Below are 115,343 nucleotides of genomic sequence, written 5' to 3'. Positions count from 1 at the left end.
CTCGTCCGCCGATCACTCCGACCGTGAGCGCCGGCCTGCCCATGCCTTCCGCCGCATTGGCGATCTGATCGACGAGCCAGCCCTCCGAATCGGGCAGCCTCAGCACATACTCGGCCCCGATCTCCACAGCGCGCCGCCAGACATCCGGGGCGTCCCGCACCCGGCCGACGAGCATCACGCCGCGCCTGCGTACCGCTCCCCGGCAACGCTGAGCAGCATCGTCCCCCACGAGAACCACCGGGGCCCGCTCCCAGTCGCCTCTGCGCTCGGGCAACGAGTGATGAACTTCTGGTTCCGCTCCTGCGGCCGCGCACAGTCGCAACAGATCGTCGAGGAGTTCCACATCCTCGGTCACGATCAGCGGGCCGCCCCGCTGCACTTCAGCCGTTGACGGACGATCCCGTGCGATGGATTCAGCCACGTTCACCGCCCCCCTTCCCACTACACCTTCATCGCGGTTCGCGGTGATCCCGGAGCGTTCCGGGATCAGCGATTCCACAACCCGCGGACTTCGCGGCTGGAATCACCGTGCAGGGCTTCGGAAAATCGTGTGGATCTTGCTCAAAAACTGTGGACAACTCCGCCGTTGTGAATAACTCTGTCGCTCAAACCGGCGACTTCCGGAGAGCAGCACTTCCGCTACGCACCGTGACGGGACAAGATGGCGAGAGAGATCCCGAGAAGCAGGCCGTCACGGCCGAGAGGGAGGAAGAATGCTTGATTCCGCACGACAGAAGCGTGTCCGGACATGCGACGACCCCCGCCGGGGGGGAGAGCGGGGGTCGTCCCCACGGCCGACTCGGGGGGGGAGGAGCCGGACCGGGTTAGCACGGTCGCGAACGATCCGTGACTTCCATGGTGTACCCGACAGCCTTCTCAGGCAAACCCACGCGCTGGAGTTTACGCCGAATGGTGGGCCCCTATGCTCTGCCTTGTGGAAAACCGCTTCTTGCCGCGCACAGCAGCCTTCTTTGACCTGGACAAGACGGTCATTGCGAAGTCTTCGACGCTGACCTTCAGCAAGTCCTTCTACCAAGGCGGGCTGATCAACCGCCGCGCTGTACTGCGCACTGCGTACGCACAGTTCGTGTTCCTTGCCGGGGGCGCAGATCACGACCAGATGGAGCGGATGCGGGAATATCTCTCCTCGCTCTGCAAGGGCTGGAACGTCCGACACGTGAAGGAAATCGTCGCCGAGACCCTGCACGACCTGATCGACCCGATCATCTACGACGAGGCAGCGACACTCATCGAAGAGCACCACACCGCCGGGCGTGACGTGGTGATCGTCTCGACATCGGGCGCCGAGGTCGTCGAGCCGATCGGCGAGCTGCTCGGCGCCGACCGGGTCGTCGCCACCCGCATGGTCGTCGGTGACGACGGCTGCTTCACCGGCGAAGTGGAGTACTACGCGTACGGGCCGACAAAGGCCGAGGCGATCAAATCACTCGCGGTATCGGAGGGGTACGACCTCTCACGCTGCTACGCCTACAGCGATTCCGCGACCGATGTACCGATGCTGGAGTCGGTCGGCCACCCGCACGCGGTGAATCCGGACCGCACCCTCCGACGAGAGGCAGTCCTCCGCGAGTGGCCGATTCTCGTCTTCAACCGACCAGTCCGACTCAAGCAGCGACTGCCCGCGTTCTCACTGCCGCCGCGCCCGGCGTTGGTCGCCGCGGCGGCGCTGGGAGCAGCCGCCGCGACGGCGGGATTGGTCTGGTACGCCTCCCGCCGCCGTGCCACCGCAGCCTCTGCCTGATGTACGGCCGGGGGCAAGAGCCAAGGAGAGGTGAACAGGGAGAACCTGGCACACATCCCGCACCCCACATCCCGCCGACAGGCACACCGACGGGGGACAGTCTCCGGCCCCGGCGTGCGGAACCGGTCGGCGGATCCGGTGCGCGGACCCGGCCGACGAACCCAGTCGACGACCCGGTCGGCGAGCCCGGTCGGCGGAATCAGGCAGGCGACCGACCAACCCATTTCCCCCGCGACACCAGATTGCCTGACTTGCCCTTAATTGAACCTAAAAGTAAAGAAGTGTGGCCAGCACTACCGCTCACTCCGGCCCTGGAGTACAAAGGACTCAACGGCCCGCGAGACCAAGGACATCCGAGAGGATTACCTTTAACGCAGAGATGGCCCCACGGACCGAGCATGAAAACCGAGCACCCACGCGACGTCGACCCGTCGATTACGGGCCAGCCGCACCAGGGAACGGGCAAAGCCCCCGACCTGATGGGCACATATCGAGGACGCATGGTAACTGGGTAGACATGCCAGCGGCGGTACCGAGAGCGGTACCGCCGCAACCCTTTTGCGCGGCACCGGAGTTACGGTAATGGCCGCCTCCTCGGAACACTGCACGGAAGTCTGCGCCGAAGCTGCTCACCCGTGCCACCGCGGTGCTGCTCACCCGTACGCCGCGGTGAAGTCATTCATTCGCCGCTTCCAGCTTGCCGCGCCCGGACCGGCGGCCCCGCAGCCCGTTACGCAGCACCCCGCTGCAACGCCTCGCACACCGCCGTCGACTCTCTGACGCCAAGCTCCACGGCGCGGCCGCAATGGGCGATCCAGGCCGCCATCCCTTCCGGCGACCCCGACAGATACCCCTCGAACGCAGCGACGTACGCCGCTCGTCCCTGCTCCGCATGTCCCACCTCGGCAGGACAGATCGCCTTGGGGTCGAGCCCGCTGTCGATCAGCACGATCCGCTCGGCAGTACGCGCGACGAGACCGTTGCACGAACCGAATGGGCGCAGGGCCAGCAGTTCACCGTGCACGACCGCGGCCGACACCAGCGCGGGCGCCGAACCGCCCGAAAGGATCAATCCGGAGAGGCCCTCCAGCCGCCCGGCCATCTCCACCGCATCCGGCAGCACCGCTTCGATCAGCGGCTCATCCACGGATTCACCCGCCAGCCGCGGTCGGCCGACAGAGTCGTCGGGGGCCGCTCCTCCGGCCGCGACCAGATGCAGTCGCGCCAGTACACGCAGCGGCGACTGCCGCCAGATGGAAAGCAGTTGGCCGGCTTCGGCAGTGAGCCTCAGGGCTGCGCCGACCACCTGCGCCTCGGCGTCGCCGCTGAAGTCGGTGCGCCGGCGCACCTCCTCCAGATTCCAGTCCGCACCCGACAGCGCCGCCGATCCACGTGCGCCACGCAGCGCCGCTTCGGAGGTGACCTCGTTGCTGCGGCGCCGCATGACGCGGTGCCCGTAGACGCGATCGGCGGCCTTGCGTACGGAGTCCACCGCGTCGGCGACCCCCGGCAGGGCGCCCAGGGCGGCGAGCGGATCAGAGGCAGGCGTACTCATAAGTAGCGAGGCTACGCGCCCCCTGCGTCGCTGCCGCCCAGGAGTGGCCTTCTTCACGAAGCGCGGCAGCAGAACGCAATCAAGCCGCTACCCTAGGTGAACATGAAGATCGCTTTCGTAGGGAAGGGCGGCAGCGGCAAGACCACGCTGTCCTCGCTCTTCATCCGCCACCTTGCTGCCAATGAAGCCCATGTCGTCGCGGTGGACGCCGACATCAACCAGCACCTCGGAGCCGCGCTCGGCCTCGACGACCACGCGGCCGCGACGATGCCTGCCATGGGCGCCCAGCTGCCACTGATCAAGGAGTATCTGCGCGGCAGCAACCCCCGAATCGCCTCCGCCGAGACGATGATCAAGACGACTCCGCCAGGCGAGGGCTCACGGATCCTGCGGGTACGCGAGAACAACCCGATCTACGACGCGTGCGCCCGGACGATCCGGCTCGACGACGGGGAGATCCGACTAATGGCCACCGGGCCGTTCACCGAGTCGGATCTGGGCGTGGCCTGCTACCACTCCAAGGTCGGTGCGGTCGAACTGTGCCTCAATCATCTCGTCGACGGCCCCGACGACTATGTCGTTGTGGACATGACGGCAGGTTCTGACTCCTTCGCTTCCGGGATGTTCACCCGCTTCGACATGACGTTCCTGGTTGCCGAGCCGACCCGTAAAGGCGTGTCGGTCTACCGCCAGTACAAGGAGTACGCCCGGGACTTCGGGGTCACGCTGAAGGTCGTCGGCAACAAGGTGCAGTGCGAGGACGATCTGGAGTTCCTGCGCGCCGAGGTGGGCGACGACCTGCTGGTGGGCGTCGGACACTCCGACTGGGTGCGGGCGATGGAGAAGGGACGGCCCGCCCGATTCGAGTTGCTTGAGGCGGACAACCGGATGGCCCTCCAGTCGCTCCAGAACGCCGCGGAGGATTCGTACGAACTGCGGGACTGGGAGCGCTACACCCGGCAGATGGTGCACTTCCATCTGAAGAACGCGGAGAACTGGGGCAATGCGAAGACGGGTGCGGACCTGGCCGCCCAGGTCGACCCCGCTTTCGTGCTCGACGAGCGGTACGTGCAGGACAACGCCGCTCAACCGGCCTGACGTGCCGGCGCCCCGACCGGATGGAAGCACGTTTTCCGGTCGGGGCGCCATGACTCCCCAGCGGCAGTCCCAGCGTGAGGACACGCGATTCGCCGGGCGTGTGCGGTCATCGGACGCTCATCGCACACGCACATCGAGGGATGTCGCGGCTCCCGCACGGACTCCGTCAACGGGCTCCGTCACCGGGCTCCGTCAACGGGCCGGTCATCGGGCCGGCGGGACTGGCCCGATCCGTACCGAACCGTGGGTGCGCCCCGCCGCCCCCCGGCACCCGGCCCACGTCCGTACCGGGCACCCGCCCCACGTCCGTGCCCGTTGCCCGGTCCGTGGCCAGCGGACCTCATTTCTGAGCGCGGTTCGAGGGGCGCTTGCCCTCGAAACGCTGTCCCGCTTCACGGCAGGGGGTCTGGCGGCCCCGGATCTCGGATACGTCCCGGAGGGACAACGGCCGACTCCCGCGATCAGCGCAACGGTCATGGCTCCCAGGGCGACCCGCTCGGCGGCGGTCCTCTGCGCGGCACCCATCCGCCCACCCTCATTTCCTACGAGAAATGCGCGCTGAAGTGCCGAAAGCCCTGATCAAGGTCGCACGCGATCACACCGGAATCACAATGACAGACCATATGTAAACCTTTCTATTCACTTGAATGGGCGATTGATCGGCCCATTCAGCCTCAAACATGGACAGCTCTCTTTACTCTCCATTACGATCTATTTACTGAGAGTTGAGAAATCCCGCCGCTGCACGCCGTGACCCACGGCCGCGTCCCCCACGTTCCGCGACCGCGCTGCCCCGGAGGAGACGGGAACATGTCCGCTTTTGCACCCACTCGCCATAACCACACAGCCCGCAGCACGAGCCCACCCCGCGCCTCGGGAATCAAGCGCCCACACAGCCCGCCGCCACACGGCGGACGATTCCGCATCACCGCGTCCGACCTGTCCGCGTCGATCACGGTCTTCCTGCTCGCCGTCCCCATGTCCCTCGGTCTCGCGGTCGCCATGGGCGCCCCGCTGATGGCCGGCCTCATCGCAGCCGCGATCGGCGGCGTCGTCGCCGGCCTGCTCGGCGGCACCCCCCTCCAGGTCAGCGGTCCCTCCGCCGGACTGACCGTCGTCACAGCCGAGTTGATCCAGCTCTACGGCTGGCGCACCACCTGCGCGATCACCGTCGGCGCCGGTCTTCTGCAGATCCTGCTGGGCTCGCTACGGGCGGCGCGCAGCGCACTCGCCGTCAGTCCAGCCATCGTGCATGGCACCCTCGCCGGTATCGGTGTGGCCATCGCGCTCGCGCAACTACACATCGTGCTCGGCGGATCGCCTCGAAGTTCGGCCGTCGACAATGCCCTTGCCCTGCCCCGTCAGCTGGGACAAGTGAGTCCGGCAGCTCTGCTGATCGGTCTCCTGACCATCACCGTGTTGGTCCTGTGGCCGCGGATTCCAGGGCGATTCGGCCGGGCGGTACGGCGGATTCCGGCTGCTCTCGCCGCGGTGGTGACCGCGACTGCAGCGGCCGCGATCACCGCGCCCGAGATCGCCCGGGTCGATCTGCCGTCCTGGCGCTCGCACGTCCTTCCGGAGATTCCGCACGGCCCTGTACTCGCCCTGACCACAGCTGTGTTCACAGTGATGCTGGTAGCCAGTCTGGAGTCGCTGCTCTCCGCAGTCGCTGTGGACAAGCTGACAGCCGACCGCGCCGGCGAACACAATGCGGCCCGGTCCCAGGCCGACTCGCCGTCCGCGCACGCGTCTGCCTCTTCGCCGGGTTCGCCGGGTTCGCCGGGTTCGCCGGGTTCGCCGGGTTCGCCGGGTTCGCCGGGTTCGCCGTCGACCGTAGGGGTGCTGTCGACCGAGGGTTCGGCGTCCGCTTCACCCCAAGCCCAAGCCGAGGCCCAAGCTCTCGCCCCTGCCCCTGCCCCTGCCGCAGGTCCGGGTCCGGGTCCGGGTTCGGGTTCGGGCGCGGCGCCCTCATCGGACCCGCCCATCAGACGCTCCGATCTCGATCGGGAACTACGCGCCCAGGGCATTGCCAACACGCTGTCCGGATTGGTGGGCGGGCTGGCGGTGTCCGGGGGTGCGGTGCGCAGTTCGGCAAATGTGCGGGCCGGTGCGACGAGTCGCGCTTCCACTGTGCTGCACGGCGTCTGGGTCATGCTCGCCACCGGACTGCTGGTGGCCGTTCTGGAGTGGATCCCGCTGGCCGCACTCGGCGCGCTCGTCATGATGGTCGGCATCCAGATGGTGAACTTCGCCCACATTCGCAATGTCCATAAACACCGGGAATTCCTGGTGTACGGGTCGACGATCACCGGCGTGATCCTCTTCGGTGTGCTCAAGGGGGTGGTGCTCGGCATCGCCGTCGCGGTGGCCGTAGCCCTGCACCGGCTGGCTCGGACCAGGATCACTGTGACTGATCAGGGTGGCCAGCACTTGGTGGTGGTACGCGGCCAGTTGACGTTCCTCGCTGTGCCCCGGCTCAGCCGGACGCTCGGCCAACTGCCTCAGGACGGGGATGCAGTCGTCGAGCTGGACGGCTTCTTCATGGACCATGCGGCATACGAGGCGATCCAGGGCTGGAGCATTGCCCAGCGGGCCCACGGCGGCCGGGTCGTCTTCACCGGAAGGTCCGGCGGCCGGATCGCCGAACCCGCATCCGCGGCGCATTCCTGTTGCCGACCCTGGACGCCATGGCGCAACCATCACTGCCACGACCAGCCTGAACAGACGACCGAAACCCACCCCACCCGACTCGCTACGGACCTCGGCGTGATCCCCGGGACGAATCCCGGCACGCACCCCACCACCACCGGCGCCACCACCGACACCACCGACACCAACACCGGCAAGTGCCCAGCCCCCGGCCACAGACACAGCGAAAGCTCCGCCTCTGCCGAGGATCGCTCCCCCGAGACAGCCGCCCCGGAAGCGCGCAGCACCCTGCCCCCAAGCAACTTGCCCGATGCCACCCGGCGCGGGTCAGGAGGCAGTCGCCTCTTCAGCGGCCTGAGTTCCTTCCAACGCAACACCGCTCCGCTGGTACGCGAGGAGTTGGCCCGGCTGGCCCGCGAGGGTCAACGCCCTTCTCAGCTCTTCATCACCTGCGCCGACTCCCGTCTGGTCACCAGCATGATCACGGCGAGCGGCCCGGGTGACCTGTTCACCGTGCGGAACGTCGGCAATCTGGTCCCCCCGTCCGGCACCGAGTGGAGTGACGACTCGGTAGGAGCCGCGATCGAATACGCGGTGGATGTACTGAAGGTGGAGTCCATCACCGTCTGTGGGCACTCCGGCTGCGGCGCGATGCAGGCTCTGCTCGGCACCGAGCCGGACCCGGACGCTCCGCCGACATCACTGTGGCGCTGGCTGAGACACGGGCTGCCGAGCCTTGAGCGTATGGCGTCCCGGCATGCTGCCTCGGCCCGGATCTCCGGCCGGCCGTCAGCCGATGCGTTGGAGCAGCTCTGCCTCACCAATGTGATCCAGCAACTGGACCATCTTCGGACTCATGCATCGGTGGCGCGGCGGCTCGCCGACGGCACGCTCGAACTGCACGGAATGTACTTCCACGTGGGCGAGGCGCAGGCCTATCTGCTGTCCGAGGGAGCGAGCGCCGGGCTCACACACGACGAGGTGTTCGACCGTGTCGGCCCTGGCGACATCAACACCGGACCCGGTGCCCAGGCCCTGAACACCCCCCACACCCTGGCCGATCGCCGCGCCTTTGACGACCTCCACTCCTCGACCAGCCTCCACTCCCCGAACGACTTCCACTCCTCGACCGGTCTCCACTCCTCGCCCGATCCCCACACCCTGGACGCCCTCCACTCCCCGATGGCCCCCTCCACTCCCCGACCGCCCCCCACTGCGCCCCGACCGACCCCCACGCCCTGAACAACTCCCGTACCCCGGGGCGCACCCGCGCTCCGGACGCCTCCACACCTGAACGACGCTCACCTCCCGAACTCACCTCCCGACTGCTCCACACCCCGGGGCGCACCCGCTTCCCGACCGCCCGCACCCCCTGGGCGGCCCCCGCCCCCGGTCGATACCGGCTGCTCTTCCAGGCCGCCGCAGCCCCGGGGATCCATCCGGTTCCGGCGCGTGGGAACGTACTCGCGTCTGAACCGGATTCACCCCCGGTCCGTGAGACCTTGTGGTCCCGCCTCCGTACCGCGCCGTACCACTCGGCTCGCTCTGCCCCGCACCGCACCGCACCGCACCGCACCGCACCGCAGTGCAGAGCACCGCACCGTGCCGGACCGGACGTGGGGGCGGGATCGTGCCTCCATACGAGATACAGGTCTAAACCAATTCCGGGCAGACACTTGTCACCCGGCCTTTGGCCTGATGAGCTATGCCCCGGGACACAACGGACACCCTGGGAATGGGAGATGTCGTGAGCAACGAAAGCCTGGCCAATCTGCTCAAGGAGGAGCGGCGGTTTGCACCGCCTGCCGATCTGGCCGCGAATGCCAACGTCAAAGCGGAGGCGTACGAGCAGGCCGAGGCGGACCGGCTGGGCTTCTGGGCCGAGCAGGCCCGTCGCCTGACCTGGGCCACGGAGCCGACCGAAACGCTCGACTGGAGCAACCCGCCCTTCGCGAAATGGTTCGCGGACGGCAAGCTCAACGTCGCGTACAACTGCGTGGACCGCCATGTCGAGGCCGGCCATGGCGACCGGGTCGCCATCCACTTCGAGGGCGAGCCCGGCGACAGTCGTACCATCACCTACGCCGATCTGAAGGACGAGGTCTCCCGCGCGGCGAACGCCCTCACCGAGCTCGGTGTCGGCAAGGGCGACCGGGTCGCCGTCTATCTGCCGATGATCCCCGAGGCGGCCATCGCGATGCTGGCCTGCGCGCGCATCGGTGCCGCACACTCGGTGGTCTTCGGCGGCTTCTCCGCCGATGCCATCGCCGCCCGCATCCAGGACGCGGACGCCAAGGTCGTCATCACCGCCGACGGCGGCTACCGCCGCGGCAAGCCGTCCGCGCTGAAGCCCGCCGTGGACGACGCCGTCTCCCGTATCGACAGCGTCGAGCATGTCCTCGTGGTGCGGCGCACCGGCCAGGACACCGCGTGGACCGAGGGTCGCGACGTCTGGTGGCACGAGATCACCGGCCGGCAGTCCGCCGAGCACACCCCCGAGGCCTTCGACGCGGAGCAGCCGCTCTTCATCCTCTACACCTCGGGCACCACGGGGAAGCCGAAGGGCATCCTGCACACCTCCGGTGGCTACCTCACGCAGGCGGCGTACACCCACAACGCGGTCTTCGACCTCAAGCCGGAGACCGATGTCTTCTGGTGCACCGCCGACATCGGCTGGGTGACCGGCCACTCGTACATCGTCTACGGCCCGCTGGCCAACGGCGCAACGCAGGTCATGTACGAGGGCACTCCCGACTCCCCGCACCAGGGGCGCTTCTGGGAGATCGTGCAGAAGTACGGCGTCACGATCCTCTACACCGCGCCGACCGCGATCCGTACGTTCATGAAGTGGGGTGACGACATCCCCGCCAAGTTCGACCTGAGCAGTCTCCGGGTCCTCGGTTCGGTCGGTGAGCCGATCAACCCCGAGGCGTGGATGTGGTACCGCAAGCACATCGGCGCTGACAAGTGCCCGATCGTGGACACCTGGTGGCAGACCGAGACCGGCGCGATGATGATCGCGCCGCTGCCGGGTGTCACGGAGACCAAGCCGGGAAGCGCCCAGCGCGCCCTGCCCGGTATCTCCGCCACGGTCGTCGACGACGAGGCCAACGAGGTTCCGAACGGCGGGGGCGGCTATCTCGTCCTCACCGAGCCGTGGCCGTCGATGCTCCGCACCATCTGGGGCGACGACCAGCGCTACATCGACACCTACTGGTCCCGCTTCGAAGGCAAGTACTTCGCGGGCGACGGCGCCAAGAAGGATGAGGACGGCGACATCTGGCTGCTCGGCCGGGTCGACGACGTGATGCTCGTGTCGGGGCACAACATCTCGACCACCGAGGTCGAGTCGGCGCTCGTGTCGCACCCTTCGGTTGCCGAGGCCGCCGTGGTCGGCGCCGCGGACGAGACGACCGGCCAGGCCATCGTCGCCTTCGTGATACTGCGCGGCAACGCCGTCTCCTCCGACGAGCTCGTCGCGGAGCTGCGCAACCACGTGGGCACCACGCTCGGTCCGATCGCCAAGCCGAAGCGGATCCTGCCGGTCGCCGAGCTGCCGAAGACCCGCTCCGGCAAGATCATGCGGCGTCTGCTGCGCGACGTCGCCGAGAACCGCGAGCTGGGCGACGTCACGACGCTCACCGACTCCTCGGTGATGGACCTCATCCAGACCCAGCTGCCGTCCTCCTCCTCCGAAGACTGACCTCAGCGGGACCGACCGCGATAAGTCCGACGGACCGGAATCGCCTGGGCGCAACCGACCTGGGCGGAACCGACCGCAGTAGAACCGACGGACCGGAACCGACCGAATCGGAACCGACCGGAGCGGAACCGACCGGAGCGGGACCGGTCGGAGCAGGTACGTCCCCGAGGGGCATCCGGCAACGCGCCGAGTGCCCCTCGGGCATTTAAGGTGAAGATCACCGGATGGATACAGGCCCACGCACCACGGGTACAGTGGCTGTCGCGTCAACAACACAATAAGAAGTTCCACAGGGTGTGCCGGGAAGTCTGGTCGGCGAGTTCATCAGCCATGCCATCGCTGCCGTACCGACCCGGAGGTCCTCACTCGTGGCCGCGCCCGCCCCCACCCCCGATTCCTCCCGCCGCACCTTTCTCGGGCGCCTGCCTCTCCCCGAGCGGAACTATCTCGCGGACGCCCTGCGCACCGAAACCGTCGGCGGAGTCATCCTTCTGGTCGCAGCGCTCGCCGCCCTGCTGTGGGCGAACGCCTTCGGATCCGCGTACTCGGCCGTCAGCGACTTCCACTTCGGTCCGGGGTCGCTCGGACTCAACCTCTCCGTGGAGCACTGGACGGCGGACGGCCTGCTCGCGGTGTTCTTCTTCGTCGCGGGCGTCGAACTCAAGCGGGAACTGGTCGCGGGTGAACTGCGCAACCCCAGGGCGGCCGCCCTCCCTGTCGCAGCCGCACTGTGCGGCATGATCGTCCCGGCCGTCGTCTACACACTCGTGACCGTGACCGGCGGGGGTTCCGCGGACGGCTGGGCGGTACCGACCGCCACCGACATCGCCTTCGCACTCGCCGTCCTCGCGGTCATCGGCACTTCGCTGCCGAACGCTCTGCGCGCCTTCCTGCTGACCCTCGCCGTCGTCGACGACCTCTGCGCGATCCTGATCATCGCGGTCTTCTTCACCGAGAAGATCCACTTCATGGCGCTGATCGGCGCCTTCATCGGCCTCGTCGTCTTCCATCTGCTGCTGCGCCGGAATGTGCGCGGCTGGTACGTCTACGTACCGCTCGCCCTGGTCATCTGGGGTCTGATGTACAACAGCGGCGTCCACGCCACCATCGCCGGTGTCGCCATGGGCCTGATGCTCCGCTGCACCCGGCGGGACGGCGAGACCCGCTCCCCCGGCGAGCACATCGAGCACCTGATACGCCCGCTGTCGGCCGGTGTCGCCGTACCGCTGTTCGCCCTCTTCTCAGCCGGTGTCACGCTCTCCGGCAGCGCACTGGCCGGCGTCTTCACCCGGCCCGAGACGCTCGGTGTCGTCCTCGGGCTCGTCGTCGGCAAGACCATCGGCGTCTTCGGCGGTACGTGGCTGGTCGCCCGCTTCACGAAGGCGGAGCTGAACAAGGACCTGGCCTGGGCCGATGTCTTCGCAGTCGCCTCGCTCGCGGGGATCGGCTTCACCGTCTCGCTGCTCATCGGTGAACTGGCCTTCGCCGGCGACGAGGGGCTGATCAACGAGATCAAGGCCGCCGTACTGGTCGGTTCTCTGACAGCCGCCCTGCTCTCCGGTGTGTTGCTCAAGCTCCGGGTCCGCAGATACCGGACGCTGTACGAGGCGGAGGAGCGCGACGAGGACGAGGACGGCGTGCCCGACGTCTACGAGCAGGACGATCCGGAGTACCACCTGCGGATGGCCGCGATCTACGAGAAGAAGGCGGCCGAGCACCGTCGTCTTGCCCAACTGGCGGGGGCAGCGAGCACCGAGCCGGACAGTCCGGCATGATCTGACACCAGATGTGTTGAGCAGGAGCGCAGGAAAGGGAGTCAGGGATGAGCGACCCCGGCAACAACGCGGGCAGCGCCGACCGCAGTCTCGGGCAACTGGTCGCCACCGCGACGGCCGAGATGTCCGCACTGGTGCACGACGAGATCGCCCTGGCCAAGGCCGAAGTGCGACAGGACGTCAAGCGCGGCGTCACCGGAAGCGTGGTGTCCGTCATCGCGGGCGTGCTGTTTCTGTTCGCGATCCCGGTGCTGAGCTTCGCGGCGGCGTACGGCATCCACAATCTGGGGCTTGGGCTGGCCTGGTCGTTCCTGATCGTGGGCGGCGCGTTCATCGTGCTGGGAGCATTGCTCGGGCTGTTCGCCTTCGCGAAGTTCAAGAAGGTGAAGCCGCCGGTGAAGTCCATCTCTTCGGCCAAGCAGACGGCGTCCGTCCTGCAGGGCGTCAAACCGCACCCGCGACCCGCCGTCACAGCCGGGGAAAGCCGTCCGGCCGTCGAGGGCAGCACGCAGCCGGGCAAGGCTCTGGAGAAGGCTCCGGTTCAGGACAAGTCGCCCGCTGTGGCACGCTCGTCCACATGACGGTCCCCGATTTCAGCACATCCGGCCCGGTAGGCCCGGAAGGTCATGCAGATCCGGAAGGTCATCCAGACCCGGAAGATCATGGAGATCCGGAAGGCCAAGCAGACCCAGAAGGCCAAGCAGGCTCGGACGAGCAAGCAGGCAAGGAGGGTCAGGCAGACAAGAAGGGCCTGGCCGACCTGACCGGCGGTCTGACCGGCCGGGCGGCCCCTGTCGGCTTCTCGGGCCCGACCGGCCACTCAGACCCCTCGGCCCCCCGGGGCCCTTCAGCCCCCTCAGGCCCTTCAGATCCCTCGGACCCGCCGAGCGCTCCCGGCGCGGTCGGTTCCCCCGGCCCGGCTGGTTCCGGCGGGCCTGTGCGGATCGACGGGCCGTGGACCCACCGGGACGTGGCGGCGAACGGCGCCCGCTTCCACATCGCCGAACTCGGCGAAGGGCCCCTGGTGCTGCTGCTGCACGGCTTCCCGCAGTTCTGGTGGACCTGGCGCCATCAGCTCACCTCACTGGCCGACGCCGGTTTCCGCGCCGTGGCGATGGATCTGCGCGGTGTCGGCGGCAGTGACCGCACACCCCGGGGATACGACCCCGCCAACCTGGCGCTCGACATCACCGGCGTGATCCGCTCGCTCGGTGAACCGGACGCCGCCCTGGTCGGCCACGACATGGGCGGCTACCTCGCCTGGACAGCCGCGGTGATGCGGCCGAAACTGGTGCGCCGCCTCGTCGTCTCGTCCATGCCGCACCCGCGCCGCTGGCGCTCCTCGATGCTCTCCGACTTCGCGCAGTCCCGTGCGGGCTCGTACATCTGGGGTTTCCAGCGCCCATGGGTACCGGAGCGTCAGCTCGTCGCGGATGACGCCGCGTTGGTGGGCCGGCTGATCCACGACTGGGCGGGCCCCCGGACGCCGGAGTTCCCCGACGAGGCGGCGGTCGACATCTACCGGCGGGCGATGTGCATCCCGTCGACGGCACACTGCTCGATCGAGCCGTACCGCTGGATGGTGCGCTCCCTGGCCCGTCCGGACGGCATCCAGTTCAACCGGCGCATGAAACGACCGGTACGGGTTCCCACGCTGCATCTGCACGGTTCACTCGATCCGGCGGTGCGTACGCGCAGCGCGGCGGGGTCCGGCGCGTACGTCGAAGCGCCGTACCGTTGGCGACTTTTCGACGGTCTGGGACACTTCCCCCACGAGGAGGATCCGGACGGGTTCTCGGCCGAACTCATCAACTGGCTCAAGGATCCCGAGCCCGACCGGTAGCTGTGCGGGCGTCGTTCTCCGACGAACAGCCAATTGCCTGACGCATAGGCCAATTGGCTGGCGGATGGGTGGTTACCGACCATGAGGCACGGGCAGACGTCGAGGTATGGGCTGGACGCACGACTTCGGTGACGCAGCACGCAATCGTCGCTCGACCGCCACGGCGGATCCGAGCATTCATGAGGGGGACGGCCCACAGGGCCGGGTGCACGCTATGCAAGTTCTGCATGATCCCCAGCTCGGTATTCCGCGCATTCTGCGCCGTCGGGCCCGCTGGGTCTCGGCGCGGCTGCGCCATCCACGCGGATGATGTCCGCCCCGCGCGGATGATGTCAGTCCCGCACGGCCGATGAACATTCAACGGCCGGGCGGGACTTCCACAACTCTCCGGGCTGCCGCGGGGCGGTCTGCCCAGGACATGTCCGGCGGATCGACGCCGCAGCGTTTCCAGTGCTGTGACCGGGAAGGTTCACCGGGTTGTTGGGCGTTGGCGCGGGGACTGGAGGAAGGCGATGAGAGCGGCTGTGAGCTCGGCGGGCGCGTCTTCTTGGACGAGATGGCCCGCACCGGCGATTGGTTCAAGTCGCGCGCCCGGGATGCGGGCGGCGAGCTCCCGTCCTTTCGCCACGGGAATCCAGGTGTCGTCCTGACCCCAGCACACCAGCGTTGGGATGCCGATCTCGCCGTACCGGTCCTGCACCTCGTCGGTGTAGAGCTGGTCGGCCTGGGCGATCTGCCGGTAGAAGGCCGCCTGGCCGGGGTCGCCGAGCCAGGGCCGGACGAGCCGGTCGAGGACTGCCGGGTGCAGGCCGGGACTGCTGGCCGAAGTTACGTACTCACGCACCAGGGCGTGGTGCAGCGCGGGCGGCAGTCGCTCGAAGACCTCGGAGTGCTCACCGACAAGCCGGAAGAACGGCGACCCCCACGGTGCCAGCGCGACCGGGTCGACCAGAGCGAGCGCGCGATAGCGGGCGCCGTGCAGCAGATGCGCCCGCAAGGAGACGGCACCGCCGAAATCGTGGGCGACCACCAGGGGTTCCTCCAGGCCCCAGTGCGCCAGAAGCTCGGTGAAGACCCTGCCCTGGGCAGCCAGGGAGACATCCTGGCCGACGGACATTTCCGATGCCCCGTAACCGGGCATGTCCCACACGAACACCTGGTGACGGCGGGCGAGTGAGCGGGCGACAGCGCGCCAGACATACGAGGAGAAGGGTGTGCCGTGCAGGAGCACGACCGGATCCTGGCCAGGTTGTCCGAGGCTGCCCCAGCGGACGCCGCCCGACGTGCTGCGGAATGTCTCGGCCAGCTGCCATTCACTCACGGGTGCTGTTCCTCTCTGCTGTGCTTCCGGTCCAAGCGGGGTGATCGAACGGAGTTCGGTCCGGGCTGCGTGGTCACAGGCCGGTAGCGCCGTGCCCGGACAGTGAATTCACCTTGTGCTTGGTCACGCGGCGGCGGACGTGAGCGGTCTGCCGCCTTTGGCTCCACAGGGTGTCGTCGCCGAGGGAGTAGCAACCGTGGAAGTAGGTGACTCCGTGGGTGCGGTGGTAGGTCGCCGGGACGCGGTCGGGCCGGCCCTGTTCGGCCCAGCGGCTGCCGCCGGTGGGGCGGATGCCCAGCGGGCCGAATTCGTCGAACGCGAAGACGCGGTCCGGGAAGTGCTCAATGACGTGTTCGATCCGGTCGAGCCTGGCGTCACGGTCACGGTCGGGGTCGGTGGACTCCTTCCACATCTTGGTGCGTTGGAAGGTCACGCCGCGGCGGGCGAGCAGGGTCCTCAGGGCCTCGCGGCCGATGCGAATCACCCGGCCGTGGACTTTGCGCAGGTAGGCGGCGAGTTCGCGGAGGGACCAGCGGGTGAAGGGCTGGCCGAGCTTGCGTGGGCGGGTGGTGGCCGTCTGGATCACGAAGTCCTCGTCGTCAGGGCTGAGCAGGCGGGGACGGCCTCCCGCCCACCGAGGGTCCAGCCAGGCCAGGCCGATCTCATTGAAGCGGTGAATCACATCCCGCACCGTGTCCTGGTCGGCCTGGACCAGCTGGGCGATCACCGGCACGGTGTTCCCGCCGGCTGAAGCGAGCAGCATCATCGCCCTCCGGTAGCGCACCGTGCTGGTGCTACCCCGCCGCACGATCTGCTGCAGCCGTTGCCCCTCCTGATCCGTCAGCCTCCGGACCTTGACCGGCTCTGCCACCGCACCTCCATGCACCCGATCGGATGAGTCCTCACATCCAACCGGCCGCGAGGTGACTCGCGCCAGCAGCGACCCGGTGAACCTTCCCGGCCACAGCACTAGAGGGCGCATCCCTGGCTGTCGACCTGCTGGTCGGCGGAGCGACCTTGTGAGATGTCCTTGCGGATCTCGTCGGCGGTCAGCGCGTAGCCGGTCTCGGGGTCGTCGAGCGACTTCGCGAAGACGACTCCGTACACCTTGCCGTCCGGGGTCAGCAACGGTCCGCCGGAGTTTCCCTGACGGACGGTCGCGAAGAGCGAGTACACATCGCGGCGGACGGTGCCCCGGTGGTAGATGTCCGGCCCGCTGGCGTCGATACGGCCGCGGACGCGCGCGGCCCGTACGTCGTACGAGCCGTTCTCCGGGAAGCCCGCGACGATGGCGCTGTTCCCGGTGACGGCGTCGTGATCGGTGTCGGTGAACTTCAGCGGCTTCGCGTCGAGGTCCGGTACGTCGAGCACGGCGATGTCGCGCTGCCAGTCGTAGAGGACGACCTTCGCGTCGTACAGGCGTCCCTGGCCGCCGATCTGGACGGTCGGCTCGTCGACGCCGCCGACGACATGGGCATTGGTCATCACCCGGCGGTCGGAGAAGACGAAGCCGGTACCTTCGAGGACCTTGCCACAGCTCGGGGCCGTACCGACGACCTTGACGATGGACTCCTTGGCACGCGCTGCCACGGGGCTGCCGACCAGCGCCGGGTCCGGGGCCTGCACTTCGGTGATCGGCTCGTTGGCGAAGGGGCTGAAGACCTGCGGGAAGCCGTTCTGCGCGAGGACCGAGGAGAAGTCCGTGAACCAGGTGGACGCCTGAGCGGGCATCACCCGGGAGATGCCGAGCAGAACCGAGGAACTGCGGACCTCCTTCCCCAGGGTGGGCAGTGAGGTACCGGCCAGCGCGGAACCGATCAGCCAGGCCACCAGCAGCATCGCGACCACGTTGACCAGGGCGCCTCCGGTGGCGTCGAGAGCACGCGCGGGTGACCACGTGATGTACCGGCGGAGCTTGTTCCCGAGGTGGGTGGTGAATGCCTGGCCCACCGAGGCACAGACGATCACGATGACGACGGCGACAATGGCTGCCGTCGAGGAGACCTCGGAGCCGTTCGTCATCTGGTCCCACAGGACCGGCAGCAGGTAGACGGCGACGAGGCCACCGCCCAGGAACCCGATCACCGACAGGATGCCGACGACGAACCCCTGGCGATAGCCGATGACCGCGAACCACACAGCGCCGGCCAGCAGCAGGATGTCCAGCACGTTCACCGTCTATAGCCTCGCAGATTCGTCACCGGGCCTGTTCCTTCGACTGGGTCCGGGCGGGACCGGACAGCGCAGCACGGGAGTCAGCCTGTCATGCGCGCCAGTCGAGCGGCACCTGCTTGGCGGTGTCCCACGGGCGTTCCCAGCCCGCGTAGTGCAGAATCCGGTCGATCACGCCGGCCGTGAAACCCCAGACCAGGGCGGATTCGACCAGAAATGCCGGGCCTCGGTGACCGCTCGGATGGACCGCGGTCGCGCGGTTGGCCGGGTCCGTGAGATCCGCCACGGAGACGGTGAAGACCCGGGCCGTCTCACCCGGATCGACGACGCCGACCGGGCTCGGCGACCGCCACCAGCCGAGAACCGGTGTCACGACGAAGCCGCTCACGGGGATGTAGAGCCGGGGCAGCACGCCGAAGAGCTGCACTCCGCGCGGGTCGAGGCCGGTCTCCTCCTGAGCCTCGCGCAGAGCGGCCCTGAGCGGCCCCGTAGTGGCCTGGTCGCCGTCCTCCGGGTCCAGGGCGCCGCCGGGAAAGGAGGGCTGCCCAGCGTGCGAACGCAGGCTTCCGGCTCGCTCCATGAGGAGCAGCTCGGGGCCGCCCTTGCCCTCCCCGAAGAGAACGAGTACGGCGGACTGCCGCCCGGCGCCGCTCTCCGGCGGCAGGAAGCGGCTGAGCTGGTCCGGCTCGATCGTCCGCGCGGCACGAGCGACGGGGGCGAGCCAGTCGGGCAGTCCCTGGGCCGTGACAGTGACGGCATCGTCGCTCCCCGCACCGGGATCGGCGGGATCGGCGGGATCGGCGGGAGCCACGGCGGCCGATCCCGCGGTGCTGACGGCCGCCGCGGCGGCCCCTGTGCGGTCGGCGGCGGGATCGGCGTGCGTTTCCGAGCCCGGTCCGTGTGTGGCCTGTCCGTGTGTGGCCTGCTCGTGTGCGGCCTGTGTGCGCGTGCTCTGTTCGTGCGTCTTCATAGGCACCCCTCGTTTCACAACGCCTGTCGTCACGCATTTCGTTCCGGAGCGAGCGCCGTACGTCAGCCGGCGCCCAGGGCCGGTGCGGGCTTGCCCGGGTAGTCCGCGGGCGGGTTCAGCCGCTGACCGGGCTGGCCACCCAGCTCGTACTTCAGCAGCTTTCTGGCCTTGTCCGGATCCGTCTCGCCCTCCCCGTATGCCGGGCAGAGCGGCGCGATCGGGCAGACGCCGCAGGCCGGTCTGCGGGCATGGCAGACGCGGCGGCCGTGGAATACGACGCGGTGCGAAAGCATCGTCCACTCGCTCCTGGGGAAGATCGCGGCGATCTCGGCCTCGACCTTCTCCGGGTCCTCCTGCTCCGTCCACTTCCATCGGCGGACCAGACGCCCGAAGTGGGTGTCGACGGTGATGCCCGGCACGCCGAACGCGTTCCCGAGGACGACATTGGCGGTCTTGCGGCCGACTCCCGGGAGCGTGACGAGGTCGGCGAGCCGACCCGGCACCTCGCCGCCGAACCTGTCCCTGAGCGCCACGGAAAGACCTATCAGCGACTTGGTCTTGGCACGGAAGAAGCCGGTCGGCCGAATGAGCTCTTCCATTTCCTCCGGAACGGCCGCGGCCATGTCCTCGGGGGTGGGATAGGCGGCGAAGAGCGCGGGCGTGGTCTGGTTGACCCTCAGGTCGGTGGTCTGGGCGGAGAGAACCGTGGCGACGAGAAGTTCGAAGGGGTTCCTGAAGTCCAGCTCGGGGTGGGCGTACGGGTAGAGCTCGGCCAGCTCACGGTTGATTCTGCGGGCACGGCGGACCATCGCCAGGTGGGATTCCGGTTTCGCACCGGGCCTCGCGCCGGGTTGCTCACCGGACTTCGTGCCCGGTTTCGCACCGGGCTTCGTGCCGGACTTCGCACCGGGCTTCGTGGCGGGCTTCGTGCCGGGCTTCGTGCCGGACTTCGCACCGGACTTCGCACCGGCCTTCGTGGCGGACTTCGCCGCCGACCTCACCGAGCTCTTCGCTCCACCCTCCGGAACCGATTCACCCATAGGCCCTTTTGTCGCTCCTTTCGGGCGACTCGCACCCTGTTCGCCCACAGCGGAATCACGGGCTTCCGACACCCCATCAGCCCCCTTGGCCTGCGCTCTCACCGGCGATTTGGACACCCGGCCAGCCTAGAGCCACGCACTGACATCCGCCCCGGTCACCGCGGATCCACCCCCGATCGGCCCCCTGCCTCACGGTTCGGGGCGACCGTGCGTCAAACTGGTTTGTGATTGATCGCACTGTTTTACCGTCCGGCATGATGGGGACCACGGTTCCCTGAACAGGCCGACAAGGAGAGAACTCGTGGACGACGTTCTGCGGCGCGCCCCGCTTTTCGCGGCGCTCGATGACGAGCAGGCCGCGGAGCTCCGCGCCTCGATGAGTGAGGTGACCCTCGCGCGCGGCGACGCGCTCTTCCACGAGGGCGACCCGGGCGACCGCCTCTATGTGGTGACCGAGGGCAAGGTGAAGCTCCACCGCACCTCGCCGGACGGACGCGAGAACATGCTGGCGGTCCTCGGCCCCGGCGAGCTGATCGGTGAGCTGTCGCTCTTCGACCCGGGCCCGCGCACCGCCACCGCGACCGCGTTGACCGAGGTCAAGCTCCTCGGCCTCGGCCACGGCGACCTCCAGCCCTGGCTGAACGCCCGCCCCGAGGTGGCCACGGCCCTGCTGCGCGCCGTCGCCCGCCGCCTTCGCAAGACCAACGACCAGATGTCCGACCTGGTCTTCTCCGACGTACCGGGCCGTGTCGCCCGCGCCCTTCTCGACCTGTCGCGCCGATTCGGCGTCCAGTCCGAGGAAGGCATCCACGTCGTCCACGACCTGACTCAGGAAGAGCTGGCCCAGCTGGTCGGCGCCTCCCGCGAGACGGTCAACAAGGCACTCGCCGACTTCGCCGGACGCGGCTGGCTGCGCCTGGAGGCACGCGCCGTGATCCTGCTGGACGTGGAGCGCCTGGCGAAGCGGTCCCGCTGAGGCCCGTCCGCCCGGAGCGGACGCCATGTCCGTACGTACGTAAGGCCCTGCCGCACGGCAGGGCCTTACGCGTGTCCGCGTGAACCAGCGGCCCGGCACCACTCCGCCCCGTCCACACGCGCCCCGGGCCGGCCGCCCCGCAACCGCTCCCCCTGGATCAACCCGTCCCTCTAGATCAGCCCGTCCCGGATCAGCCCGTGCTCGCGCAGGTACTCCAGCTGCGCCAGCACCGAGAGCTCCGCCGCGGGCCACAGGGACCGGTCCACGCCCGCGTACACCTGCGCCACCACCTCCGACGCCGTCCGGTGCCCGGCCTCGACAGCCGTCTCCACCTGGGCCAGCCGGTGCGCGCGGTGCGCGAGATAGAACTCGACCGCGCCCTGCGCGTCCTCCAGCACCGGACCGTGCCCCGGCAGCACCGTGTGCACGCCGTCGTCGACGGTCAGCGAACGCAGCCTCCGCAGCGAGTCGAGGTAGTCGCCGAGCCGTCCGTCCGGATGCGCGACGACCGTCGTGCCCCGTCCGAGGATCGTGTCCCCCGTCAGCACCGCCCGGTCGGCGGGCAGATGGAAGGAGAGCGAGTCCGCGGTGTGCCCGGGAGTCGGCACGACGCGCAACTCCAGCCCCCCGGTGGTGATCACGTCGCCCGTGGTCAGGCCCTCGTCGCCGAGGCGCAGCGCCGGATCCAGGGCACGCACCTTCGTACGGGTCAGCTCGGCGAAGCGCGCCGCGCCCTCCGCGTGGTCCGGGTGCCCGTGGGTGAGCAGGGTCAGCGCGATCCGGCGGCCCGTCCGCTCGGCGGCGTCGATGACGGCCCGCAGATGTGTGTCGTCCAGCGGACCGGGGTCGATGACGACCGCGACATCGGAGTCGGGCTCGGCGACGATCCACGTGTTGGTGCCGTCCAGCGTCATCGGCGAGGCGTTGGGGGCGAGGACGTTGACGGTACGGGCCGTGGCAGGGCCGGACAGCACCCCGCCGCGCGGCTGTCCCGGCAGCGCGGCCGCGTCGCTCATACGGCTTCACCTCCCGCACCACCGGCACCCCCGGCACCACCGGCACCACCGGCACGGGTCGATCCGCTCGGGATGTGCTTGGTGAACTCACTGTGTCCCGGCCAGCTCAGCACCAACTCGTCACCCTCCAGTCTCGCCTGTGCCAGTACGGGGGTGAGGTCCTGGGAATCCGCCGCCTTCAGGGCCTCGGCGGCTGTCCGGTACGGCCTGAGCGCTCGCAGCGTCGACACGGTCGGCGGCATCATCAGCAACTCGCCCCGGTCGTATCCGTCGGCTGCCGCTCCGGGCCCGATCCACACCGTGCGGTCGGCCTCCGTGGAGGCGTTGCGGGTGCGCTGCCCCTCGGGAAGCGCGGCGACGAAGAACCAGGTGTCGTAGCGGCGCGGCTCGAACTCCGGAGTGATCCAGCGGGCCCAGGCGCCCAGCAGATCGGAGCGCAGCACCAGGCCGCGCCGCTCCAGGAACTCCGCGAAGGACAGCTCCCTGGCGACCAGCGCCCCGCGCTCGGCCTCCCAGTCGGCGCCGGTGGTGTCGCTGACGACGGTGTCGGCGGTCGGACCGGCGAGAAGGACACCCGCCTCCTCGTACGTCTCACGGACCGCCGCGCAGACGATGGCCTGTGCCTCGGCCGGAGTATCGACTCCGAGCCGCTCGGCCCAGCTCTCCAGCGCGGGCCCTGCCCAGCCCACGAGCCGGTCGTCGTCGCGCGGGTCGACCCCGCCACCCGGATAGGCGTACGCCCCGCCGGCAAAAGCCATGGAAGCGCGACGACGGAGCATGTGGACGGCGGGACCGCCCCCGCTGTCAGCGGCGGGATCCCGGAGCAGCATCACGGTGGCGGCCCGCTTCGGGGACACGGCCGTCAGCTCGCCCGCGGCGAGTGCCCGGATCCGGTCGGGCCATTCCGGTGGATACCACTGACCATGGGACATGGCCGGAGGCTATCCGGAACCGCGCCGATGTTCGAGAGGCACGTTGATTCGTACATGCCCCGTACACACGTGATCCCGCCCCGCCGTGACGGCCGGACGGGACGGGATCAGCTGTGCGGCGGTGGAAGGCGGCGACGGCCGATGAGACACGGCAGACCTGCGGCTCAGGCCCCGACCAGCTCCACCTGGACCTCGACCTCCACCGGCGCGTCCAGCGGAAGCACCGCGACGCCCACCGCGCTGCGCGCGTGCACACCCTTGTCTCCCAGGACCGCGCCCAGCAGCTCACTGGCGCCGTTGACCACGGCGGGCTGCCCGGTGAAGTCGGTCGCCGAGGCGACGAAGCCCACGACCTTCACGACGCGCGCGATCCGGTCCAGGTCGCCCGCGACGGACTTCACGGCGGCCAGTGCGTTGAGCGCGCAGGTCTTCGCCAGCTCCTTGGCCTCGTCGGGCGTGACCTCCGCACCGACCTTGCCGGTGACCGCGAGCTTGCCGTCCACCATCGGGAGCTGGCCGGAGGTGTACACGTACACGCCCGACTGCACGGCCGGCTGGTACGAGGCCAGGGGCGGCACGACGTCCGGCAACGTCAGTCCGAGCTCGGCGAGCTTCGCCTCGACGGCGCCCGCCACTACGCCTTCTCCCGCTTCAGGTAGGCCACGAGCTGCTCGGGGTTGTTCGGGCCGGGAACGACCTGGACCAGCTCCCAGCCGTCCTCGCCCCAGGTGTCCAGAATCTGCTTGGTCGCGTGCACGAGAAGGGGCACGGTCGCGTATTCCCACTTGGTCATGGCCCGACTGTAATGCCTGGCACGCGCAGCCTCGTGCGTAGCCCGCGGCCCGACTGGTTAGGCTCGAATACGTGAGCAGGTTCCAGGTCGTCAGCGGCAAGGGTGGTACCGGTAAGACCACGGTCGCCGCCGCCCTCGCGCTCGCCCTCGCGACCGAGGGCAGGCGCACCCTCCTCGTGGAGGTCGAGGGCAGGCAGGGTATCGCCCAGCTCTTCGAGACGGAGCCTCTTCCGTACGAGGAGCGCAAGATCGCCGTCGCTCCGGGCGGCGGCGAGGTGTACGCCCTCGCGATCGACGCCGAGCGGGCCCTTCTCGACTATCTCCAGATGTTCTACAAGCTCGGCAGCGCGGGCCGGGCGCTCAAGAAGCTCGGCGCGATCGACTTCGCCACCACGATCGCGCCCGGTGTACGGGACGTGCTGCTGACCGGCAAGGCCTGCGAAGCCGTTCGCCGCAAGGACAAGCAGAACCGGTTCGTCTACGACTACGTGATCATGGACGCACCGCCCACCGGCCGCATCACCCGCTTCCTCAACGTGAACGACGAGGTGGCGGGGCTGGCCCGGATCGGCCCGATACACCATCAGGCGCAGGCCGTGATGCGGGTGCTGAAGTCCCCCGAGACCGCGGTCCATCTGGTGACACTGCTGGAGGAGATGCCGGTCCAGGAGACCGCGGACGGCATCGCGGAGCTGCGGGCCGCCGAACTGCCGGTCGGCCGCGTCATCGTGAACATGGTGCGGCCGCATCTGCTGGACGAGGACGCGCTGCGCACCGCGGCCCGCGGCCGCCGCAAGGAGATCGCCAAGGCGCTGACCCGGGCGGGCGTGACCGGCTCCGCGGGGCTCGTACGCCCGCTGGTCGAGCAGGCCGCCGAGCACGCCCAGCGGGTCGAGCTGGAGCGCGAGCAGCGCCAGGTGCTCGCGGGCCTGGGACTGCCGGGGTACGAACTCCCACTGATCGGCGAGGGCATGGACCCGGCCGGGCTCTACGACCTGGCCACCGAGCTCCGCAAGCAGGACGTGGGTGACGGGGTGGGCGACGAGGTGGGCGAAGGGACGCGACGAGGGGTGGGTACATGACACAGGAAACGGATGCGGTGGACGCGTCCACCGCACTCGCCTCCGCCCCCGCCCTGGACACCGACGCACTGCTCGACGACCCCGGCATCCGGATCGTCGTGTGCTGCGGTTCGGGCGGGGTCGGCAAGACCACGACCGCCGCGGCGCTGGGCGTACGGGCGGCCGAGCGCGGCCGTAAGGTCGTCGTCCTCACCATCGACCCGGCCCGCAGGCTCGCCCAGTCCATGGGCATCGACTCGCTGGACAACATCCCCCGCCGGGTGCCGGGCATCGAGGGCGAGGGCACCGGCGAACTGCACGCCATGATGCTCGACATGAAGCGGACCTTCGACGAGATCGTCGAGGCGCACGCGGACGCCGAGCGGGCCCGCGCGATCCTGGAGAACCCCTTCTACCAGTCCCTGTCGGCCGGTTTCGCGGGTACGCAGGAATACATGGCGATGGAGAAGCTCGGACAGCTGCGGGCACGCGACGAGTGGGATCTGATCATCGTCGACACCCCGCCGTCGCGCTCCGCGCTGGACTTCCTGGACGCACCGAAGCGGCTCGGTTCGTTCCTGGACGGAAAGTTCATCAAGCTGCTGATGGCCCCGGCGAAGATGGGTGGCCGGGCCGGGATGAAGTTCCTCAACGTGGGCATGTCGATGATGACCGGCACCCTGGGAAAGCTGCTCGGCGGCCAGTTCCTGCGCGACGTACAGACCTTCGTGGCGGCGATGGACACCATGTTCGGCGGCTTCCGCACCCGGGCCGACGCCACGTACAAGCTGCTGCAGGCACCCGGTACGGCGTTCCTCGTCGTCGCGACACCGGAGCGGGACGCGTTGCGCGAGGCGGCGTACTTCGTGGAACGGCTCGCCGCGGAGAAGATGCCACTGGCCGGCCTGGTGCTCAACCGTGTCCACGGCAGTGACGCCGCCCGGCTCTCCGCCGAGCATGCGCTCGCAGCCGCAGAAAATCTTGACGGGGTCGGCATTGTGGATCAGAGGACAGGGAAGGCTCACCTTCGTGACACGGCCTACCGGCCGGTCACCTCGCCCGAGCCCCATGCCGAAGCTGCCGCCGAACCCGCTGCCGGCACAGTTGCCGGAGCCGTTGCCGATCCCGACCCTTCTGACGACAAGGACATCGAAGACTGCGAGCAGAATCCTGAACCGGCTCCTGGAGCCGCGACCGCAACCAGGACCGAAGCCGCTTCCGCTTCGGCGCCCGCATCCACGTCCGTGCCCGTCGAGCCCGCTTCAGTCGAGCTGCTGACCGCAGGTCTGCTGCGTCTGCACGCGGAACGGATGCAGGTGGTCGCGCGCGAACAGCGCACACGCGACCGCTTCACCGCGCTGCACCCCGAGGTCGCTGTGACCCAAGTGGCCGCACTGCCCGGTGACGTACATGATCTCGCAGGGCTCCGAGCCATCGGGGACCGGCTCGCGACCGATTCCGCCCCGGTCTGAGCTGCGTAGCCGCCCGCCCGCTCTATCCCACCGCGGCGTACCTCTCGTGCAGTTCGTCGTCGTCCAGCCCGATCGCCACAGGCAGGATGCCCGCGGACTGCTCGTACTCACTGCGCGCGGTCTCCAGCAGTCGACGCCAGGACGTGACGGTCGGCCGCCTGCGCAGCAGTGCGCGGCGCTCCCGCTCCGTCATGCCGCCCCACACGCCGAATTCGACGCGATTGTCCAGCGCATCGGCCAGGCACTCGGTCCGCACCGGGCATCCGGTGCACACCGCCTTGGCTCTGTTCTGCGCTGCCCCTTGTACGAACAGTTCATCCGGATCGGTAGTGCGGCAGGCTGCCTGCGCACTCCAGTCGGTTACCCAGCCCATCACGGCGCCGTCCTCTCCCGAATCGAGGCTCCCCCACGGCGGTAGCGGCATATTCACCGCTGCCAGTTGAGGACGTTACGGAAGGTGGCGACAGCACAACACCCCCTTCGGGCCCAATCTTGGATGGCCCGAACGGACTATGCGTATGCGGCAGATCACCCAGGGGAGTGAGGTGAGGACATGCGTGAGAATCCCGTTAGAATCGGGACAACTCTCCTGTATCGCAACGGACATTCAGGGACACATAAGGTGAATTCGGGAGTGCCTGAATGCGTGGCCGGATTGTGCACGGGGGTTGATACGGGACGGGACTGCTGTGACAGTTGAGAGCAGCTTAGGCCAAGGCATGGACGCCTGTCCGGCGAATGAGAACGTAGGCACCTCACGTTGCTGTGCCATCACGCTCTCGGGACGACTCCTCCGAACACGGCGCGGTCGTGGAGCCGCTGGTACCACTCGTCGGCGTCGAGTCCGGGCTCGGCGCTCAGCAGGACGGGGTTGGGGCCGGGCTCGGCGGTCAGCGGGACGAGCACCACGACCGCGCACCGATCCACGTCGAAACCTCGACGGCCCGGCCGCACCTGGATGTCACGGTCTGGTACTCGAAGGCTCCGAGAAGCCCCCGCTCCTGCGGAACGCCCTCACCAACGGATTAGGCTGCCCCCATGCCAAAAAAGCGCACGGGCGGGGGTCTCACGACGACCCAGCAGGCCGCCAAGTTCCTCGGTGTCGCCGCACTTTCCGGAGTTGTGCTCGCGGGCATCGCGCTACCGGCCGCCGGAGCACTGGGTCTCGCCACCAAGGGGACGGTCGAGGGATTCGACGAGATCCCGGCCAATCTCCAGACTCCGCCGCTGAGCCAGCGCACCACGATCCTGGACAGCAAGGGCGGAATGATCGCCTCGGTGTACTCGCGCGACCGCACGGTGGTCAAGCTGAAGGACATCTCGCCGTACATGCAGAAGGCGATCGTGGCGATCGAGGACGCCCGCTTCTACGAACACGGAGCGGTCGACCTCAAGGGCATCCTGCGTGCGCTGAACCGCAACGTGCAGTCGGGCGGGACCGCGCAGGGAGCTTCGACCCTCACCCAGCAGTACGTGAAGAACGTCTTCATCGAGGAGGCCGGCGACGACCCGGACAAGGTCGCGCAGGCCACTCAGCAGACCATGGGCCGCAAGATCCAGGAGCTGAAGTACGCGATCCAGGTCGAGGAGAAGCTCGGCAAGAAGCGGATCCTGACGAACTACCTGAACATCACCTTCTTCGGGCAGCAGGCGTACGGTGTCGAGGCCGCCTCCCAGCGCTACTTCTCCAAGTCGGCGAAGAACCTGACGCTGGACGAAGCCGCACTGCTGGCCGGCCTCGTGCAGTCGCCGAGCCGCTACGACCCGGTCAACGACCCCGCGGAGGCGACCAAGCGTCGCAACACCGTGCTCCAGCGCATGGCCGACGTCGGAGACGTCTCGCAGGCCGAGGCCGACAAGGCGAAGGCGAACCCGATCAAGCTGAAGGTCAAGAAGCCGAAGAACGGCTGCATCACCGCCGTCAGCGGCGCCGGCTTCTTCTGTGACTACGTACGTCACGTCTTCCTCTCCGACCCGGTCTTCGGCAAGACCAAGGAGGACCGGGCCAAGATCTGGAACCAGGGCGGTCTGACGATCCGGACGACGCTCGACCCGCAGTCCCAGCAGTCGGTCCAGAGCTCGATCAAGACCCACGTCTACAAGACGGACAAGGTCGCGACCGCCGTGACGCTGGTCCAGCCGGGCACCGGCAAGATCATGGGGATGGGCCAGTCCAAGCCGTACGGCTTCGGGCCCGACGAGACCCAGTACAACTACTCGGTCAACAAGAGCATGGGCGGCTCGAACTACGGTTTCCCGACCGGTTCGACGTTCAAGCCGTTCCTCGCCGCAGCGGCCATAGAGGGCGGTAAGCCGGCCACGCAGGTGTACCCGTCCCCGTACGAGATGGACTACCCGGACACGGTGCGGTCCTGCGGGAATCCGTGGGTCAACGACGGTGTGCCGAAGTATCACCTGGAGAACGAGAGCGAGACGGAGAAGGGGCCGTACGCGCTGAAGCAGGCGATGGAGAAGTCCGTCAACACCTACTTCGTGCAGATGCTCCAGGACATCGGCATGTGCCCGGTCTCGAAGATGACCGACAAGCTGGGCGTGGTGCAGGGCGACGGCACCAAGCTGCCGCAGAACCCGTCCACACTGACCCTCGGTTCCAACGGCCTGTCGCCGCTGACGATGGCCAGCGCCTACGCCGCCTTCGCCAACCGCGGCACGTACTGCACGCCGATCGCCATCGAGTCGGTCAGCACGGCGGACGGCACCTCGCTCCCCGTACCGAAGACCAGCTGCTCGCAGGCCATGTCGCAGACGACGGCGGACACCATCAACACCCTGCTGCGCGGCGTGGTCGACTCCGGTACGGGCCAGCAGGCCGGTCTCCAGAGCCGTGACAACGCGGGCAAGACCGGTACGACCGACGCGCGCAAGAACGCCTGGTTCGTCGGCTACACACCGAACATGTCCGGCGCGGTCTGGGTCGGCAGCCCGTCCCAGAAGGTCGAGATGGAGCACATCACCATCGGTGGCGTGTACAAGGACAAGGTGTACGGCGGGGAGGTCCCCGGACCGATCTGGCGCGACGCGATGACGGGCGCCCTGAACGGAGTGGACGCCCCCGCCTTCAACACCGTCAACATCCCGGACCGGCAGGAACACGACGACGAGGACGAGGGCCAACCGGGCCCCGGGGGCAAGAAGCCCGGCAAGAAGCCCAGCAAGACTCCGTTCCCCGGCATCAGCATCCCGCCGGACCTGATCGGCGGGAACAACGGCGGCCGCGGCGGCCAGTCCAACGGCGGCACGCAGGGGCCCTGACCTGACCCGCACGGTTCACGCACATGAAGGCGGGGTTCCGCGGATCGATCCCGATCCGCGGAACCCCGCCTTCGTACGTTCCTGTCCGCGTCCGTACGCCGCGCGGCCTCAGCCCGCGAGAAGCTTCTTCACCACGCCGGCCACCCGGCCGCCGTCCGCGCGCCCGGCAACCTTCGGGTTCACGATCTTCATGACGGCGCCCATCGCCCGCGGCCCCTCGGCCCCGGCCGCCTTCGCCTCGTCGACGGCGGACGCCACGATCACGCCCAGCTCGTCGTCGCTCAACTGCTGCGGCAGGTACGCGTCGAGCAGCTCGCCTTCCGCCTTCTCACGCTCGGCCTGCTCGGTCCGGCCGCCCTGGGCGAAGGCCTCAGCCGCCTCGCGGCGCTTCTTCGCCTCCTTGGCGATCACCTTCTGCACCTCGTCGTCGGAGAGCTCGCGCGCCGTCTTGCCGCTGACCTCCTCCTTCGTGATGGCGGTGAGGGTCAGCCGGAGCGTGGACGAGGTGAGCTCGTCACGCGCCTTGATGGCCGTGGTGAGGTCTTCCTTGAGCTTGGACTTGAGCGTGGTCATGTGCTGATTGTGGCAGGTACGGGGCGCCCGCCGCCCGCCGGTTTTCTTGAGCCCGCACCGTTTCTGCGACGATGGGCCCATGCGCGCACGCTACGGAGTACCCCTGAAAGTCACGGCAGTCGGCGCAGCGGTCGGCGCTGCCGGCCTCGCCTACGCCGCCGGATTCGAGGCCCGCTCGTTCCGCCTGCGACGGGTCACCATCCCGGTACTCCCCCACGGAGCCCGCCCCCTGCGCGTGCTCCAGGTCTCCGACATCCACATGGTGAGCGGCCAGCGCAAGAAGCGCGCCTGGCTGCAGTCCCTGGCCGGCCTGCGCCCGGACTTCGTCGTGAACACCGGCGACAACCTCTCCGACCCCGGGGCCGTACCCGAGCTGCTCGACGCACTCGGCCCTCTGATGCAGTTCCCGGGCGTGTACGTCTTCGGCTCCAACGACTACTACGGCCCCAAGCTCCGCAACCCTGCCCGCTACCTCTTCGAGAAGGCCCAGGGCAAGCACGGCCTCAACGGGAACACCCCCGCGGTCGGCGTCGTCCACAACCCGTGGGAGCCGATGCGCGACGCCTTCGACGAGGCGGGCTGGCTGGGCCTGTCCAACACCCGCGGCCGGCTCAAGGTCGACGGCCTGGAGATCGCCTTCACCGGCCTGGACGACCCCCACATCAAGCGCGACCGCTACGCGGAGGTGGCCGGCGGCCCCGAAACGGGCGCCGACCTCTCCATCGGCGTGGTCCACGCCCCCTACCTGCGCTCCCTGGACGCCTTCACGGCTGAGGGCTACCCCCTGATCCTGGCCGGTCACACCCACGGCGGCCAGCTCTGCATCCCCTTCTACGGGGCCCTGGTCACCAACTGCGACCTGGACACGGACCGGGTCAAGGGCCTCTCCACCCACTCCGTCGACGACCACCGCGCCTACCTCCACGTCTCCGCAGGCTGCGGCACCAACCGCTACACCCCGGTCCGCTTCGCCTGCCCGCCCGAAGCGACCCTGCTGACCCTGGCCCCTCGGGACTGAGCACCCGCGACCTCTCGGGACTGAGTACCCGCGCACCTGCCGCAGCCCTGCCGCCCCTCTCCTCGGCCCTCCCTCGCTCTCAGCGGCACATAAACCGGATTTCGTCTGCGGGCGCGGGTGGGCTAAAGTAATCGATGTCGCCGGGATACCGGCGGCGATCGGGGTGTAGCGCAGCTTGGCAGCGCGCTTCGTTCGGGACGAAGAGGTCGTGGGTTCAAATCCCGCCACCCCGACAGCTGAAACACCAGGTGAGGCACCTAGGAATGTTCCTAGGTGCCTCACTTTTTTGCTTCCCTGTCTATCTGCGTGACTACTGCTTTCCGCGTGTCCACGGCCGCCGCTCCTGCGCCCATGAGATCCCGTCCCTGACCACAGCGCCGGTCTGAATCACGGGCCGAATCTGCTTCAGGTAGACCCCGGCCGACCGCGCTTACCCCCGCGAACTTCAGATCCTAAAATCCTGCGCCTGCTCAAGGATCCCGAGACGCGCTTCCGCCCGAGGCACCCCTCCCCCACGGAGGCGTGATCAGGGCGGCAGCGCGCCGAGGGAACACAGATCCAGCCCTCTACGTTTCACTGTTCACACAGCGAAACAAGGAGTCACGTTTTGTCCGCCAGACCGACGGACCCCCCAGGGCACAGTCCCCGACCATCCCGCCAGGTTCTTCCTGAGCACGGCACGCAGCGGGGTGGTGTTCGATGAGTGCCGTACTGGGTGTGCTGGCCGTCTTCGTCCTGACTGCCGGCACCGGCTATTTCGTTGCCCAGGAATTTGCGTACGTCTCGGCCGACCGGCTCGCTCTCGCGCGTGAGGCCGAGGCGGGCGACCGTCGGGCGGCCCGTGCGCTGAAGGTGCTGGAGCGGCTGTCGTTCATGCTGTCGGGCGCCCAGCTCGGCATCACCGTGACCGGCCTGGTCGTCGGCTTCATCGCGGAACCTTCCGTCTCCGCGCTGCTCAGCCCTGCTCTTTCCGGCCTCGGCATCCCCGACGGCGCAGTCAGCGGCATTTCTGTCGTGCTCGCCTTCGTGCTGGCCACGGTGGTGCAGATGGTGCTGGGCGAGCTTGCCCCGAAGAACCTCGCCATCGCGGCGCCGGAGCGCCTCGCCAAGTCGCTGGCCGCCTCCACCCTCGCGTATCTGAAGGTCGTCGGTCCTGTGGTGCGGATCTTCGACGGCGCTGCGAACAAGTTGCTGCGCAAGGCCGGCATCGAACCCGTCGAGGAACTGCACCACGGCGCGACCCTGGAGGAGCTCAGCCAGCTGATCGGCGAGTCCCACGAGCAGGGAGAACTGCCCAAGGACACCGCGGAGTTGCTCGACCACGCCCTGGAGTTCTCCGACCGCACCCTGGATGAGGTGATGGTCCCCCGCGTGGACGCCGTCTTCGTCCGCAAGGACGCGGATGTCGTCGAGGCAATCGGTCTGATCGCCGCGTACGGCCACTCCAATTACCCCGTCCTGGGCGACCACCCGGACGACATCAGCGGCGTACTGGGGGTACGCGAACTCATGCGGCTGCCCGCCCGGAGCTTTGAGGGCACGACAGCCGGTGCGGTCGCCCGACGTCCGCTCCTGCTCCCGGACACCCTTCCGCTGCCGGACGCGGTGACGCAGATGCGGGAGCAGGACGACGAGTTCGCGGTCGTCCTCGACGAGCACGGTGGCGTCGCGGGCATCGTCACCTACGAGGACATCGCCGAGGAACTCGTCGGCGACATCGCGGACGAGACCGACACCGTCACCGAACTCGCGGTGGCCGACGGCGAGGGCTGGCTCGTGGATGCCGGGCGCCGCCTCGACGAGGTCGCCGAGGCCACCGGGATCGAACTGCCCGAGGAGGACGACTACGACACCGTGGCCGGCTTGATCGTCGACCGGCTCGGCCGCTTCCCCGCCATCGGCGACCGGCTCACCATCGCGCTGCCCGAGGGGGGCCGCGCCGTCGTCGACGTACGCACCCTGGACCGGCACGTACCCGAGCGGGTACGGCTTCAGCGGCTCCCGGATGTTCCTGACGTTCCTGGTGTTCGCAATGTTCGCAATGTTCGTGATGTTCGTGAGGAGGAGCAGGCATGAGTTTCCCGTTGGCGCTCTTCGTCACTGTGCTGCTGCTGATCGGCAGCGGCTTCTTCGTCGCCGCCGAGTTTGCGCTGGTCGCCGCCAAGCGGCACCGCATGGAGAAGGCCGTGGCCCAGGGCCGGCGCGGCGCCAAGGCCGCGCTGGCCGGCATGCGCGAGCTGTCGCTGATGCTCGCCGGCGCCCAGCTCGGCATCACCATCTGCACCCTGGGGCTGGGCTCCGTGTCCAAGCCCGCGATCTCGCACGCAATCGACCCGCTGCTGCACAGGGCGGGCCTGCCGAGCGGAGTGAGTTACGGCGTCTCGTTCGCCCTCGCGATGGTGGTCGTGGTGTTCCTGCACATGGTCGTCGGTGAGATGGCCCCCAAGTCCTGGGCCATCGCCCACCCCGAACGGTCCGCGATGCTGCTCTCTCCGCCTTTCCGTGCCCTCGTGAAGGCCGTACGCCCGCTCATCTCCCTCCTGAACAAGATGGCGAACGCGCTGGTGAGGCTGTGCCGTGTCACCCCGCGCGATGAGCTGGCCTCGGTCCACAACCGCGAGCAGCTCACCCATCTCGTCACGGAGTCCGAGCGTCTCGGCCTCATCAGCGCGAGCGACTCCGAACTGATCACGCGCTCGCTCACCGAGCCCGAGACTCCGGTCGGCGACCTCCAGGTCCCGGCCGCGGCGATCATCTCCGTCGACGCGGACGCCGGCACCGAGGCCATCCTGCGCATCGCCGCGGAGCATGACCGCACCCGGCTTCTGGTCCGCGCGAACGACAGGGTTCTCGGTTCGGTCCACGCCCGCGACGCGCTGGTGGCCCACGCCCAGGGCCGGGCCGTAACGGCCCGTGGCCTGGCTCGGCCCGCACCGGAGCTGGGCAGGGACGCGACAGTCGCCGACGCGATCGATCTGCTCCGCCGACGCCGGGCATCGCTCGCCGTCGTCCGCGACGCCTCCGGCCGTCTCACCGGCATGGTGAGCCTGGACGACCTGCTCGCCCGCTTCCTGCAGCCACAGACAGCTGAGACAGGAACTGCCTGACGGCTGGAACAGCAGGAACTGGCTGACGGCTGGTGCGGCAGGAACGGCTCGACGCCAGGAGCACCCTGCCGCCAGGGACGGCCTGACAGCGGCGGCGGCCGAAACGGCATACCGGCAACACACCGCGCTCTACAGTGCTGTAGAAGTCTCTCCCGGGGCGTGATCGCTCAACAAGCCCGCCTTCCGACCCCGGCTGGCCGGCCGGCCGCCCGGGAACAGCGTGTTGCACGGAGGACAGAGCAGGATGACGGAAGTGACCGCCGGGACGCCGACCGCCCGCGAGACGTTGGCGCGGCAGTGTCGCACCCTCACGGAGGCACGCTGGTTCGCCGCCACCGTGTTCGCCCTGATCCTCACCAACGCCGCGCTGCTCGGCGTCGAGACGTACAGCGGACTGGTGGACGACTGGCACCGCTGGTTACGTCTCGCCGAACACGCCTGCGTCGCCGCCTTCACGGTGGAAATTGCGCTCCGCCTGGCCGCTCACGCCGACCGTCCCCGGGACTTCTTCCGCGATCCGTGGAACCTCTTCGACCTCGCCGTCGTACTGAGCGCGTTCCTGCCCGTCGTCCGCGAGAACACCACCGTGCTGAGGCTGTTGCGTCTGGCCCGCGTGCTGCGTACGGCCCGCTTCCTGCCGCAGCTGCGTGTCTTCCTGGTCGCGGTCGGCCGTAGCCTCCCCGGCACCCTGAGCTTCCTGGTCGTGGGCGCTCTGCTGTTGTACGTCTACGCGATGGTGGGCTGGGTCTTCTTCGCCCGCCACGATCCCGAGCACTACGGCTCCATCGGCCGCGCCGTCCTCACTCTCTTCCTCCTGATGACGCTGGACGGCATCGGCGACGCGGTCCGCGCGGGCCTGGAGGTCTCCCACTGGAGCATCATCTACTACGCCTCCTACGTCCTGCTCGCCTCGTTCGTCCTCGTCAACGTCCTCATCGGCGTCGTCATCACCTCCCTCGACGAGGCGCGCGACCTGGAGGAGAACGACACTCGGGACCTGGAGGAGAACGGCGCTCGGGACCGGCCTCTCGCGATCGCCCCGGAGGATCCCCACCTGTTGCTCGAACGCATCGCCACCGCCCGCCGCGCCCTCGACGACCTGGAACGCGGCCTGGCCAGGATCCCACCGCCGCACCCCCGCGAAGTGGAACGAACCGCGTCCACCTCCCCCTGAGAGCACGCGTGGCCGCGCCGGCCCGACGTCCCGGGCCGGCCGCCGCCGGCCCGTTCCGCGGAGCGCGACCTGCCTGCTCTCCCGCGTCCCTCGAACGCCCGCCCGCCCGCACGTTCCTCGAACCCGCCGGGCGAATGCGCAGGCGGGTCAGTGGTTGCGGAGGCCGCCGAGAGTCACCGCGGTAGCCGGTATTCAGCCCACGTCTTGGGCGTCTCAGAGACCTTGACCGCGGTCAGCTCGGGATAGCGCCCGCTCCAGAGATCGAAGATCCACGCGGCCAGATTCTCGGCCGACGGTGAGATACCCCCCCCCATCGCCTCGTTCAGGTGACGGTGGTCGAGGGTGTCATCCATCCACTTCTTGAAGGCATCGAGCTCACGGTAGTCGCGGACGAAACCTGCCTCAGTGAGGTTCTCGCGGCGGGCGGACAACTCCAGCACGACGATGTAGTTGTGGCCGTGCATGCGGGCACAGGGGTGCCAGCTCGGCAGCCGGTCGAGGACGTGACTGGCCGAGAAGTGGAACTCCTTGGTGATTGTCAGCATGACGGCTCCAGTCTGCCACCCGCTGCCAGGACCCCTCGTCGGCCGTCCGTCCTGGTCACTGGTCGACCCCCGCACCCTGGAGGACGGCGGTGTTGAGCGGGATCCGCGTGAGGAAACGGTCGCGCAGCACGTCGTCGGTGATCTGCTCGGCCTTGCGGGTGACCTCGCGCCGGGCCCGTTCGAGGAGTGCGTGTGCTTCCTCCCGTGCGGCCCCGGCCGCCAGCACGACGGCGGAGTGGTACAGGACCTCCTCCGTACGGAGCGCGGGCATGTCCCCGACCTCGTCCAGGATGCGCACGGCCTGTCGGGCCTGCTCCTGGGCTCCCGCCGTGTCGCCTCGCCGGAGCAGGACGCGGCTGCGCAGGGAGTACGCGGCGATCTCGCTGCGGATCATGCCGCTGCGCCGGGTCTCGACACAGGTGGCCACCGCCAGCCGGTCGGCGTCGTCGAGGAGTTCCCCGGAGCCGTCAGCGGCGGTCAACAGGATCTCGGCGTACAGATTGCGGACGATGGGGACGAGGTTGGCCAGCCATGTCCGCTCTGTCTCCGCCCACGCGTCGGCGATCAGTTCCAGGGCCTGTTCGCGCCTTTCCGGCTGCTGGACGACGATATGGGCGAGCAGTGCCTGGTTGTAGGCGTGCCAGCCGCTGTCGCCTCCGCGGTCGGCCTCGAAGGCGAGCGCTTCACCCAGGACCTCTTCGGCATCCTCGTAGGCACCGACGCCCATGTGCACCTGCGCCAGGTAGTTGAGCGCTATGGGCAGCTCGGCCTTCAGCGGTTCGTCGCGCAGCCGCTGGACGCAGCGGATCAGCCTGGTCAGCGCCTCGCCGAGGTGCCCGCTGTCGAACAGGGTGATGCCGAGTTGCATCTCCCCCAGGTTGCGGGCGTGCTGGAGCACCGGATCGCTGGTGCCGCCGAGGCGCGGGTCGGAGGCGTACATCCGCTCGGCCTCCCGCAGCTGGGCCAGACCGTCGGCCAGCCGACGCTTGGACACCTGTCGGCCGTACTCGACCCGGGCCACGAAAAGGGAGACAGGTTCCCCGTTCTGTTCGGCCAGCTCCACGGCCGCGCGGAGCTTGTCCAAGGACGGCACCAGGCCCTGGGTCGCGAGCAGGGTCTTGCCGCGCAGGAGCGTCGTACGGATCGCCGGTTCAGGCGTTCCGCAGCGCCTCGCCGCGGCTTCGGCCTCGGCGGCCAAGGCGTCGATGTCCGGCCCGCCGGCCGGCTGGTGCCGGCCGCGCCACCGCACCTCCGTCAGCGAGAGCAGCAGTTCCACGGCCTGGATGAGCCATTGGTCCCGGTTCTCCTCATGCTGCGGCAGGTCCCGGACCGCCCTGATCACTTCTTCGCAGTGCAGCTCGGCCTCGGCGAAGGACAGCCCCTCCATCGCGGCGTCCCGGGCCAGCCCGTAGTGCACCTCGGCCGAGGCGAGCAGGCACTCGGTTCCTCCGTCGCGGAGATGCCGGGCAATCTCCAGTCGGCGCTCCAGAGGCATGCCGTCGAGCGGGCCCGACGTGAGCGCCGCCGCGATGCGGGCGTGCCGGGACCGCATCTGCTGAGAGGTCTGCTGGTCGTACACCACGCCCCACAGGGCGCTGTGCTCGAACCGATAGCAGTCGGATGCCTCCAGACGCGCCCATTCGGGAGGCTGGGTCGGCACGACCAGCCGGTGCTGGAGGGCGATGAGCCGCAGCCGCTCCATCACTTCGTCGTGCGGTGCTCCCTTGACCTCGGCCACTGTGCGTGACAGGAACGTCTCGCCCTGGGTCGACCCGATCATGAGCAGTTCGCGATCCGGCTCGGTGAGCAGGCGGAGGCGGTCTTCCACCACGCGCGACAGACTGCTGGGCAGTTCGACGACGGGCCCGTTGTCCGGACGCCACTCCTCCAGGCAGAGGGTGACGAAGACGGCGTGGCCTGCGGTCAGCCGACTCAGCTGTTCCGACAGAGCCGGCGGGGCCTCCGGGTGCCGGGAGCGCACCAACTCGGCGACCGCGTCCCGTGGCAGGCCGTTCAGCACCCGCCGTCGCAGGAGTCCGCCCTTCGCCCAGTCGTGCAGCAGGTCCTCGACCGTGGATCCCGGACCGTCGACGTAGGCCCCGTCCGTCGTGTGGCTGAGCACCAGGCCGATCGGCTCGCCGGGCAGCCGCCGCAGCAACCGGTCGAGGACCAGCAGGCTGCTGGGATCGCCGTACTGGAGGTCGTCGATGAGCATGACCGTGGGCGGACCCTGCCGAACGAGTTCCAGCAGGGCGTCCACGATCTGCGCGGCGGCTCCCTGCTGGAACGGCAGCAGGCTGTCGAACGGCATCGACCCGGAAGCGAGGGACGCTTCCGCGACTTCCTTGCCCAGGGTGAACAGTGCGCCCAGGCCGGGCACGATCGCGGACAGCACCTCCGGCGCGGAGCGGACGACGCCCCGACCGGTGAAGGTCAGCAGCCTGCGGAAGGCGCCGGGCTGCTTGACCTCCTGGCTCCGGGCCAGTTGCAGGAGCAGTTCGACGATCGCCCCGTAGTGCAGCCCTGCCCCGATCGACGGCTGACACCGTACGGACACGACACGGCAGACGCCCGGCCCGTGAGAGGCGCCGGTCTCCGCCTCGAAGGCCTGCAGCAGCGCCGACTTCCCCATGCCCGAGACGCTGTCGACCACGATCGCCCGGCCACCGCGCCCCGCGGTCACGTCCGCCAGCAGTGAGCGCAGCTCGTCCATGTGCTCCACGCGGTCGACAAACCCGGTCCGCATCACAGCCCCCGTCTCGGTCATCCATCACGGAACTTCCGTGCACACAGCACTACTTGCCGCCCACGGTAGATCATGTGAATCGCGTCTCCCACTGGGCCGCGTCACGTCGACAGCCGAGGGGAGGAACGCAGAAGGGTGTTTTCGGCCAGCGGTCCGATCCGTCCGCCGAGAGGACGAAACCCAGGGGAAAATCGCCATGAGGGAACCTTCCGCCCGATGCCGCGGCACGACGTGGCACTGCACGGCACCGCACGGCACGGCACGGCACCGCACGGCACGGCACCGCACGGCACGGCACGGCACGGCACCTCACGGCGCGGCACGGAACGGACGGCACGGAACGGACGGCACGGCATCAGCGTGCGAGATCGGCGAGTCCTCGCAGCCCTTCGAGGACCTCGTCGGCGGTGGGGGCGGCCGCCGGGTCGCTGAGGTGCTGGATCAACAGGCCTGACATCAGGGCGACCTGGACGCTGCCGATGGTCCTGACGGACTCCTCGGGGACTTGGTCCTCGGGTACGCCCCTGAGAATGGCCGCCATGCCCCGGCGCCCCTGTGCGGTGCCGTCGGCCAGCGCGACCCGCAGTTCCGGCTGCCGCTGAGCCTGCATGAACAGCTCCACCGAGGCCAGCCACAGGTCCGGGTGTTCCCCGAAATCCGCGATCAGGCTTTCCCACATCTGCGCGAAGTGACGCTTCGTGGAGCCGTCGGCGTCGGGCACCAGAGCCCGGCCCATCGCGTCCCCCCATGCGTCGAGGATCTCGAACAGGGCCTGATTGAGCAGGGCTTCCCTGGAGCCGTAGTGGTAGCCGATGGCCGCCATGCTCACGCCGGCCGCGGTGGCGATGTCACGAACACTGCTGCGGTCGTACCCCTTCTCCCGCAGACACGCCTTGGCGCCGGCGAGCAGGGCTTCACGGTTTCCCATGCCCGGGACCGTAGCACCGCTCTCGCACGAACGCCTTAGGCGATCGCCCTAGACAAGTGTATTGCACGATCGCCCAAACTCTTCTACGGTCCTCGCCATGACCCACATAGAGAACGTCTCCAAGTGGTCTGTCGCCGCACTGGCGTTGGGACTGGCATGGGGGCTGGGGATCGCCCCGGCCTCCCCCGCCACAGCGCAGTCGGGGCAGTCCGGCAGCACAACCGGCAGGACAACCATCAGCACGACGACCGGCGCGGTGCGCGGCAGCACCGTCGTCAGCACGACGAACGGCGCGGTGCACGGCAGCACGGACGGGCGGGTGCGCAGCTTCCAGGGCATCCCGTACGCCGCCCCGCCCGTCGGTGAACGGCGCTGGAAGGCGCCCGAGCCCGCCGCGAGCTGGACCGGCGTGCGCGAGGCGACCGCCCCGGGCACCGCCTGCGCACAGCCGCAGGGGCTCCCGGTCGGGGTTCCCAGCGAGAACGAGGACTGCCTCTACCTGAACGTCACGACCCCGGCCGGAACGGACGGCAAGCGACCGGTGATCGTGTGGATCCACGGCGGCAGCCTGATGTATGGCACCGGAGACATGTACGGACCCGATCGGCTGGCCTCCAGCGGTGCGGTCGTGGTCTCGATGAACTACCGGCTCGGCATCATGGGGTTCCTCAGCGACCCTTCTCTGCCGGGGGCGGACGGCCTCGGAATCCAGGACCAGCAGGCCGCCCTGCGCTGGGTCCGCGCGAACGCCGCGTCCTTCGGGGGCGACCCGCGGAACGTCACGATCATGGGCCAGTCCGGCGGCGGCTACAGCGTCTGCGACCACCTCGCCTCCCCGCTGTCGGCGGGGCTCTTCGACCGGGCCGTCGTGCAGAGCGCGCCGTGCGCCGCCGGCGGCAGCCGGACCAGGGCCGAAGCACAGGCCGAGGCCGAGCGGGTCGTCGCGGCGGTGGGCTGCGAGAAGGAAACGGCGGCCTGCATGCGGAAGACGCCGGTGGCGGAGCTGCTGAAGGCGTACGGCGCGTTCAACGAGCCCCGCCCCGTGACCGGAACGAAACTGCTGCCCGTGTCGCCCGCCGAGGCCCTGCGCGCCGGAAGGTTCAACCGGGTGCCGGTGCTCGTCGGGGTCAACCACGACGAGGAACGCGGCAGGGTGCTCGGCCAGGAACTGGTGCCCGGCGCCACGCCCATGAAGCCGGAGGAGTACGAGCCCGCCCTCCGGGAGCGGTTCGGCGACCAGGCCGACGCCGTGCTGAAGCGCTACCCCCTGAACGCGTTCCCCTCGGCGGGCGAAGCCCTGGCCACCGCCCTCACCGATGCGGCGTGGTCAGTCCCGACACTCGACACCGCGCGCCTGCTGTCGAAGTGGACGCCGACGCGGATGTACGAATTCAGCGAGCGCGACACCCCGTGGTTCACGGGGTACCCGGCCCCCAGCTTCGACCAGCGCGCCCAGCACATGGCCGAACTGCCGTACCTGTTCGACCTGGCCCTCTTCGCGGACATCAAGGCCGAACAGGCACCGTTCCGCGAGCGGATGCTCCACACATGGGTGGGCTTCGCCGCCTCGGGCACGACGGACTGGCCGGTCTTTCGCGAGGAACAGGGAGAACAGGGATACGTACAGACGCTGTCCTCTCAGACCTGGGCGCGAGCGGACTTCACGACCGACCACGCCTACGACTTCTGGAAGAGCCTCAAGAACCCTTCATAAGACTCTTGAAGCTCTGCCGGGCACGACAGGATCTGCCCGGCACGAGAGGATCTGCCCGGCCCGCCCCGGGCGATGAGCGGCCGAACCACCTGGTCGCGCCCTTGGCCACACAGCCGGGCTTTTGGTCACGCAGCCTTCAACGCGGAGTGTGACGGATCGCCTCCGTCACACTCCGTACGGTTGCGACCGCCCGCGCCCGACGTGACTCACGCCGCGGCGACCTTGGCCACGAAGCTCTCCAGGTTGCCCGACATGCGCGCAAGGCGCTCCTCAAGCGTCAGGGACTCCTCGTACCGTCCGGAACGCAGCTTCGGCTGCCGCTTGCCGCGCACATACAGGGGGCAGGCGAGGTCCGCGCAGAGGTAGATGCCGACCGTGTCGCCCTCGCGGCCCCGGGTGCCTGCCAAGGGGGCAGCGAGCAGGGCGACCCCGGAGGAGGCGTGGCCGGTCAGGCAGATCTGGCACATGCTGGACTTCATGGCGCTGGTGCGCTTCACGGAGGGCACGCGCAGAGATATCCCCAGCGGCCCCTGCGCCCCGGGCATCACCAGATGTGCGCGCAACGGCGCGCCCGGATCCACCCAGCCCAGGAAGTCGAGGTCCTCCCAGGGAAGTTCGGCGAAGTCGAGGGGCAGCCTGAGCCGCGCCGCCTCCCCCTTGGTGCAGTTCACGAAGGAGGAGCGGATCTGTTTCTCACTGAGAGGTTCCACGGCCGACGACCCTACGTCCGGGCCGTTCCCCCCGCACCTCAATATGTGCGCGACCTCGCCTACGCCGACGCCGATGCCCTTTCCCGCATGCCCGCCGCCGGATGCGCGCGACCCCGTGGGCCGGTCGCGGCCGGTCACCCGCCCTACCCCGTCGATGCGCCCGTCAGCTGACATTCCGCGCCGGCACAAGCGCACGCGACAACCGAGCCCCGAGATGCACCTTTCGTACTCATATGCGAATCTAGCACTGGCCCCTCGTCCCCTATCCGCTACAGGAGGCACGATCGTGGGCAAGAAGCAGAGTCGGCAGAACCGAGGTGCCCGCACCGGCGGCCACGAACGCAGCGCTGCTCCGGAGACGAAGGAACAGACGCAGCCGACACCCGCCCAGGACACGGTGCGCTCGATTTCCGAACAGGTCTCCCACCGGAAGCAGCGGAGGTTCGGTCACAACTGACCCTCGCAGCTCTACGACGACCGCCCTCCGTGGTGGCGATCCCCAAACCGGGGCGCTGCCGCCGAGGGCGGCTTTTTTTGTGCCCTTCACCGGTTCGGGGGGCGCGGCACCCAGACTTACGAACACATGAGGGTGAAACTCCTGCGGCCCCGGTGAGCCCGGACGGCCCACCACTCAACCAGTCGGCCGACCCCCGCGCCCCCTGCCGACTCCGCTGACCTACCCCCGCAACCCGACCGACCCCACCGACCCCACCGACCCCGCTGACCCCGCTGACCCCGCTGACCGGCGACACGGTCAGCAGGGTCGATGGAGTCGGTGGGGTCGCGGGCTTCATGGGGCCGTTGAGGCCAGGCGGAGTTGATGCGGCCGCGGGAACACGGGCCCACCCCTGCCCGTCTCGACTCACGCACTGCGAACAGCCGCACCCCGGAGGCACGCTGCCGCGCGGCCCCGGGGGATTTCTCGCGTGGATCCATGCACCCCAAGAGGTTTATCTACGCGCGGAGCTATACCCATCACACGATCATTCCGGCATATCAGACGAGTTCTTGTGCAGCTATTACCGGCGAGTACCAACAGCTGCTAGAAACGTGGCGCTCCATCAACCCCCCAACCACCCCCCACACTTCGGAGAGCTGGCAGCCATGTCCGTACGGAGATTCTGGGCGTCCGCATCCACTCTGGTCCTCGCCGCCGTGGCCGCGCTGGGTGTCGCCCAGCCTGCCTCGGCTTCCTCGGCCGCCGCCGGCGGTTACGTCGCGCTCGGCGACTCGTACTCATCCGGCGTCGGCGCGGGGAGTTACATCTCCGACAGCGGAGACTGCCGCCGGAGCACCAAGGCCTACCCCTACCTGTGGGCGGCCGCCAACTCACCGTCCTCGTTCGCCTTCGTCGCCTGCTCCGGCGCCACGACGACTTCGGTGGCCAGCAGCCAGCTGGGCGCGCTGAGCTCGTCGACCAGCCTCGTCAGCGTCACCGCGGGCGGCAATGACGTGGGCTTCGCCGACGTCATGCAGGACTGTGTCCTGTCGGGCGAGGCCACCTGTCTGAGCAGCGTGAGCACGGCTGTGTCCCAGATGCAGAACTCCCTTCCGTCCCGCTTGGGTTCGCTCTACGGCTCCATCCGGTCACGGGCCCCGCAGGCACACGTCGTGGTGCTGGGCTACCCGCGCTTCTACCAGCTGAGCGGCAGCTGCATCGCCGGGCTCACGGAGAAGGAGCGGGCGGCCATCAACAATGCCTCCGATGTGCTGAACGGCGTCGTCGCCAAGCAGGCGGCCAACTCCGGGTTCACGTTCTCCAGTGTGGTGGACGAGTTCACCGGACATGAGCTCTGCTCCGGCGACGCGTGGCTCAACAGCGTGACGATCCCGATCTACAACTCGTACCACCCCAAGGCCGCCGGACAGTCGGGCGGCTACCTTCCGGCCTTCCGCTCGGCCGCGTAGGACGCGGACGACGGAGGTACAGAGGCGCGGCGGGCCGCCGGGTGCATTCCCGGCCGCCCGCCGCGCTTCGTTCGCGGCGACGGCCGATGTCCACCCCCGGGGACGGTCCAGTACGTCTCCGCCGCGGCACGCGGATCAGCGGTCGTGGTCGTGGTCGTGGTCACAGTCACAGTCTGAACCCCGCCACTGACACGTGGTCTTGAGCACCACGCTCGGTCAGGGGCCTGCGGGGCGCGACGCCTTGATCGAGTACATCAGCGGAATGCGCGGGCGGTCGGCGGGAAAGCGGTAGAGGCCGTCGTCCTGCCGCTCCAGCGACGAGAAGCGGGCGAAGAGCGAGACGTCGTGCTCGTGCAGGAAGTCGATCCGCAGCCCGGCGGCGGCCAGCGCCGACACCACTTCGCCGATCGGGTGCTGCCATTCGACACTGCGGTTGTGGACGGTCGGTGCGTCGAAGTCCGCGTACGTACCCGGTGTCTCGTCCACCCACGCGTCACGGCTGAAGTAGTCGTGCACGACCGTCGCACCGGTCGAGTCGTCGAGGCAGTCCGTGAGCGGATGGAACTCCGCGAGGTAGAGGAAGCCGCCGGGGGCCACGAGCGATGCCGCGGTCTCGGCCCAACGCCGGGTGTCGGGCAGCCAGTTCAGCGCGCCGACGCCGGTGTAGACGATGTCGTACGACGAGTCCGGGACGGCCTGCGCGGCGTCATGGACATCGGCGGCGACGAACGCCGCCCGGTCCTGGCCGAAGCCCAGCTCGCGGGCCAGGCCGCGCGCGGTCTCCACAGCCGGTTCGGAGAAGTCCAGACCGACGACGTGAGCGGCGCCGTGTCTGGCCCAGGAGAGGGTGTCGAGTCCGATGTGGCACTGCAGATGCAGCAGCGACCTGCCCGTGACGTCCCCGACCTCGGCAAGCTCGAAGTCGCGCAGGGCGTCCTTGCCCGCGCGGAAGGAATCCAGGTCGTAGAAGTCGCTTCCGGCGTGGAGGGGAACCCGCTCGTCCCAGCGCGCGCGGTTGGCCTCGTGCCAGTCGTGAGGGGTCGGTGCGTACATGCCCGGGAGGTTATCCACAGGCTGCGGGTGATGCGAACGGATTGTCGGCGTTGCGGCGCAGAATGGGGGACATGACTGAGATCACTGGCTCGACGGGCCCCACCGCACCGGCGACCGCTTCCGCTCCGGCGACCCCTTCCGTGCCCGCGAGCGCTTCCGTGCCGGCGAGCGTTTCCGTGCCCGCGAGCGCTTCCGTGCCGGCGAGCGTTTCCGTGCCCGCGACCGCTTCCGTACCGGCGAGCGCTTCGGTACCGGAGTGGGAGCAGCGGTTCCGTGCGCCGCGTGTGTCGTTGCCCGACTGGGCGGAGGATGCGCCCGACCGCGCGTTGTTCGTCTCCAATGCCACGGGGACGTACGAGCTGTACGCGTGGGACCGCGCGACGGGCGAGCAGCGCCAGGTGACCGACCGGCCGAACGGGACGACGGACGGTGCGCTCACGCCGGACGGCGAGTCGATCTGGTGGTTCAGCGACACCGACGGGGACGAGTTCGGGGTGTGGATGAGCCGGCCGTTCCACGGCGGCGACGGCGAGGCGACGGTCGACGTGCCCGCGGCGCCCGGTCTCGGCGCCGCGTACCCGGCCGGCCTCGCGATCGGGCGGGACGGTATGGCGGTGGTCGGCCGTTCGACCGACGAGGACGGGACGACGATCCATGTCGTACGCCCCGGGATCGCCCCCGTCGAGATCTACCGTCACCGCGAGTCGGCGGGCGTCGGCGACCTGTCGTACGACGGGACGCTGATCGCCCTGGAGCACACCGAGCACGGCGATGCGATGCACTCCGCACTGCGCGTGGTGCGGCCCGACGGGTCGACGGTCGCCGAACTGGACGACACCGAGGGCGGCACGAAGGAGCTGGGTCTGTCCGTGCTGGGCTTCGCCCCCGTCGCCGGGGACACCCGGCTGCTGGTCGGGCATCAGCGGCGGGGCCGCTGGGAGCCGATGATCTGGGATCCGATGACGGGCGTGGAGACGGACCTCGCGATCGATCTGCCCGGTGATGTGGTCGCCGAGTGGTATCCGGACGCCTCCGCGCTGCTGATCGTGCATGGCTTCGAGGCCCGCACCGACCTGTGGCGGTACGAGCCGGAGAAGGGCGGCGCCCCCACCCGGGTGGAGACTCCGGCAGGTTCGGTGTCGGGTGCCACGGCCCGGCCGGACGGCACGGTGGAGTATCTGTGGTCGTCGGCCGCGCAGCCTCCCGTCATCCGGTCCACCTCGGGTGCGGTGGTGCTCGATCCGCCCGGCTCGAAGGCCCCGGCGTCCGTGCCGGTGGAGGACGTATGGGTGGACGGGCCGGAAGGCCGTGTCCACGCCCTCGTCCAGCGACCCGCCGCCCCGGCCGAGGGGCCGTTCCCCACCGTCTTCGAGATCCACGGCGGACCGACCTGGCACGACAGCGATGTTTTCGCCTCCGGCCCCGCCGCCTGGCTGGACCACGGCTACGCGGTCGTCCGGGTCAACTACCGCGGCTCCACCGGATACGGCCGCGCCTGGACGGACGCGCTCAAGCACCGGATCGGGCTGATCGAGCTGGAGGACATCGCCGCTGTGCGGGAGTGGGCGGTGCAGTCCGGGCTCGCGGACCCGGAAAAGCTGGTCCTGGCCGGTGGCTCCTGGGGCGGCTATCTGACCCTGCTCGGCCTCGGCACGCAGCCGGACGACTGGGCGGTGGGCCTGGCCGCCGTCCCCGTCGCCGACTACGTCACGGCCTATCACGACGAGATGGAGGACCTGAAGGCGCTGGACCGCACCCTGCTGGGCGGCACGCCGGAGGAGGTTCCCGAGCGCTTCGAGGCCTCGTCCCCGCTGACGTATGTCGACGCCGTCCGGGCACCGGTCTACATCTCGGCGGGCGTCAACGACCCGCGCTGCCCGATCCGCCAGATCGAGAACTACGTGGGCCGGCTGAAGAGCCGTGACGCGGTGCACGAGGTCTACCGGTACGACGCGGGACACGGTTCGCTCGTCGTGGAGGAGCGGATCAAGCAGTTCCGGCTGGAGCTGGACTTCGCTCAGCGCCACCTGGCCACAGGCACCGCCTCCGCCGCACCTGCCGCACCTGCCGCACCTGCCGCGCCTGCCAGCTCGTCGAGCCCGACAAGCCCGACCGACGGTTGAGCCGGTTGAGCCGGTTGAGCCGGTTGAGCCGGTTGAGCCGGTTGAGCCGGTTGAGCACGGAACGCTGACTGACGCTGACTGGCGGGCAGCACCACACGGTCAGGGCTACCCGCCGGCCGGCCCCGCACAGTGCCTGATCCCCCACCGCGCCCGATCCCGCACCGCGCCCGGCCCCGCACAGTGCCTGATCCCCCACCGCGCCCGATCCCGCACCGCGCCCGGCCCCGCACAGTGCCTGATCCCGCACAGTGCCTGATCCCGCACCGTTCGCGAGCCGACAGCGCGTCCGGCGCCGCCCGAGGTGGCACCCCGCTCCGGGGGACGGGAGCGGGGGACCGTACCGTGGAGGGGTGTACCGGTTCCTGCTGACCCCACGATGGTGGGGGATCAACCTCTTCGTCGTGCTGGCCATCCCGTTCTGCGTCTTCATGGGTACCTGGCAGCTCGGTCGCTTCGAGGACCGCGTGCAGACGCACGACGCCGCCGAGAAGCAGCCGGCCCCGGGCACGAGGGCCGCCAAGCCGATCGACGACCTCCTGCCCGTCGACACGGAGACATCAGGCCGCCCCGCCACCGCCACCGGCCGATACACCGATCAGTTCCTGGTGCCCGGCCGGAAGTTGGACGACAGGACCGGGTACTACGTCCTGAACATGCTCCGTACGGACAGCGGCAAGGCGCTGCCGGTGGTGCGCGGCTGGCTGCCCGGCAAGCCCGGCCACGCCGCCGTACCTGCCGCACCGACCGGCGAGGTCACGGTGACCGGCGATCTCCAGGCGTCCGAGAACGCCGGCACCTCGGGCGTCGACACGGCGGGTGGGCTCCCGGACGGCCAGCTCGGCATGATCAGTGCGGCGTCCTTGGTCAACCTCGTCCCGTACGACGTCTACGACGCGTGGGTGACGCTCCAGGACACCGGTTCTGCCGGTGCCCTGCGCCCCGTACCCGCTGCCGCACCGCAGGGCACCGGACTCGACCTGAAGGCGTTCCAGAATCTCGGCTACACCGGCGAGTGGTTCGTCTTCGCCGGGTTCGTGCTCTTCATGTGGTTCCGGCTGGTCCGCCGCGAGGCCGAAGCAGCGCGCGACCTGCAGCTGGGCCTCATCGCGGACGAGGCCACGGATGCGGACACGGATGCCGACGGGGACGCGGGCACAGGCGCGGACACGGACACGGACGGGACCAGGGGTGCGGACGGAACCAGGGGTGCGGACAACGATCGTTCCGGCTCCGACGTGGGCGCCGGCACCGTGTGAATCGGGCCGTCGCCCGTAGGACGTCGCCCGAACCCCGTAGGCCGTAGCTCGTAGGGCCTGGCCCGGAGCCCGTAGCCCCTGTCTCACGTCGTGGGGGTCAGCACCCCGGTCCGGTAGATCGTGCCCGAGCAGGCATTGACGATCTTCGTCTCCGCGACCGGCGACCCCGCCTCCGGCGTGTGCGTCACGGCGACGCTGCCGCTCAGTGTCCCGCCGCCGTCCTCGCTGCCGAGCTGCGCATCGGTGTCCGAGTTCCCGTCGGAGTTCCCCGTACCGCCGGCAGCGGTGCCGCTTGCCCCTTCCGGGCCGCCCGTCGGCGTCGGGCTCGGCGAACCTCCGGCGGTCGGACATGTGTCCTTCGGTACCCAGGCGAACTTGACCTCGTACGACATGGACGGCTTCAGCAGCACCGTGCCCTGATCCTGCGAAGGATCGGGCAGTCCGGCCGCCGGGTCGCCCGCGGTGTGCTGCACGACCGCGATCCTGGCCGGGTCGGCCGCGCCCATCGCCTGGAAGCCCACACTGCCGCTGCTGCTCACCGCGCAGACCGTGCCGGAGACATTGGCGATCCGGAAGGTGCCGTACACCGTGCCGTCGGCACCCGCCGCGCCCGTCCGGGCCGAGGCGACACCGAGCTGCTCAGAACCGCAGGCCGGCAGGGAGGCCACTGCCGAGGCCGCCGGGTCGGCGGCCCCGCCGGCCAGGCTGCCGTCAGCGCCCTCGCCAGGGCTGTCGTCAGGACTGCTCGTGCTCGTCGGCTGGTTCTGGCCGGCACTGGCCTGCCCGTCCGTGCCGACGTTGCCCGCCCCACCGCTCTCCGCGCCGCTCTCGGTACCGCTGCCGCCCTGCGCCTGCTCTCCGTGGCCGGCTATCTCGGCGTGGGCGGTGTTCGAGCCGTCGGAGTTCGCGACATGGACGAACGCGGGCACCGCGGTGCCGATGAGCAGCGCCGCCGCCGCCATACCGACGACGGCCTGGCGCCGCATGACACGCCTGGCGGGCACCGCGCGGTGGAGATGGTCGAGCGTGCCCTCGCTGGGCCCGATGTGCTGGACGGCCCCGTGCAGCATGCGGCGCAGCATGGCCTCGTCCATGTCCGCCAGGTCTTCCGGGCCGCCACCGCCGCCCGGACCAGGGCCCCGGCGCGAACCCGGGCCGGGGCCCTGGTCCGGGCCCGAGAAAGCGTCCCTGTCCGAATCCGAGAAAGCGTCCCTATCCGTATCCGAGAGGGCGTCCCTGCCCGAACCCGAGAGGGCGTCCCTGCCCGAACCCGAGAGGGCGTCCCTGCCCGAATCCGAGAGGGCGTCCCTGCCCGAACCCGAGAGGGCGTCCCTGCCCGAATCCGAGATCGCCTCTGGGCGCGCATCCGCGGTCGCGTGCGAGGCGCTCTCCGGCCCGTCGTTCACAGTTCCGTTTCCAGTCCGGTCAATCCGATGCTCACGCTCGTGGCCGTTCTCGTTCCTGCCGAAGCGCCGGCTCATCCCTGCGCCTCCATCACGACGCGCAGCGCCGCGATCCCGCGGGAACCGTAGGCCTTGACCGAGCCCAGCGATATGCCCAGCGTCTCGGCCACCTGAGCCTCCGTCATGTCCGCGAAGTAGCGCAGCACCAGAACCTCCCGCTGGCGCCGTTGCAGCCCCCGCATCGCCTTGATCAGCGCGTCCCGCTCCAACTGGTCGTACGCACCCTCCTCCGCGCTCGCCATGTCCGGCATGGGCTTGGAGAGCAGCTTCAGTCCGAGGATGCGGCGGCGCAGCGCGGAGCGCGACAGGTTGACGACGGTCTGCCGCAGGTACGCGAGTGTCTTCTCGGGATCCCGTACCCGGTTGCGCGCCGAGTGCACCCGGATGAACGCCTCTTGCACCACGTCCTCACATGATGCGAGGTCGTCCAGGAGCAGAGCCGCGAGGCCGAGCAGCGAACGGTAATGGGCCCGATAGGTCTCGGTGAGATGATCGACCGTGGTTCCGGCAGCCACGCTCTCCTCAGCGCCCTCGCGCTGCGAGGGCAGCCGTGCGGGACGCGCGGCGGGCATGGGCGCAATCACCGGCATACCGCCGGGTGCGCGGGGCCGTCTGAGCGGCCGCACCGACGCGCCGCGCAGGGGGCCCACCACTGTGATATCGAGAACCTCTGCCACGCCAGTTGGACACGCTTCCCCCCGTCAGGGTTGTACGCGCGCGGCACCGCGTTCCACGCGGTGCGACATGCCCTCATACGTACCCGCTCTTCCCCAAATGCCCCGAATATGCGCCCCGTTGCCCTGCGCGCCGCCGCGCAAGAAGTGACCGCGTAGACGCGTGTTCACCGGTCGACGGTTGCAACAGGCCGAAAGGTCATCGTCGGATACGCCGACACCCCAGCTCAAGAGGTTCAGACCTTCAACTTACTCACAGAGGCTTCACAGAGAGTACGAAATTGGTTCGATCAGGACCGGGGAAATTCGGCGGCCACCGACTCGGCGATCTGCGCCACGTTCAGCGCCGCTCCCTTACGGAGGTTGTCGCCGCAGACGAACAGTTCCAGACCTCGGGGGTCGTCCAGCGATCTGCGCACCCGACCGACCCAGGTCGGGTCCGTTCCGACGACATCGGACGGTGTCGGGAAGTCCCCCGCCGCCGGACTGTCGTACAGCACCACGCCCGGTGCCGTCGCCAGGATCTCATTGGCCCGGTCGACCTCGATCTCGTTCTCGAACCGGGCGTGCACGGACATCGAGTGCGTCGCGACGACGGGTACGTACACACAGGTCGCCGCCACCCGCAGGCTCGGCAGGTCCAGGACCTTGCGGCACTCCGCGCGGATCGCCAGCTCCTCCGACGACCAGCCGTCCCCGGCGTCGGTCCCGGCCCAGGGCACCACATTGAGGGCGACCGGCGCGGCGAAGGGGCTGCCTTCCGTGTCACCCACGACTCGGCGTACGTCTCCGGGCGTCGTCCCCAGTTCCGTGCCGGCCACTATCGACAGTTGTTCGCGCAGCGCCGCGACACCGTCCCGGCCCGCGCCGCTCACCGCCTGGTACGAGGAGACGACCAGTTCCCGCACCCCGAACTCGGCGTGCAGCGCACCGACCGCGACGATCAGCGAGAGCGTCGTGCAACTCGGGCTCGCGACGATGCCGCGCGGCCTGATGCGCGCGGCGTGCGGATTGATCTCCGGCACGACCAGCGGTACGTCCGGGTCCAGCCGGAACGCGGCGGAGTCGTCGATGACGACCGCGCCCTTGGCAGCGGCGATCGGCGCCCACTGCGCGGATACGGCGCCGGGCACCAGGAACAGTGCCACGTCGACGTCGTCGAAGACGCCCTCGGAGAGTTCGAGGACTTCGCTCTCCTCGCCGCGTACGACCAGCTTGCGGCCGGCCGAACGCGGCGAGGCGATCAGTTTCACCTCGCCCCAGACATCCGCGTGCTGCGAAAGGATCTGGAGCATGACACCGCCGATCGCCCCGGTCGCGCCGACGACCGCGAGCGAAGGGCGGCGGGCGGTCATCGGCCGGTGCCCCCGTAGACGACGGCCTCGTCGGAATCGCTGTCGAGACCGAAGGCGGTGTGCACGGCACGCACGGCCTCGTTGACGTCATCGGCACGGGTGACCACCGAGATGCGGATCTCGGACGTCGAGATGAGCTCGATGTTCACACCGGCGTCCGACAGCGCCTCGAAGAAGCCCGCCGTGACACCCGGGTTGGTCTTCATGCCGGCGCCGACCAGGGAGATCTTCGCGATCTGGTCGTCGTAGCGCAGCGATTCGAACCCGATGGTGCCGCGGTTGCGTTCCAGGGCGTCGATGGCCTTGCGGCCCTCGGACTTCGGCAGCGTGAACGAGATGTCGGTCAGACCGGTCGCCGCGGCGGAGACGTTCTGCACCACCATGTCGATGTTGACTTCCGCGTTCGCGATGGTGCGGAAGATCGCGGCGGCCTCGCCCGGCTTGTCGGGCACGCCGACAACGGTGATCTTGGCCTCGGAGACGTCATGGGCGACTCCGGAGATGATCGCGTGCTCCACCTTCTGGTCCCCTTGCGGCTCGTTGCTGACCCAGGTTCCGCGCAGTCCGGAGAAGGACGAGCGGACGTGGATCGGGATGTTGTAACGGCGTGCGTACTCCACGCACCGGTGCAGCAGCACCTTGGAACCGGACGCGGCCAGCTCCAGCATGTCCTCGAAGGAGATCCAGTCGATCTTCCGGGCCTTCTTCACGACCCGCGGGTCGGCGGTGAAGACACCGTCCACATCGGTGTAGATCTCACAGACCTCGGCGTCCAGCGCCGCCGCGAGCGCGACAGCGGTGGTGTCGGACCCGCCGCGGCCGAGGGTGGTGATGTCCTTCTTGTCCTGGGACACACCCTGGAACCCCGCGACGATCGCGATGTTCCCCTCGTCCAGCGCCGTACGGATACGGCCCGGCGTGACATCGATGATGCGCGCTTTGTTGTGGACCGAGTCGGTGATGACGCCCGCCTGGCTACCGGTGAACGACTGGGCCTCGTGGCCCAGGTTTTTGATCGCCATCGCCAGCAGGGCCATGGAGATCCGCTCTCCGGCGGTCAGCAGCATGTCGAACTCACGCCCGGCAGGGATCGGGGATACCTGCTCGGCGAGATCGATCAACTCGTCCGTCGTGTCGCCCATCGCTGACACCACGACAACCACCTGGTTGCCGTTCTTCTTGGCATCGACGATTCGCTTGGCGACGCGCTTGATGCCCTCGGCATCGGCTACGGAGGAGCCTCCGTACTTCTGCACGACAAGGCCCACGTGCGCTCCTCGCTCAGTCCATTACTGCGGTCGGCTCAGTTTAACGAGCAGTCCGGAAACGCCCCGTCGATACCACATGGTGAGATGTCCCGCTCAACACGTGATCACCGGCGTGTCGTCCCGAACTGCTCGTACAGAACTGCTGCCCGTCGATCGAACCCCTACTCCCCGATGTGGTCCGGGCCACATCCACGGCGAGCCGGTTCCACGGTTCACGAGCCGTCCATGTCCAGCGTGGACCGGAACCACACAGTCCGCCTTTCGGAGGCCCCCACCATGCGCAAGCCGCTGCGCGCCCTCCCCGCACTGTCGGCCCTCCCCGCACTGTCGGCCCTCCCCGCACTGTCGGCCCTCCCCGCACTGTCGGCCCTCGCCGCCGTCCTCGGCCTGGCCGCCGCTCCCGCCCAGGCGGGCGGTACCTGCTTCGCCACCCACGCCGATGCGCCGGTCTACGCGGGCGCGAACCCGTGGACCGACATCGTCGGCTACCTGGACCCGGGCACGCCGGTGAACGGCAGCCGCCAGGACGCGGACGAGCTGTGGCGCGTGTCGCGTACGGACAACGGTGCGCAGCTGGGCTTCATGCGGCCGGGTGACCTGCGGTGCGACGGGGGGTGAGGGGGGCCTGAGAGGCGGGGCGGCAGGTGCCCGGCGGCACTACTGCACCGGACGCAGGCCCAGCGGTCCGGCGATCTCCTCGGCCATCACCCGGCCCGCTTCCTCGGCCAACTCCTCGTCGACGGTCTCCGAGTCCGTGTCCAGGCCGTCCAGCTCCTGGAGGGGCTGGTTGAGGCGGATGTGGGCGATCAGGGACTGGAGGGCGCGCAGAGTGGCTGACGCGGTGGAGCCCCAGTTGGAGAAGTAGGAGAACTGCCACCACCAGAGGGCCTCGGTCGTACGGTCCTCTTCGTAGTGGGCCAGGCCGTGGCGCAGGTCGGTGACCAGGTCCGCCAGGTCGTCCGAGATGCGGGCCGGGACCGGGGCCTTGCGGGGCTCGTACGGGTCGAAGACCTCGGAGTAGACGTCGATCGGCTCCAGCAGGGCGGCGAACCGCTCCCGCAGACCGTCGGCGTCCGGCTCGGCTCCCAGATCCGGCTCGTAGCGCTCGTCGGGAACGATGTCCTCGTACGCGCCGAGCCGGCCCCCCGCCAGCAGCAGCTGGGAGATCTGGAGCAGCAGTACGGGGACGGCTTCCTCGGGCTCCTCGACCCTGGACACCTCGGTGACCGCGACGATGAACGTCTTGATCTGGTCGGCGATCTGGACGGCGAAGTCGTCAGGATCCTGCGTGACGGAGTTCAGCGTGGCGTCAGACATCGAGGGGACCTCCCGTGGGCACGGTCGCGAACGGTGAGTAGAACATAGCGTCGCTGAACGTAAAACCGTCGTGAGCCGGTGCACGGACCTCAGACCTCGCCTGCGTCGAGGCACCGGCCGTCGTAGCCGCAAAGACGGCTGAGACACCGGCCGCCCCGGCCGCGGGGACGGCTGAGACACGGGACGGCGCGTGCGGGAAAGCACCAGACACCGCGTGCGGGAAAGCGCCGGACACCGCGTGCGGGAAGGCATCAGACATCGAGCAGGCGCCTCCCCTCGAAGGCGCGGCCCAGGGTGACCTCGTCCGCGTACTCCAGGTCGCCGCCCACCGGCAGGCCGCTGGCCAGCCTGGTGACCCGCAGGCCCATCGGTTTGACCATCCGCGCGAGGTACGTCGCCGTGGCCTCGCCCTCCAGGTTGGGGTCGGTCGCCAGAATCAGCTCCGTGATCGAACCGTCGGCGAGACGGGCGAGCAGCTCACGGATGCGCAGATCGTCGGGGCCGACGCCCTCGATCGGACTGATCGCACCGCCGAGCACGTGGTACCGGCCCCGGAACTCACGGGTCCGCTCGATCGCGACGACGTCCTTCGGCTCCTCGACCACGCAGATGACCGTCTGGTCGCGGCGCGCGTCCCGGCAGATGGCGCACTGCTCCTGCTGGGCGACATTGCCGCAGACCGTACAGAACCTGACCTTGTCCTTGACCTCCAGGAGGGCGTGGGCAAGGCGGCGCACATCGGTCGGCTCGGCCTGCAGGATGTGGAAGGCGATCCGCTGCGCGCTCTTGGGACCGACGCCTGGCAACCTGCCCAGCTCGTCGATGAGGTCCTGAACCACGCCTTCGTACAACGGAACGCCTTCCTGGAAGAGCTATGCCTACAACTTACGAGTTCGGATCGCAGGTCAGAAGAGATCCGGAGGACTCGGAGAGAATTCCGAGGAATCAGAAGGTCCGAGGAATCAGAAGGGGAGACCGGGCATGCCGCCCAGACCCTGGGCCAGCGGGCCCAGCTTCTGCTGCTGAAGCTGCTGCGCGTTCTCGTTCGCCGCCTGGACTGCGGCGACGACGAGGTCCGCGAGCGTCTCGGTGTCCTCCGGGTCGACGGCCTTGGGATCGATCACCAGAGCACGCAGCTCTCCGGAGCCGGTCACGGTCGCCTTCACCAGACCGCCACCCGCCTGCCCCTCGACCTCGGTCCTGGCCAACTCCTCCTGGGCCGTGGCGAGATCCTGCTGCATCTTCTGGGCCTGCTGCAGCAACTGCTGCATATTGGGCTGACCACCACCGGGAATCACGGTCACTCCTGGCAATTCGACGACAAAAATGTTTCGGTACGCCGAGCCTACGTGGTCACCGCGCAGCGCGCCCGACCCGCTGGCGAGCAACTCTTTCGAGTGAGTTTCGAGCAGCGTCGGCGTGACTCCTATACCTGATCACAGGCCCTGCACACCCAGAAATACCGCGATTTCGACCCCACGGCCCACCATTCGGCGGTAGGAAGGGCATGCGCATCAAGACACACAGACGCACCGCTCGTCACGCAAAGTTACCCATACGGGACAGTCGGCCACGCCGGAGAGCAGTGATCAGCCCACCGTCGAACACACCGCCACACATCAGGCGTCGCTACGCAGAATGCAGAGGAGTACCCCGGTGAGTCAGCCGGAGATGCAGCCCGAAGGGACGTCCCGCAACGAGCCCGGTGCGGCCGGCTCGGCCGGTTCCTCCGGTGCGGGCTCCGGCACGCGTGGCCGGGGTGCGCGAGGCCGGGACACGTGGGGCCGTGGTGCGCGAGGCCGGGATCTGACCGGCACGCCGTTCCCGCTCGGCGACTGGGGCGAACCCGCCGAACGCCTCGACGAGCTGTACCGCTGGGTCGAGGCCGATGCGCTGTACACCGCCGACTGGTACCTGCGGGACCGGGTGTGGAAGCGGCGCTGCGCCAGGGCCCTGCGGATCGGTACGGCCGCCGGGGCGGTGGCGGGCGCGGCGCTGCCGTTGCTCGATCTCACCGGGGCGCTGAACGACGCGGCGGGCTGGGGCTATCTGTCGCTGCTGCTGGGCGCGGCGTGCATGGCATGCGACCGGTACTTCGGCCTGACCTCGGGCTGGATAAGGAACCTCGCCACCGCCCAGGCCGTACAGCGACGCCTTCAGGTGCTGCAGTTCGACTGGGCGTCGGAGTGCGTGCGCGAGGTGCTCGGACCGACGGAGGGGACGGCCAGCGAGGCCGCCGAGCGGTGTCTGGGGGTGCTGCGGCGTTTCTCGGAGGACATCACGGAACTCGTACGGACCGAGACCGCGGACTGGATGGTGGAGTTCCGGGCCGGACCCGCGCCGATGGGCATGCAGGCGCTGTCCTCGGGCAGCGGGGGAAGCGGCCGTACGGACCAGGGGGCGTCGCCGGGACGGTTCCCGATGCAGACGATGACCCGGCCGAACATGCCGCGCCAGCGGCCTCCGGAGTCCCCTCGGTGACGGCACCGCGGTGACCCCGGAGGCGCCCGACCGACTCAGCTGAAGACGATCATGGAGCCTTGGGCGAGGCTGCGCGTGGCCGCCGCGTGCAGGCCCAGCCAGACGTGCCGTTCACGGGCGAACGGGCTGTCGTCGTACGGGATCGGGCCCGCCGGCTCCTCCAGGGAGGTCGGTGCGGCCGGCGGCAGCGGAGCGGCCGGCGGGTTCGCCGGGTCGATACCGAGGGACGGGGCGACGAACTCCAGCTCCCGCAGCAGGCCGTGCACGGAGCCGAGCGGGCCGCCGCCCTCCAGCAGGTCGTCGTTGGAGAGCGGGGCGGCGAAGTCCAGCGGAACGTACGCCCCCGCATGGTCGTAGTGCCAGACCAGATGGGACTGCCGGGCTGTCGCCTCGAACATCTCCAGCAACTGTTCGTAGTCCCCGCCCAGTTCGTCGACGGGCGTGACCGCGAGACCGCTGAGCTGGAGCAGATAGGCGCGGCGCAGGAAGTGCAGTGCGTCGTAGTCGAAGCCCGCGACCGGGGCGACGTCGCCGGTCAGGCCCGGCATGTAGGCGTACACGGGGACGGGCGGCAGTCCGGCTTCACCCAACGCCTTGTCGTAGACGGCTATCTCTTCGGCGAACGGGTTGTCGGGGCTGTGGCACAGCACATCGACGAGGGGGACCAGCCACAGGTCACAGGCCACGAAGTCTCGCTCTCCCACGGGTGCACATCGGAATAATCACAACGGTCGGGACAGCGTAATGCGGTGGGCTCGTCGCGCACAGTGGCCGACGGTCACGGTTCCGGGTCGGTCAGGCCCGGCTTCCGGTACGCGCGGCCGGCGCGCGGCCGGCACGCGGCGCCGGGGTCCGGACACGCGGCAGGCACGCGGACCGTGGGACTCAGGACGCGTGGGTCAGCGCTTGGGGGGCTGCGACTGCGGCGCTCCGGTGTCCGGGTCCTGTCCGGTCGGCTGCGCGCCGTCGCGCGGGGGCGCGCGGTGTCCCGCCGCGAGCCGGTCCGCCCAGCTCAGCGCTTGTGCGTTGAAGCCGTCGATCACCGCTCGCACCGCGTCGTGCTCGCCGAGCGTGACCGCCGCGACGAGCTCCGGATGGCCGTGCCAGAGCCACTCCCGGGCGCCCACGTCGTGGCGCAGGTACGGCACCGCGAACACCCAGGCCTGGACGCGCAGCCGGTGCAGGAAATCGTTGATGTACGCGTTGCCCAGCAGTGCACCCAGCTCGCGCCAGAAACGCAGGTCGTAACCGATGAGGATGTCGAGGTCGCCGCCCTGCGCCGCTCGCGCCGCCTCCTGGGCCCTGCGCCGCAGGGAGACGAGGCAGTCGCGGTACGCCACGGCCTGCGCGGCCGACAGCCCCGGCTCGTGGAAGGCGCGGCCGATGACCCCGTCCATCACCAGGGCGCGGGCCTCGACCATCGCGCGGTAGTCGGCGACGGTGAACTCGTGCACCCGGAAACCGCGGTGCTGATCCGATTCGAGCAGGCCCTGCGCGGAGAGATCGAAGAGTGCCTCACGTACCGGCGTCGCCGAGACGCCGTACTGCTCGGCGATCTGCTTGACGGTGAACTCCCGTCCCGGTTGCAGACGCCCCGCAAGCACTTCGTCACGCAGCGCGTCCGCGATCTGCTGCCGCAGCGTACTGCGGGTCACAGCTCCGCTCGCGCCCATGGCGCCCCTTCCCCGATGTCCGGCTTGGATCACCTTAAGCCAGGGCCGCCGTGCCCGGATCCGGGCAGAGGACGGAGTGACAGGGGAAGGGGCGCCCCGGTGCGGGGTTTACGGGCCCGCCATGGAGCGGTGGACGCGCCTACACGGTGTACTCGTCCGCGACCGACAGTGCCGTGTCAAGAGCGGCGAGGCCCTCCTTGGCCTCGGCCTCGGTGATGTTGCAGGCCGGAACGGCATGGGTCCGGTTCATGTTGATGAAGGGCCACAGGCCGCTCTTCTTCGCCGCGGCGCCGAAGGCCGCCATCGGCGCGTTGTCCGCGCCCGCCGCGTTGTACGGGACCAGCGGCTCGCGGGTCTCCTTGTCACGGACCAGCTCCAGCGCCCAGAACGCGCCGAGGCCGCGGACCTCGCCGACCGACGGATGGTTCTCGGCCAGTTCGCGCAGACCGGGGCCGAGGACCGTCTCGCCGATGCGGGCGGCGTTCTCGACGACCTTCTCGTCCTCCATCACGTGAAGGGTGGCGACGGCGGCCGCACAGGCCAGCGGGTGACCGGAGTAGGTCAGTCCGCCCGGGTAGGCGCGGGTCTCGAAGGTGGCGGCGATCTCGGCGGAGATGGCGACACCGCCCAGCGGCACATATCCGGAGTTGACGCCCTTGGCGAACGTCATGAGGTCCGGCACCACGTCGAAGTGGTCGGCGGCGAACCATGCGCCGGTGCGTCCGAAGCCGGCCATCACCTCGTCGAGGATGAAGACGACGCCGTACCGGTCGCAGATCTCGCGTACGCCCGCGAGGTAGCCGGGCGGCGGGGTCATGATGCCCGCCGTGCCGGGGATCGTCTCCAGGATGATCGCGGCGACGGTGGCGGCGCCCTCGAAGGCGAGGGTGTCCTCCAGGTGCTGGAGCGCCCGGGCGCACTCCTCGGCCTCCGTCTCGGCGTGGAACGGCGAGCGGTAGAGGAACGGGGCCCAGAAGTGGACGACCCCGGCCGAGCCGTGGTCGGACGGCCAGCGGCGCGGGTCACCGGTCAGGTTGATCGCGGTGGAGGTGGCGCCGTGGTACGAGCGGTACGCGGAGAGCACCTTCGTACGCCCGGTGTGCAGCCGAGCCATGCGGACGGCGTTCTCGACCGCCTCCGCGCCCCCGTTGGTGAAGAAGATCTTGTCCAGGTCGCCGGGGGTGCGCCCGGCGATGAGGCGTGCGGCCTCGGAGCGCGCCTCGATCGCGAACGCGGGGGCGAAGGTGGCGAGCTTGCCCGCCTGCTCCTGGATCGCGGCGACGACGGTCGGGTGCTGGTAGCCGATGTTGGTGAAGACGAGGCCGCTGGTGAAGTCCAGGTAGCGGTTGCCGTCGTAGTCCCAGAAGTACGCCCCCTCGGCGCCGGCGACGGCGAGCGGGTCGATCAGGCCCTGGGCGGACCAGGAGTGGAACACGTGCGCGCGGTCGGCGGCCTTCACGGCCGCACCGGCAGCGGGGTCGACATGAGGGGCATGAGGGGTCATGTGGTGAGCGTAGGCGGCGCCGGGAGCGGCTCGACATGGCCACCTTGTATGGCGTGGGGCGCTTTGGTGGGCAGGGTGTCGGGTCGGCACGGGGGCACCTCGTGGTGGGAAACCGGGCCCGACGGGGCGTGTCGCGCGCCGCTATTCTCGACGCGTTGCGGTGTATCGCCGTACGGGGGAGGACGCACACCATGGAGAAGCTCGGGCCTGCCGACCCGCAACGCATCGGCGCCTACCGCCTGTTGGGCCGGCTCGGCGCAGGCGGCATGGGTCAGGTCTATCTGGCCCGCTCGGACCGCGGCCGCACCGTCGCGATCAAGCTGGTGCGCGGCGAGCTCGCCGAGCAGCAGGAGTTCCGCGACCGCTTCCGCCAGGAGGTGCACGCCGCCCGCCGGGTCGGCTCCGCCTGGACCGCCTCCGTGCTGGACGCCGACACCGAGGCCGCCGTGCCCTGGGTCGCGACCGGGTATGTCGCCGGGCCCTCGCTCCAGGCCACCGTCTCCGGCCGCAGGGGCGCGCCCGCGGGAACGGTTCCCGGTGTGTACGGTCCCCTGCCGGAGCGTTCGGTTCACATCCTGGGTGCCGGTCTCGCCCATGCCCTCCAGGCCATCCACGCCGCCGGGCTCATCCATCGCGACCTCAAACCCTCCAACATCCTGCTGACGATCGACGGACCGCGCGTCATCGACTTCGGTATCGCACGGGCACTCGACACCGTCGCCCAGGGCAGTCTCACCCGCACCGGGGCGCTGGTCGGTTCGCCGGGTTTCATGGCGCCCGAACAGGTGCGGGGCGAGCGGGTGACGCCGGCGTGCGACGTCTTCTGTCTCGGCTCGGTGCTGGCGTACGCGTCGACCGGCCGGCTTCCGTTCGGGACGTCCGACAGCGGCGTGCACGCGCAGATGTTCCGGATCGCGCAGGAGGAACCGGATCTGACCGGCGTCCCGGTGGACCTCGTCGAACTGGTCAGGGACTGCCTGCTCAAGGACCCGGCCGCCCGTCCGGCAACGGACGCGATCCTGGAGCGACTCGCCGACGGCGACACCGCGGAACCCTGGCTCCCGGGCGCGATCATCGCCCAACTCGGCCGCCACGCCGTGGAACTGCTGAACTCCGAGGACCCGGAAGAGGTCACCGGGCAGGGGCCCGTCGCGAACGAGGCGCCTGCGGACCCCGCAGCGCCCGCCGACCGTCCCGCTCCCGCACCTCCCGGCGTCGTCCCCACGCTCCCCACGACGGCCGGCCCTCCGATGCCCGGTCCTCCGATGCCCGGTCCTCCGATGCCCGGCCCCACTCCCACGCCCACGTCCCCTCCCGCCTTCGCGCCCGTCCCGCCCCACGGGACGCCCTCCCCCTCGTACGGATATCCGCAGCTGCCTGCCCAGCCACATCCCGGCCAGCCACATCCCGCCCAGCCTCATCCCGGCCAGCCTCATCCCGGCCAGCCCTTCGGCGCCCAGCAGAACTACTCCGGATACGGATATCCGCAGCACCAGCAGCAACCCGGTTTCGGCGCCACACCCCCGTACGGCCCCCTCTACTCCGACGCCTCGCAACCCGGCCCCGAACCCGCCCGTCGCGGAAGGGGTTCGACCATCGCTCTCGTCGCCATAGCCGTGCTCGTCGCGATCGGCGCGGGAGGGTCCGTCTACGCGCTGATGAGCGACAGCGGGCCGACGCCCGGCCCGTCCCCCACCGTCTCGCCGTCGGGGACCTCGTCGGACTCCCCCGTCACCGGCGGTCCGCCGTCCCCGGACGCGGATCCCTCCGACGAGAAGACGAACAGCGACGGCCCCGTACCGTCCGGCTACCTCGGCACCTGGTCCGGTGCCATCGACAACCCGTCGGGCCGCTCCAGCCGGGAACTCGTCATCCAGCAGGGCGCGGTGGGCCAGCCCGTCCTCACGCTCACCGCGGACGGCCCGCTGGACGGCGGCGGCTCCTACCACTGCGTCTTCCGGGCGGACCTGACCGCGGAGCCTTCCCCGGCCGGCCCCGTCGAGGTCGGCCCCTCCGCGGTCGTCGTCGGCGAACCCATGACGTCGTGCACCGCGGGCAGAGCGACCACGCTGACCCTGCTCCCGGACGGCTCCCTGCGCCGTGAGAGCACGGGCGGGGGCGAGCAGCTCACCTACACCAAGGCCGACTGATCAGCCCAGGCCGCGCAGCGTGAGGCCCATCCCCACAGCGAGGACGGTCAGCGCGGTCAGCACGCTCCCGTACGGCGTGTAGCGCCGGAGCGCGGGCAGGCGCCGCTCTCCCAGGGCGGCGAGCCTGTTGCCGCCGCCGGAGAGCAGCAGACCGGCGGCGGTGAGGGTGAGGGCCATGCCCAGGCCGTACCCGGCGACCAGCAGGACGCCGAAGAACGTACGGCTGAGCGCGACGGCACCCAGCAGCACGACCAGTGCGGACGGGCTGGGCACCAGCCCGCCCGCCAGCCCGACGCCGAGCAGCGTCGGCAACCCGCTGCGCCGGACCGGCTCCGCCGCGGCGTCGCCCTGCCCGTGATGCCCGAGCCCATGACCGTGGTCCTGCCCATGCCCATGCCCATGGTGGTGCCTGTGATCCTGGTCGGGCCCGTGCCCGTGGGATGCCGGGGATCCGCCTGTGCGCAGTGTCCGTACGGCTGTCACCACGAGTCCCGTCCCCAGCACCACGATCACGACTCCGCTCACCACGCCCAGCCACCCCAGCAGCCGTTCCCCCAGGAAGCCGCCGCCCGCGGTCAGTACCAGTCCCACGGCCAGCACCCCTGCGGTGTGGGTCACGGTGACCGTCGCGCCGACGGCGCACGCGGCCCGCACACCGCCCTTCCTCCGTGCCAGGCAGGCGGCGACGACGAGCTTGGCGTGTCCCGGCAACGCCGCGTGGCCGGCACCGAGCAGCATCGTGAGCAGAACCGCGAGCAGACCCACCGGCAGGGTGAGGTCTTGTCCCGATGTCAGAGCGGTGAGGCGGTCCTCCAGGGCCGGGAAGAGGACGGCACCCCGGTCCACCACCGGCGCGGCGCCGGGACGCCGAGGCGCTGTGGCACCCCCCTCGCCCCCGCCACCCGGTTCCGTGCGCAGGTCCGCCCGGACCACGTCCAACGGCTGCCCACCGGCCGGATAGTGACGCAGCACATCGCTCGCACTCCGCTCCGGTACCGATGCGTCGACCAGCTTCGTCCCCGTCCCGGTTGCCGTGATCTCCTTCCAGCCGGTCCGCGCCGCGTCCGCCCCCGAGGCGAACATGACGCGGGCCGGCCCGGAGAGGTCGGCGTCGGCGCGCAGCGCGCACGTCAGCCTGGCGATGGGCAGGCCCGCCGCCCCCTTCGCGTACGTCAGGGCGCTCCGCCCGACGCGCCAGGTCAGCTGCCTGCCGTCCACCGAGGCCCGGGTCCGCGCGGCCAGTTGCGCACACCGCCGTTCGGCGCGGGCAGCGGCCTCCGCCGTCGAGACCGTTCCGTCCCGGTCGGTGTCGGTGGCGTCCTCGTCCTGGGCGGTGGGGATCTCCGCGCTGTCGACAACGGCCGTGTCCTCGATCCTGTCCGGCGCGAGCCGCAGCCCGTCGTAGTGATTGAGGCTGAAATTGCCCAGCGGGTGCGCCGGTTGGGCATGCACGGGGGGCGCGACGGTCAGACAGAGAAGCAGCGCGGCGGGCACCGCACGGCTCAAACGCTTCATCAACTCGGTGGCTCGGATCTCTTCAGGTCTGTGTCAGGTCGTCTGTGAGCATCTGCGTGGCCAGCGGTGCGTGGTACGGCGAGAAATGCGGGTTCAGGGCGAGCGCCTCACGCAGATGCCCGTCGGCCCCGGGCAGCCCGAGGGCGTGCTCGATCGCGCCCCGGTGGTACCGGAACAGCGCGTTGCGCCACCCGGTCCTCGCCGCTGTGCGGGCGTATCCGACGGCTTCGAGGTCGCGCCCCGCACGGTGCAGCGCCCAGCCCAGCGCGTCGGCGACGATGACGCTCCGGGCGCGTCTCCACTCGCCGCGCATGAGATCCACGGCGACCTCCGGGTCGCCATGATCGGCCACGTACAGGGCGAGATGCGGGTCGACGGGTCCACCGGAGGCACGCAACAGCCGTACCTGCGCGTCCAATGCCGCCTTCGCACCGCGCACACGCGCGTCTCCCCCGCCCAGTTCCACCGCCTCCGCCAGGAACTGCGGCAGCGGCGTCCGCTCGACCAGCCGCCGGTACAGGTCCAGGGCCTTCGCCGTGTCGCCGCGCACCGCGTACACCCTGGCCGTCCCGGCCTGCGCGTACGGATGGCCGGGTACGGCGTCCAGCGCGCGCCTGTAGTGCCGTTCCGCGCGGTCCACCGCGCCCTCGGACCATGCCAGGTCTCCCGACCGGGCCTCGGCGAAGGCGCGTTCGTCCTCCGTTCCCGCGCTGTCCACGGCCCGTTGGAGCGCGATCGCGGCGTCCTTCGGTCTGCCGTTGGTCTCCAGGTCGTATGCCGCCCTGCTGTACGCGGCGCCGGCCGGGGCGATGTCCAGCAGGCGCTGCACGGCCGCTCTGGCTGCCGGATAGTGGCCGAGCTGGATCTCCGCATCGGCCAGGACCGCGTAGCCGTCCGCACGGTCGGGGGCCATCCGGGTGGCGCGGAGCCCGAAGTCGCGGCCCTCGGCGAATCCGTGGCGGGCGTTGGCCACCAGCCCCCGGCCCGTGACGGCGGCGTAGTTGTCCTCGCGTTCAAGGGCCAGGGAACGGCGCAGGGCCTCGTCGGCCGCGTCGAGGTGGCCCGCGTCGAGCGTGACACGGGCCTGTTCGATCTCGGTGCGTGCCAGCCCCGACCAGGCTGTCGGGTCGTCCGGATATCGTTCGGTGCGCTTGCGGGCGGTGGTGACGGCGAAGGCCAGGGCGTCGGGGGCGGCTCCGCCCCGCATCGACACGGCCTGCGGGGCGGTGGCCGACGGGTGCCTGTCGGCCGCAGGGCCGAGGTACAGCAGTCCCGCCACGCAGCCGGTGACCACCACCGCACCGCCTGCCGCGGAGAACAGACGCCTCATGGGCCCGCGTGCGGCAGGTTGACATACGGGAAGGTGCGCTGCGCGTCGGCGACCTCCAGGGCGGCCACCGGCCTGGGCAGAAGTCCGGGCGGTGACGCCTGGGCGGGTTCGCCCTCCAGCATCCGCAGCAGTGGGCCGTCGATGTTGTCGTTGAGCCGGCGCCCGTTGGGGAAGCCCTGCGGATCCCCGTCGAGTACGCCCATGGCGCGCGGCTCGGCGGTGACCGGCGTCATCAGGTTCAGCCGCAGTTCCTCCGCCATCACGATGCGGCTCCGGTCGGCGTCCGCGTTCATGGTGTGGGTGTTCAGGTCGAAACCGAACGTCGCGCCGTTGTCCTTGCCGATGCCCTTGAGGAACAGGGCCTGGATGTCGGTGCGCGGAGTCGCCGGTGCCGGAAACCCCTGAGCTGCCTGGATGCGGTGGGGCGGTACGGGGTCGAGCGTGGCGGCGAGGAAGTCGTTCTCCAGGTGGTCGTCCTTGGGCGCCCGCGCCTGGAACCGGTCCTCGGGCCCGCCCGGCCTGAAGAAGCCGACGGTCGAGCCGTACACCGTGAACGCCAGGTGCGGGTTGCCGTGCCGCGAAACCTGCCGGAACACCGGGGCCTGCTTCGCCAGGCTCCGGCCCAGGTCCGCCCCCTGCCGGGAGACGTCGGCCCACACCCCGATCACCGGATTGCGCGCCGGGTCGCCGTTCAGCGCCACCTCGCGCTTGGGCACCTGGATGATCAGGCTGTTCACGTTGAGCACCGACAGCGGCTGGGCGTCCGGCAGCCAGCCGGGCACGGGGCCGCGCGTACCGACCGTGTAGAGACCGAAGACCTGGCTGTCCGCCTTGAACGAGTCCGCCGCCTGGCCTGCCAATGTGCGTCCGCCACCCGGAAGTTCGCGGATCGCCTGCGCCCGCAGCGTGCCGTAGTCCGGCATCAGGAACCGTCCGGTGTCGGTCGGCGCCGCGATCGCATCGCTCAGCAGCGTCTGGGCGGCGCCGCCCGACGTGACCCGTTCCAGGGTGTACTTCTGACGCACGCCGAGGGACCGGTCGTCGAGGGACGTCACGGGCCCGGGGCCGACTTTGGGGCCGAGCCCGAAGGGCCGGCGGTCGTCGTTCCGGAAGGTCCAGCGGTAGGTGGTGTCGGGCACCCCGTCGCCGTCGCCGTCCGTGTGGATCTCGTACCGTGCACCGGTCGCGAACGGATAGTCCACCAGCGCGTTCGCGGCGGTGCCCGGCATCTGGAACGGCCGCACGTTCGCGATGAGGGTGACCATGTCGGGGTTGTCGGGGCTGCTGAACGCGTAGACGTCGGTGAGGTCCGCCGCGGTGTCGAGCACGGACGACGGAGCGTCGATGTGACCGCCCGCCTCCCCGATGCCGGTCATCGGTCCCCAGAGGGACGCGCCGGTCAGAGCGGCTGCCGTTGCCGTGAGGACGGCGAGGCGCCCGCGTGTGGTCGCGCGTGATGGTCGGACGGTTGCTGGCATGCAACGCTCCAGTGCTCGGCGTGGGGGGAGTGGGCCCAGCCTGGAGCGTTGTTGATCATGATGCGCACCCAGCGCGCGGTTGCCCCCCGATCGCGTGACCCTTTTCCGCCGGGCGGTCTAACGACCGTTTCGTCCGGCCGCACATGTATGCATGGATGGGCATATCCGACAGCTGGTCGACTATCGGCGGAAATCACCACCCTCTCTGGTGAACTCCACTTTCCATACAAGCTGTTGGACCATCCCGGCGCGAACCCGTCATTTCCGTGACACACCATCAGATCTGGAAGGATCTATGCATATGCGCGCAATCCGCCGTCTCACCGTCCTCGCCGCACTGACCGCGCTGACGGTTCCGTTCGGCCTGGCGTCGGCCGGAGCGGTCGGTTCCCAGGCCCCGGTCGTGCACCGGGCCACCGTCGCCGACCCGTTCCCGGGTGTGTACATCTCTCCGTGGGGTGACGCCCATGTGGAACTGAGCCCGGAGACGTTGAGCTGGATGCGGGCCGAGGGTGTCACGCTGGAGGCCATCAGCCCGTTCGTGATGGACGCGGACGGCCGGGGCTTCGACATGCCGATCGGTTCGACGGCGGGCGATGGTCTCGACTCCCGGGGCCGCATCTTCTACCCCGGCGGCCTCAACTTCCACCACGCGGCCTCGGACAGGACCATCACGCTGAAGCCGACGTACATCCGCGTGATGCCGACCCCCGGCTACTCCGCGGGCGTCGCGGTGAACGGCGTACCGTTCGCCGACGAGGTGCAGATCGCGGACACGACTCCCGCCGAGGCCCTGCTCGGCGCCCGTCCCAGCCCCACGGGCTTCCGGCTGGAGAAGGTGCCGTTCCGCATCACGGCCGAGGCCACGCGGCTCTTCGCCCAGGTGACCGGCGGTGAAGGTCCGCGTGCCGGCAGCCTGCTCGGCACGCTCACCCCGAACTTCGACTACATCCCGGGCAGGACGTCGCCCATCGGTTTCCCGAGCTTCTAGCCGTCGCCTCGGCACCTCGGCACCTCGGCGCACCGCCGCTTCGGCACCTCGGCGCACCGCCGCTTCGCGCCGATCTCCCCGCTTCGGTCGACGCCCGGCCCGGTACCCGCGTGCACCGGTCCGGGCGTTCCGCCGTGCCGGGGCAGACGCGGACTCCGAACGAAAGCCCCTAGAGCAACGGCTTGGCCGACATCAGCAGATGCTGGTGCACGGGGTGCGATGCGCCCTGAGCAGCGTCCTCCCGGGTCTCCCACCCGGTGACCATCGCACGCAGGCCGGGGCCCAGCAGGTCGAACCGGACCACGGACGCGTCGAACGAGGCCAGGGCGTCCATCAGGTACGAGGGGTTGAAGGCGACGGTCATCTCGCCCGTACCCGCGAGTGCGGCAGGAAGACGCTGGAAGGCCACATCGTCCTCGTAGCCCGCCTGGAGCAGCACCGCGTCACTGGAGAACGTCAGGTGGAGCGGGCTGCTGCCCTCCGCGACCACGGCGACACGCTTGACGGCCTCGACCAGCGGCGCCCGGTCCGTCATCGCGGAGACGTGGTCCTGCAGGGCGAACAGCTTGTCGTGGCCCGGCAGTCGGCCGTCGAGCAGCCGCACCGTGGTACGCATCCCGGCCAGTTCGAAACCGACCGAGGCGTGGTCCAGGGCGAGCCGGACCGTTCCGGCCCGGCCGAAGGCGCGGACGATCTCGGTCAGCCTGCGGGCCGAGACGACGACATCGGCCGAGACATCGTCCTTCCCCGGTGCCCACGGGAGCGTGCGTACCGCGAACCGGTAACGGTCCGTGGCCGCAAGGGTCATCGTGTCGCCATCGAGCGCCAGCCGGATGCCGGTCAGGGCCGGCAGCGTGTCGTCCCGGCCCGCCGCCACCGTCACATGGGCGACGGCCGCGGCGAACGCGTCCGCGTCCACCTCACCGAGCACGTCCGGCAGCGCGGGGAGCGCCGGACAGTCGTCGAACGGCAGGACCGAGAGCCCGAATCGGGCACCGTCACTCGTCAGCGAGAACCGAGAGCCCTCGACCGCGCATTCCACCGCCCCGTCGGGCAGCACGCGGCAGACATCGAGCAGCCGGCGGCCCATGACCAGCACCTTCCCCGCCCGTACCGTCTCCGCCTCCGCCTCGATGCGTGCGGACGCCTCGTGATCGAGGCCCGAGACGCACAGGCGGCCGTCGGCCGCTTCCAACCGCAGCCCGCCCAGCACGGGAACGGGGGAGCGTGTGGGCAGCACCCGGGCCGCCCACGCCACGGCGTCGGTCAGTGCACTGCGCTCGATGCGGAATTCCATGGTGGCGGCTTCTCCCCGTTGTCTCTGCTCGCGGTCGTGACCGTGAGCCGACACTAGGGGCCGCCACTGACAGTGGAAGAGAAGAAGACGGTCGCGGTCGACGACAGCGGCAACCCCCGATAGCCACTGCCGTCGCCCCCCGTGCCCCCGTCGAATCCGTCGAATCCGTCGGGGGCCCCGCAACCGTGTTCGGACTCTAGGACGCCGGGTACGCGACCGAAAGATTCAGTTCGCACGGCGTGGGCCGGCGCAGGTATCAGTCCGCACAGCCAGACCCACTACGCTGCCCTCCGTTCATGGGCACGGGCACGGCTCCGTTCCTGGACGAAGGCGTACGGACACAGAGGCGGAGGACACGTGCAGGCGCGGGACAGGGCCGAGGACGTACTGCGGCTCTACCGGCTGGCCCGGTCCGGCGGTTCGCGGGGGCTCCTGCGCTGGATATCCGGCCGGGCCGAGGGCTGGGCCGGTCTGGTCGACGGTGCCGGCACCGTCCTGCACGGCGTGGCACGGACCCCGGACCGCACCGGTGCCGAGGCCGCGGCGCCGGCCGCCGAGGGTGCGAGGGAACTGGCCTCGCGCGGTGCGCGCTCCCTCTCGTTCGACACGGGCCCGCACACCGCGCTGCTGTTCGCGCTGGACGGACCGCCGGGCACGTCTCCCCCCGCTCTGGCCGTCGTCGCCCCGCGCCCGCTGCCCGACGGACTGGCCGCGCTCCTCTCCGACGCCACGATGCCTCTCGCCCTGTGCTGGGCCGCGGAGACCGTGGAGCGCAAGCGCCGTCGCGTGGACCTCGCGGAGTCACGCGGCCGGGAAGCGGTGCTGCACCTGCTCATGACCGGCCAGTTGTCCCTCGCACATCAGGTCGCGGGGGCGCTGAAACCCACGCTGCCCGACCCCGTCCAGGTGTGCGTCGTGGAGTGTCCCGGTGGCCGCCGGGACGACGTGGCACGGATCTGCGCCGACCTCTCCGGCGGCCGGTCCTGGATCGTGCGCTGTCCCGTATACGCACGTCATCTGATCCTCGTCGTGCCGACGGAACCGGAAGCGGCCGGACAGCAGTTGGGCCCGCGCGTGGCCGGCACGATCGACGAGTGCGTTGTGGGAATGAGCGAGGAGGTACCGCTGTCCGACACGGCGACCGGGTACCGCCAGGCGTTTCATGCCCTGGCTGTGGCCCGCGGCCTGCGTACCCGGCACGCGCGCTTCGGCGCCGCGCCGGAGGCCGCCCTGGCCGTCGGGGCCGCCGGTGCGCAGTGGGCGGACGCGCTGCTGAACCCGCTGCTCACCCATCTGCCACGCCGCAGTCACGATCCGGGCGGGCAGGAACTCGCGGCCACCCTCTCCTCCTGGCTCGCGTTCTCCTCGCACGCGACCCAGCATCTGAAGATCCACCGGAACACCCTGGCAGCACGGCTCCGGCTGATCGGCGAACTCCTCGGCCTCGACCTGAACCGGCTCGCCGACCAGGCCGCACTCGACCTCGCCCTGCGCGTCCGCGCCACACCCACCGTGCCCCGGACGGCCGCCCCGAACGGGCCGGAGTCCGCCCCGCCCCCTCGGCTGGACACCGTCCTGCGCGGCCCCGCCGTCCAGGAATGGGCGGCCCGGCAACTGCGCCCGCTCACCCCGTCCGACACGTCCCGGACCGCCGCCGACCCGCGTACGACGCTGCGCACCTGGCTGGCGTGCGAGGCACAACTGGGCCCGACGGCCGCCGCTCTGGGCCTCTCGGTACCGGGGGCCCGCAAGCGGCTGACCCGCCTCGAATCGACACTTGAGCGTTCGCTGCTCCAGGCGCCGAGCGCCCGTTACGACCTGTGGCTCGCTTTCCGCGCCCTGGACCTCGCGGAGGCCGGCGCCGTCCGGTGAACCGGAACGGGGGCGTGACCGGCCGGGGCCGGGCACGCCCCCGTCGGGTGGGGGGATCGCGACCGTGGATCCACAGGCTGTGGATCCACGGACTACGGGCAGGTCAGCAGCTCAGGTTGGAACCGGGCGTGGTGCCGAGGATCGCCACGAACGCCTGGTAGCGGTCGATACGGCTCTGGACCTGGGCGGGGTTGCCGCCGTTGCACTCCAGGGAGCCGTTGATGGAGCGGATGGTCTCGCCGAATCCGGCGCCGTTCACCATGGCGTTGTGGGCGGTCATGGTGCCGGGGCCGTTCTGGGTGTTCCAGTACCAGAGGCCGGTCTTCCAGGCGACCGAGGCGTTCTGCTCGACCAGGTACGGGTTGCCCAGCAGATCGAGACCGAGTGCGTCACCGGCGGCCTTGTAGTTGAAGTTCCAGCTGAGCTGGATCGGGCCGCGACCGTAGTACGCGGCCTGACCGGCCGGACAGCCGTAGGGCTGGCCGCTGTCGCAGTAGTGCGGATAGTTGGCCGTGTTCTGCTCGACGACGTACACCAGACCGCCCGTCTCGTGGCTGACGTTGGCGAGGAACGCCGCGGCTTCCTGGCGCTTGACGGTGTCACTGCCGGTGTTCGCGAAGCCCGGGTAGGCGCTCAGGGCCGCGGTCAGACCGTCGTACGTGTAGAACGGGTTCCGGTTCGGGAACATCTGGTTGAACTGCGCCTCGCTGACGACGAAACCGGACGGGGTGCCCGGGTCCGTACCGCCGCCGTCACCACAACTGCCCTGGTCCGCCCAGACGTCGGAACTTCCCGGAGTCTCGTTCTGGGTCCACCACTTGGCGGTCCAGTTGTGCCCGTTGTAGGAGGCGGATCCGCCTCCGGTGTAGACGGACGAGGAGTTCCAGGGTGCCGCACAGTCGGCCGCCGCGGCGCTGGTGGCGGGGAGCAGGACGGCCATCGCGACGACCGCGCCCAGCGCGGTCAGCAGGCCCATGATGCGTCTGATCACGTGATCACTCCTTCGGCGCGGCGCACCGAGCGGGCCGGCGCGCCGCCATGGGGGGTCACCTGCCACTCAAGCGCCGTTGGTCTGGACCTGTCAAGGTCTGGACCAACGAACGAACAACGGGCGAACGCCCGTCGACAGGACTCGCATCACACCCCCAACTCCCCTACGCCGCCCGTACGGTGACCCGAACTGCACACCGGACCCGCACCGGCGCGCGCACACGCGTCCAACGAGGGGAGTGCGAGGAAGCCGTGGAGTGGTTCAGCGCCGAGAACGTCGTGGCCGTGGCAACGGCCGTGCTGGGTGTCCTGGCCTCCATCGGGGTGCTCTGGTACGAGCGCCGCGTGCCCCGCCGCAAGCACATCGGCTACCGCGTCCAGATGGACACCCCGATCGGCAGCGACGTCAGCCAGGGCCGCGCCAATGTGCGGCTCGGCCTCTTCAACGAGACGCCGGACATGGCCGATGCCACGCTCGTCCTGCTGCGGATCGAGAACGACGGCTCGCAGTCCATCGCCGACAACGACTACACGGGCCGTGAACTGCACGGTCTCACCGTCGAGTTCACCGGTCGCACGGTGCGCGGCATCGCGGTCACCCAGGCACCCGGCGCCGACCACCTGATGGAGCACTTCACCCCGGCCGGCGGAATGCGGCACAGCGGACCACTCATCCGACTGCCGCGCGTACCGCTCAACCGGGGCGAACACTTCAAGCTGCTGGTGCTGCTCACCGGGGCGAACGTGGAGGGCCCGATCAGGATCACGGGCGGCATCCGGGACGGCGAGGTGACACCGAACAGGGCCGCCCGCCCCGACGACAAGCCGCCGCTGTTCGGCCGGGCCGCCCGGCTGATCACCGTGGCGCTGACCGTCTGCGTCATCACCCTGGCCTCGATCATCCTGATACGCGACGACACCCCGCCCCCGATCGGCTGCGCCCGGGGCCGCCTGACGGTGACCGGTTCCACCGCCTTCGCTCCGGTCGTGAGGGAGTTGGCGAAGAAGTACGAGAAGGAGTGCGAGGGCTCCACCGTCACCGTGGACGCGCACGGCAGCAACGCCGGGATACGGGAACTGGCCGACCGGGGGGCCACGGCCGGGAGGTCCGGCTCGCCCGCACTGATCGCGCTCTCCGACGGCCCCAAGCCGGACGGCTTCCCGCAACTGCGCGAGACCCGGGTCGCCGTCTCGCTCTTCCACCTCGTCGTCAACGACCGCGTCCCGCTGAAGAACCTGACCCTCGCCGACATCCGGAAGATCTACGCAGGCGACATCCGCAACTGGAAGGCGCTCGGCGGACCCGACCTGCCCGTGCTCCTGGTCAGCCGGGACGCCAACTCCGGTACCCGCGAGGTCTTCCAGCGCCGCGTGCTCGGCCGCAACGAACCCGCCCAGTCCTCCCGCGACTGCGCCACCAAGGACGACGCGCAGGCCAGGGTCGTCCGCTGCGAACTCGACTCCACCGAGCAGGTCCTGGCCGCCGTCGGCCGGCTCGACGGCGCGATCGGCTACAGCGAACTGCGCGCGGGGACGAAGCTGTCGGGAGCCCACCAGCTCGCCATCGACTCCACCGTCCCGTCCGTCGACACGATCGGCTCCAGCACCTACCCGTACCGGGAGATCGAGTACGCCTACACCTACGGCCGGCCGCCCGCCGACTCACTGGCCTCCAGCTTCCTGGGCTATCTCAGCCGCGGCAACGGCCAGGACGTGATCCGTACGCACGGACACCTGCCGTGCGCGACGCCGAAGGGGCTGCGGATCTGCGGCGAGGACTGACAGCCACAGGAACATCCGGACACACGAAGGGCAGCCGGCACCGGCCCGCACCGGCCGGAGGCGGACCCGCGGAAGCACAGACCCGCAGCCCCTCAGAAGCGCAGAAGCACGGAGAGGGCCGGGACGCACCGTCCCAGCCCTCTCCGTGCTTCCGCGGGTCCGCCGCTCCTACAGGAACGAGTTGATCTCGATCGTCTCGGTACGGCCGGGGCCGACACCGATCGCGGAGATCGGGGCGCCGGACATCTCCTCCAGCGCCTTCACGTACGCCTGCGCGTTCTTCGGCAGGTCGTCGAAGGTCTTGGCCTTCGTGATGTCCTCGGACCAGCCCGGCAGCATCTCGTAGACCGGCTTCGCGTGGTGGAAGTCGGTCTGGCTGTAGGGGAGCTCCTCGACGCGCTTGCCGTCGATCTCGTACGCGACGCACACCGGGATCTGCTCCCAGCCGGTCAGCACGTCCAGCTTGGTGAGGAAGAAGTCGGTGAGACCGTTGACCCGGGTCGCGTACCGCGCGATCACCGCGTCGAACCAGCCGCAGCGACGGTCGCGGCCGGTGGTGACACCGCGCTCGCCACCGATGCGGCGCAGCGCCTCACCGTCCTCGTCGAGCAGCTCCGTCGGGAACGGGCCCGCGCCGACGCGGGTCGTGTACGCCTTGAGGATGCCGATGACCCGGCTGATCTTCGTCGGACCCACGCCGGAACCGGTGCAGGCACCGCCCGCGGTCGGGTTCGACGAGGTGACGAAGGGGTACGTGCCGTGGTCGACGTCGAGCAGCGTGCCCTGGCCACCCTCGAAGAGGACGACCTTGCCCTCGTCGACGGCGTTGTTCAGGATCAGCGTCGTGTCGGCGACGTACGGCTTGATCTGCTCCGCGTACTGGAGCATCTCCTCGACGATCCTGCCGGACTCGATGGCCCGGCGGTTGAAGACCTTGGCGAGGAGCTGGTTCTTCTGCTCCAGGGCCGCCTCGACCTTCTGCTCCAGGATCGACTCGTCGTAGAGGTCCTGGACGCGGATGCCCACACGGTTGATCTTGTCGGCGTACGTCGGGCCGATACCGCGACCGGTCGTGCCGATCTTGCGCTTACCGAGGAACCGTTCCGTCACCTTGTCGACCGTGACGTTGTACGGGGTGATCAAATGGGCATTGCCGCTGATCAGCAGCTTGGACGTGTCCACGCCGCGTTCGTTCAGCCCACTCAGCTCGGAGAGCAGGACGGCCGGGTCGACGACGACACCGTTTCCGATGACCGGGGTACACCCCGGCGAAAGGATTCCGGAGGGGAGGAGATGCAGTGCGTACTTCTGGTCACCTACGACCACCGTGTGGCCGGCGTTGTTGCCGCCCTGGTAACGCACCACATAGTCCACGGATCCACCGAGGAGGTCGGTGGCCTTTCCCTTGCCCTCGTCACCCCACTGAGCACCGAGCAGCACAAGTGCGGGCACAGGCGTACACCCCTTCCGGGCGGGGCATGTCCAAGGTCAGGGGGCGTACGTACACGTCGTACATGCCGTACGACGATGTACGACGAGGCCTGAACCGTTGAACCGGGTGCCCCGGAATAGACGAAGCCCCTGGCGCAATAGCGCAAGGGGCTCTTGCACCAAGATGCTACCCGAGGAAGGACCGAGGTGTCGGCTGCCCAGCCCCCCGGCGACGGTACCCACCAGCTGCTGGTGGTCATCGACCCGGTAGCCCGCCGGACCGACGGCGAGTCCGTCCGTATCGCGAAGGACGTGCTCAGCGCGGGTTCGCACGCCAAGATCTGTCTGCCCGACGGGCCCGAAGAGTTCGATCGGGCCTTGTCCCGCCGGGGCGGCAGGCGGCCGGTGGTGGTCGGCGACGACCGGGCGCTGCGGCGGGCGGTGACCCTGCTGCACCGGGAGCGAGAACCGGCCACTGCCGCCCTCTCGCTGGTTCCGGTCGGCGCCTCGGCCGCGCTCGAACTCGCTCATTCGCTCGGCGTGCCCCCAAACCCGGTGGCGGCGGCGCGCACCGCGCTGGACGGCGTCGTGCGCAGGCTCGACCTGCTGGTCGACGACAGCGACGGCGTCGTCCTGGGCGCGCTGCACATTCCGGCCCTGAGCGTGCCGCCGGGCGTGATGGCCGCGCACACGGGCGTCACGGCGGTCTGGGACTCCTGCCGCACCCTGGTCCGCTCCCTGGTGCGCCCGACCCCGCCGACGCCCCCTGTCCCGCCGCGCACGCACCGGCTGCGCGTCGAGGCGGACGGCGTCCTGCTGAACGATCTGGACCGCCCGGTCGAGTCGGTGACGGTGACCTCGCGGGGCGGCGACGAGGGCCTCGCGGAGGTGGTGATCCGCCCTCCGGCCGCCCCACCGGTCACGGCGGAGGCGAAGGCCGTCACGGTCTCCGGCGCGGACTTCCGCTACCGCGCGGACATACAGGTCGCCGGCCCGGTCCGGACGAAGACATGGACGGTGCGGGCGGGCGCCTGGGGACTGATGCTGCCGGCGGTCGAGGGATAGCTGCCGACGGAAGAAAAAACCGGGGAAGCTGCCGGGGCGGAAGAAAAACCGGAGGCAGCTGCCGGGGCGGAAGAGGTATGAGCGGTGGCTGCCGGAGCGGAAGAGGAATGGCAGGCCGGTGGCAGTGGCAGTGGCAGCCCGGTCCTGTCCCGGGCCGTGCGCACCGGGGCCCTGCTCAGGCTCGTGCTGCGGTGCGAGGGGAGAGGGTGCGGCGGGTGGTCCCGGGGTGCAACCGCCTCTCGGTGCACTCGCGTCACACAGATCATGGAGAACCGACGCGAAGCGATACGTGGGGTGGCCGGATGCCTGGTGGCCGCGGCCGGCGGAGCCGCCGGGATGCTCGCCTGGGCCCCCTACGGCCGGAGCGGCATCTTCGGCGGCTTCGAGGGCGAGACGGAGTGGAACGTCCTCTGGTTGGGGCTGCCGGTCATGACACTCGGCGGTGTCGCGGCCGGAGTCACGCTCGCCGCGCTGGTGGCGCGCAGATGGCGGCGGGCGCTCGGGGCGGCGGCGTTCCTCACGGTCCTCGCCGGTTTCGGGGTGGCGTTCGACGTACTGGCGGGCCCGCCTTCGAGCTGCGGTTCGCCGTGCTGACGAAGGGAACCACCCGACGCCAGGCGCCGCCACCCGACGCCACTGCCCGGCGCCCGGCCCGCCCCGTCACAGCTCGACGCGGAGTTCCTTCAGGCCTCTGATCACGTAACCCGGGTTCCACTCCGGCTCGGCCACCAGCCGCATCCGCGGGGCGCGACGCAGCAGCTCGCCGAAGGACGCGGCCAGTTCGACCCGGGCCAGCGGGGCTCCGAGGCAGAAGTGGATGCCCGCGCCGAACGTGACGTGCGGGTTCTCCCGGCGGGCCAGGTCGAGGGTGTCCGGGGCCGGGAAGCGGGCCGGGTCACGGTTGGCGGACCCGAAGAGCAGGGCCACCTCGGAGCCGCGCGGAATGACCGTGCCGTCGATCTCGATGTCGTCGAGGACCCAGCGCTCGAACATCTGCAGCGGGGTGTCGTACCGCATCAGCTCCTCGATCGCCGTGGGGAGCAGCCCGTGGTCGGCGCGCAGGGCGGCCAGCTGCTCGGGGTGGCGCAGCAGTGTCCACCAGCCGTTGACCGTGGTGTTGACGGTCGCCTCGTGGCCCGCGTTGAGCAGCAGCACACAGGTGGAGATCATCTCCTGTTCGCTCAGCCGCTCGCCCTCGTCATGGGCGGCGATGAGCGCGGAGATCAGATCCGTACCGGGGCGCTTGCGCCGCTCCTCGATCAGCTCGCGCAGATACGCGGAGAAGTCGAGCGAGGCGCGTACGGCGGCGCGGGCCGTGTCGTCGGACGGGTTCAGTTCGAACATTCCGCAGATCGCCGCCGACCAGGGCCGCAGCGGGGCGCGGTCGGACTCCGGGATGCCGAGCATTTCGGCGATGACGGCCACGGGCAGCGGTTCGGCGACGGCCGTCAGCAGATCGCCGCCGCCCTCCTCGACGAACGAGTCGACCAGTGCGGCGGCCAGCCGCTGGACGGTCGGGACGAGCTGTTCGACCGTCCGCGGCGTGAAGGCCTTGGAGACCAGGCGCCGGATCCGCGTGTGGTCGGGGGCCTCCAGGTCGAGGAGCCCCTGCCCGTTGAGGGTGTGGAAGGGCTCGTGCTCGACGGGCGGCGGCGTGCGGCCGAATTCCTCGTGGGTGAAGCGGTGCAGATACGTGCGGCCCAGGCGGCGGTCGCGCAGCAGCGCGGACACATCGGCGTGGTGCGGGACGAGCCACTGGTCACTGGGCTCGAAATACTGCACCCGGCCACCTGCGCGCAGGGCCGCGTAGGCGGGGTACGGGTCGGCGACGAACGCCGGGGACCAGGGGTCGAAGGACTCGGGGAGGGCGTCGGCCGCGGAACGTGAGGACAGGTGCATATACGGACGCTAACCGCACCCGGCGGCCGTCGACCACCCGCCCCGGGCGACGGAGCCCCCGGGCCCCTCCGGCGATCCGTCCAGGTCCCGGGGTCCGTGCCCCGGACTTCAGGAGGGCGTGACCAGCCGGGCCTCGTACGCGAAGACCGCCGCCTGCGTGCGGTCGCGCAGTCCCAGCTTCACCAGGATGCGGCTCACATGTGTCTTGATGGTGGACTCGGCGACCACCAGATGCGAGGCGATCTCCGCGTTGGACCGGCCCTGCGCGATGAGGACGAGCACCTCCGTCTCGCGCTCCGTGAGGTCGCCGATCCGGGCGAGCGCGGGCGGCCGCGTGGCCTGGGGGAGCTTCGAGAACTCGTTGATCAGCCGCTTCGTGACGGTCGGGGCGAGGAGCGCCTCGCCCGAGGCCACCACCCGGACCCCGTCGGCGAGTTGACGGGCAGAGGCGTCCTTGAGGAGGAAGCCGGAGGCCCCGGCGCGCAGCGCCTGGTACACGTACTCGTCGAGGTCGAAGGTGGTCAGTACCAGCACCTTGGCGTCCGCGTCGGCGGCGACGATCTCGCGGGTGGCCTCGATGCCGTTGAGTTCCGGCATCCGGATGTCCATCAGGACCACATCGGGACGCAGCGCCGCGACCTGCGCGACGGCCTGCCGTCCGTCGACGGCCTCGCCGACGACCTCGATCCCCGGCATGGCGTTGAGCAGCACGGAGAAGCCCTCGCGGACCATCATCTGGTCGTCGACGATCAGCACCCGGATGGCCGGGGTGGAGGGAACGGTCATACCGGCTCCACCAGCCCCGCCTGTTCCGTCCCCGCGTGCCCCGTCGGCCCCGCCTGTTCCGTCCCCGCGTGCCCCGTCGGCCCCGCCTGTTCCGTCCCCGCCTTGTTCGATGCGCGCGACTCGTGCGCCCCGTACGCCTCGTCCTTCTCGTGGATGGGCTGGGCGGGTATGAACGCGGTGATCTCGTAACCGCCCTCCCCACTCGCCTCGGCCGTCATCTCGCCGTTCAGCATCGCGACCCGCTCCCGCATCCCCGTGATCCCGTGGCCGGCTCCCGGCGAGGGCTTCACCTCACCGGTCGGCGGCCCGTTGACGACCCGCAGGCCGAGTCCGCCCAGCACATAGCCGATCTCCACCTTGGCGGTGGCGCCCGGCGCGTGCCGCAGCGTGTTGCTGAGGGCTTCCTGGATGATCCGGTACGCCGACAACTCGACGCCCTGGGGCAGTTCGCGTACCGCGCCGGTGACCGTCTTCTCGGTCTCCAGACCCGCTTCACGCACATTGGCGAGGAGACCGTCGAGCTGGGCGAGAGTGGGCTGCGGGGCATCCGGCGCCTGGTAGTCCTCGGCCCGTACGACGCCCAGGACGCGGCGCAGTTCGGTGAGGGCGGCCACCGCGTTCTCCCGGATCGTGACGAAGGCCTGCTCCAGCTCGGGCGGCGGATTCTCGACCCGGTACGGGGCGGCCTCGGCCTGGATCGCGACGACCGACATGTGGTGGGCGACCACGTCGTGCAGCTCCCGGGCGATGGTGGTGCGCTCCTCCAGCAACGTGCGCCGGTCGCGCTCCACGGCCGTGACGGTGCGCTGCACGGTCACCTCCCGCTCCGCATCGCGACGGATCTGCACCACGGCCACCACCAGCAGCGCGAACGCGGAGAGCACCGCCATGAAGGAGGTCGTATCCGTGGGATGTTGGCCGCCCACGCTTCCCAGCACGATGCCGAACAGCACCGTGAAGCCCCACATCCAGGCGGCGGTACGGGGCCGGGTCCGGGCGGCGACCACGACCAGCACCGCCAGGTGCGAGATCAGGGTGCTCGGCGTCCACACCCAGTAGCCGCCCTGGAGCACCGCCGCGAACGGGGCGAGCACCATCGACATCCAGAACGCGCCGACCGGCCTGACCAGCGTCATCAGCACGGTGAGCGCCGGGAGCAGCACGAGCAGGACGAAGTCGATCACGAAATGCGCACCGGAGGAATCCGCCGAGACGAGACCCGTGAGGGCCGCGAGGAGCGCGGCTGCCCCGATCAGCGCGTGGGGCGTCCGGGCGGCCCGCTCGCGCATCCGCTCCGGCAGTTGCCGGGTCAGCGGCCCGTCGGTCCGCATCCGCCCCATCGGGCGGTACGCGAACGCGTCGCGGAAGAGATCCTGCCGCAGGCCCTGCAACACCCCCGCGGCCAGTCGGTACTCGGGACTTCTGCTCTTGGTCTCGGTCACGCTTCCACGGTAGGGGCCCTGCCGGCGCGGGTCGTCAGCAGTGATACGGATCCCGCGCCGTCCGTCGCAAGTACTACGCGCTCGCACCGGCGCCGGACTTCCGCCCCTCGTACCGGCGGGATCCCGCCCCTCCTACCGGCGACATCCCCACCCCTCGTACCGGCCGGACTTCCGCCCCCGTACCGGCCGGACTTCCGCCTCTCGTACCGGCGGGCCGATCACCAGGCCAGTTGGGCGAGTTCCTCCGCCACCACCGCGCACGCGTCGCTCGCCGGGTCGATCAGCGGGAAATGGCCGACGTCGGGCAGCAGGGTCAGGCCCACCGTCTCCCCCGCCTTCGCCGCCGCGTCGACGAACGCCTCCGCGACGGCCTTCGGCACATCGAGGTCGGTGGTGCCCTGCACCACCGTGGTGGCGATCCCGGTGGGCAGCAGCACCGCCGGGTCGGCGTGCGGGGCCCGCGCCGCGAAGTCCTCCTCGCGGCCCAGGAACTGACCGACCGCGCCCGAGCACACATCCAGCTCGACGGCCGTGGTGAAGTCCGCGATCGGAGCGAGCGCGACGACCCCGCGCAGCAGCGGCGCCGCGGGCAGCCGCCACGGCGATCCCTCGGGCAGTACGTGCCGAGCGGCGGCCCACAGGGCGAGCTGCCCGCCGGCGGAGTGCCCGGTGACGACGATCCGCCGGGCGTCGGCCTGCGGAAGCTTCTGGCTCAACAGGGCCGGGAGTGCGTCCATCGCCGCGGCGATGTCGTCGAAGGTCTCCGGCCAACGGCCCGCGACCGGACCGGAACCACGCTGCTGCGGGATCTCGCTGCCGCACCGGTACTCGACACTGGCGACGGCGAAACCGCGCCGGGCCAGGAAGTCCGCGAACGGCGACACGTGCTGCCGGTCGTGCTGCGCCCGCCACGCCCCGCCGTGCACGACGACCACGACCGGAGCGCCGGTCCGGCCGTCGCGCGGAGCGTAGAAGTCGATCAGCTGATCGGGGTGACTGCCGTAGGCGGCGGACGCGTCGGGGGCGACCGGTGGAGGGGAGAGGGCCGACTCGGTCTCGGCTGCGTCCCGATCACGCGCGGCGGAATCCGACATGCTGTTCCCATCCGTCCTGTCTCCGGGCCCCACAGCCCAACTCGCCTGACCTGCGGGGACGGTACCAGTACGAAGGGCCCTGTCCCTGCCGACGGATCATGGCAGAAGCTCCCGGGCCCCGGACCCCCGGGCCCGGCCGAAGACCCAGGCCCGGCCGAAGCCCCGGCCCCGGCTCCAGACCTCGGCCGAAGCCCCGGCCCCTAGCCCCGTACCACCTCGCCCAGCACCCGCGCCGCCCGCTCCACGTCCGCGAACCCCACGTACAGCGGCGTGAAGCCGAACCGCAGCACGTCCGGGCGCCGCAGATCCCCGACGACGCCCCGTGCGATGAGCGTGCTCATCACCGGTTCCGCGTCCTCGCACCGCAGCGCGACCTGACTGCCGCGTTCCGCGTGTGCGACCGGGGTGAGGGAGGTGACGCGGCCGTCGGGCACGTACGCGGCGACGCATTCCAGGAAGAAGTCCGTCAGGGCCAGCGACTTGTCCCGCACCGCCTCGACAGAGACCCCGCTCCACACGTCCAGCGACGCTTCGAGCGCCAGCATGGAGAGGATGTCGGGGGTGCCGACCCGGCCCCGCAGGGCACCGTCCGCAGGGGCGTACCCGGGTGTCATGCCGAACGGGTCGGCGTGCGACGTCCACCCCGGCAGGGGCGAGTCGAAGGCCGCGTGGTGGCGTTCGGCGACGTACAGGTAGGCGGGCGAACCGGGGCCGCCGTTCAGGTACTTGTACGTGCAGCCGACCGCGAGGTCCACGCCGTGCGCGTCGAGGCCGACCGGCAGGGCGCCCGCGCTGTGGCAGAGGTCCCAGACGGCGAGGGCGCCGGCCGCGTGCGCGGCGGCGGTGAGTCCGGGCAGGTCGTGAAGCCTGCCGGTGCGGAAGTCGACATGGTTGAGCAGGACGGCCGCGGTTCGGGATCCGAGGGCGTCCGGCACCTCGGCGGGGGTGACCGGGACGAGCCGGTGGCCGGTCATCCGGGCGGCGGACGCGGCGATGTACCCGTCCGTGGGAAACGTCGTCGCGTCGACAAGGATCTCGTCGCGTCCCTCCGGCGCCAGCCGGCTCGCGGCGACGACGGCCTTGAAGACGTTCACGCTGGTCGAGTCACCGACGACGATCTGCCCGGCGGCGGCCCCGACGAGCGGGGCGATCCGGTCGCCGATCCGCTCCGGCGCGGTCCACCAGCCGCTCTCGCCCCAGGACCGGATACGCAGCTCGCCCCACTCGCGGGTGAGGACCTCCTGCACCCGGGCGGGTACGTGTACGGGCAGCGCGCCGAGCGAGTTGCCGTCGAGATAGACGGTGTCATCGAGCGTGAACAGCTTGCGCAGATCGGCGAGCCGGTCGGCGGAGTCGAGGGCCGCGGCCCGCGCGGCGAAGGTCTCAGACATGGCTGCGCGCCGTCCACAGCTCGGGGAAGACGTTCTTCGTGGCCCGTTTCTCCAGCCAGGCGACCCCGGCGGAGCCGCCGGTCCCGGTCTTCGAACCCATCGCACGCCGGGTGGCGACGAGATGGTCGTTGCGCCACCGCCACACCAGTTCACCGACGTCGGTCAGCGCCTCTCCGAGCCGGACCAGCTCGTCGTGCTGGTCGGGGTCGGCGTAGATCTCCGCCCAGACGGCCTCGACCTCGGGGGACGGCTCGTACTTCTGCGTCAGGTCCCGGCCGAGGACGGACCGCGGCACGGCGTGACCGCGCCGGGCGAGCAGGGCGAGCGCCTCGTCGTACAGGCTCGGTTCGGCGAGCGCCTTCTCCAGCTCGGCGTGGACGCGGGGCGCGCCCCGGTGCGGCACGAGCATGGACGCGGACTTGTCGCCGAGCAGGAACTCCATCCGCCGGTACATCGCCGACTGGAAGCCGGAGCCCTCACCGAGGGCGGCGCGGTAGGAGTTGAACTGGGCGGGGGTGAGCTGGGCGAGCGGCGTCCAGGAGGCGTTCAGCGCCTCCAGTTCCCGCACGGAACGCTTGAGCGCGTCGCGTGCGACGGGAAGCCGGTCCTCGCGCAGGGCGTGCGCGGCGGTCTCCCACTCATGGACGATGACGGTGAACCACAGCTCCATGACCTGGGTGGTGACCAGGAAGACCATTTCGCCCGGGTCGTCGGAGCGAAGGTGCTGGAGATGGGTCAGGACGTCCGCCTGGACATAGTCCTCGTACGGAGTCGTTCCCGCGAAGTCGAGGTGCGGGGTCTGCGCACCGGTGGCTTCGGGGTCGGGGTGGATCGTCGACATTGCTGTCTCCTCGACACACGCTTCCGGGTAGCGGTCCGCCCCTTCCGTGAGGTGGGTGGAGCTCCGGTCCCCTGCCCGCATCCTAAACGGACCCTGCACGTGCCCGCACGACCTCACAGGTGCCCGCCCAAGCCCGCGGATGCCGGCGGGGAGCCCGCGAATGCCGGCGCATCCGCGGGGTCCGGAACCGTTCACCAGGGGTACGCGCACGGACCGTGCACGTACGCGTGAGAAGGCCGGCGGAGCGCTTCGGCCTCCGCCGGCCAGGAACGCCTCGGCCGCCTCTAGCCGAGGGTCTCGGCGGCGGTCGGCGAGGAGTCGCGCAGGAACGTCGAGCAGCGCTCGTACTCGTCCGTCTCGCCGATCGTCCGGGCGGCTCGCGCCAGGGCGTGCAGGGCGCGCAGGAAGCCGCGGTTCGGCTCGTGCTCGAACGGTACGGGGCCGTGGCCCTTCCAGCCGGCCCGGCGCAGCGCGTCGAGGCCGCGGTGGTAGCCGGTGCGGGCATAGGCGTACGACTCGATGACGCGGCCGCCCTCGAACGCCTCGTCGGCGAGCTGCGCCCAGGCCAGCGAGGAAGTCGGGTACTTCGCGGCCACGTCGGCCGGGGCCGTGCCGTTCGCGAGCAGCTCGCGCGGCTCCGGGTCGTCGGGCAGATGGGTCGGGGGAGGTCCCCCGAGCAGGTTCTCGTGGATCGACATGGGTTCAAGTGTGCCTGGCACATGCGCACCGGGGGTACCGGGGCGCATGTGCGAAGAGCCGGTTCACGCCGTGCGCGCGCCCGGGGGCGGTGCGCGGGATTCAGGCCGCGCCCGCATCTCCCTTTCTTCCTGCCTCCCCCGTCTCCCCCGTCTCCCCCGTCTCCCCTGCCGCCCCCGCCGCCCCCGTCTCCCCGGTCTCCTCGTGGGTGGGTTCCAGGGGCGGCGCGACGACACCGCAGTGGACCGTGCACTCGGGGTGCGCCTTCTTCTCGTCCGGGGCGGCGGAAGGCTTCCGTACGGTCGTGCAGGCGATCAGCGAGCCGAGTACGAGCAACCCGGCACACATCGGCATGGCCCGCCGGAATGTGGTGGCGAATTCGCCGGCCTCCCGGTAGGCCTCCGGGCCCATCCCGGCGAGCAGCGGCAGCGCGGCCACCGCGATCAGCCCGGCGGCGCGGGCGGCCGCGTTGTTGATCCCGCTGGCGAGGCCGGCCCGTGTGGTGTCCACGGAGGCCAGGACGGACGCGGTGAGCGGTGCCACCAGGGCGACCATGCCGACGCCGAGCACACCGACCGCGGGCAACACATCGGTGAAGTAGGCGGAGACGGAGTGCGATCCCGGCCCGACCCGCAGCATCAGCAGCATGCCGGCCGCGGCGATCAGGGGGCCGACGGTGAGCGGAACACGGGGCCCGATGCGCTGCCCCAGTTCTCCCGACGCGGCGGAGAAGAGCAGCATCAGCACGGTCGTGGGCAACAGGGCCGTGCCGGCGCCCAGGGCCGAGTACCCGGCCACGACCTGGAGCTGGATCGCGGAGAGGAAGAAGTAGCCGCCGAGCGCCGCGTACACACACAGGGTGATGACGTTGACGGCGGTGAACTGACGGGACGCGAAGACCGACGGCGGCAGCATCGGTTCCGGCCTCCGCCGCTCCACCCGCACGAACGCCGCCGCAAGGGCGAGCCCTCCGACGGCCGCCCCGATCACCACGGCGGACGCCCCCTGGGCCGGTGCCTCGATCAGCGCGTACGTCACCAGGGCAAGAGCGAGGGCGGCGAGCACGGCGCCCAGGACGTCGAAGCGCCCGTGTGCGTCGGGGTCGCGCGATTCCGGTACGTGGCGCAGCGCCACCGGCAGACAGACAGCGGCGAGCGGCACGTTGAGCAGGAAGACCCACCGCCAGCCGGGTCCGTCGACCAGCCAGCCGCCGACGAACGGCCCGATGGCCGCCCCGACCCCGCCGAACCCCGACCACAGCCCGACCGCGCGGGCCCGGTCGTCCGGATGGAAGCTCGCCTGGATCAGCGCCAGCGAACCGGGGGTGAGGAGCGCCCCGCCGATGCCCTGGAGGGCGCGGGCGGTGATCAGGACGGGGGCGTTCGGCGCGATGCCGCACAGCACGGACGCGGTGGCGAACCAGACGACTCCGACGGCGAAGACCCGCCGCCGCCCGTACCGGTCACCGAGCGCACCCCCGAGGAGGATCAGCCCGGCGAGGGTCAGCATGTACGCGGTGACGGTCCACTGGAGGGCGGCCAGATCGGTGCCCAGGTCCTTACCGATGCGGGGCAGGGCGACGTTGATGACGGTGGAGTCGAGCAGAGCCATGCTGGAGCCGAGGACGGTGGTGAGGACCACCCAGCGTCCGGTGGGAGAGGCGACGCGGATGGCTCCCGTCTCGGCGTCAGGCACAGGCATACGAGCAGCATCGTCCCTCCGCGCCCGTGGGGCCATCGGGGCAACCGGTCAGGGCGCCGGAAGGACCGCTTCCCATGCCGCTGCCGCCCGTGCTGGCCCTGCGAAGCACCCGCCCCTACGACACTCCCTGAGTGACCGCCCGTACGCCCCGGATCAGCGCCTCCACGCCCGCCTCCGCCTTGGACCGCGGGCAGCCGACGTTCAACCGGACGAAGCCCTCGGCCCCGTACACCGCTCCCGGCATCACCGCGACCTTCTCGCGCTCGACCAGCACCCGCTGCAACGCCTCGTCGTCGTCGACGCCCGCCGGACGCAGATCGATCCACGCCAGATAGCCGGCCTCCGGCGGCTCCCATCCCAGGTCGGGGAACGCCTCGTTCAGCCGCTGCGCGACCAGCGCCAGATTGCCGGCGATGTAGGCGCGGACCTCGTCCAGCCACGCCGCGCCCTCCCGGTACGCGGCGATGTGCGCGGTCAGCGACAGCACCGCCGGAGAGGCGAGTCCCTCCGCCGTCTCCATTCTGCGCAGGAACTCCGCCCGGTCGGCCGGATCACCGATCAGCCCGTACGAGCCGGTCAGCGCGGGGAAGTTGAACGCCTTCGACGCGGAGGAGATCAGCGCCCAGCGCCGCTCGCCGCCGACCCGCGGCCACGGCACATGCACACGCCCCTCGTGCACGAAGTCCGCGTGGATCTCGTCGCTGATCACCGCGACGTCGTGCCGCGCGGCAAGCTCCGCCATCTCGCCCAGTTCGGCCTCCGTCCACACCCGGCCCGTCGGGTTGTGCGGCGAGCAGACGAGAAGGACCTTGCTGTCGGGGCGGGCGAGCTCGCGCTCCAACGCGGCCGTGTCCCCCACCGGCACGCCCCTCAGCTCGCGGCCGAGACCGGTGATCGCCTTGCGGAAACCGTCGTACGTCGGGGTATGGACGATCACGCCCTCGCCCTCTGCCGTCCACATCTGGAGCAGCTGCGAGAGCTGGCTGAGCACGGACGGCCCGTACACCAACTGTTCCGTGTCGATCCGTGTCCCGTACCGGGTCTCGAACCAGTGGGCTATCGCGGAGCGGAAGTCGTCCTGCTGCCAGGTCGTGTAGCCCAGCACCCCGTGGTCGAGACGGGCCCGCAGCGCCCTCAGCACCTCCGGTGCGGTCTCGAAGTCCATGTCGGAGATGGTGAACGGCAGCAGTCCGTCCACACCGAAGCGGTCCGCGACGTCGTCCCACTGGACGCACCAGGTGCCCCGGCGGTCGACGACGGTGTCGAAGTCATAGCGCGCACTGGCACTCACAGCGATCCCTTGCACCTTCTCTTGAACAGGGAGAAGACGCGGTGTCTTCTCTTGAACGTGCCGTGGGCCCGGCACCCCAAGGGGTACCGGGCCCACGGCCACACTTTCGTACCGACGGCTACTTCAGCTTGGTGCCGGTGGAACGCAGGTTGGCGCAGGCCTCCGTGACGCGCTTGGCCATGCCGCCCTCGGCGGACTTGCCCCAGCTGCGCGGGTCGTAGAACTTCTTGTTGCCGACCTCGCCGTCGACCTTCAGCACACCGTCGTAGTTGCGGAACATGTGGTCCACGATCGGGCGGGTGAAGGCGTACTGCGTGTCGGTGTCGAGGTTCATCTTCACGACGCCGTTCTCCAGCGCGGTGGCGATCTCCTGCTCGGTGGAGCCGGAACCGCCGTGGAAGACGAAGTCGAACGGGGAAGTCTGGCCGTACTTGGCGGCGACGCCCTCCTGGAGGTCCTTCAGCAGCTCGGGGCGGAGCACGACGTTGCCCGGCTTGTAGACACCGTGGACGTTGCCGAAGGAGGCGGCCAGCAGGTAACGGCCCTTCTCGCCCAGGCCGAGCGCCTCGGCGGTACGCAGCGCGTCGTCGACGGTCGTGTACAGCTCGTCGTTGATCTCGTGCGAGACGCCGTCCTCCTCGCCACCGGTCGGGGTGATCTCGACCTCAAGAATGATCTTCGCCGCGGCGGCCTTGGCCAGCAGCTCCTGGCCGATGGCCAGGTTGTCGGCGAGGGTCTCGGCCGAGCCGTCCCACATGTGGGACTGGAACAGCGGGTTCTGGCCCTGGGCGACGCGCTCGGCGGAGATGTCGATCAGCGGACGTACGTAACCGTCCAGCTTGTCCTTGGGGCAGTGGTCGGTGTGCAGCGCGACCGAGATGTCGTACTTGGCGGCGACGATGTGCGCGAACTCGGCGAGGGCGACAGCGCCCGTCACCATGTCCTTGTTGTGCTGGCCGCCCAGGAACTCCGCCCCACCGGTGGAGATCTGGACGATGCCGTCGCTCTCCGCCTCCGCGAAGCCGCGCAGTGCAGCATGCAGGGTCTGGGTCGACGTCACATTGATGGCCGGGTAGGCGAACTTGCCTGCCTTCGCCCGATCGAGCATCTCGGCGTAGACCTCGGGGGTTGCGATGGGCATCTGTCCGCTCCTTGGGATATGCGGGTGTGCGTGCTGGTTCCCTGACCTGGGGGCGACGTCATCGTCGCCCCCATCTTCCCAGACTCTCGCTCCGGCTCCACCCGGCCCATGTCCGCAGCGCGCCGATGGCCGGCTCGTGGGCACGCACCAAGGGCGGGCTGTTTCACGTGAAACAGCCCGCCCTTGAGGAAATCGCAGGTCAACCCCTATGTCAGGCGAGACCGAGGTCCGCCACGGTGTAGGCGTGGAGGTACGGGAGACCGGCCTCGGCGATCGCCGGAGCCGCACCCCGCTCCACGATCGTGGCGACGGCGACGACTTCGCCACCGGCCTCGCGCACCGCCTCGACGGCCGTCAGCGGCGAACCGCCGGTCGTCGAGGTGTCCTCGACGACCAGGCAACGGCGGCCCTTCACCTCCGTGCCCTCGATGCGGCGCTGCATCCCGTGCGCCTTCTGCGCCTTGCGGACGACGAACGCGTCCAGCTCCTGCCCCCGCGCGGCCGAGGCGTGCAGCATCGAGGTGGCGACCGGGTCGGCGCCCAGCGTCAGCCCGCCCACGCAGTCGTAGTCGAGCTCGGCGGTGACGTCGAGCATGACCTGACCGACCATCGGAGCGGCCTTGCCGTCCAGCGTGATGCGGCGCAGGTCGATGTACCAGTCGGCCTCAAGACCCGAGGAGAGGGTCACTTTGCCGTGTACCACGGCCTTGTCCTTGATCTGCTGGAGCAGCTCAGCACGTACGTCAGTCATGGCTACGAGCTTAAAGCGCCCTTGTCCGGGCCTGCGCCGACACCGGGCCGGGGCCGCGCTGCCTCCCGGCCGACACCGGGCCGGGGTCGGACCCGCGCTGCCTCCCGGCCGACACCGGCGCCGGATGCCGGTCGCCGGATGCCCCTACCTCGTTTTCCGCACTTTCCGCGTTTACCGCGTTTACCGCGTTTACCGCGTTTACCGCGTTCCGGGTCAGAGCCTGCGCCAGTTCCAGGTCGTCCCGATCTCCAGCGGGTCGATGGGGGTGACGTACCGGGGCGTGGTGTTCAGCCCGTTCGGCGGACCGGACTGCGGCTCCACACAGACCGCCTCGGCCTGCTCGTCGTAGATCACGACCCACTCGGCCCGGCTCTTCACGGTCAGCTCCAGCTGCTCCGGCCAGGTGAGCGTCACGTCGATGCCGTCCGGCATGCCGAAGCAGTCGTCCCACGGGCCGGGCAGGGGCGGAATGCGGCGGCCGGTCGGCAGATGGTTCTCGCCCCGCTCCTCCTGCCAGGCCGCGTCGAAGGCGATCTCCACGTTCTTGCCGGCACCGAGATTCCGCAGGAACCAGGGGTGCCAGCCGGCCTGTGCCGGAAACGAATCCCCGTACGTCTCGATACCGAACGCGAGCGTGAGCGAGTCCTCGGTCAGCTCGAAGGTCTGGGTCACCCGTCCCGGATACGGCCAGGGGTCGACGAGGTCGTAGTAGAACGCGGCTTCCTGCTCACTCACCCGGGCGGTGTGCCAGGCGGTGTCCCTGCCGGTGCCGTGGATGGCGTGCGGCGGGGAGTTCAGCGGCAACCGGTGCGGGACGTCGCCGTTGCGGAACACCCCGTCCTCGGTGCGTCCGCACCACGGCACCATAGGGAAGCAGCCGTACCGCTCCCCCTGCCGCAGCAGTTCGGTGCCGCCGATCCGCAGACTGCTGATGCGGCAGCCGTTGGCGGGGGTCACGGTCAACTCTGCGTCGCCGACGGACAGCCGGACGTCCTTCTCGCTACTACTCACCGGACCGACATTACTGGCGCGGCTACCTCCGCCGCCTCAACGCTCTGGTCACCACGACGGCTGACGCGAGCGCGAGAGCGGCGGCGGGGGCGACCCAGCGGAGCGTGGCGCCCGCGGTGGTCGAATCGGGTGACGGTACGGGGGCGTACCTGCCGCGCGGCGGCGCGTGGTCGACCTCCTCGGCACTGCGGCCGATCATGGTGCGCCTGGCATGTGCGGCCTCGGCCGGGGGACCGTCGGGCACGGTGAACTCCATCTCCGCTTCGGGATCGAGCGAGGGCGGGGGCACGGGGGAGCCGAAGACGGAGCCCGTGCCGGGGGGGTTCTCGGTGGACGGCGACTCGTCCGCGCCGTCGTCGACGGCATCGGCGTCGTCAGCCTCGACGGCGTCGGCGTCGTCGGACTCTGCGTCATCGGACTCGGCGGCACCGGTACCGGCGTCGGCGGCATCGGCATCGGCTTCCGGAGCAGCGCCCCGGGCGGTGGCCGCACCGGTCGTGTCGGCCTCCTCGGCCGCCTCCTCGATGGCCTGTTCCACGGCTTCCCCGACGGACCGCTCGGCCTCGTCGAGAGCGCCGCCCGCCGCATCCGCCCCCGCCGCACCCTCATCCGCATCCGCCACGTCCCCGCCTGCCACGTCCGCCCCCGCCGCGTCCCCGCCCGCCAGCGTCTCCGTCACCAGTTGCTGCGCGAAGCGGTCCAGCAGGCGGTGGGCCGTCGTGAGCGCCGCCGCCGGGTCCAGGTCCAGGATGCGGCCGTCGCCGCTCGCCGTACCCGCGAACCCGATCGCCGTGCCGCCGTCCTTCCGCGTCAGGCTGATCGTCAGAGTCAGGTGCGCCGAGCCGGTTCCCCGGGCCTCGACGCCCTCGCCCGTGACCAGGATCGTGTCCCCGTCCGGACCGCCCTGCGGAGAACCGGTGAGCCGCAGCGCACCGCGGTACGTGATCGTGTGGCCGTCGACCCGGATCTTGAACCGGCCGGACAGCGGGTCCGCCGACTCATCGGCGTCCTGCTGGAACCCCGGTACGCAACGCGCGACACCGGCGGGATCCCCCAGCGTCCGCCGAAGGGACGGGACCGGAACCGGAACGAACACCTCATGCTCCATGGAAACCGAGCCTACTCAGCCCCGGCCATCACGTCAGCGGTTCCGCGTCGGGAAGGGTGGCCGGGCCCGCGAACGGGCTCCGGCTCATTGATCGTCCCAGTACCGGGGATGGACCAGTGTCGACGGCGGCAGCCCGCGCAGCCGCCCGCCCTGTGCGTCCCGCCCCGCGCGCAGCAGCGAGGACTGCGTCAGCGAACGAAGCTTCGGCGCCTTCGGGTCGAGACGGAGCACCGGCGCCCTGACGGGCCCGGCGAGGACGAAACCCCAGCCGTGCCCGGCCCGCGCCCGGTGCGCGGCCCGGCCGGCACCGGCCGCCGCTCCGGCCGCGGCATCGGGGGGCGGGCCGTCGATCCGGTACGGCCGGGTACGCAGGCCCGCCACCCGCATCGACGCCTCCACCGTCCAGTACGTGCGCGGCCGGGTCACCGGCGGCCCCCCGTGCACCACCAGCCGGCCACCCGGTGCGAGGACCTCGGCGACCAGGCCGTAGAACTCCGCCGAGTAGAACTTCGTGCTGGCGGAGATTTCCGGATCGGGCAGATCGGCGATCACCACGTCGTAGCTGCCGCGCGCCGCACGCAACCAGTTGAAGGCGTCCGCGTTGACGGCCGTCAGCCGCGGATCGCGGTACGCGTGGCCGTTCAGCGCCGAGAGCGCACGGTCGGTACGGGCCAACCGGGTGACACCGGGGTCGATCTCGACGAGGGTGACCTCGCGGACGTCCGGGTAGCGCAGCACCTCACGGGCGGCGAGTCCGTCACCGCCGCCCAGGATCAGGACACGGGCACGCGGCCCGTTCATCGCCGGGTGCACCAGAGCCTCCTGGTAGCGGCACTCGTCACGCGTGCTGGCCCGCAGCCGCCCGTCCAGATACAGGTCCAGGGAGCCGTGGCCCGACCCCGTCAGCACGACCTCCTGGACGCCGGTCCGCACCGCGACCCGCACCCCGTCCCCGTACACCGCGCGCCGCGCCGCCCGCTCGAAGTCGTCGACCAGCGCGGTCGCGGTGGCGAGTACGGCGATCACGACCACGTTGACGACGATCAGCAGCCACCGTGAGCGCGGGGTGAGGTCCGGCCGGAACACCCACAGCACCAACGCCCCGCCGGCCGCCGCGTTGACCGCACCGGTGAACAGTGCCCCGGTGAGCTGGCCCAGCATCGGCAGCAGCAGAAAGGGGAACGCGAGCCCGCCGACCAGCGCACCCACGTAGTCGGCGGCGAACAGATCCGCGACGGCCCCGCCCGCGTCCTGCCGGTCGACGCGCTGGATCAGCGTCATCAGCAACGGGATCTCCGCCCCGATCAGGACGCCGATCGCGAGCGAGAACCCGACCAGGGCGTACTGCGACTCCCCGATCCAGGCGAACGAGGCGTACAGCACGACCGCCGAGGAGCCACCGACCAGCGCGAGCGCCGTCTCGATCAGCCCGAAACCGACGGCGGCCCGGCTGCGTAAACGTTTCGCGAGCAGCGAGCCGACCCCCATCGCGAACACCATCACGGAGAGCACGACGGATGCCTGAGTGACCGAATCGCCGATCAAGTACGAGGCGAGCGCCACCAGTTCGAGCTCGTAGACGAGACCGCAGGCGGCGCAGACGAAGACGGCGGCCAGCACGAGCCAGCGACCGGTCCTCGGCCGTACGGGAAGACGCATCGCGCCCCCTCGCAGCGACCTCTGCTGATCGATCATGTGGCGAACGCTACGTCACGAGGCTGTGGCCGCCTGTCACCCACAAGGGTGCAAGTGGCGTGCACACGCTGGCCCGGGAACGTGTCAGTGCACGGCCGCCGGCATCCGCACTCCCACCCGGGTGCGTGTCACCACCAACTGCCCCTCCTGCGGGTACGCATGCCAGGTGCGCCACCGCACCTGACCCTCGGTCCGCTGGGCGAGCATGGCGGTGAAGGCGTGCGGGCTGCCGGGGAACGTCCCCGCGAGGCCGTGGGGATGATCGGCCACGAGCGCGAGGAGTTCCTGCGCGCGCCCGGCGAACGAGCCCGCCGAGAGCGTCTCGACACGGGCCGCGAATTCGTACTCCCATTCCCCGAGCCGTTTGGCGACGCCGAGCGGCAGCGGCGTGCTGCTGCCCGGCATGCACGCGACGGTTTCGGAACAGGTGCCCCGGTCCTCCTCCAGGAGCACCTGGTGGGAGGCACCGAGCAGACGCATCTGAAGTCGGGCACCCGCGAGATCGAGTGCGAGCACGGCCAGGGCCGGAAGGGGTTCGCGTCCCAGCGCCCAGGCCAGGTCGGCAGCACGGGTGTCGGAATAGGTCGTCTGGAGGGTCGTGAGCATGAGTCGGCTCCGCAAACAAGCGTGGACACATGGACAGGGGACGCCTCCGACGTGATGCACGTGGGAGGTGGGAAGCGCCCGATCAGGTCCAACTCGGGTCCGAGGGCTGGATGTTCTCTTAAACGAGGGAATCACGAAGTAAGCCGCATCCACAGCGTTTTTGGCCAACTTGACGTGGTTTCCATCCCCTCGGGGGCCTCTCGGTTCATCTGTTCACCGGCCTCTCGCGGAAAGCACCGCCAAAGCGGAAGCTCCCAACAGAAAGGTGCCCGGCGGGAGTTCACCCGCCGGGCACCTGTCGGGCACCGGAGCCGCACGTGCCCGGCACCGGGCATGCGGCCCTGCCCGGTCACGGATCAGCTGCCCCGTGTCAGCTGCCTCCGCCGCATCCGCCCCCGCCGCCGCACGAGGAGCCGCCCCCGCACGAGGAATGGCCGCCGCCGCACGAATGACCGCCGGAGTGACCCCCGGAGTGGCCTCCGGAGTGACCCCCGGAGTGGCCTCCGGAGTGGCCTCCGGAGTGGCCGCTGCCACTTCCGCAGGACGAGCCACTGCCACTGTCACCCCCTGCCCACCAGCTGCCACCCGCGGCACTGCCGGCGCCCGCGCCCCGGCGCACCTTCCGCCCGGGCGCCTTCTTCCGCCTGCCGCCCCCGAGCAGCGAGACGATCAGCCCGATCACGGCCACCGCGATCACCACTCCGACAAAAGTCCCCACCGACCTCACGCCCTTCCGTCCCCCGAAGCGAGGCCCCCCGCTTCCTTGCGTTTCCCGCGTGAGTGGGGGATGCCCCCGGCCCCGTACGGCCAAAGCAGACTTGAGCAACTCCAGAGCTTTGCGCAGGATGGCGGCCATGACACAGGGACGACCGCTCCTCAACCGCCACCTCGCCGAGTTCGGCACGACGATCTTCGCGGAGATGTCGGCGCTCGCCGTGCGGACCGGCTCCATCAACCTCGGCCAGGGCTTCCCCGACACCGACGGCCCCGAGGAGATCCGGGAGGCCGCGGTCCGTGCCCTGCGCGCCGGGCACGGCAACCAGTACCCGCCGGGCCCCGGCATCCCCGAACTGCGCACCGCGATCGCCGACCACCAGCAACGGCGCTACGGACTCACGCTCGACCCCGACACCGAGGTCCTGGTCACCGCGGGCGCCACCGAGGCCATCGCCGCGTCCCTGCTGGCGCTGCTGGAGCCCGGCGACGAGGTCATCGCCCTGGAGCCCTACTACGACTCGTACGCCGCCTGCATCGCCATGGCGGGCGGCAGCCGCGTGCCCGTCACCCTCCACCCCGACGCGGCCACCGGCACCTACCGGCTCGACCTCGACGAACTGCGCGCCGCCGTCACCCCGCGCACCCGGCTGATCCTGCTCAACACCCCGCACAACCCCACCGGCACCGTCCTCACCCGCGAGGAACTCGGCGCGATCGCCGCGCTGGCCTGCGAACGGGATCTCCTCGTCGTCACCGACGAGGTCTACGAGCACCTGGTCTTCGAGGGCGAGCACCTCCCGCTCGCGGGCTTCCCCGGCATGCGTGAGCGGACGGTCACCATCGGATCGGCCGGCAAGACGTACTCCTTCACCGGCTGGAAGGTCGGCTGGGTCACCGCGAGCCCGGAGCTGGTGGCCGCCGTCCGTTCCTCGAAGCAGTTCCTGACCTATGTGTCCGCGGGCCCGTTCCAGTACGCGGTCGCCGAAGCGCTGCGCCTGCCCGACAGCTATTACGAGGGGCTGCGCGCCGATCTGCGGGCCAAGCGGGACCTGCTGAGCAGCGGGCTCGCCGAGGCCGGTTTCGCGGTCTACCGCCCGGCCGGGACGTACTTCGTCACCACCGACATCCGCCCGCTCGGCGAAAGCGACGGCTTCGCCTTCTGCCGGTCGCTGCCCGAGCGCTGCGGCGTCGTCGCCATTCCGAACGCGGTCTTCTACGACCACCGTGAGCAGGGCGCGCCGTTCGTGCGATTCGCCTTCTGCAAGCGCGACGAGGTGCTGGCCGAGGCGGTGTCCCGGCTCAAGCGGCTGTAGCCCGCGGGCCGCTCCGCCGCGAACGGCACCGGCCCGGGGGGCGGTCGTGGAGACCGCCGCCCCGGGCCGGTGCCGTCACTGCGGCGCGGAATTCAGGCGTCCGGAGCCGCCGGCTCCGTGCCGTCGGTCTTCTCCTCGGACGGCGTCAGGCCCAGACGCTCCTGAAGCCACTTGTCGAACTCGATCGAGGCGCGCACCCAGCTGACCGTCGACGAGACGAAGTGCTCCAGGCTGACGCCCGTGCCGATGAGCATCTGCGCCTCACCGATCAGACGGACCGAGACCTCGGTCTGGTCGGAGCCCTCCTCGGGCTCGTGGCTGTGCGTGTAGACCTTGGGCCACAGGGTGCGGCGGTTCCAGTCGTCGATCGCGTCGAGGAGGACCGGGCGCTGGTCCGCGGCGTGCGGGCGGTCGTAGAACGTGCGGACCGAGAAGACCTGCTGCTCGTCCTCACCGCGGAACATGAAGTACGTGCGGAAGTCCTCCCACGGCGCCGCGAGGTCGCCCTCGTCGTCGACGACGTACTTCAGCTCCATCTGCTCCAGGAGTTGCTTGACGAGGTCCTGGTCAGGGACGACGGGGCCCTCCGGTCCTGCGGCCTGCGGCTCGGGCTGGCCCCCGAAGTTCGGAATCGAGGACGGATCGATGCTCACCGTGAATTTCCCTTCGTGCGGTTGCCGCCATCCTCCCCCATGGCAGGCGGGGGATGGCAAGCCCCGACGGGCCCGATCCGCCACAAGCTGACACGCGGCCGGTACGGACCGGGCCCGGCGGGCCCGCCGGGCCCGTACCGCCTGACGCGAAGTGGGCCGGGGCGGTGACGGCACCCGGCCCTCGGGTGGTTACGTCGCGGGACCGATGAGCAGGTCGTCCCCGACCCGGTCCACCCGGACGGTGTCCCCGTCCTTGACCTCGCCGGCGAGGATCTCCTTCGCGAGCCGGTCGCCGATCGCCGTCTGGATGAGACGACGCAGCGGCCGTGCCCCGTAGGCCGGATCGTTGCCCTCCTCGGCCAGCCAGGCCAGGGCGGCCGGGGTGACGTCGAGGGTGAGCCTGCGGTCGGCCAGACGCCGGGCGAGCCGGTCGATCTGGAGCTTCGCGATGTGCGAGAGCTCGTCGCCGGACAGCGCGGAGAAGACCACCAGGTCGTCGAGCCGGTTGAGGAACTCCGGCTTGAACGAGACCCGCACGACCTCCAGCACCTGCTCCTTCTTCACCTCGGGCTTGATCAGCGGGTCGACCAGGAACTGGCTGCCGAGGTTGGAGGTCAGGATCAGGATGGTGTTACGGAAGTCCACCGTCCGTCCCTGTCCGTCGGTGAGCCGTCCGTCGTCGAGGACCTGGAGGAGGATGTCGAAGACCTCGGGGTGGGCCTTCTCGACCTCGTCCAGCAGGACGACGCTGTACGGGCGGCGGCGGACCGCCTCCGTGAGCTGGCCGCCCTCCTCGTAGCCGACGTAGCCGGGCGGGGCGCCGACGAGCCGCGCGACGCTGTGCTTCTCGCCGTACTCGCTCATGTCGATACGGACCATGGCGCGCTCGTCGTCGAACAGGAAGTCGGCGAGGGCCTTCGCAAGCTCCGTCTTGCCGACACCGGTCGGGCCGAGGAAGAGGAACGACCCGGTGGGCCGGTCGGGGTCGGCGATTCCGGCCCTGGTGCGGCGTACCGCGTCCGACACCGCCCGCACGGCCTCGGCCTGCCCGATGAGGCGCTTGCCGAGCTCCTCCTCCATGCGCAGCAGCTTCTCGGTCTCACCCTCCAGCAGGCGTCCGGCCGGGATGCCCGTCCAGGCACCGACGACGTCGGCGATGTCGTCCGGGCCGACCTCCTCCTTGACCAGCTTTTCCTTGGGCTCCTTCGCCGCGACCTGCTCGGCCTCGGTCGCCTCCGCCAGCTCCCGCTCCAGGCCCGGGATCTCCCCGTACAGCAGCTTGGAGGCGGTGTCGAAGTCGCCGTCGCGCTGGGCGCGTTCGGCCTGTCCGTGGAGTTCGTCGAGGCGTTCCTTCAGCTCACCGACCCGGTTGAGGCCCTGCTTCTCCTTCTCCCAGCGGGCGTTGAGGCCGCGCAGGTCCTCCTCCTTGTCGGCGAGGTCGCGGCGGAGCTTCTCCAGGCGCTGCTTGGAGCCCGGATCGGTCTCGTTCTTGAGGGCCAGCTCCTCCATGTGGAGGCGGTCGACGGCGCGCTGGAGCTCGTCGATCTCGACGGGCGAGGAGTCGATCTCCATGCGCAGCCGGGACGCCGCCTCGTCGACCAGGTCGATGGCCTTGTCGGGGAGGAAGCGGGAGGTGATGTAGCGGTCGGACAGGGTCGCCGCGGCCACCAGCGCGGAGTCCGCGATGGAGACCTTGTGGTGGGCCTCGTAGCGGCCCTTGAGCCCGCGCAGGATCGCGATGGAGTCCACGACGCTCGGCTCGGCCACCAGCACCTGCTGGAAGCGGCGCTCCAGGGCGGGGTCCTTCTCGATCCGCTCGCGGTACTCGTCGAGCGTCGTCGCGCCGACCATGCGGAGCTCGCCGCGGGCCAGCATCGGCTTGAGCATGTTGCCCGCGTCCATCGCGGAGTCGCCGCCCGCGCCCGCGCCGACCACGGTGTGCAGCTCGTCGATGAAGGTGATGATCTGGCCGTCGCTCTCCTTGATCTCGGAGAGGACGGTCTTCAGACGTTCCTCGAACTCGCCGCGGTACTTGGCGCCCGCCACCATCGCGCCGAGATCGAGCGAGACGAGCCGCTTGTTCTTCAGGGACTCCGGGACGTCGCCCTTGACGATGCGCTGGGCGAGCCCCTCGACGACGGCCGTCTTGCCGACGCCGGGCTCGCCGATGAGTACGGGGTTGTTCTTCGTGCGCCGCGACAGCACCTGGACGACGCGCCGGATCTCCTGGTCACGCCCGATGACGGGGTCGAGCCGGCCCTCCCTGGCGGCGGCCGTGAAGTCCGTACCGAACTTCTCCAGGGCCTTGTACTGGCCCTCCGGGTCAGGTGTGGTCACCCGACGCCCTCCCCTGCTCTTCTCGAATGCGTCCAGCAGCCTCTTCGCACTGGCCCCCTGCTCGCTCAGGATCTCACCGGCGCGCCCGCCCACGGCGGCGATACCGATCAGCAGGTGCTCGGTGGAGATGTACTCGTCCCCGAGCTCCTTCGCACGCTGCGCGGCATCCGCGATGACGGCGAGCAGCTCACGGTTGGGCTGCGGCGGAGCGACCGTCGAACCGGTGACACTGGGCTGCGCGCCCAGAAGCCGCTCCGTCTCGGTGCGTACGACGATCTGGTCGGCCTCGGTGGCGGCGAGCAGATCGATGATGTTCTCGTTGTCCTCGCCCGCGAGCAGCGCGAGCAGCAGATGCCCGGGGGTCAGATCGGGGTGCCCGTCCTTCACGGCCCTGCTGGTGGCCGCGTTGATGGCATCCCGGCTCTTGTTGGTCAGCTCGGCGTCCACGTGCGCTTTCTCCTCCTTGCGGTGACTGGCCTCTCCACAACACTGACTGAATCAACGTGCACAAAGTTGAGTCTATTCCACTCAATGTCTAATCACTCAATATCTGTCCACTCGACCCCGCACTCAACCCGTCACAGCTCGTTGCAGGCAGTGGACGAACCGTGACGGGTGGACGAGCCGCTTCCGATGCTCCGAGTGAACCGGCCCGGGCGGACGCCCGCCACCGCAGGGGGGTCGCGGGCGCGTGCGCTGCCTACGCTGTTCCCATGGCAGTCGACGTGACGAATCCCAGCCCCGAGTACCTCGCGTTCTGGCGCGAGTACCACCTGTGCACCCTGACCACCCACCGCCCCGACGGATCGCCGCACGTGGTTCCGGTGGGCGTGACGTACGACCCCCGGGCGGGGCTCGCCCGGATCATCACCAACAAGACCAGCCGGAAGGTCGCCAACGTCCTGGCCGCGGGCCCGGCCGGCGCCCGGGTCGCCGTCTGCCAGGTCGACCGGGGCCGCTGGGCGACCCTGGAGGGCCGTGCCACGGTGCGCACGGAGCCGGAGGTGATCGCCGACGCGGTGAGCCGCTACGCGGAACGCTACGAACGCACGCCGGCGCCCAATCCGGACCGCGTCGTCATCGAGATCACCCTGGACCGGGCGCTCGGCAGAGCGTGAGGATTCCTGCGGCCGTCCCCGGAGGGCCTTCGGGCCGGCCGCCGGGGTTCCGGGAACTCCCGGGACCGCCCCGACCTCCCGGCCTGCCCGGCCTGCCCACGCACTCCACGCACTCCGGGCACCCCACGCACTCCACGCACCCCGGGCACCCCGGGCACCCCGGGCACCCCGGGCACCCCGGGCAGCACAACGGCGCCATCGTGTTCAGGTCACGATGGCGCCGTTGTGTGGGGGAAGTGACTGAGCGACATGTAACGACGGGGGATCGCTCAGGCACTGCGGGGGGTGGCGGAAATAGTCTCTGCCTCGAACAGCTGGTGGTCCCGCCGGTCGAGGTTGACGAAAATCATGTCGTACCGGATCGCGCAGCGGACGGGCTGCGGGGCTCCACGCGGTTTGCGGAGGCACCGGTAGGCACGGACTTCGTCGTCGTCCTCACGTGCGACAACAACGGGGTCGCCGAACAGAGTGACCATCAGCGAATCGCCACGGTGGGGGATGGCCGTGACGAGATCGATGAAATGCCAGCCTGATCGGTAGGCCGTGGCCATCTCGCGCCGGAAGGTCCGGTCGTCCGGCGGGGTGGTCATGCGCCCGTGGAAACGCCGGCTGGCTGGCTGTCCCACGACACATCGTCGGTCCCGAGGTCGCCCGTCGACGCGCTGCCCTGCACGACGCCCTGGTGGCTGTCCCACGAGACATCCCCCTGAACCGCTACGGAGAATGCCGCGGCGGCGAAGGCGACAGCAAGAACCGAGCGAAGCAGTCTCTTGTACATGGTTGGCTTCGTCCTCACTTGTTAGGTCCTCTCCCCCGGCTCCACCAAGACGATGTCGCAACCCAGCACGTCGAAGCCACAGGAGCGATGCATCATGTTCCTGTACGTTCAGGACCCTGGGGGGTGGAGATTTGCTCACAACAAGCATGAAACCTACGCATCCTCACCCCATCACCGAACTGTGCGATGAGGGTGTGCGCCTGTACGCCAGCGCTCTCGGCGCGGGGCGCATCGCCCGCACGGAGGTCGAATCAGCTCCGTGCCTGCTGGAATTCGCTCTGTTGCATCCCGACCCGGACGATGCCAAATGGCTCCGCCCGGTTCCGCCCTCATCCGTGCTCGCCCAGCGCCTGCACCCCATAGAGCGAGAGATCCGGGACCGCCGCCGGGTCGCCGTCGAATTGACGGACGCTCTCGAACCATTCATGGCCATCAGCGCCCAGCCCTCGGTGACCACCCATGCGATCACCGTCCTGGAAGGGCTGCGGACCATCAATGCGACGCTGGACACGGCAACCGCCCAATGCACCGAAGAGATACTCACCATCCAACCGGGCGGCGTCCGCAATCTGGATGTCCTCACCCAGTCCCTGGAACGCGTGGAAGGGCCGATCAGTCGCGGCGTACGACTGCGCACCCTTTATCAGCACACGGTCCGTCACGGTCCCGGTGTCTTCGCGTACCTGGAACGGCTGGAATCCGGACACGTAGAGGTCAGGACGCTGGAAGAGCTGATCGACCGCATGATCATCTTCGATCGTTCCGTGGCCGTCATACCCGCGCGCCGCGACCGGCAGGTGGCTCTGGAACTGCGCCACCCCGGCCTGGTGGAGTATCTGGTTTCAGTTTTCAACCAGTTTTGGCAATTGGCGACGCCGCTCACCGGAGAGGCGCCCTACACCCCGCCCAACGACGGCGTCACCGGCATTCAGCGGTCCATAGCCAAACTCCTCGTCGAGGGATACGTCGACGAGGCGATCGCCCGGCGCCTCGGCATGAATGTCCGTACCTGCCGCGCCCACGTCGCCAAGCTCTCCGCCACGCTCGGAAGCAACAGCCGCGCCCAACTCGGCTACCTGATAGCCCAATCAGGACTCCTTGACAAAGCGCCGAATTGAAAGCGCCGCCACCGCAATACGGGGCGGGCCGGCCGCGGCCCCGTCACGGGACTCGCGCACCAAAACCGCCACCGGCGTACAACCAACGCCCGCCCCGGCTGGTCCAACTCCCGTACGCGCACAGCATCGCAGGGACCGCAGGGAGAGAACCGACACCATGCAGCCAGCCCAGAACCGCCGGTTTCCATCCGCCACCCGCATACGGCCGGGGCGGCGGATCCGTGTCCCGCTCGCGTTCGTCGCCGGGGCGGTGCTGGCGCTCGGCTCCGTCGGGCCCGCCAGTGCCGACGAGCCGGAGACGGACCAGCTCTGGATCTCGGCACCGTACGACCTCGTACTGCCGACCGCGGACGCCGACGGGTCGGCGACCGGCAACACCGTCGACGTACAGCTCGGGCACGACAACAGGCACAACTCCGTGACCGGCGGCCGTCTCACGGTCGACGCGTCGGAACTCGCGGGCGTGGCCGACATCAGCTGGCCCTCGACCTGCGCACCGGCCGCCGACGCGCTCACCGCGATCTGCGACTTCGGTTCCCTGGACAGCGCCCCGTACGTCACCGTCGCCCGGATCGGGGTGCGCGCCGCAGCCGGCGCACCCGCCGACACCACCGGAACCCTGCACCTCACTGCGGCGGCGGACAGCTCCTTCGGGCCCCTCACCGGGTATCCGGCGGACACCGTGATCCGTCTCGGCGACGGTCCCGACCTCGGCGTGAACCAACTGCCGTACCGCACCGGCGTCAAACCGGGCACGAACCTCGCCCAGCCGATCCGCCTGACCAACCACGGCAACCGCACCGCCGACCGCACCCTGCTGACCCTCTTCGCCTCGCACGGCCTGGCGTTCTCGCAGCGCTTCGGCAACTGCACGTACCTGGACGCGGACCCCGTCACCCAGCAGAGCGGCAGCACGGCCGTCTGCGTCCTCGACGGGCCCGTCGCCCCGGGGCAGGAGTACGACCTGTCGGCGGCCGGCGCGGTCCGTACGACCCGTGCGGCGCTGTACGAGCGGTTCGACTACGCGGTCGAGCAGTTCTCCGACGAGGCGTACGAACAGGCCGTCGCGGGACGGCCTTTCGTCCAGGGGACGGGCTCCGCCCTCGTCGCCGCCCCCGTGCCCGCCGCGCGCTCGGCCGCCGCGGCCGACGAACCCGACCTCAACCTCGGGGACAACTACCGCTCCACGCAGATCACGGCCACCAACAAGGCCGACCTGATCGCCCTCGCACACGACATCACGTCCGTCGCGCCCGGTGACACGGTCACCGCCCGGATCGGCGTGAAGAACCGTGGCCCCGCCTGGGTCGCCTCGCTCGGCGCGGGTGCCTCCGTCGCCACACTCGACGTCCGTATCCCGGAGGGCACCACCGTCACCGGCACGCCCGGCAACTGCTACGCCACGGGCACGAACCGCTACACCTGCTGGACGCCGATCCTCCTCTGGGAGAAGGCCCGCTCCACGTTCGACTTCACCCTGCGTGTCGACCGCGTCGTCAAGGGCGGGGCGACGGGCTCCGTCGCCACGCTCAACGACGACCCGGAGCTGCGGATCTCGGCCTTCGATCCGCAACTCGCCAACAACACCGCCGAGTTCACGGTCACCGGCGGCTGACACGCCACGGGGTGCGTGGCGCGCCGGCCGCCCACGCACCCCGACGGCCGCACACGGACGAGGCCCGTCACCCGTGGTACGGGTGACGGGCCTCGCCTGTCGTGCGGGTCGCCTGACCCGCTCAGTCCTTCGGCCGCTTCGGCCGCCAGACCACCAACGCGCTGGTCTGCTGCACATCCTGGTACGGCACCAGATCACGCCGGTACGAGGCATGCACCTGGGCCTCACGCTGCTGCATCGCCGCCGCCGCGCCGTCCACGGCCGCCGAGAGTTCGGCGACACGCTGCTGCAGGGCGGCGACCTGGTTCTCCAGCTCGATGATGCGCTTGATACCGGCGAGGTTGATGCCCTCGTCCTGCGACAGCTGCTGCACCGTGCGCAGCAGCTCGATGTCGCGGGCCGAGTAACGCCTGCCGCGCCCGGCCGTGCGGTCCGGGGAGACCAGGCCGAGACGGTCGTACTGGCGCAGCGTCTGCGGATGCAGGCCCGAGAGCTGGGCCGCGATCGAGATCACGTACACCGGTGATTCATCGGTCAGTTCGTACGGATTGCGTCGTCGGCCGTCCACCTCAAGCTCCCTTCGCTGCCTGGAACAGCTCCGCCCGCGGGTCGTGGCCCGCGGTCGTCTTCCGGTAGGCCTCCAGTGCGTCCCTGGCCTCGGCGCTCAGCTCCCTGGGGACCGTCACCTCGACGGTGACCAGCAGGTCGCCCCGGGTGCCGTCCTTGCGTACGGCGCCCTTGCCGCGGGCGCGCATCGTGCGCCCGTTGGGGGTACCGGCCGGCAGTTTCAGAGTGACCGGTGGACCACCGAGCGTGGGCACCTTCACTTCGCCGCCGAGTGCCGCCTCCGTGAAGTCGACGGGCACGGTGACCGTGAGGTTGTCGCCCTTGCGGCCGAAGACCGGGTGGGCGTCGACATGGACCACGACGTACAGATCGCCGGCCGGGCCGCCGCGCTCGCCCGGGCCGCCCTTGCCGCGCAGCCGGATCCGCTGGTTGTCCGAGACCCCTGCCGGAATCCTGACCTGCATGGTCCGGGAGGACTTCGCCCGCCCGCTGCCCTTGCAGACGTCGCAGGGATCCTGGGCGATGAGGCCCCGGCCCTTGCAGTCCACGCAGGGGTCGGTGAGCGAGAAGCCGCCGCCGGTGCCGCGCGACACCTGGCCGGTGCCGAGACAGGTCGGGCAGACCCTGGGGGTGCCGTTCTTGTCACCGGTGCCGGAACACGCCTTGCAGGGTGCCTGGCTGGACATCCGCAGCGGGACCGTGGCCCCCTCGACCGCCTCGGTGAAGCTGAGCGTCACCTCGGACTCGATGTCCTGGCCGCGGCGCGGCTGCACTCGCGTGCCCGAGCCGCCCCGGTTGAACAGGCCGCCGAAGACGTCGCCCAGACCGCCGCCGCTGCCTCCTCCGCCGAAACCACCGGCTCCGCCGCCCGTGCCCCCGCTCTGGGCGCCTCCGAAGAGGTCGCTCAGGTCGAAGTTGAAGTTGCCTCCCGCACCACCGGGACCGGCCCGGTAGCCGCCGTTGCCGAAGAGGGCGCGCGCCTCGTCGTACTCCTTGCGCTTCTTGCTGTCGCCCAGGACGTCGTTCGCCTCGGAGATCTCCTTGAAGCGCTCCTCCGCCTTGTCGTCGCCCTTGTTGGCGTCCGGGTGGAACTCGCGGGCGAGCTTCCGGTACGCCTTCTTGATCTCGGCGTCGGTGGCGTCCTTGGGGACGCCGAGGACCTTGTAGTAGTCCTTCTCGACGAAGTCCTTCGTGCTCATCGACGTCCCTCCTTCCGGACGATCGGCCATGCGACCGGCCCGTTGGCCGGTCGCATGGCCGGGCGGTGGGCCGCGAGGTGGTCAGACGGGATGTCAGACCTCCTCGGTGCCACCGCTCTCCTCGTCGGTTGCCTTCTCTTCCTTGGCCGTGGCCGGTGCCGCACCCGGCTGGGGCTCGGCGACCGCCACCCGCGCGGGGCGGATGGTGCGCTCGCCGATCCGATACCCCGGCTGCAGGATCGCCACGCAGGTCGTCTCGGTGACGTCCGGCGCGTACGAGTGCATCAGGGCCTCGTGGATCGTCGGGTCGAAGGGCTCGCCCTCCTTGCCGAACTGCTGCAGGCCCAGCTTGGCGACGACCGTCTCCAGCGACTCGGCCACCGACTTGAACCCGCCCACGAGCTCGCCGTGATCACGGGCCCGGCCGACGTCGTCGAGCACGGGCAGGATCTCGGACAGGAGACCCGCTACGGCGATCTCCTTGACCGTGGCCCGGTCGCGCTCCACACGGCGGCGGTAGTTCTGGTACTCGGCCTGGAGCCGCTGGAGGTCGCCCGTGCGCTCGTTGAGCGCGGTGCGGACCTGGTCCAGCTGGGCCGTCAGGCCGACTGTCTGTGCTGCGTCCCCGGCCGGGGACGCCTCCTCCTCCGAAGAGGTGGGGGCGTCCTTCGGCTCAGCTCCGTCAGAAGTGGCGCCGGAGGGGACGTCGGGCTTCTCCTCGAAACCCGGAGTCTCCTCGGTCACACCGCACCGCCCTTCGCGTCCTTCTCGTCGTCCACGATCTCGGCGTCGACGACGTCGTCGTCGGCCTTGGCCTGCTGGGCGCCCGGCTGCGGGTCACCCTGCGCGCCGCCCTCGCCCTGGGCGTTGGCGTACATCGCCTGGCCCAGCTTCTGGGAGACGGCCGCGACCTTCTCGGTGGCGGTACGGATCTCGGCGGTGTCCTCGCCCTTGAGCTTCTCCTTCAGCTCGGTGAGCGCGGTCTCCACCTCCGTCTTCACGTCACCGGGAACCTTGTCCTCGTTGTCCTTGAGGAACTTCTCCGTCTGGTAGACGAGCTGCTCGCCCTGGTTGCGGGATTCGGCGGCCTCGCGACGGCGGTGGTCCTCCTCCGCGTACTGCTCGGCCTCCTCACGCATCCGGTTGACCTCGTCCTTCGGCAGCGAGGAGCCGCCGGTGACGGTCATCTTCTGCTCCTTGCCGGTGCCGAGGTCCTTGGCGGCGACGTGCATGATGCCGTTCGCGTCGATGTCGAACGCGACCTCGATCTGCGGGACACCGCGCGGGGCCGGCGGCAGGCCGGTCAGCTCGAACATGCCGAGCTTCTTGTTGTACGCGGCGATCTCGCGCTCGCCCTGGTAGACCTGGATCTGCACGGACGGCTGGTTGTCCTCGGCCGTCGTGAAGATCTCGGAGCGCTTGGTCGGGATCGTGGTGTTGCGCTCGATGAGCTTCGTCATGATGCCGCCCTTGGTCTCGATACCGAGGGACAGCGGGGTCACGTCGAGCAGCAGGACGTCCTTGACCTCGCCCTTGAGGACACCGGCCTGGAGCGAGGCGCCGATGGCGACGACCTCGTCCGGGTTCACACCCTTGTTGGCCTCCTGGCCACCGGTCAGCTCCTTGACGAGCTCGGCGACGGCCGGCATACGGGTGGAGCCACCGACGAGAACGACGTGGTCGATCTCGGAGAGCTGGATGCCCGCGTCCTTGATGACGTTGTGGAACGGGCTCTTGCAGCGGTCCAGGAGGTCGGCGGTGAGCTGCTGGAACTGCGAGCGCGTGAGCTTCTCGTCCAGGTGCAGCGGGCCCTCGGCGGACGCCGTGATGTAGGGCAGGTTGATCGAGGTCTCCGTCGAGGACGAGAGCTCGATCTTCGCCTTCTCGGCGGCCTCGCGCAGACGCTGGAGCGCCATCTTGTCCTTGGACAGGTCCACGCCGTGGCCGTTGGCGAACTGCTTCACCAGGTAGTCGACGACGCGCTGGTCCCAGTCGTCACCACCGAGGTGGTTGTCACCGTTGGTGGCCTTCACCTCGACGACGCCGTCGCCGATCTCCAGCAGCGACACGTCGAAGGTGCCGCCACCGAGGTCGAAGACGAGGATCGTCTGGTCGTCCTTGTCGAGGCCGTACGCCAGCGCGGCGGCCGTCGGCTCGTTGACGATACGCAGGACGTTCAGGCCCGCGATCTCGCCGGCCTCCTTCGTCGCCTGACGCTCGGAGTCGTTGAAGTACGCGGGGACGGTGATGACCGCGTCGGTCACCTTCTCACCCAGGTACGACTCGGCGTCCCGCTTCAGCTTCTGCAGGATGAAGGCGCTCATCTGCTGCGGGTTGAAGCTCTTGCCGTCCAGGTCGATCTTCCAGTCCGTGCCCATGTGGCGCTTGACGGAGCGGATGGTCCTGTCGACGTTGGTCACTGCCTGGCGCTTGGCGACCTCGCCGACCAGCACCTCGCCGTTCTTCGCGAAGGCGACGACGGACGGCGTGGTCCTGGCGCCCTCTGCGTTGGTGATGACGGTGGGCTCGCCGCCTTCGAGAACGCTGACGACGGAGTTAGTCGTGCCCAGGTCGATGCCGACCGCACGTGCCATTTCAATTCCTCCAGCTTGACTACTTGAGTGGATCTGACTCAAGGATGCATGACGCCCGTCCCAGTGTCAACAGACTTGAGTCGAGCAGACTCAACTATCGTGCACGCACCTCGCGCGCGCCGACCATTCGAGAACGACACCCACCCACCCCGCAGGCCACGCAACCCTCCCCCATCATCGCGTCATGGGATCGTTCTGTCACAAATAGCCGTGAGTCACGCAAAAACGGCATTCGATCCGCCCGATCCGCCCGACCCCAGGCAGGTGCGAACGATGCAGAGACAGCGGCCGGAACGGGGACACCCGGGACGAAGTGAGCGACGGCACCATCCCCGCCCGGCACGGGCCGGCGCGGCAGGGGCGGGCGGCGCAGTACGGGTCGGCGCGGCAGGGATCTGCGGGGCGCGGGCCTTCCTGCGGGCACTGCGCCGAGAGCGGCCGTCGGCCAAGCGCGCGCTGGACCTGGTCCTCGGCTCGGTCCTGCTGGCCCTGGCCGCCCCCCTGCTCGTCGCGGGCACCCTCGCCCTCGCGGCACGTCGGCCCCCCGGCGGCGTGCTGATCCGCTCCCCACGGATCGGCCTGGGCGGTCACCCCTTCGTCCTGTGTTCGCTGCGCACCCGGCGACTGCGACTGGACCTGCTCTCCCGGCTGCCGCACGTCGTGCGGGGAGACCTGTCCCTGGTCGGCCCGGAGCCCCTGCCCCCGGACGACGAACGGGTCCGCACCCCCGCGACCGGCACCGGCACCGGCACCGGCACGCCAGACGCCCCAGGCGAGGCCACCGTCGGCACCCCGGACGCCCCGCCCGAGGCCCCCGCCGACGCCACACGAAAAGCCCCCGACACCGCCCCCACCCCCGCCACCGCCGCGAGACACTGGCGGCAGGAACTCAGACCGGGCCTCACCGGCCTGGCACAGGTACGCTCCCGCTCCGGAATGCCGTGGGACGAGCCGGCCCTGCTCGACCAGCACTACGCCGAGCACCACTGGGTGGGACTCGACCTGGCCATCCTGGCGGGAGCCGTACACGCTCCGCTGCGCCGGGCGATCCTCGGACTCGTCCGGCACGGCAAGGCACACCTGAGCGACACAGATCACCGCCGGTCCAACTACAGCGCGGCGGAATAAGTGGATAGTGTCAGCACAGACTGATTAAGTTACTGCTTAGTAATCGCCAGTATTACCTTGTAGACGCTGGATCCCACCCTCGCAGGCCCGAGGAGCCCCCAAATGCAACTCGCCGCGATCATCGTGTCGCTGGTGCTGACTGTGGTCGGCGTTGCGCTCATCGCCCGAGCCGTCGCGCAGATCTACCGGTTCGTCACGCTCGGACAGCCGGTCCCGGCGGGCAGCCGCACCGACAACCCGAAGCAGCGCACGATCACCCTGGTCAAGGAATTCCTCGGCCATACCCGGATGAACCGGTGGGGGATCGTCGGCTTCGCGCACTGGTTCGTCGCCATCGGCTTCCTGACCCTGCCGCCGACGCTGCTCCAGGCGTACGGGCAGCTCTTCAAGGCCGACTGGATCCTGCCGATCATCGGTGGCTGGCTGCCGTTCGAGATGTACATCGAGTTCATCGGTCTGATGACGACGGTCGGCATCCTCGTGCTGATCGCCATCCGGCTGCTGAACCTGCCGTCCCGGGCCGGCCGCAAGTCCCGGTTCGCGGGATCCAAGGCATGGCAGGCGTACTTCGTCGAGTACGTCATCCTCGTCATCGGCCTGGCGATCCTCACCCTGCGCGGCCTTGAGGGCGCGATCCACCACGTCGGGAGCTACGAGGCCGCGTACTTCGTCTCGTACCCCCTGGTCCTCGCGTTCAAGGGCCTCGCGCTCGGCACGCTGCAGAACCTCATCTACTTCGTCGCGATGATCAAGATCGGCACCTCGCTGATCTGGATGATCACGGTCTCGCTGAACACCAACATGGGTGTCGCCTGGCACCGCTTCCTCGGCTTCCCGAACATCTGGTTCAAGAGGAACGCGGACGGTGCGGTCGCGCTCGGCGCGCTCCAGCCCATGACGTCCGGCGGCAAGGAGATCGACTTCGAGGACCCGGGCGAGGACGACGTCTTCGGTGTCTCCCAGGTCGAGCAGTTCTCCTGGAAGGGCATCCTCGACTTCTCCACGTGCACGGAGTGCGGTCGCTGCCAGTCGCAGTGCCCGGCCTGGAACACGGGCAAGCCGCTCTCCCCGAAGCTCCTGATCATGTCGCTGCGCGACCACGCGCACGCCAAGGCCCCGTATCTGCTGGCCGGCGGCGGCAAGGACATGGAGGGCAACGAGAAGGCGTCCGAGGAACAGCTGAAGGACGTCCCGGCCGCGGCTCTCGCGGAGGCCGAGCGCCCGCTGATCGGCACGGTCGAGGAGAACGGCGTCATCGACCCGGACGTGCTGTGGTCCTGCACCACCTGCGGTGCGTGCGTGGAGCAGTGCCCGGTCGACATCGAGCACATCGACCACATCGTCGACATGCGCCGCTACCAGGTGATGATCGAGTCCGCGTTCCCGTCCGAGGCGGGCACGATGCTCAAGAACCTGGAGAAGAAGGGCAACCCCTGGGGGCTGGCCAAGAAGCAGCGCGTCGAGTGGACCAAGGAGGTCGACTTCGAGGTCCCGATCGTCGGCAAGGACGTCGAGGACCTCACCGAGGTCGACTACCTGTACTGGGTCGGCTGCGCGGGCGCTCTCGAAGACCGCGCCAAGAAGACCACGAAGGCCTTCGCGGAACTCCTCCACATCGCGGGCGTCAAGTTCGCGATCATGGGCGGCGACGAGAAGTGCACGGGTGACTCCGCCCGCCGCCTGGGCAACGAGCCGCTGTTCCAGCAGCTCGGCCAGGAGAACGTCGCGATGCTGAACATGGCGTTCGGCGAGGACGACGAGGACGACTCGACGAAGAAGGCGAAGTCGGTCAAGAAGATCGTCGCGACCTGCCCGCACTGCTTCAACACCCTCGCGAACGAGTACCCGCAGCTCGGCGGCGAGTACGAGGTCATCCACCACACCCAGCTGCTCCAGCACCTCATCGACGAGGGCAAGCTGGTCCCGGTGACCCCGGTCGAGGGCCTGATCACGTACCACGACCCGTGCTACCTGGGCCGCCACAACAAGATCTACACCCCGCCGCGCGAGATCATCGCGAAGGTCCCGGGCCTCAGGAACGAGGAGATGCACCGCCACAAGGAGCGCGGCTTCTGCTGCGGCGCCGGTGGTGCCCGGATGTGGATGGAGGAGCGGATCGGCAAGCGCATCAACAACGAGCGCGTCGACGAAGCCCTGTCGTTGAACCCGGACATCGTCTCCACCGCCTGCCCGTTCTGCCTCGTCATGCTGACCGACTCGGTCAACGGCAAGAAGAACGACGGCAAGGCGAAGGAGTCGATCCAGGTGGTCGACGTGTCGCAGCTGCTGCTGGACTCCGTGAAGACCCCGGCCGACCCGGCCGGCGAAACGGAGCCGGCGGACGCACCGGAGCCCGAGCCGGTGAAGTAGCTCAGGCTGTCGTGCGACAGAAGCGGCCGGACCTGCCTCGGGGGCAGGACCGGCCGCTTCTGCATGCGGACCGTCGCCCCCGGCCTCAGCCCCGGCCTCCGCCCGGGGGTACCCCTAGGGGATGTCACAGCTCGGCCGCAATGGCGGGCAGGTTCCCCTGGCCCTCTCACCGCACCCACGCGGACCAGGTACGTTCGACGAGTGGCTGGATTCAGGATCGGACGCGGCCGGGACAACCGCACCCCGCAGCAAGGGCAACAGCAACCGCGGCAGCAGCCGTACGGCTCACAGGCACCACCGCCGTACGCCCAGCAGCCCTGGCCGCCGACGGGAGGCAACGGCGCCCCGCCCCCGTACAACCAGGGCAGACACCAGCACGGCGGTTACGGCAACGGCAACGGCAACGGCAACGGCTATAACGACGGCGGCCCCCACGGCGGCTACGGCAACGACGAGCCGGAGTACTTCGGCGACCCGTACCAGCAGCCCCACCACCCCCACGGGTCTCCGCAGCACGACCCGTACGCCAACTCCCCCGGGCACACCCAGGCGTTCAGCATCGGCGAGGACCCGTACGGCGACGGCAACACCTACCGCGCCGGCCAGGCCCCCGCCCAGCCCGCGGGCCCGCGACTGCCGTGGAAGGACCTGCTCACCGGCATCGTGCTGCGCCCGGGCCCGACCTTCTGGCAGATGCGCGACTACCCGGTCTGGGGCCCGGCGCTCATCGTCACGTTCCTGTACGGTCTGCTCGCCCTCTTCGGCTTCGACCAGGCCCGGGACGACGCGATCAACGCGACGATCTCCACAGCGGTCCCCTACGTCGTCATCACGGGCATCGGCTTCGTCATCGGTGGCCTGGTCCTGGGAGCGGTCACGCACACGCTCGCCCGCCAGCTCGGCGGGGACGGCTCCTGGCAGCCGACCGTGGGCCTCTCCATGCTGATCATGTCGATCACGGACGCGCCCCGCCTGATATTCGCGCTCTTCCTCGGCGGCGAGAACTCCCTGGTCCAGGTCCTCGGCTGGATCACGTGGCTGGCCTCGGCCGCACTCTTCACCACGATGGTGAGCAAATCGCACGACCTGCCCTGGCCGAAGGCGCTGGGCGCATCCGCGATCCAGCTGATCGCTCTGCTGTCGATCATCAAGCTGGGCACGATCTGACCGGCATCCGGCCCACGAGCGCGAAGAGCCCCGGCACACCACGCCGGGGCTCTTCGCGCTCGTGCCCCACCCTGCCGAAGGCCGAAGACGGACCACCGGACTCCGTCTCGGGGCACCGCTTCCCGTCTCAACGCGTCTCTACGCGTCTCTACGCGTCTCTACGCGTCTCTACGCGTCTCTACGCGTCTCTACGCGTCGAGAACCTGCCCGCGGCGCCGCACGACGGGCTTCTCCACACTCCACGGGAAGTTGATCCAGCGATCGGTCTTCTTCCACACGTACTCGCACTTCACGAGCGAATGCGACTTCTCGTAGATGACCGCGCTGCGCACCTCGGCAACATGATCGATACAGAAATCGCGTACCAGCTTCAGCGTCTTCCCTGTATCGGCGACGTCGTCGGCGATCAGGACCTTCTTGTCCGAGAAATCGACCACATTCGGAACGGGCGCCAGCATGACCGGCATTTCCAACGTGGTACCTACACCGGTGTAGAACTCGACATTCACCAGATGAATGTTCTTGCAGTCGAGGGCATAAGCGAGCCCGCCCGCGACGAACACCCCGCCCCGCGCGATGCTCAGAACGACGTCGGGCTCGAATCCGTCGTCGGCCACGGTCTGCGCCAACTCGCGCACGGCATGACCGAACCCCTCGTACGTCAGGTTCTCCCGCACCTCATCGCTCATCCGGCATCACACCTGGGTCCGGTGGAAGTTCAGGAACGAACGGGACGCGGTAGGACCGCGCTGGCCCTGGTACCGCGATCCGTAGCGCTCGGAGCCGTACGGGAACTCCGCAGGAGAGGTCAGCCGGAACATGCACAGCTGCCCGATCTTCATGCCCGGCCACAGCTTGATCGGCAACGTCGCGAGATTCGACAGCTCCAAGGTCACGTGCCCGGAGAAACCGGGGTCGATGAACCCTGCGGTCGAATGCGTCACAAGGCCGAGCCGCCCCAGCGAACTCTTGCCCTCCAGCCGCGACGCAAGATCGTCGGGCAGCGAGATGACCTCATACGTCGAAGCGAGCACGAACTCACCGGGGTGCAGAATGAACGCCTCGTCGCCGTCCGGCTCGACCATGCGCGTCAGATCGGCCTGCTCGACAGCCGGGTCGATATGCGGATAGCGGTGGTTCTCGAACACCCGGAAGAAGCGGTCGAGCCGCACATCGATACTCGAGGGCTGCACCATCGACGCGTCGAACGGATCAATACGTACACGTCCGGCGTCGATCTCGGCCCGGATGTCCTTGTCTGAGAGAAGCACGCCCCGAGGATACGCAGAACGCGCGGGCCCGCCCCAATCCGGGACCGCCCCGCGCGCCTGTGACCCGCTCCTGCCGTGCCTCCTCGGCTGCCGCTACCGCTCCTCGAACACCACAGGCACGGCATGCCGCAGCCGCGCACAGCGAGGACAGCGAATAAGCCGCCCGGGACCGATCCGCCCGGACCCGAGCTGCTGCATCGGGAACGAAGCGGTTGCGAAAACGTGCCCCTCGGCACAGCGGACGACGGTGCGCTCCATGAAGTCCATCAAGTCCCTTCCCCAACAAGCCTTGGACGAGAACGCCACATTAGGGGATGAACGGGACGCCACTCCAGGCGGCACTCCGACCACCACGCTACGCCCCCAACTCCCGCCCCCGTCACCCGCGTCCACCCGACGCGACAGCAAAATGGCCCCACGGCTCAAACGCCGGGGACCTGGCATGGGGTACAGTATGAGACGATGCAGCCGATCAAGCGGCACGCTTCGCGGGTGTAGTTTAATGGTAGAACATGAGCTTCCCAAGCTCAGAGCGCGAGTTCGATTCTCGTCACCCGCTCCATGATGAAGGCCCTGGTCGGAGACCAGGGCCTTGTTTGTTGTCTGAGACCTGCTCCATGCGTCGCGTGCCATATCCGTGCCAGATGCCCAGTGGTCCGCCGCTGTGCGCCCAGCCCGTACGAGCTGGTCGACGATCCGTGTCCGAGTACTGATCGGCAGTGTGGCGCTGGACCGGGCAGAGAGGGTCTGGCCTGTGAGCCGCGGGACTCCCTCCTCCGCCACGAACAGCAGCCCGTCAGGCTCTTCCTCCGCGAACCGGTCGAGGAGCCGCGCCGAGCTCCCTGCGGAGGATGGCCGGAAAGTGGATCGCGAGGACATCCACTGTCGACTTGGTGTCGCCCTCGCCACCAGCCCCGGAGCAGCCTTGGCAAACCGTCCGGCGAGCGGGGCGTGCGCGCCGAACTCCGGCGCAAGGCCATCTGCCCTTCGGAGCGCATCGGCCCGCAGGCGCGGAAGCAGCCAATCAGCCGCCGCCGGCCCAAGGCCTTGTCAAAATGGCGGAACATGACTTGCCCAAGTGCATGGGCCGGCTCCCGCCGAGGTCAGCTGCCATATCGTCCCTGCCGAGCGCGGCTGCTCATCTGTCTGGCCGAGCCGCACTTTGCCGCAACTGCATTGCAGCGGTGGCTGATTCCATGATGAATACCACTGCTACGGTGAAAGGTATGTGGACGTTCCTCTATCCACTTTGCAAGTGTTAACGTGCCGTTGATAGACATGACACACCGGTGCAGGCCGTGGTGATCGGACGGCGGGCCCTGGGAAGCGACGGTTTCCAGCCCGTGAAGTGCGGTGTGATCAAGCGGTGTTGACCGGACCGATGATTGACACGAGATGGTGACCGGGACCTGCTTGATCATCGCGCGCTCGACGTTGGGGTACAACGACGGCACGGCGCACCAGGCGCCGGTCAGGGCGACGGCCGCCGTCGCGGCCATCGGCGGACACCGGGGCACTGGAAAGAGACGATTACGGAGCGGGGGGACCGTGTCCAAGTGGGACATCAAGCCGGATGGCGTTCGTGGAGTCCTGAGCAGGACAGCCGAGGTCGGCGGCGAGTTCGAGGAAGAGTTCACGTCGTACGGCGAGGGCCTGCTGGGCGCCGCGACGTGTGCGGGGACGATGGTTCTGGGCGGGACCGAAATTCCCAAGGGGGGCGCGTTCGGCCCCGTGGCTCAGGCGTTGCAGGAGTTCCAGGACCATACGAACGGCGAATTGAAATTTCTTGCTGTTCGGACGGGGAAGTCCATGACCGGGGCGCGCCTGGCCACTGAGGAGTACATCAAGGGCGATCTGGAGATGGCAAGGAACAAGCAGAAGGAGTACTCCAAGGCTCCGACTCCGGAAGAATTGAAGGGTCTCAAGAATTGATTGACCTGGAGAAGATACCGACCTTCACGGGCGATCTGGAGGCCTTGGAGACGCAGGCGACTTCACTGAAGACGACTGCCTCCAGCATTCGCGGTACGGGCAAGGACACTC

General features: G+C 69.8%; 97 protein-coding genes, 2 tRNA genes and 2 pseudogenes (2 of these 101 cut by a window edge). 41 read left to right on the top strand and 60 right to left on the bottom strand.

Annotation, left to right across the window (positions count from 1 at the left end; genetic code table 11):
• A protein-coding gene (gene ssd, locus ACFVUT_RS14550) for a septum site-determining protein Ssd (protein WP_389648270.1) crosses the window boundary here: on the bottom strand, positions 1–421 show its start. 707 nt of this gene lie to the left of the window's left edge; the window shows 421 of its 1,128 coding nt (coding positions 1–421); it begins with the start codon at positions 419–421; its stop codon lies off the left edge, out of view.
• A 501-nt stretch (positions 422–922) separates the two neighbouring features.
• Between ssd and ACFVUT_RS14545 the strand changes: the two genes are divergently transcribed.
• Positions 923–1,762, top strand: coding sequence for an HAD family hydrolase (locus ACFVUT_RS14545; protein WP_389648267.1), 840 nt, complete (start codon positions 923–925; stop codon positions 1,760–1,762).
• 730 nt (positions 1,763–2,492) lie between these two features.
• On the opposite strand, the gene ACFVUT_RS14540 is transcribed toward ACFVUT_RS14545, so the two are convergent.
• The gene (locus ACFVUT_RS14540) at positions 2,493–3,317 is read right to left on the bottom strand and encodes an oxidoreductase (protein ID WP_389648264.1); all 825 of its coding nucleotides are present in this window, start codon (positions 3,315–3,317) and stop codon (positions 2,493–2,495) included.
• A gap of 102 nt (positions 3,318–3,419) precedes the next feature.
• Between ACFVUT_RS14540 and ACFVUT_RS14535 the strand changes: the two genes are divergently transcribed.
• From ACFVUT_RS14535 to ACFVUT_RS14500, 8 genes and pseudogenes are all read left to right on the top strand, one after another.
• On the top strand, positions 3,420–4,415 hold the full coding sequence (locus ACFVUT_RS14535) for an ATP-binding protein (protein ID WP_389648260.1): 996 nt from the start codon (positions 3,420–3,422) through the stop codon (positions 4,413–4,415).
• Positions 4,416–5,225: 810 nt separating this feature from the next.
• A pseudogene (locus ACFVUT_RS14530) lies at positions 5,226–8,066 on the top strand (SulP family inorganic anion transporter); the annotation flags it as partial.
• 703 nt (positions 8,067–8,769) lie between these two features.
• A complete protein-coding gene (gene acs / locus ACFVUT_RS14525) occupies positions 8,770–10,767 on the top strand; it encodes an acetate--CoA ligase (protein WP_389648257.1) in 1,998 nt (665 codons plus the stop codon).
• Between the two features lie 368 nt (positions 10,768–11,135).
• A complete protein-coding gene (gene nhaA, locus ACFVUT_RS14520) occupies positions 11,136–12,542 on the top strand; it encodes a Na+/H+ antiporter NhaA (RefSeq protein ID WP_389648586.1) in 1,407 nt (468 codons plus the stop codon).
• 47 nt (positions 12,543–12,589) lie between these two features.
• Complete coding sequence (locus ACFVUT_RS14515; RefSeq protein WP_389648254.1) at positions 12,590–13,123, top strand: phage holin family protein; 534 nt, start codon at positions 12,590–12,592, stop codon at positions 13,121–13,123.
• A 45-nt stretch (positions 13,124–13,168) separates the two neighbouring features.
• A complete protein-coding gene (locus ACFVUT_RS14510; protein WP_389648615.1) occupies positions 13,169–13,306 on the top strand; it encodes a hypothetical protein in 138 nt (45 codons plus the stop codon).
• Between the two features lie 8 nt (positions 13,307–13,314).
• Complete coding sequence (locus ACFVUT_RS14505; protein ID WP_389648583.1) at positions 13,315–14,385, top strand: alpha/beta fold hydrolase; 1,071 nt, start codon at positions 13,315–13,317, stop codon at positions 14,383–14,385.
• Between the two features lie 106 nt (positions 14,386–14,491).
• Positions 14,492–14,695 (top strand): hypothetical protein, encoded by a 204-nt coding sequence (locus tag ACFVUT_RS14500; RefSeq protein ID WP_389648251.1) that lies wholly within the window; start codon positions 14,492–14,494, stop codon positions 14,693–14,695.
• Positions 14,696–14,854: 159 nt separating this feature from the next.
• Here the strand turns inward: ACFVUT_RS14500 and ACFVUT_RS14495 are convergent, their stop codons facing one another.
• The 5 genes and pseudogenes from ACFVUT_RS14495 to nth all read right to left on the bottom strand — a co-directional run bounded on the left by ACFVUT_RS14495 (position 14,855) and on the right by nth (position 19,888).
• The gene (locus ACFVUT_RS14495) at positions 14,855–15,706 is read right to left on the bottom strand and encodes an alpha/beta fold hydrolase (protein WP_389648248.1); all 852 of its coding nucleotides are present in this window, start codon (positions 15,704–15,706) and stop codon (positions 14,855–14,857) included.
• Positions 15,707–15,854: 148 nt separating this feature from the next.
• Positions 15,855–16,577: pseudogene (locus tag ACFVUT_RS14490) on the bottom strand (helix-turn-helix domain-containing protein); the annotation flags it as partial.
• A gap of 98 nt (positions 16,578–16,675) precedes the next feature.
• On the bottom strand, positions 16,676–17,881 hold the full coding sequence (locus tag ACFVUT_RS14485) for a MarP family serine protease (RefSeq protein ID WP_389648244.1): 1,206 nt from the start codon (positions 17,879–17,881) through the stop codon (positions 16,676–16,678).
• A gap of 88 nt (positions 17,882–17,969) precedes the next feature.
• Positions 17,970–18,848 (bottom strand): NUDIX hydrolase, encoded by an 879-nt coding sequence (locus tag ACFVUT_RS14480; RefSeq protein WP_389648241.1) that lies wholly within the window; start codon positions 18,846–18,848, stop codon positions 17,970–17,972.
• Between the two features lie 62 nt (positions 18,849–18,910).
• Positions 18,911–19,888: an endonuclease III gene (gene nth / locus ACFVUT_RS14475; RefSeq protein ID WP_389648238.1), complete on the bottom strand. Its 978-nt coding sequence runs from the start codon at positions 19,886–19,888 to the stop codon at positions 18,911–18,913.
• A gap of 301 nt (positions 19,889–20,189) precedes the next feature.
• Between nth and ACFVUT_RS14470 the strand changes: the two genes are divergently transcribed.
• On the top strand, positions 20,190–20,864 hold the full coding sequence (locus ACFVUT_RS14470; RefSeq protein WP_014046869.1) for a Crp/Fnr family transcriptional regulator: 675 nt from the start codon (positions 20,190–20,192) through the stop codon (positions 20,862–20,864).
• Between the two features lie 170 nt (positions 20,865–21,034).
• On the opposite strand, the gene ACFVUT_RS14465 is transcribed toward ACFVUT_RS14470, so the two are convergent.
• From ACFVUT_RS14465 to ACFVUT_RS14450, 4 genes are all read right to left on the bottom strand, one after another.
• Positions 21,035–21,880: an MBL fold metallo-hydrolase gene (locus ACFVUT_RS14465; protein ID WP_389648233.1), complete on the bottom strand. Its 846-nt coding sequence runs from the start codon at positions 21,878–21,880 to the stop codon at positions 21,035–21,037.
• The gene (locus ACFVUT_RS14460) at positions 21,877–22,812 is read right to left on the bottom strand and encodes an NUDIX hydrolase (protein ID WP_389648230.1); all 936 of its coding nucleotides are present in this window, start codon (positions 22,810–22,812) and stop codon (positions 21,877–21,879) included. Before ACFVUT_RS14460 ends, ACFVUT_RS14465 begins: the two co-directional genes overlap by 4 nt.
• A 164-nt stretch (positions 22,813–22,976) precedes the next feature.
• On the bottom strand, positions 22,977–23,447 hold the full coding sequence (locus ACFVUT_RS14455; protein WP_389648227.1) for a RidA family protein: 471 nt from the start codon (positions 23,445–23,447) through the stop codon (positions 22,977–22,979).
• Positions 23,447–23,605, bottom strand: a complete 159-nt coding sequence (locus ACFVUT_RS14450) for a DUF4177 domain-containing protein (protein WP_003967454.1) — start codon at positions 23,603–23,605, stop codon at positions 23,447–23,449. Before ACFVUT_RS14450 ends, ACFVUT_RS14455 begins: the two co-directional genes overlap by 1 nt.
• A 71-nt stretch (positions 23,606–23,676) precedes the next feature.
• Here ACFVUT_RS14450 and ACFVUT_RS14445 point away from each other — a divergent pair, with 71 nt between their 5' ends.
• Positions 23,677–24,687 carry an ArsA family ATPase gene (locus ACFVUT_RS14445; RefSeq protein WP_389648223.1) on the top strand — a complete coding sequence of 337 codons (1,011 nt, stop codon included), beginning with the start codon at positions 23,677–23,679 and terminating at the stop codon, positions 24,685–24,687.
• Entirely contained in the window at positions 24,684–26,138 is a 1,455-nt protein-coding gene (locus ACFVUT_RS14440) for an ArsA family ATPase (RefSeq protein WP_389648219.1), read from the top strand. Before ACFVUT_RS14445 ends, ACFVUT_RS14440 begins: the two co-directional genes overlap by 4 nt.
• A 22-nt stretch (positions 26,139–26,160) precedes the next feature.
• Here the strand turns inward: ACFVUT_RS14440 and ACFVUT_RS14435 are convergent, their stop codons facing one another.
• Positions 26,161–26,511, bottom strand: coding sequence for a WhiB family transcriptional regulator (locus ACFVUT_RS14435; RefSeq protein WP_187438703.1), 351 nt, complete (start codon positions 26,509–26,511; stop codon positions 26,161–26,163).
• Positions 26,512–26,909: 398 nt separating this feature from the next.
• Positions 26,910–27,065 carry a hypothetical protein gene (locus ACFVUT_RS14430; protein WP_389648216.1) on the bottom strand — a complete coding sequence of 52 codons (156 nt, stop codon included), beginning with the start codon at positions 27,063–27,065 and terminating at the stop codon, positions 26,910–26,912.
• Between the two features lie 111 nt (positions 27,066–27,176).
• Here ACFVUT_RS14430 and ACFVUT_RS14425 point away from each other — a divergent pair, with 111 nt between their 5' ends.
• Complete coding sequence (locus tag ACFVUT_RS14425) at positions 27,177–29,411, top strand: transglycosylase domain-containing protein (protein ID WP_389648213.1); 2,235 nt, start codon at positions 27,177–27,179, stop codon at positions 29,409–29,411.
• A 108-nt stretch (positions 29,412–29,519) separates the two neighbouring features.
• Here the strand turns inward: ACFVUT_RS14425 and ACFVUT_RS14420 are convergent, their stop codons facing one another.
• The gene (locus tag ACFVUT_RS14420) at positions 29,520–29,984 is read right to left on the bottom strand and encodes a GatB/YqeY domain-containing protein (RefSeq protein WP_389648210.1); all 465 of its coding nucleotides are present in this window, start codon (positions 29,982–29,984) and stop codon (positions 29,520–29,522) included.
• 79 nt (positions 29,985–30,063) lie between these two features.
• Between ACFVUT_RS14420 and ACFVUT_RS14415 the strand changes: the two genes are divergently transcribed.
• From ACFVUT_RS14415 to ACFVUT_RS14395, 5 genes are all read left to right on the top strand, one after another.
• Positions 30,064–31,002, top strand: coding sequence for a metallophosphoesterase (locus ACFVUT_RS14415; protein WP_389648207.1), 939 nt, complete (start codon positions 30,064–30,066; stop codon positions 31,000–31,002).
• Between the two features lie 159 nt (positions 31,003–31,161).
• Positions 31,162–31,235: transfer RNA gene (locus ACFVUT_RS14410), tRNA-Pro, on the top strand.
• A gap of 466 nt (positions 31,236–31,701) precedes the next feature.
• Positions 31,702–33,078, top strand: coding sequence for a hemolysin family protein (locus ACFVUT_RS14405; protein WP_389648204.1), 1,377 nt, complete (start codon positions 31,702–31,704; stop codon positions 33,076–33,078).
• A complete protein-coding gene (locus ACFVUT_RS14400) occupies positions 33,075–34,109 on the top strand; it encodes a hemolysin family protein (RefSeq protein ID WP_389648201.1) in 1,035 nt (344 codons plus the stop codon). The genes ACFVUT_RS14405 and ACFVUT_RS14400 overlap by 4 nt, the downstream gene beginning before the upstream one ends.
• 244 nt (positions 34,110–34,353) lie before the next feature.
• Entirely contained in the window at positions 34,354–35,283 is a 930-nt protein-coding gene (locus ACFVUT_RS14395) for an ion transporter (protein ID WP_389648198.1), read from the top strand.
• 173 nt (positions 35,284–35,456) lie between these two features.
• Here ACFVUT_RS14395 and ACFVUT_RS14390 read toward each other — a convergent pair whose 3' ends face one another.
• The 3 genes from ACFVUT_RS14390 to ACFVUT_RS14380 all read right to left on the bottom strand — a co-directional run bounded on the left by ACFVUT_RS14390 (position 35,457) and on the right by ACFVUT_RS14380 (position 39,502).
• Positions 35,457–35,828 carry a 6-pyruvoyl tetrahydropterin synthase family protein gene (locus ACFVUT_RS14390; RefSeq protein WP_389648195.1) on the bottom strand — a complete coding sequence of 124 codons (372 nt, stop codon included), beginning with the start codon at positions 35,826–35,828 and terminating at the stop codon, positions 35,457–35,459.
• A gap of 55 nt (positions 35,829–35,883) precedes the next feature.
• Positions 35,884–38,595: an AAA family ATPase gene (locus ACFVUT_RS14385; RefSeq protein WP_389648192.1), complete on the bottom strand. Its 2,712-nt coding sequence runs from the start codon at positions 38,593–38,595 to the stop codon at positions 35,884–35,886.
• A 334-nt stretch (positions 38,596–38,929) separates the two neighbouring features.
• Positions 38,930–39,502, bottom strand: a complete 573-nt coding sequence (locus ACFVUT_RS14380) for a TetR/AcrR family transcriptional regulator (RefSeq protein WP_389648189.1) — start codon at positions 39,500–39,502, stop codon at positions 38,930–38,932.
• A 97-nt stretch (positions 39,503–39,599) separates the two neighbouring features.
• Here ACFVUT_RS14380 and ACFVUT_RS14375 point away from each other — a divergent pair, with 97 nt between their 5' ends.
• Positions 39,600–41,216, top strand: coding sequence for a carboxylesterase/lipase family protein (locus ACFVUT_RS14375; RefSeq protein ID WP_389648186.1), 1,617 nt, complete (start codon positions 39,600–39,602; stop codon positions 41,214–41,216).
• A 206-nt stretch (positions 41,217–41,422) separates the two neighbouring features.
• Here the strand turns inward: ACFVUT_RS14375 and ACFVUT_RS14370 are convergent, their stop codons facing one another.
• On the bottom strand, positions 41,423–41,926 hold the full coding sequence (locus ACFVUT_RS14370; protein WP_389648183.1) for an FBP domain-containing protein: 504 nt from the start codon (positions 41,924–41,926) through the stop codon (positions 41,423–41,425).
• 286 nt (positions 41,927–42,212) lie between these two features.
• Here ACFVUT_RS14370 and ACFVUT_RS14365 point away from each other — a divergent pair, with 286 nt between their 5' ends.
• Entirely contained in the window at positions 42,213–42,383 is a 171-nt protein-coding gene (locus tag ACFVUT_RS14365) for a hypothetical protein (protein WP_389648180.1), read from the top strand.
• A 647-nt stretch (positions 42,384–43,030) separates the two neighbouring features.
• Positions 43,031–43,834: an SGNH/GDSL hydrolase family protein gene (locus ACFVUT_RS14360; RefSeq protein WP_389648177.1), complete on the top strand. Its 804-nt coding sequence runs from the start codon at positions 43,031–43,033 to the stop codon at positions 43,832–43,834.
• Between the two features lie 216 nt (positions 43,835–44,050).
• On the opposite strand, the gene ACFVUT_RS14355 is transcribed toward ACFVUT_RS14360, so the two are convergent.
• Positions 44,051–44,887, bottom strand: coding sequence for a class I SAM-dependent methyltransferase (locus ACFVUT_RS14355; RefSeq protein WP_389648174.1), 837 nt, complete (start codon positions 44,885–44,887; stop codon positions 44,051–44,053).
• 71 nt (positions 44,888–44,958) lie between these two features.
• Here ACFVUT_RS14355 and ACFVUT_RS14350 point away from each other — a divergent pair, with 71 nt between their 5' ends.
• Both ACFVUT_RS14350 and ACFVUT_RS14345 read left to right on the top strand, forming a co-directional pair.
• On the top strand, positions 44,959–47,010 hold the full coding sequence (locus ACFVUT_RS14350; protein WP_389648171.1) for a S9 family peptidase: 2,052 nt from the start codon (positions 44,959–44,961) through the stop codon (positions 47,008–47,010).
• Positions 47,011–47,360: 350 nt separating this feature from the next.
• Positions 47,361–48,266, top strand: a complete 906-nt coding sequence (locus ACFVUT_RS14345; protein ID WP_389648168.1) for an SURF1 family protein — start codon at positions 47,361–47,363, stop codon at positions 48,264–48,266.
• 83 nt (positions 48,267–48,349) lie between these two features.
• On the opposite strand, the gene ACFVUT_RS14340 is transcribed toward ACFVUT_RS14345, so the two are convergent.
• From ACFVUT_RS14340 to ACFVUT_RS14325, 4 genes are all read right to left on the bottom strand, one after another.
• Positions 48,350–49,747, bottom strand: coding sequence for a hypothetical protein (locus ACFVUT_RS14340; protein WP_389648165.1), 1,398 nt, complete (start codon positions 49,745–49,747; stop codon positions 48,350–48,352).
• On the bottom strand, positions 49,744–50,319 hold the full coding sequence (locus tag ACFVUT_RS14335) for a SigE family RNA polymerase sigma factor (protein WP_389648162.1): 576 nt from the start codon (positions 50,317–50,319) through the stop codon (positions 49,744–49,746). Before ACFVUT_RS14335 ends, ACFVUT_RS14340 begins: the two co-directional genes overlap by 4 nt.
• 374 nt (positions 50,320–50,693) lie before the next feature.
• A complete protein-coding gene (locus ACFVUT_RS14330; RefSeq protein WP_389648159.1) occupies positions 50,694–51,758 on the bottom strand; it encodes an aspartate-semialdehyde dehydrogenase in 1,065 nt (354 codons plus the stop codon).
• The gene (locus ACFVUT_RS14325; RefSeq protein ID WP_389648155.1) at positions 51,755–53,026 is read right to left on the bottom strand and encodes an aspartate kinase; all 1,272 of its coding nucleotides are present in this window, start codon (positions 53,024–53,026) and stop codon (positions 51,755–51,757) included. Before ACFVUT_RS14325 ends, ACFVUT_RS14330 begins: the two co-directional genes overlap by 4 nt.
• 276 nt (positions 53,027–53,302) lie before the next feature.
• On the opposite strand from ACFVUT_RS14325, the gene ACFVUT_RS14320 reads away from it, so the two are divergent.
• Entirely contained in the window at positions 53,303–53,644 is a 342-nt protein-coding gene (locus ACFVUT_RS14320) for a hypothetical protein (RefSeq protein WP_389648152.1), read from the top strand.
• Positions 53,645–53,683: 39 nt separating this feature from the next.
• Here ACFVUT_RS14320 and ACFVUT_RS14315 read toward each other — a convergent pair whose 3' ends face one another.
• The 3 genes from ACFVUT_RS14315 to ACFVUT_RS14305 form a co-directional block, all read right to left on the bottom strand.
• Positions 53,684–54,343, bottom strand: a complete 660-nt coding sequence (locus tag ACFVUT_RS14315; protein ID WP_389648149.1) for a DUF5063 domain-containing protein — start codon at positions 54,341–54,343, stop codon at positions 53,684–53,686.
• Between the two features lie 251 nt (positions 54,344–54,594).
• On the bottom strand, positions 54,595–55,194 hold the full coding sequence (gene recR / locus ACFVUT_RS14310) for a recombination mediator RecR (protein WP_389648146.1): 600 nt from the start codon (positions 55,192–55,194) through the stop codon (positions 54,595–54,597).
• Positions 55,195–55,305: 111 nt separating this feature from the next.
• Positions 55,306–55,641, bottom strand: a complete 336-nt coding sequence (locus ACFVUT_RS14305) for a YbaB/EbfC family nucleoid-associated protein (protein WP_351086067.1) — start codon at positions 55,639–55,641, stop codon at positions 55,306–55,308.
• 358 nt (positions 55,642–55,999) lie between these two features.
• Here ACFVUT_RS14305 and ACFVUT_RS14300 point away from each other — a divergent pair, with 358 nt between their 5' ends.
• Positions 56,000–56,824 (top strand): SLATT domain-containing protein, encoded by an 825-nt coding sequence (locus tag ACFVUT_RS14300; protein WP_389648142.1) that lies wholly within the window; start codon positions 56,000–56,002, stop codon positions 56,822–56,824.
• A gap of 35 nt (positions 56,825–56,859) precedes the next feature.
• Here ACFVUT_RS14300 and ACFVUT_RS14295 read toward each other — a convergent pair whose 3' ends face one another.
• The 3 genes from ACFVUT_RS14295 to ACFVUT_RS14285 form a co-directional block, all read right to left on the bottom strand.
• Complete coding sequence (locus ACFVUT_RS14295; RefSeq protein ID WP_389648579.1) at positions 56,860–57,510, bottom strand: hypothetical protein; 651 nt, start codon at positions 57,508–57,510, stop codon at positions 56,860–56,862.
• A gap of 213 nt (positions 57,511–57,723) precedes the next feature.
• Positions 57,724–58,497: a GntR family transcriptional regulator gene (locus tag ACFVUT_RS14290; RefSeq protein WP_389648139.1), complete on the bottom strand. Its 774-nt coding sequence runs from the start codon at positions 58,495–58,497 to the stop codon at positions 57,724–57,726.
• A gap of 139 nt (positions 58,498–58,636) precedes the next feature.
• Positions 58,637–60,001: an aspartate aminotransferase family protein gene (locus ACFVUT_RS14285; protein WP_389648136.1), complete on the bottom strand. Its 1,365-nt coding sequence runs from the start codon at positions 59,999–60,001 to the stop codon at positions 58,637–58,639.
• Positions 60,002–60,192: 191 nt separating this feature from the next.
• On the opposite strand from ACFVUT_RS14285, the gene ACFVUT_RS14280 reads away from it, so the two are divergent.
• On the top strand, positions 60,193–62,151 hold the full coding sequence (locus ACFVUT_RS14280) for a protein kinase (protein WP_389648133.1): 1,959 nt from the start codon (positions 60,193–60,195) through the stop codon (positions 62,149–62,151).
• On the opposite strand, the gene ACFVUT_RS14275 is transcribed toward ACFVUT_RS14280, so the two are convergent.
• The 3 genes from ACFVUT_RS14275 to ACFVUT_RS14265 are packed head-to-tail and all read right to left on the bottom strand — an operon-like array spanning position 62,152 to position 66,474.
• Positions 62,152–63,666 (bottom strand): nickel transporter, encoded by a 1,515-nt coding sequence (locus ACFVUT_RS14275; RefSeq protein ID WP_389648131.1) that lies wholly within the window; start codon positions 63,664–63,666, stop codon positions 62,152–62,154.
• 22 nt (positions 63,667–63,688) lie between these two features.
• A complete protein-coding gene (locus ACFVUT_RS14270; protein ID WP_389648128.1) occupies positions 63,689–64,996 on the bottom strand; it encodes a tetratricopeptide repeat protein in 1,308 nt (435 codons plus the stop codon).
• Complete coding sequence (locus ACFVUT_RS14265) at positions 64,993–66,474, bottom strand: DUF4331 domain-containing protein (protein WP_389648125.1); 1,482 nt, start codon at positions 66,472–66,474, stop codon at positions 64,993–64,995. The genes ACFVUT_RS14270 and ACFVUT_RS14265 overlap by 4 nt, the downstream gene beginning before the upstream one ends.
• A gap of 301 nt (positions 66,475–66,775) precedes the next feature.
• Here ACFVUT_RS14265 and ACFVUT_RS14260 point away from each other — a divergent pair, with 301 nt between their 5' ends.
• Entirely contained in the window at positions 66,776–67,465 is a 690-nt protein-coding gene (locus tag ACFVUT_RS14260; protein WP_389648122.1) for a hypothetical protein, read from the top strand.
• A 169-nt stretch (positions 67,466–67,634) separates the two neighbouring features.
• On the opposite strand, the gene dnaN is transcribed toward ACFVUT_RS14260, so the two are convergent.
• On the bottom strand, positions 67,635–68,762 hold the full coding sequence (gene dnaN / locus ACFVUT_RS14255; RefSeq protein WP_389648119.1) for a DNA polymerase III subunit beta: 1,128 nt from the start codon (positions 68,760–68,762) through the stop codon (positions 67,635–67,637).
• 357 nt (positions 68,763–69,119) lie between these two features.
• Between dnaN and ACFVUT_RS14250 the strand changes: the two genes are divergently transcribed.
• Positions 69,120–70,634, top strand: a complete 1,515-nt coding sequence (locus ACFVUT_RS14250; RefSeq protein ID WP_389648116.1) for a helix-turn-helix domain-containing protein — start codon at positions 69,120–69,122, stop codon at positions 70,632–70,634.
• Between the two features lie 103 nt (positions 70,635–70,737).
• Here the strand turns inward: ACFVUT_RS14250 and ACFVUT_RS14245 are convergent, their stop codons facing one another.
• A complete protein-coding gene (locus tag ACFVUT_RS14245) occupies positions 70,738–71,625 on the bottom strand; it encodes a glycoside hydrolase family 19 protein (protein ID WP_389648113.1) in 888 nt (295 codons plus the stop codon).
• A 251-nt stretch (positions 71,626–71,876) separates the two neighbouring features.
• Between ACFVUT_RS14245 and ACFVUT_RS14240 the strand changes: the two genes are divergently transcribed.
• On the top strand, positions 71,877–73,406 hold the full coding sequence (locus ACFVUT_RS14240) for a substrate-binding domain-containing protein (protein ID WP_389648110.1): 1,530 nt from the start codon (positions 71,877–71,879) through the stop codon (positions 73,404–73,406).
• A gap of 168 nt (positions 73,407–73,574) precedes the next feature.
• Here the strand turns inward: ACFVUT_RS14240 and ACFVUT_RS14235 are convergent, their stop codons facing one another.
• The gene (locus tag ACFVUT_RS14235) at positions 73,575–74,858 is read right to left on the bottom strand and encodes an adenylosuccinate synthase (RefSeq protein ID WP_389648107.1); all 1,284 of its coding nucleotides are present in this window, start codon (positions 74,856–74,858) and stop codon (positions 73,575–73,577) included.
• Between the two features lie 186 nt (positions 74,859–75,044).
• Here ACFVUT_RS14235 and ACFVUT_RS14230 point away from each other — a divergent pair, with 186 nt between their 5' ends.
• Both ACFVUT_RS14230 and ACFVUT_RS14225 read left to right on the top strand, forming a co-directional pair.
• Positions 75,045–75,902, top strand: a complete 858-nt coding sequence (locus ACFVUT_RS14230) for a diacylglycerol kinase (protein ID WP_389648104.1) — start codon at positions 75,045–75,047, stop codon at positions 75,900–75,902.
• Positions 75,903–76,166: 264 nt separating this feature from the next.
• A complete protein-coding gene (locus ACFVUT_RS14225) occupies positions 76,167–76,496 on the top strand; it encodes a hypothetical protein (RefSeq protein WP_389648101.1) in 330 nt (109 codons plus the stop codon).
• A 66-nt stretch (positions 76,497–76,562) separates the two neighbouring features.
• Here the strand turns inward: ACFVUT_RS14225 and ACFVUT_RS14220 are convergent, their stop codons facing one another.
• The 15 genes from ACFVUT_RS14220 to ACFVUT_RS14150 all read right to left on the bottom strand — a co-directional run bounded on the left by ACFVUT_RS14220 (position 76,563) and on the right by ACFVUT_RS14150 (position 93,355).
• Positions 76,563–77,801, bottom strand: a complete 1,239-nt coding sequence (locus ACFVUT_RS14220; protein ID WP_389648098.1) for a cytochrome P450 — start codon at positions 77,799–77,801, stop codon at positions 76,563–76,565.
• Between the two features lie 108 nt (positions 77,802–77,909).
• On the bottom strand, positions 77,910–78,587 hold the full coding sequence (locus ACFVUT_RS14215) for a response regulator (protein WP_389648095.1): 678 nt from the start codon (positions 78,585–78,587) through the stop codon (positions 77,910–77,912).
• Positions 78,584–80,029 carry a histidine kinase gene (locus ACFVUT_RS14210; RefSeq protein ID WP_389648092.1) on the bottom strand — a complete coding sequence of 482 codons (1,446 nt, stop codon included), beginning with the start codon at positions 80,027–80,029 and terminating at the stop codon, positions 78,584–78,586. Before ACFVUT_RS14210 ends, ACFVUT_RS14215 begins: the two co-directional genes overlap by 4 nt.
• A 218-nt stretch (positions 80,030–80,247) precedes the next feature.
• Positions 80,248–81,123 (bottom strand): alpha/beta hydrolase family protein, encoded by an 876-nt coding sequence (locus ACFVUT_RS14205; protein WP_389648089.1) that lies wholly within the window; start codon positions 81,121–81,123, stop codon positions 80,248–80,250.
• 200 nt (positions 81,124–81,323) lie between these two features.
• Positions 81,324–82,514 carry a kynureninase gene (gene kynU, locus ACFVUT_RS14200; protein ID WP_389648086.1) on the bottom strand — a complete coding sequence of 397 codons (1,191 nt, stop codon included), beginning with the start codon at positions 82,512–82,514 and terminating at the stop codon, positions 81,324–81,326.
• Positions 82,507–83,355, bottom strand: coding sequence for a tryptophan 2,3-dioxygenase family protein (locus ACFVUT_RS14195; protein WP_389648083.1), 849 nt, complete (start codon positions 83,353–83,355; stop codon positions 82,507–82,509). The genes kynU and ACFVUT_RS14195 overlap by 8 nt, the downstream gene beginning before the upstream one ends.
• Positions 83,356–83,639: 284 nt before the next feature.
• Positions 83,640–84,053 carry a DUF3151 domain-containing protein gene (locus ACFVUT_RS14190; protein WP_389648080.1) on the bottom strand — a complete coding sequence of 138 codons (414 nt, stop codon included), beginning with the start codon at positions 84,051–84,053 and terminating at the stop codon, positions 83,640–83,642.
• Positions 84,054–84,153: 100 nt separating this feature from the next.
• A complete protein-coding gene (locus ACFVUT_RS14185) occupies positions 84,154–85,752 on the bottom strand; it encodes an MFS transporter (RefSeq protein WP_389648077.1) in 1,599 nt (532 codons plus the stop codon).
• A 115-nt stretch (positions 85,753–85,867) separates the two neighbouring features.
• Positions 85,868–87,043, bottom strand: coding sequence for a MalY/PatB family protein (locus tag ACFVUT_RS14180; RefSeq protein ID WP_389648074.1), 1,176 nt, complete (start codon positions 87,041–87,043; stop codon positions 85,868–85,870).
• 118 nt (positions 87,044–87,161) lie between these two features.
• Entirely contained in the window at positions 87,162–88,184 is a 1,023-nt protein-coding gene (gene fbaA / locus ACFVUT_RS14175; protein ID WP_389648071.1) for a class II fructose-bisphosphate aldolase, read from the bottom strand.
• 211 nt (positions 88,185–88,395) lie between these two features.
• A complete protein-coding gene (gene pyrE, locus ACFVUT_RS14170; protein ID WP_389648068.1) occupies positions 88,396–88,935 on the bottom strand; it encodes an orotate phosphoribosyltransferase in 540 nt (179 codons plus the stop codon).
• 213 nt (positions 88,936–89,148) lie between these two features.
• On the bottom strand, positions 89,149–89,946 hold the full coding sequence (locus ACFVUT_RS14165) for an aldose 1-epimerase (RefSeq protein WP_389648065.1): 798 nt from the start codon (positions 89,944–89,946) through the stop codon (positions 89,149–89,151).
• 22 nt (positions 89,947–89,968) lie between these two features.
• Positions 89,969–91,054 carry a hypothetical protein gene (locus ACFVUT_RS14160; protein ID WP_389648062.1) on the bottom strand — a complete coding sequence of 362 codons (1,086 nt, stop codon included), beginning with the start codon at positions 91,052–91,054 and terminating at the stop codon, positions 89,969–89,971.
• 84 nt (positions 91,055–91,138) lie between these two features.
• Positions 91,139–92,749 carry a polyamine aminopropyltransferase gene (locus ACFVUT_RS14155; RefSeq protein ID WP_389648059.1) on the bottom strand — a complete coding sequence of 537 codons (1,611 nt, stop codon included), beginning with the start codon at positions 92,747–92,749 and terminating at the stop codon, positions 91,139–91,141.
• Between the two features lie 84 nt (positions 92,750–92,833).
• Entirely contained in the window at positions 92,834–93,355 is a 522-nt protein-coding gene (locus ACFVUT_RS14150; RefSeq protein WP_389648056.1) for a DUF2617 family protein, read from the bottom strand.
• Between the two features lie 854 nt (positions 93,356–94,209).
• On the opposite strand from ACFVUT_RS14150, the gene ACFVUT_RS14145 reads away from it, so the two are divergent.
• Complete coding sequence (locus ACFVUT_RS14145; protein WP_389648053.1) at positions 94,210–95,385, top strand: pyridoxal phosphate-dependent aminotransferase; 1,176 nt, start codon at positions 94,210–94,212, stop codon at positions 95,383–95,385.
• A 92-nt stretch (positions 95,386–95,477) separates the two neighbouring features.
• Here the strand turns inward: ACFVUT_RS14145 and ACFVUT_RS14140 are convergent, their stop codons facing one another.
• Together ACFVUT_RS14140 and clpB are read right to left on the bottom strand one after the other, a co-directional pair.
• On the bottom strand, positions 95,478–96,038 hold the full coding sequence (locus ACFVUT_RS14140; RefSeq protein ID WP_389648049.1) for a YbjN domain-containing protein: 561 nt from the start codon (positions 96,036–96,038) through the stop codon (positions 95,478–95,480).
• Between the two features lie 189 nt (positions 96,039–96,227).
• On the bottom strand, positions 96,228–98,822 hold the full coding sequence (gene clpB / locus ACFVUT_RS14135; protein WP_389648046.1) for an ATP-dependent chaperone ClpB: 2,595 nt from the start codon (positions 98,820–98,822) through the stop codon (positions 96,228–96,230).
• A 266-nt stretch (positions 98,823–99,088) separates the two neighbouring features.
• Between clpB and ACFVUT_RS14130 the strand changes: the two genes are divergently transcribed.
• Positions 99,089–99,493 (top strand): pyridoxamine 5'-phosphate oxidase family protein, encoded by a 405-nt coding sequence (locus tag ACFVUT_RS14130; protein ID WP_389648043.1) that lies wholly within the window; start codon positions 99,089–99,091, stop codon positions 99,491–99,493.
• A gap of 269 nt (positions 99,494–99,762) precedes the next feature.
• On the opposite strand, the gene ACFVUT_RS14125 is transcribed toward ACFVUT_RS14130, so the two are convergent.
• Entirely contained in the window at positions 99,763–100,083 is a 321-nt protein-coding gene (locus ACFVUT_RS14125) for a (2Fe-2S)-binding protein (RefSeq protein ID WP_389648040.1), read from the bottom strand.
• A complete protein-coding gene (locus ACFVUT_RS14120; RefSeq protein WP_389648037.1) occupies positions 100,080–100,271 on the bottom strand; it encodes a hypothetical protein in 192 nt (63 codons plus the stop codon). Before ACFVUT_RS14120 ends, ACFVUT_RS14125 begins: the two co-directional genes overlap by 4 nt.
• Positions 100,272–100,417: 146 nt before the next feature.
• On the opposite strand from ACFVUT_RS14120, the gene ACFVUT_RS14115 reads away from it, so the two are divergent.
• Both ACFVUT_RS14115 and ACFVUT_RS14110 read left to right on the top strand, forming a co-directional pair.
• Entirely contained in the window at positions 100,418–101,389 is a 972-nt protein-coding gene (locus ACFVUT_RS14115; RefSeq protein ID WP_389648034.1) for a helix-turn-helix transcriptional regulator, read from the top strand.
• Positions 101,390–101,546: 157 nt separating this feature from the next.
• The gene (locus ACFVUT_RS14110; protein ID WP_389648032.1) at positions 101,547–103,004 is read left to right on the top strand and encodes a hypothetical protein; all 1,458 of its coding nucleotides are present in this window, start codon (positions 101,547–101,549) and stop codon (positions 103,002–103,004) included.
• A gap of 121 nt (positions 103,005–103,125) precedes the next feature.
• On the opposite strand, the gene ACFVUT_RS14105 is transcribed toward ACFVUT_RS14110, so the two are convergent.
• The 4 genes from ACFVUT_RS14105 to dnaK all read right to left on the bottom strand — a co-directional run bounded on the left by ACFVUT_RS14105 (position 103,126) and on the right by dnaK (position 107,364).
• Positions 103,126–103,572, bottom strand: a complete 447-nt coding sequence (locus ACFVUT_RS14105; protein ID WP_018522258.1) for a heat shock protein transcriptional repressor HspR — start codon at positions 103,570–103,572, stop codon at positions 103,126–103,128.
• Position 103,573: 1 nt separating this feature from the next.
• Complete coding sequence (dnaJ, locus tag ACFVUT_RS14100) at positions 103,574–104,770, bottom strand: molecular chaperone DnaJ (RefSeq protein WP_389648029.1); 1,197 nt, start codon at positions 104,768–104,770, stop codon at positions 103,574–103,576.
• 93 nt (positions 104,771–104,863) lie between these two features.
• Entirely contained in the window at positions 104,864–105,514 is a 651-nt protein-coding gene (gene grpE, locus ACFVUT_RS14095) for a nucleotide exchange factor GrpE (RefSeq protein WP_389648026.1), read from the bottom strand.
• On the bottom strand, positions 105,511–107,364 hold the full coding sequence (dnaK, locus tag ACFVUT_RS14090) for a molecular chaperone DnaK (RefSeq protein ID WP_389648023.1): 1,854 nt from the start codon (positions 107,362–107,364) through the stop codon (positions 105,511–105,513). Before dnaK ends, grpE begins: the two co-directional genes overlap by 4 nt.
• Before the next feature lie 273 nt (positions 107,365–107,637).
• Between dnaK and ACFVUT_RS14085 the strand changes: the two genes are divergently transcribed.
• From ACFVUT_RS14085 to ACFVUT_RS14075, 3 genes are all read left to right on the top strand, one after another.
• Positions 107,638–108,492, top strand: coding sequence for a sugar transferase (locus ACFVUT_RS14085; protein ID WP_389648020.1), 855 nt, complete (start codon positions 107,638–107,640; stop codon positions 108,490–108,492).
• Positions 108,493–108,594: 102 nt separating this feature from the next.
• Positions 108,595–110,862 (top strand): heterodisulfide reductase-related iron-sulfur binding cluster, encoded by a 2,268-nt coding sequence (locus ACFVUT_RS14080; protein WP_389648017.1) that lies wholly within the window; start codon positions 108,595–108,597, stop codon positions 110,860–110,862.
• A gap of 201 nt (positions 110,863–111,063) precedes the next feature.
• Positions 111,064–112,029 carry a Yip1 family protein gene (locus ACFVUT_RS14075; RefSeq protein WP_389648014.1) on the top strand — a complete coding sequence of 322 codons (966 nt, stop codon included), beginning with the start codon at positions 111,064–111,066 and terminating at the stop codon, positions 112,027–112,029.
• Positions 112,030–112,217: 188 nt separating this feature from the next.
• Here the strand turns inward: ACFVUT_RS14075 and ACFVUT_RS14070 are convergent, their stop codons facing one another.
• On the bottom strand, positions 112,218–112,718 hold the full coding sequence (locus tag ACFVUT_RS14070; protein WP_389648011.1) for a phosphoribosyltransferase: 501 nt from the start codon (positions 112,716–112,718) through the stop codon (positions 112,218–112,220).
• Between the two features lie 6 nt (positions 112,719–112,724).
• Positions 112,725–113,300 carry a dCTP deaminase gene (gene dcd, locus ACFVUT_RS14065; protein WP_389648008.1) on the bottom strand — a complete coding sequence of 192 codons (576 nt, stop codon included), beginning with the start codon at positions 113,298–113,300 and terminating at the stop codon, positions 112,725–112,727.
• Positions 113,301–113,788: 488 nt separating this feature from the next.
• Here dcd and ACFVUT_RS14060 point away from each other — a divergent pair.
• From ACFVUT_RS14060 to ACFVUT_RS14050, 3 genes are all read left to right on the top strand, one after another.
• Positions 113,789–113,862: transfer RNA gene (locus ACFVUT_RS14060), tRNA-Gly, on the top strand.
• A 986-nt stretch (positions 113,863–114,848) separates the two neighbouring features.
• Entirely contained in the window at positions 114,849–115,232 is a 384-nt protein-coding gene (locus ACFVUT_RS14055; protein WP_389670958.1) for a DUF6507 family protein, read from the top strand.
• Positions 115,229–115,343, top strand: the beginning of a protein-coding gene (locus ACFVUT_RS14050; protein WP_389648003.1) for a hypothetical protein. 2,210 nt of this gene lie beyond the right edge of the window; only the first 115 of its 2,325 coding nucleotides appear in the window; it begins with the start codon at positions 115,229–115,231; the stop codon falls past the right edge of the window. Before ACFVUT_RS14055 ends, ACFVUT_RS14050 begins: the two co-directional genes overlap by 4 nt.

This window comes from Streptomyces sp. NPDC058051 (assembly GCF_042885475.1).
GTDB lineage: Bacteria > Actinomycetota > Actinomycetes > Streptomycetales > Streptomycetaceae > Streptomyces.
Note: the sequence above shows the minus strand (reverse complement) of the source record. Positions and strands in the feature narration are given on the sequence as shown.

Excerpts from the sequence above, each read along its gene's own strand:
- ACFVUT_RS14545 (WP_389648267.1), top strand. The coding sequence starts at position 923 with ATGCTCTGCCTTGTGGAAAACCGCTTCTTGCCGCGCACAGCAGCCTTC.
- ACFVUT_RS14540 (WP_389648264.1), bottom strand. The coding sequence starts at position 3,317 with ATGAGTACGCCTGCCTCTGATCCGCTCGCCGCCCTGGGCGCCCTGCCG.
- ACFVUT_RS14535 (WP_389648260.1), top strand. The coding sequence starts at position 3,420 with ATGAAGATCGCTTTCGTAGGGAAGGGCGGCAGCGGCAAGACCACGCTG.
- acs (WP_389648257.1), top strand. The coding sequence starts at position 8,770 with ATGCCCCGGGACACAACGGACACCCTGGGAATGGGAGATGTCGTGAGC.
- ACFVUT_RS14515 (WP_389648254.1), top strand. The coding sequence starts at position 12,590 with ATGAGCGACCCCGGCAACAACGCGGGCAGCGCCGACCGCAGTCTCGGG.
- ACFVUT_RS14510 (WP_389648615.1), top strand. The coding sequence starts at position 13,169 with ATGCAGATCCGGAAGGTCATCCAGACCCGGAAGATCATGGAGATCCGG.
- ACFVUT_RS14500 (WP_389648251.1), top strand. The coding sequence starts at position 14,492 with ATGGGCTGGACGCACGACTTCGGTGACGCAGCACGCAATCGTCGCTCG.
- ACFVUT_RS14480 (WP_389648241.1), bottom strand. The coding sequence starts at position 18,848 with ATGAAGACGCACGAACAGAGCACGCGCACACAGGCCGCACACGAGCAG.
- nth (WP_389648238.1), bottom strand. The coding sequence starts at position 19,888 with ATGGGTGAATCGGTTCCGGAGGGTGGAGCGAAGAGCTCGGTGAGGTCG.
- ACFVUT_RS14465 (WP_389648233.1), bottom strand. The coding sequence starts at position 21,880 with ATGAGCGACGCGGCCGCGCTGCCGGGACAGCCGCGCGGCGGGGTGCTG.
- ACFVUT_RS14460 (WP_389648230.1), bottom strand. The coding sequence starts at position 22,812 with ATGTCCCATGGTCAGTGGTATCCACCGGAATGGCCCGACCGGATCCGG.
- ACFVUT_RS14450 (WP_003967454.1), bottom strand. The coding sequence starts at position 23,605 with ATGACCAAGTGGGAATACGCGACCGTGCCCCTTCTCGTGCACGCGACC.
- ACFVUT_RS14440 (WP_389648219.1), top strand. The coding sequence starts at position 24,684 with ATGACACAGGAAACGGATGCGGTGGACGCGTCCACCGCACTCGCCTCC.
- ACFVUT_RS14435 (WP_187438703.1), bottom strand. The coding sequence starts at position 26,511 with ATGGGCTGGGTAACCGACTGGAGTGCGCAGGCAGCCTGCCGCACTACC.
- ACFVUT_RS14425 (WP_389648213.1), top strand. The coding sequence starts at position 27,177 with ATGCCAAAAAAGCGCACGGGCGGGGGTCTCACGACGACCCAGCAGGCC.
- ACFVUT_RS14420 (WP_389648210.1), bottom strand. The coding sequence starts at position 29,984 with ATGACCACGCTCAAGTCCAAGCTCAAGGAAGACCTCACCACGGCCATC.
- ACFVUT_RS14415 (WP_389648207.1), top strand. The coding sequence starts at position 30,064 with ATGCGCGCACGCTACGGAGTACCCCTGAAAGTCACGGCAGTCGGCGCA.
- ACFVUT_RS14405 (WP_389648204.1), top strand. The coding sequence starts at position 31,702 with ATGAGTGCCGTACTGGGTGTGCTGGCCGTCTTCGTCCTGACTGCCGGC.
- ACFVUT_RS14400 (WP_389648201.1), top strand. The coding sequence starts at position 33,075 with ATGAGTTTCCCGTTGGCGCTCTTCGTCACTGTGCTGCTGCTGATCGGC.
- ACFVUT_RS14395 (WP_389648198.1), top strand. The coding sequence starts at position 34,354 with ATGACGGAAGTGACCGCCGGGACGCCGACCGCCCGCGAGACGTTGGCG.
- ACFVUT_RS14390 (WP_389648195.1), bottom strand. The coding sequence starts at position 35,828 with ATGCTGACAATCACCAAGGAGTTCCACTTCTCGGCCAGTCACGTCCTC.
- ACFVUT_RS14385 (WP_389648192.1), bottom strand. The coding sequence starts at position 38,595 with ATGACCGAGACGGGGGCTGTGATGCGGACCGGGTTTGTCGACCGCGTG.
- ACFVUT_RS14380 (WP_389648189.1), bottom strand. The coding sequence starts at position 39,502 with ATGGGAAACCGTGAAGCCCTGCTCGCCGGCGCCAAGGCGTGTCTGCGG.
- ACFVUT_RS14375 (WP_389648186.1), top strand. The coding sequence starts at position 39,600 with ATGACCCACATAGAGAACGTCTCCAAGTGGTCTGTCGCCGCACTGGCG.
- ACFVUT_RS14360 (WP_389648177.1), top strand. The coding sequence starts at position 43,031 with ATGTCCGTACGGAGATTCTGGGCGTCCGCATCCACTCTGGTCCTCGCC.
- ACFVUT_RS14355 (WP_389648174.1), bottom strand. The coding sequence starts at position 44,887 with ATGTACGCACCGACCCCTCACGACTGGCACGAGGCCAACCGCGCGCGC.
- ACFVUT_RS14350 (WP_389648171.1), top strand. The coding sequence starts at position 44,959 with ATGACTGAGATCACTGGCTCGACGGGCCCCACCGCACCGGCGACCGCT.
- ACFVUT_RS14340 (WP_389648165.1), bottom strand. The coding sequence starts at position 49,747 with ATGAGCCGGCGCTTCGGCAGGAACGAGAACGGCCACGAGCGTGAGCAT.
- ACFVUT_RS14335 (WP_389648162.1), bottom strand. The coding sequence starts at position 50,319 with ATGCCGGTGATTGCGCCCATGCCCGCCGCGCGTCCCGCACGGCTGCCC.
- ACFVUT_RS14330 (WP_389648159.1), bottom strand. The coding sequence starts at position 51,758 with ATGACCGCCCGCCGCCCTTCGCTCGCGGTCGTCGGCGCGACCGGGGCG.
- ACFVUT_RS14320 (WP_389648152.1), top strand. The coding sequence starts at position 53,303 with ATGCGCAAGCCGCTGCGCGCCCTCCCCGCACTGTCGGCCCTCCCCGCA.
- ACFVUT_RS14315 (WP_389648149.1), bottom strand. The coding sequence starts at position 54,343 with ATGTCTGACGCCACGCTGAACTCCGTCACGCAGGATCCTGACGACTTC.
- ACFVUT_RS14290 (WP_389648139.1), bottom strand. The coding sequence starts at position 58,497 with ATGGGCGCGAGCGGAGCTGTGACCCGCAGTACGCTGCGGCAGCAGATC.
- ACFVUT_RS14285 (WP_389648136.1), bottom strand. The coding sequence starts at position 60,001 with ATGACCCCTCATGCCCCTCATGTCGACCCCGCTGCCGGTGCGGCCGTG.
- ACFVUT_RS14280 (WP_389648133.1), top strand. The coding sequence starts at position 60,193 with ATGGAGAAGCTCGGGCCTGCCGACCCGCAACGCATCGGCGCCTACCGC.
- ACFVUT_RS14275 (WP_389648131.1), bottom strand. The coding sequence starts at position 63,666 with ATGAAGCGTTTGAGCCGTGCGGTGCCCGCCGCGCTGCTTCTCTGTCTG.
- ACFVUT_RS14270 (WP_389648128.1), bottom strand. The coding sequence starts at position 64,996 with ATGAGGCGTCTGTTCTCCGCGGCAGGCGGTGCGGTGGTGGTCACCGGC.
- ACFVUT_RS14265 (WP_389648125.1), bottom strand. The coding sequence starts at position 66,474 with ATGCCAGCAACCGTCCGACCATCACGCGCGACCACACGCGGGCGCCTC.
- ACFVUT_RS14260 (WP_389648122.1), top strand. The coding sequence starts at position 66,776 with ATGCGCGCAATCCGCCGTCTCACCGTCCTCGCCGCACTGACCGCGCTG.
- dnaN (WP_389648119.1), bottom strand. The coding sequence starts at position 68,762 with ATGGAATTCCGCATCGAGCGCAGTGCACTGACCGACGCCGTGGCGTGG.
- ACFVUT_RS14225 (WP_389648101.1), top strand. The coding sequence starts at position 76,167 with ATGGAGAACCGACGCGAAGCGATACGTGGGGTGGCCGGATGCCTGGTG.
- ACFVUT_RS14220 (WP_389648098.1), bottom strand. The coding sequence starts at position 77,801 with ATGCACCTGTCCTCACGTTCCGCGGCCGACGCCCTCCCCGAGTCCTTC.
- ACFVUT_RS14215 (WP_389648095.1), bottom strand. The coding sequence starts at position 78,587 with ATGACCGTTCCCTCCACCCCGGCCATCCGGGTGCTGATCGTCGACGAC.
- ACFVUT_RS14205 (WP_389648089.1), bottom strand. The coding sequence starts at position 81,123 with ATGTCGGATTCCGCCGCGCGTGATCGGGACGCAGCCGAGACCGAGTCG.
- kynU (WP_389648086.1), bottom strand. The coding sequence starts at position 82,514 with ATGTCTGAGACCTTCGCCGCGCGGGCCGCGGCCCTCGACTCCGCCGAC.
- ACFVUT_RS14195 (WP_389648083.1), bottom strand. The coding sequence starts at position 83,355 with ATGTCGACGATCCACCCCGACCCCGAAGCCACCGGTGCGCAGACCCCG.
- ACFVUT_RS14190 (WP_389648080.1), bottom strand. The coding sequence starts at position 84,053 with ATGTCGATCCACGAGAACCTGCTCGGGGGACCTCCCCCGACCCATCTG.
- ACFVUT_RS14185 (WP_389648077.1), bottom strand. The coding sequence starts at position 85,752 with ATGCCTGTGCCTGACGCCGAGACGGGAGCCATCCGCGTCGCCTCTCCC.
- fbaA (WP_389648071.1), bottom strand. The coding sequence starts at position 88,184 with ATGCCCATCGCAACCCCCGAGGTCTACGCCGAGATGCTCGATCGGGCG.
- pyrE (WP_389648068.1), bottom strand. The coding sequence starts at position 88,935 with ATGACTGACGTACGTGCTGAGCTGCTCCAGCAGATCAAGGACAAGGCC.
- ACFVUT_RS14160 (WP_389648062.1), bottom strand. The coding sequence starts at position 91,054 with ATGGAGCATGAGGTGTTCGTTCCGGTTCCGGTCCCGTCCCTTCGGCGG.
- ACFVUT_RS14155 (WP_389648059.1), bottom strand. The coding sequence starts at position 92,749 with ATGATCGATCAGCAGAGGTCGCTGCGAGGGGGCGCGATGCGTCTTCCC.
- ACFVUT_RS14150 (WP_389648056.1), bottom strand. The coding sequence starts at position 93,355 with ATGCTCACGACCCTCCAGACGACCTATTCCGACACCCGTGCTGCCGAC.
- ACFVUT_RS14145 (WP_389648053.1), top strand. The coding sequence starts at position 94,210 with ATGACACAGGGACGACCGCTCCTCAACCGCCACCTCGCCGAGTTCGGC.
- ACFVUT_RS14130 (WP_389648043.1), top strand. The coding sequence starts at position 99,089 with ATGGCAGTCGACGTGACGAATCCCAGCCCCGAGTACCTCGCGTTCTGG.
- ACFVUT_RS14125 (WP_389648040.1), bottom strand. The coding sequence starts at position 100,083 with ATGACCACCCCGCCGGACGACCGGACCTTCCGGCGCGAGATGGCCACG.
- ACFVUT_RS14120 (WP_389648037.1), bottom strand. The coding sequence starts at position 100,271 with ATGTACAAGAGACTGCTTCGCTCGGTTCTTGCTGTCGCCTTCGCCGCC.
- ACFVUT_RS14115 (WP_389648034.1), top strand. The coding sequence starts at position 100,418 with ATGAAACCTACGCATCCTCACCCCATCACCGAACTGTGCGATGAGGGT.
- ACFVUT_RS14110 (WP_389648032.1), top strand. The coding sequence starts at position 101,547 with ATGCAGCCAGCCCAGAACCGCCGGTTTCCATCCGCCACCCGCATACGG.
- dnaJ (WP_389648029.1), bottom strand. The coding sequence starts at position 104,770 with ATGAGCACGAAGGACTTCGTCGAGAAGGACTACTACAAGGTCCTCGGC.
- dnaK (WP_389648023.1), bottom strand. The coding sequence starts at position 107,364 with ATGGCACGTGCGGTCGGCATCGACCTGGGCACGACTAACTCCGTCGTC.
- ACFVUT_RS14085 (WP_389648020.1), top strand. The coding sequence starts at position 107,638 with ATGCAGAGACAGCGGCCGGAACGGGGACACCCGGGACGAAGTGAGCGA.
- ACFVUT_RS14080 (WP_389648017.1), top strand. The coding sequence starts at position 108,595 with ATGCAACTCGCCGCGATCATCGTGTCGCTGGTGCTGACTGTGGTCGGC.
- ACFVUT_RS14070 (WP_389648011.1), bottom strand. The coding sequence starts at position 112,718 with ATGAGCGATGAGGTGCGGGAGAACCTGACGTACGAGGGGTTCGGTCAT.